Origin of the sequence: Anabaena sp. WA102 (assembly GCF_001277295.1) — a bacterium.
In the GTDB taxonomy this organism is placed as follows: domain Bacteria; phylum Cyanobacteriota; class Cyanobacteriia; order Cyanobacteriales; family Nostocaceae; genus Dolichospermum; species Dolichospermum heterosporum.
Genome location: NZ_CP011456.1, coordinates 1,095,759 through 1,211,101, shown reverse-complemented (window position 1 = coordinate 1,211,101; position 115,343 = coordinate 1,095,759). Strand labels below are relative to the sequence as shown.

The 115,343-nt window shown below is 37.9% G+C and carries 113 protein-coding genes, 2 tRNA genes and 1 pseudogene (2 of these 116 cut by a window edge); 58 read left to right on the top strand and 58 right to left on the bottom strand.

Annotated features, from left to right (window positions below):
* The 13 genes from AA650_RS27615 to AA650_RS04970 form a co-directional block, all read left to right on the top strand.
* Positions 1–262, top strand: partial view of a hypothetical protein gene (locus AA650_RS27615; RefSeq protein ID WP_199924384.1) — the end only. It extends 989 nt beyond the left edge of the window; the window shows 262 of its 1,251 coding nt (coding positions 990–1,251); its start codon lies beyond the left edge, outside the window; its stop codon occupies positions 260–262.
* A gap of 127 nt (positions 263–389) precedes the next feature.
* On the top strand, positions 390–884 hold the full coding sequence (gene sixA, locus AA650_RS05025) for a phosphohistidine phosphatase SixA (RefSeq protein WP_053538217.1): 495 nt from the start codon (positions 390–392) through the stop codon (positions 882–884).
* 87 nt (positions 885–971) lie between these two features.
* Positions 972–2,108 carry a citrate synthase gene (locus AA650_RS05020; protein ID WP_053538216.1) on the top strand — a complete coding sequence of 379 codons (1,137 nt, stop codon included), beginning with the start codon at positions 972–974 and terminating at the stop codon, positions 2,106–2,108.
* Positions 2,109–2,593: 485 nt separating this feature from the next.
* Positions 2,594–3,712, top strand: coding sequence for an NADH-quinone oxidoreductase subunit NuoH (gene nuoH, locus AA650_RS05015; RefSeq protein WP_015080283.1), 1,119 nt, complete (start codon positions 2,594–2,596; stop codon positions 3,710–3,712).
* A gap of 131 nt (positions 3,713–3,843) precedes the next feature.
* Positions 3,844–4,437 (top strand): NAD(P)H-quinone oxidoreductase subunit I, encoded by a 594-nt coding sequence (gene ndhI, locus AA650_RS05010; protein ID WP_027402454.1) that lies wholly within the window; start codon positions 3,844–3,846, stop codon positions 4,435–4,437.
* A gap of 281 nt (positions 4,438–4,718) precedes the next feature.
* Complete coding sequence (locus tag AA650_RS05005; protein WP_039200070.1) at positions 4,719–5,336, top strand: NADH-quinone oxidoreductase subunit J; 618 nt, start codon at positions 4,719–4,721, stop codon at positions 5,334–5,336.
* 102 nt (positions 5,337–5,438) lie between these two features.
* On the top strand, positions 5,439–5,744 hold the full coding sequence (gene nuoK, locus AA650_RS05000; RefSeq protein ID WP_015080280.1) for an NADH-quinone oxidoreductase subunit NuoK: 306 nt from the start codon (positions 5,439–5,441) through the stop codon (positions 5,742–5,744).
* A 6-nt stretch (positions 5,745–5,750) separates the two neighbouring features.
* A complete protein-coding gene (locus AA650_RS04995; RefSeq protein WP_027402456.1) occupies positions 5,751–6,671 on the top strand; it encodes an NAD(+) kinase in 921 nt (306 codons plus the stop codon).
* A 628-nt stretch (positions 6,672–7,299) separates the two neighbouring features.
* A complete protein-coding gene (gene gshA / locus AA650_RS04990) occupies positions 7,300–8,436 on the top strand; it encodes a glutamate--cysteine ligase (protein WP_053538215.1) in 1,137 nt (378 codons plus the stop codon).
* Positions 8,437–8,779: 343 nt separating this feature from the next.
* On the top strand, positions 8,780–9,241 hold the full coding sequence (locus AA650_RS04985) for a tRNA (cytidine(34)-2'-O)-methyltransferase (protein WP_053538214.1): 462 nt from the start codon (positions 8,780–8,782) through the stop codon (positions 9,239–9,241).
* 769 nt (positions 9,242–10,010) lie between these two features.
* Positions 10,011–12,368 (top strand): peptidoglycan DD-metalloendopeptidase family protein, encoded by a 2,358-nt coding sequence (locus AA650_RS04980; protein WP_053538213.1) that lies wholly within the window; start codon positions 10,011–10,013, stop codon positions 12,366–12,368.
* 146 nt (positions 12,369–12,514) lie between these two features.
* Positions 12,515–12,588, top strand: a tRNA-Met gene (locus tag AA650_RS04975).
* 134 nt (positions 12,589–12,722) lie between these two features.
* The gene (locus AA650_RS04970; protein ID WP_053538212.1) at positions 12,723–13,853 is read left to right on the top strand and encodes a tyrosine-type recombinase/integrase; all 1,131 of its coding nucleotides are present in this window, start codon (positions 12,723–12,725) and stop codon (positions 13,851–13,853) included.
* A gap of 12 nt (positions 13,854–13,865) precedes the next feature.
* Here the strand turns inward: AA650_RS04970 and AA650_RS04965 are convergent, their stop codons facing one another.
* Positions 13,866–14,114, bottom strand: coding sequence for a hypothetical protein (locus tag AA650_RS04965; protein ID WP_053538211.1), 249 nt, complete (start codon positions 14,112–14,114; stop codon positions 13,866–13,868).
* Between the two features lie 95 nt (positions 14,115–14,209).
* Between AA650_RS04965 and AA650_RS04960 the strand changes: the two genes are divergently transcribed.
* Positions 14,210–14,905, top strand: coding sequence for a hypothetical protein (locus tag AA650_RS04960; RefSeq protein ID WP_053538210.1), 696 nt, complete (start codon positions 14,210–14,212; stop codon positions 14,903–14,905).
* A gap of 422 nt (positions 14,906–15,327) precedes the next feature.
* Here the strand turns inward: AA650_RS04960 and AA650_RS04950 are convergent, their stop codons facing one another.
* Together AA650_RS04950 and AA650_RS04945 are read right to left on the bottom strand one after the other, a co-directional pair.
* Positions 15,328–15,606 (bottom strand): hypothetical protein, encoded by a 279-nt coding sequence (locus AA650_RS04950; RefSeq protein WP_053538208.1) that lies wholly within the window; start codon positions 15,604–15,606, stop codon positions 15,328–15,330.
* Positions 15,607–15,787: 181 nt separating this feature from the next.
* Positions 15,788–16,120 (bottom strand): hypothetical protein, encoded by a 333-nt coding sequence (locus tag AA650_RS04945; RefSeq protein ID WP_053538207.1) that lies wholly within the window; start codon positions 16,118–16,120, stop codon positions 15,788–15,790.
* A gap of 232 nt (positions 16,121–16,352) precedes the next feature.
* Here AA650_RS04945 and AA650_RS04940 point away from each other — a divergent pair, with 232 nt between their 5' ends.
* Positions 16,353–16,538, top strand: coding sequence for a hypothetical protein (locus tag AA650_RS04940; protein WP_053538206.1), 186 nt, complete (start codon positions 16,353–16,355; stop codon positions 16,536–16,538).
* Positions 16,539–16,633: 95 nt separating this feature from the next.
* Here the strand turns inward: AA650_RS04940 and AA650_RS04935 are convergent, their stop codons facing one another.
* Together AA650_RS04935 and AA650_RS04930 are read right to left on the bottom strand one after the other, a co-directional pair.
* On the bottom strand, positions 16,634–16,927 hold the full coding sequence (locus AA650_RS04935; protein ID WP_053538205.1) for a hypothetical protein: 294 nt from the start codon (positions 16,925–16,927) through the stop codon (positions 16,634–16,636).
* 978 nt (positions 16,928–17,905) lie between these two features.
* Positions 17,906–19,504, bottom strand: a complete 1,599-nt coding sequence (locus AA650_RS04930; RefSeq protein WP_053538204.1) for a hypothetical protein — start codon at positions 19,502–19,504, stop codon at positions 17,906–17,908.
* Positions 19,505–19,829: 325 nt separating this feature from the next.
* Here AA650_RS04930 and AA650_RS27610 point away from each other — a divergent pair, with 325 nt between their 5' ends.
* The 7 genes from AA650_RS27610 (at position 19,830) to AA650_RS04900 (ending at position 24,821) form a co-directional block, all read left to right on the top strand.
* Complete coding sequence (locus tag AA650_RS27610) at positions 19,830–19,988, top strand: hypothetical protein (protein ID WP_199924383.1); 159 nt, start codon at positions 19,830–19,832, stop codon at positions 19,986–19,988.
* A gap of 107 nt (positions 19,989–20,095) precedes the next feature.
* On the top strand, positions 20,096–21,262 hold the full coding sequence (locus AA650_RS04925; protein ID WP_199924382.1) for a hypothetical protein: 1,167 nt from the start codon (positions 20,096–20,098) through the stop codon (positions 21,260–21,262).
* A 142-nt stretch (positions 21,263–21,404) separates the two neighbouring features.
* Complete coding sequence (locus AA650_RS04920) at positions 21,405–21,788, top strand: helix-turn-helix domain-containing protein (protein WP_053538202.1); 384 nt, start codon at positions 21,405–21,407, stop codon at positions 21,786–21,788.
* A gap of 45 nt (positions 21,789–21,833) precedes the next feature.
* Positions 21,834–22,205 carry a hypothetical protein gene (locus tag AA650_RS04915; protein ID WP_053538201.1) on the top strand — a complete coding sequence of 124 codons (372 nt, stop codon included), beginning with the start codon at positions 21,834–21,836 and terminating at the stop codon, positions 22,203–22,205.
* A gap of 76 nt (positions 22,206–22,281) precedes the next feature.
* On the top strand, positions 22,282–22,785 hold the full coding sequence (locus AA650_RS04910) for a hypothetical protein (RefSeq protein WP_053538200.1): 504 nt from the start codon (positions 22,282–22,284) through the stop codon (positions 22,783–22,785).
* On the top strand, positions 22,772–24,058 hold the full coding sequence (locus tag AA650_RS04905) for a hypothetical protein (RefSeq protein WP_053538199.1): 1,287 nt from the start codon (positions 22,772–22,774) through the stop codon (positions 24,056–24,058). The genes AA650_RS04910 and AA650_RS04905 overlap by 14 nt, the downstream gene beginning before the upstream one ends.
* 1 nt (position 24,059) lies before the next feature.
* Complete coding sequence (locus AA650_RS04900) at positions 24,060–24,821, top strand: hypothetical protein (protein ID WP_053538198.1); 762 nt, start codon at positions 24,060–24,062, stop codon at positions 24,819–24,821.
* A gap of 23 nt (positions 24,822–24,844) precedes the next feature.
* Here the strand turns inward: AA650_RS04900 and AA650_RS04895 are convergent, their stop codons facing one another.
* Positions 24,845–25,864: a transposase gene (locus AA650_RS04895; protein WP_053537527.1), complete on the bottom strand. Its 1,020-nt coding sequence runs from the start codon at positions 25,862–25,864 to the stop codon at positions 24,845–24,847.
* Positions 25,865–25,909: 45 nt separating this feature from the next.
* Between AA650_RS04895 and AA650_RS04890 the strand changes: the two genes are divergently transcribed.
* On the top strand, positions 25,910–26,158 hold the full coding sequence (locus tag AA650_RS04890; protein WP_053538197.1) for a hypothetical protein: 249 nt from the start codon (positions 25,910–25,912) through the stop codon (positions 26,156–26,158).
* Positions 26,159–26,168: 10 nt separating this feature from the next.
* Here AA650_RS04890 and AA650_RS04885 read toward each other — a convergent pair whose 3' ends face one another.
* The 10 genes from AA650_RS04885 to AA650_RS04845 all read right to left on the bottom strand — a co-directional run bounded on the left by AA650_RS04885 (position 26,169) and on the right by AA650_RS04845 (position 30,695).
* Positions 26,169–26,606 carry a hypothetical protein gene (locus tag AA650_RS04885; protein WP_053538196.1) on the bottom strand — a complete coding sequence of 146 codons (438 nt, stop codon included), beginning with the start codon at positions 26,604–26,606 and terminating at the stop codon, positions 26,169–26,171.
* Positions 26,607–26,637: 31 nt separating this feature from the next.
* Complete coding sequence (locus AA650_RS29410) at positions 26,638–26,718, bottom strand: zinc ribbon domain-containing protein (protein WP_442853959.1); 81 nt, start codon at positions 26,716–26,718, stop codon at positions 26,638–26,640.
* Entirely contained in the window at positions 26,711–27,226 is a 516-nt protein-coding gene (locus tag AA650_RS04880) for a hypothetical protein (protein ID WP_053538195.1), read from the bottom strand. Before AA650_RS04880 ends, AA650_RS29410 begins: the two co-directional genes overlap by 8 nt.
* Before the next feature lie 98 nt (positions 27,227–27,324).
* Positions 27,325–27,684, bottom strand: a complete 360-nt coding sequence (locus AA650_RS04875; protein WP_053538194.1) for a hypothetical protein — start codon at positions 27,682–27,684, stop codon at positions 27,325–27,327.
* 57 nt (positions 27,685–27,741) lie between these two features.
* On the bottom strand, positions 27,742–28,566 hold the full coding sequence (locus AA650_RS04870) for a CFI-box-CTERM domain-containing protein (RefSeq protein WP_053538193.1): 825 nt from the start codon (positions 28,564–28,566) through the stop codon (positions 27,742–27,744).
* Positions 28,567–28,692: 126 nt separating this feature from the next.
* A complete protein-coding gene (locus tag AA650_RS04865; RefSeq protein ID WP_199924381.1) occupies positions 28,693–28,899 on the bottom strand; it encodes a hypothetical protein in 207 nt (68 codons plus the stop codon).
* Positions 28,900–29,177: 278 nt separating this feature from the next.
* Positions 29,178–29,543, bottom strand: a complete 366-nt coding sequence (locus AA650_RS04860; RefSeq protein ID WP_053538191.1) for a hypothetical protein — start codon at positions 29,541–29,543, stop codon at positions 29,178–29,180.
* 65 nt (positions 29,544–29,608) lie between these two features.
* Positions 29,609–29,896: a DUF3862 domain-containing protein gene (locus AA650_RS04855; RefSeq protein WP_053538190.1), complete on the bottom strand. Its 288-nt coding sequence runs from the start codon at positions 29,894–29,896 to the stop codon at positions 29,609–29,611.
* A gap of 137 nt (positions 29,897–30,033) precedes the next feature.
* Complete coding sequence (locus AA650_RS04850; protein ID WP_053538189.1) at positions 30,034–30,324, bottom strand: hypothetical protein; 291 nt, start codon at positions 30,322–30,324, stop codon at positions 30,034–30,036.
* A gap of 140 nt (positions 30,325–30,464) precedes the next feature.
* Positions 30,465–30,695: a hypothetical protein gene (locus tag AA650_RS04845; protein ID WP_053538188.1), complete on the bottom strand. Its 231-nt coding sequence runs from the start codon at positions 30,693–30,695 to the stop codon at positions 30,465–30,467.
* Between the two features lie 446 nt (positions 30,696–31,141).
* Between AA650_RS04845 and AA650_RS04840 the strand changes: the two genes are divergently transcribed.
* The 5 genes from AA650_RS04840 (at position 31,142) to fdhD (ending at position 39,285) form a co-directional block, all read left to right on the top strand.
* Positions 31,142–31,684 carry a hypothetical protein gene (locus AA650_RS04840; protein WP_053538187.1) on the top strand — a complete coding sequence of 181 codons (543 nt, stop codon included), beginning with the start codon at positions 31,142–31,144 and terminating at the stop codon, positions 31,682–31,684.
* Positions 31,685–32,759: 1,075 nt separating this feature from the next.
* Positions 32,760–33,668 (top strand): MFS transporter, encoded by a 909-nt coding sequence (locus tag AA650_RS04835; protein ID WP_053538186.1) that lies wholly within the window; start codon positions 32,760–32,762, stop codon positions 33,666–33,668.
* Between the two features lie 438 nt (positions 33,669–34,106).
* Entirely contained in the window at positions 34,107–35,759 is a 1,653-nt protein-coding gene (locus AA650_RS04830; protein ID WP_190382682.1) for an NADH-ubiquinone oxidoreductase-F iron-sulfur binding region domain-containing protein, read from the top strand.
* Positions 35,756–38,425, top strand: a complete 2,670-nt coding sequence (fdhF, locus tag AA650_RS04825) for a formate dehydrogenase subunit alpha (RefSeq protein ID WP_053538184.1) — start codon at positions 35,756–35,758, stop codon at positions 38,423–38,425. The genes AA650_RS04830 and fdhF overlap by 4 nt, the downstream gene beginning before the upstream one ends.
* A gap of 20 nt (positions 38,426–38,445) precedes the next feature.
* A complete protein-coding gene (fdhD, locus tag AA650_RS04820; protein WP_053538183.1) occupies positions 38,446–39,285 on the top strand; it encodes a formate dehydrogenase accessory sulfurtransferase FdhD in 840 nt (279 codons plus the stop codon).
* Positions 39,286–39,711: 426 nt separating this feature from the next.
* Here fdhD and AA650_RS04815 read toward each other — a convergent pair whose 3' ends face one another.
* The 13 genes from AA650_RS04815 to AA650_RS04755 form a co-directional block, all read right to left on the bottom strand.
* Positions 39,712–41,148: an FAD-binding domain-containing protein gene (locus AA650_RS04815; protein WP_053538182.1), complete on the bottom strand. Its 1,437-nt coding sequence runs from the start codon at positions 41,146–41,148 to the stop codon at positions 39,712–39,714.
* Between the two features lie 278 nt (positions 41,149–41,426).
* On the bottom strand, positions 41,427–42,713 hold the full coding sequence (locus tag AA650_RS04810; RefSeq protein WP_053538181.1) for a dihydroorotase: 1,287 nt from the start codon (positions 42,711–42,713) through the stop codon (positions 41,427–41,429).
* 209 nt (positions 42,714–42,922) lie between these two features.
* On the bottom strand, positions 42,923–43,609 hold the full coding sequence (locus AA650_RS04805) for a PHP domain-containing protein (protein ID WP_053538180.1): 687 nt from the start codon (positions 43,607–43,609) through the stop codon (positions 42,923–42,925).
* Between the two features lie 241 nt (positions 43,610–43,850).
* Entirely contained in the window at positions 43,851–44,876 is a 1,026-nt protein-coding gene (gene purM, locus AA650_RS04800; protein ID WP_053538179.1) for a phosphoribosylformylglycinamidine cyclo-ligase, read from the bottom strand.
* 850 nt (positions 44,877–45,726) lie between these two features.
* Positions 45,727–46,734 carry a (S)-8-amino-7-oxononanoate synthase BioU gene (gene bioU / locus AA650_RS04795; protein WP_053538178.1) on the bottom strand — a complete coding sequence of 336 codons (1,008 nt, stop codon included), beginning with the start codon at positions 46,732–46,734 and terminating at the stop codon, positions 45,727–45,729.
* 112 nt (positions 46,735–46,846) lie between these two features.
* A complete protein-coding gene (gene ebsA / locus AA650_RS04790; RefSeq protein ID WP_027402523.1) occupies positions 46,847–47,233 on the bottom strand; it encodes a type IV pilus biogenesis protein EbsA in 387 nt (128 codons plus the stop codon).
* 216 nt (positions 47,234–47,449) lie between these two features.
* Positions 47,450–48,658, bottom strand: a complete 1,209-nt coding sequence (locus AA650_RS04785) for a 4-hydroxy-3-methylbut-2-enyl diphosphate reductase (protein ID WP_053538177.1) — start codon at positions 48,656–48,658, stop codon at positions 47,450–47,452.
* A gap of 74 nt (positions 48,659–48,732) precedes the next feature.
* Positions 48,733–49,611: an SGNH/GDSL hydrolase family protein gene (locus tag AA650_RS04780; RefSeq protein WP_081424146.1), complete on the bottom strand. Its 879-nt coding sequence runs from the start codon at positions 49,609–49,611 to the stop codon at positions 48,733–48,735.
* 103 nt (positions 49,612–49,714) lie between these two features.
* On the bottom strand, positions 49,715–51,103 hold the full coding sequence (locus AA650_RS04775; protein WP_053538175.1) for an ammonium transporter: 1,389 nt from the start codon (positions 51,101–51,103) through the stop codon (positions 49,715–49,717).
* A gap of 334 nt (positions 51,104–51,437) precedes the next feature.
* The gene (locus tag AA650_RS04770; protein WP_053541188.1) at positions 51,438–51,740 is read right to left on the bottom strand and encodes a hypothetical protein; all 303 of its coding nucleotides are present in this window, start codon (positions 51,738–51,740) and stop codon (positions 51,438–51,440) included.
* A 241-nt stretch (positions 51,741–51,981) separates the two neighbouring features.
* Positions 51,982–52,755, bottom strand: coding sequence for an MBL fold metallo-hydrolase (locus AA650_RS04765; protein ID WP_027402518.1), 774 nt, complete (start codon positions 52,753–52,755; stop codon positions 51,982–51,984).
* 13 nt (positions 52,756–52,768) lie between these two features.
* A complete protein-coding gene (locus AA650_RS04760) occupies positions 52,769–53,356 on the bottom strand; it encodes an anthranilate synthase component II (RefSeq protein WP_039204718.1) in 588 nt (195 codons plus the stop codon).
* Between the two features lie 202 nt (positions 53,357–53,558).
* Positions 53,559–54,014, bottom strand: a complete 456-nt coding sequence (locus AA650_RS04755) for a diacylglycerol kinase family protein (protein ID WP_053538174.1) — start codon at positions 54,012–54,014, stop codon at positions 53,559–53,561.
* A gap of 42 nt (positions 54,015–54,056) precedes the next feature.
* On the opposite strand from AA650_RS04755, the gene AA650_RS26090 reads away from it, so the two are divergent.
* The gene (locus tag AA650_RS26090) at positions 54,057–54,197 is read left to right on the top strand and encodes a hypothetical protein (RefSeq protein ID WP_199924380.1); all 141 of its coding nucleotides are present in this window, start codon (positions 54,057–54,059) and stop codon (positions 54,195–54,197) included.
* On the opposite strand, the gene AA650_RS04750 is transcribed toward AA650_RS26090, so the two are convergent.
* From AA650_RS04750 to AA650_RS04735, 5 genes and pseudogenes are all read right to left on the bottom strand, one after another.
* Positions 54,194–54,628 (bottom strand): four helix bundle protein, encoded by a 435-nt coding sequence (locus tag AA650_RS04750; RefSeq protein WP_199924379.1) that lies wholly within the window; start codon positions 54,626–54,628, stop codon positions 54,194–54,196. The two genes, AA650_RS26090 and AA650_RS04750, sit on opposite strands and share 4 nt — an antisense overlap.
* A gap of 209 nt (positions 54,629–54,837) precedes the next feature.
* Positions 54,838–55,332 (bottom strand): annotated as a pseudogene (ybeY, locus tag AA650_RS04745) (rRNA maturation RNase YbeY); the annotation flags it as partial.
* A gap of 13 nt (positions 55,333–55,345) precedes the next feature.
* Positions 55,346–55,501, bottom strand: coding sequence for a DUF3285 domain-containing protein (locus AA650_RS26085; RefSeq protein ID WP_071992792.1), 156 nt, complete (start codon positions 55,499–55,501; stop codon positions 55,346–55,348).
* Positions 55,502–55,594: 93 nt separating this feature from the next.
* Positions 55,595–56,708 (bottom strand): peptide chain release factor 2 gene (gene prfB, locus AA650_RS04740; protein WP_190382692.1). Its coding sequence is split into 2 segments (ribosomal slippage): positions 55,595–56,635 and positions 56,637–56,708, totalling 1,113 coding nucleotides; the frame shifts between segments, so codons are not numbered across the junction.
* 144 nt (positions 56,709–56,852) lie between these two features.
* Positions 56,853–58,922, bottom strand: coding sequence for a serine/threonine-protein kinase (locus AA650_RS04735; protein WP_053538172.1), 2,070 nt, complete (start codon positions 58,920–58,922; stop codon positions 56,853–56,855).
* 119 nt (positions 58,923–59,041) lie between these two features.
* On the opposite strand from AA650_RS04735, the gene AA650_RS04730 reads away from it, so the two are divergent.
* The 6 genes from AA650_RS04730 (at position 59,042) to AA650_RS04705 (ending at position 64,657) form a co-directional block, all read left to right on the top strand.
* The gene (locus tag AA650_RS04730) at positions 59,042–59,743 is read left to right on the top strand and encodes a rhomboid family intramembrane serine protease (RefSeq protein ID WP_053538171.1); all 702 of its coding nucleotides are present in this window, start codon (positions 59,042–59,044) and stop codon (positions 59,741–59,743) included.
* 180 nt (positions 59,744–59,923) lie between these two features.
* On the top strand, positions 59,924–60,838 hold the full coding sequence (thrB, locus tag AA650_RS04725) for a homoserine kinase (RefSeq protein ID WP_053538170.1): 915 nt from the start codon (positions 59,924–59,926) through the stop codon (positions 60,836–60,838).
* A 225-nt stretch (positions 60,839–61,063) separates the two neighbouring features.
* Positions 61,064–61,513 (top strand): DUF29 domain-containing protein, encoded by a 450-nt coding sequence (locus AA650_RS04720; protein WP_053538169.1) that lies wholly within the window; start codon positions 61,064–61,066, stop codon positions 61,511–61,513.
* 334 nt (positions 61,514–61,847) lie between these two features.
* A complete protein-coding gene (locus AA650_RS04715) occupies positions 61,848–62,156 on the top strand; it encodes a DUF4357 domain-containing protein (protein ID WP_199924377.1) in 309 nt (102 codons plus the stop codon).
* A gap of 125 nt (positions 62,157–62,281) precedes the next feature.
* The gene (locus tag AA650_RS04710; protein WP_027402510.1) at positions 62,282–62,794 is read left to right on the top strand and encodes a hypothetical protein; all 513 of its coding nucleotides are present in this window, start codon (positions 62,282–62,284) and stop codon (positions 62,792–62,794) included.
* A 258-nt stretch (positions 62,795–63,052) separates the two neighbouring features.
* On the top strand, positions 63,053–64,657 hold the full coding sequence (locus AA650_RS04705; RefSeq protein WP_053538167.1) for an NAD(P)H-quinone oxidoreductase subunit 4: 1,605 nt from the start codon (positions 63,053–63,055) through the stop codon (positions 64,655–64,657).
* 86 nt (positions 64,658–64,743) lie between these two features.
* Here the strand turns inward: AA650_RS04705 and AA650_RS04700 are convergent, their stop codons facing one another.
* Complete coding sequence (locus AA650_RS04700) at positions 64,744–65,112, bottom strand: 2TM domain-containing protein (RefSeq protein WP_027402508.1); 369 nt, start codon at positions 65,110–65,112, stop codon at positions 64,744–64,746.
* A gap of 1,253 nt (positions 65,113–66,365) precedes the next feature.
* On the opposite strand from AA650_RS04700, the gene AA650_RS04690 reads away from it, so the two are divergent.
* Entirely contained in the window at positions 66,366–66,902 is a 537-nt protein-coding gene (locus tag AA650_RS04690) for a phycobiliprotein lyase (protein ID WP_053538165.1), read from the top strand.
* 269 nt (positions 66,903–67,171) lie between these two features.
* Positions 67,172–67,507, top strand: a complete 336-nt coding sequence (locus AA650_RS04685) for an RNA recognition motif domain-containing protein (protein ID WP_053538164.1) — start codon at positions 67,172–67,174, stop codon at positions 67,505–67,507.
* Between the two features lie 179 nt (positions 67,508–67,686).
* On the opposite strand, the gene AA650_RS04680 is transcribed toward AA650_RS04685, so the two are convergent.
* Together AA650_RS04680 and AA650_RS04675 are read right to left on the bottom strand one after the other, a co-directional pair.
* The gene (locus AA650_RS04680; RefSeq protein ID WP_081424143.1) at positions 67,687–69,087 is read right to left on the bottom strand and encodes a DUF2079 domain-containing protein; all 1,401 of its coding nucleotides are present in this window, start codon (positions 69,085–69,087) and stop codon (positions 67,687–67,689) included.
* Between the two features lie 11 nt (positions 69,088–69,098).
* Positions 69,099–70,280: a hypothetical protein gene (locus AA650_RS04675; RefSeq protein WP_053538162.1), complete on the bottom strand. Its 1,182-nt coding sequence runs from the start codon at positions 70,278–70,280 to the stop codon at positions 69,099–69,101.
* A gap of 241 nt (positions 70,281–70,521) precedes the next feature.
* Here AA650_RS04675 and AA650_RS04670 point away from each other — a divergent pair, with 241 nt between their 5' ends.
* From AA650_RS04670 to AA650_RS04630, 9 genes are all read left to right on the top strand, one after another.
* Entirely contained in the window at positions 70,522–71,172 is a 651-nt protein-coding gene (locus AA650_RS04670) for a Uma2 family endonuclease (protein WP_053538161.1), read from the top strand.
* 330 nt (positions 71,173–71,502) lie between these two features.
* Positions 71,503–72,996, top strand: a complete 1,494-nt coding sequence (locus AA650_RS04665; protein WP_053538160.1) for a mannosyltransferase — start codon at positions 71,503–71,505, stop codon at positions 72,994–72,996.
* A gap of 48 nt (positions 72,997–73,044) precedes the next feature.
* Entirely contained in the window at positions 73,045–74,241 is a 1,197-nt protein-coding gene (locus AA650_RS04660; protein ID WP_053538159.1) for a 1-deoxy-D-xylulose-5-phosphate reductoisomerase, read from the top strand.
* A gap of 258 nt (positions 74,242–74,499) precedes the next feature.
* Positions 74,500–75,333 carry a DUF4007 family protein gene (locus tag AA650_RS04655; RefSeq protein WP_053538158.1) on the top strand — a complete coding sequence of 278 codons (834 nt, stop codon included), beginning with the start codon at positions 74,500–74,502 and terminating at the stop codon, positions 75,331–75,333.
* Entirely contained in the window at positions 75,317–75,751 is a 435-nt protein-coding gene (locus tag AA650_RS04650) for a hypothetical protein (RefSeq protein WP_053538157.1), read from the top strand. The genes AA650_RS04655 and AA650_RS04650 overlap by 17 nt, the downstream gene beginning before the upstream one ends.
* A gap of 57 nt (positions 75,752–75,808) precedes the next feature.
* Positions 75,809–79,786, top strand: coding sequence for a hypothetical protein (locus tag AA650_RS04645; RefSeq protein ID WP_053538156.1), 3,978 nt, complete (start codon positions 75,809–75,811; stop codon positions 79,784–79,786).
* Positions 79,779–81,995, top strand: coding sequence for a PglZ domain-containing protein (locus AA650_RS04640; RefSeq protein WP_053538155.1), 2,217 nt, complete (start codon positions 79,779–79,781; stop codon positions 81,993–81,995). Before AA650_RS04645 ends, AA650_RS04640 begins: the two co-directional genes overlap by 8 nt.
* Complete coding sequence (locus AA650_RS27605; RefSeq protein WP_053538154.1) at positions 81,985–82,197, top strand: hypothetical protein; 213 nt, start codon at positions 81,985–81,987, stop codon at positions 82,195–82,197. The genes AA650_RS04640 and AA650_RS27605 overlap by 11 nt, the downstream gene beginning before the upstream one ends.
* Positions 82,197–82,619, top strand: a complete 423-nt coding sequence (locus AA650_RS04630; RefSeq protein WP_053538153.1) for a BREX system Lon protease-like protein BrxL — start codon at positions 82,197–82,199, stop codon at positions 82,617–82,619. The genes AA650_RS27605 and AA650_RS04630 overlap by 1 nt, the downstream gene beginning before the upstream one ends.
* Before the next feature lie 31 nt (positions 82,620–82,650).
* Here AA650_RS04630 and AA650_RS04625 read toward each other — a convergent pair whose 3' ends face one another.
* The 7 genes from AA650_RS04625 to pstS form a co-directional block, all read right to left on the bottom strand.
* Positions 82,651–83,268 (bottom strand): 2OG-Fe(II) oxygenase, encoded by a 618-nt coding sequence (locus tag AA650_RS04625; protein WP_053538152.1) that lies wholly within the window; start codon positions 83,266–83,268, stop codon positions 82,651–82,653.
* A gap of 348 nt (positions 83,269–83,616) precedes the next feature.
* A tRNA-Cys gene (locus AA650_RS04620) sits at positions 83,617–83,688 on the bottom strand.
* Positions 83,689–83,810: 122 nt separating this feature from the next.
* Positions 83,811–84,407, bottom strand: coding sequence for a chromophore lyase CpcT/CpeT (locus AA650_RS04615; protein ID WP_053538151.1), 597 nt, complete (start codon positions 84,405–84,407; stop codon positions 83,811–83,813).
* Between the two features lie 79 nt (positions 84,408–84,486).
* Complete coding sequence (gene pstB / locus AA650_RS04610) at positions 84,487–85,266, bottom strand: phosphate ABC transporter ATP-binding protein PstB (RefSeq protein ID WP_053538150.1); 780 nt, start codon at positions 85,264–85,266, stop codon at positions 84,487–84,489.
* A 38-nt stretch (positions 85,267–85,304) separates the two neighbouring features.
* The gene (pstA, locus tag AA650_RS04605) at positions 85,305–86,177 is read right to left on the bottom strand and encodes a phosphate ABC transporter permease PstA (RefSeq protein ID WP_039201098.1); all 873 of its coding nucleotides are present in this window, start codon (positions 86,175–86,177) and stop codon (positions 85,305–85,307) included.
* A gap of 178 nt (positions 86,178–86,355) precedes the next feature.
* On the bottom strand, positions 86,356–87,345 hold the full coding sequence (gene pstC, locus AA650_RS04600) for a phosphate ABC transporter permease subunit PstC (RefSeq protein WP_053538149.1): 990 nt from the start codon (positions 87,343–87,345) through the stop codon (positions 86,356–86,358).
* 162 nt (positions 87,346–87,507) lie between these two features.
* Entirely contained in the window at positions 87,508–88,548 is a 1,041-nt protein-coding gene (gene pstS, locus AA650_RS04595) for a phosphate ABC transporter substrate-binding protein PstS (RefSeq protein ID WP_053538148.1), read from the bottom strand.
* A 682-nt stretch (positions 88,549–89,230) separates the two neighbouring features.
* Here pstS and AA650_RS04585 point away from each other — a divergent pair.
* Positions 89,231–91,030 carry an aspartate kinase gene (locus AA650_RS04585; RefSeq protein WP_053541186.1) on the top strand — a complete coding sequence of 600 codons (1,800 nt, stop codon included), beginning with the start codon at positions 89,231–89,233 and terminating at the stop codon, positions 91,028–91,030.
* On the top strand, positions 91,027–91,356 hold the full coding sequence (locus AA650_RS04580; RefSeq protein ID WP_234413306.1) for a YnfA family protein: 330 nt from the start codon (positions 91,027–91,029) through the stop codon (positions 91,354–91,356). Before AA650_RS04585 ends, AA650_RS04580 begins: the two co-directional genes overlap by 4 nt.
* A 373-nt stretch (positions 91,357–91,729) precedes the next feature.
* Here the strand turns inward: AA650_RS04580 and AA650_RS04575 are convergent, their stop codons facing one another.
* From AA650_RS04575 to AA650_RS04565, 3 genes are all read right to left on the bottom strand, one after another.
* A complete protein-coding gene (locus tag AA650_RS04575) occupies positions 91,730–92,128 on the bottom strand; it encodes a nuclear transport factor 2 family protein (RefSeq protein ID WP_053538146.1) in 399 nt (132 codons plus the stop codon).
* A 72-nt stretch (positions 92,129–92,200) separates the two neighbouring features.
* A complete protein-coding gene (gene hisS / locus AA650_RS04570; RefSeq protein ID WP_053538145.1) occupies positions 92,201–93,589 on the bottom strand; it encodes a histidine--tRNA ligase in 1,389 nt (462 codons plus the stop codon).
* Between the two features lie 687 nt (positions 93,590–94,276).
* Positions 94,277–95,698 (bottom strand): aldehyde dehydrogenase family protein, encoded by a 1,422-nt coding sequence (locus tag AA650_RS04565; protein WP_053538144.1) that lies wholly within the window; start codon positions 95,696–95,698, stop codon positions 94,277–94,279.
* A gap of 128 nt (positions 95,699–95,826) precedes the next feature.
* On the opposite strand from AA650_RS04565, the gene AA650_RS04560 reads away from it, so the two are divergent.
* On the top strand, positions 95,827–96,690 hold the full coding sequence (locus AA650_RS04560) for an isocitrate lyase/PEP mutase family protein (RefSeq protein WP_053538143.1): 864 nt from the start codon (positions 95,827–95,829) through the stop codon (positions 96,688–96,690).
* A 36-nt stretch (positions 96,691–96,726) separates the two neighbouring features.
* A complete protein-coding gene (locus AA650_RS04555) occupies positions 96,727–97,428 on the top strand; it encodes a hypothetical protein (protein WP_053538142.1) in 702 nt (233 codons plus the stop codon).
* 21 nt (positions 97,429–97,449) lie between these two features.
* Here AA650_RS04555 and AA650_RS04550 read toward each other — a convergent pair whose 3' ends face one another.
* From AA650_RS04550 to AA650_RS04520, 7 genes are all read right to left on the bottom strand, one after another.
* Positions 97,450–97,818, bottom strand: a complete 369-nt coding sequence (locus tag AA650_RS04550; protein WP_053538141.1) for an AAA family ATPase — start codon at positions 97,816–97,818, stop codon at positions 97,450–97,452.
* Complete coding sequence (locus AA650_RS04545; protein WP_053538140.1) at positions 97,815–98,936, bottom strand: DUF262 domain-containing protein; 1,122 nt, start codon at positions 98,934–98,936, stop codon at positions 97,815–97,817. The genes AA650_RS04550 and AA650_RS04545 overlap by 4 nt, the downstream gene beginning before the upstream one ends.
* A 107-nt stretch (positions 98,937–99,043) precedes the next feature.
* The gene (locus AA650_RS04540; RefSeq protein ID WP_053538139.1) at positions 99,044–99,766 is read right to left on the bottom strand and encodes a Uma2 family endonuclease; all 723 of its coding nucleotides are present in this window, start codon (positions 99,764–99,766) and stop codon (positions 99,044–99,046) included.
* Between the two features lie 271 nt (positions 99,767–100,037).
* Positions 100,038–100,952, bottom strand: a complete 915-nt coding sequence (locus AA650_RS04535; protein ID WP_053538138.1) for a methylenetetrahydrofolate reductase — start codon at positions 100,950–100,952, stop codon at positions 100,038–100,040.
* A 719-nt stretch (positions 100,953–101,671) separates the two neighbouring features.
* Complete coding sequence (gene trpS, locus AA650_RS04530; RefSeq protein WP_053538137.1) at positions 101,672–102,679, bottom strand: tryptophan--tRNA ligase; 1,008 nt, start codon at positions 102,677–102,679, stop codon at positions 101,672–101,674.
* Between the two features lie 176 nt (positions 102,680–102,855).
* Positions 102,856–103,263 (bottom strand): helix-turn-helix domain-containing protein, encoded by a 408-nt coding sequence (locus tag AA650_RS04525; protein WP_053538136.1) that lies wholly within the window; start codon positions 103,261–103,263, stop codon positions 102,856–102,858.
* Positions 103,238–103,546: a type II toxin-antitoxin system HigB family toxin gene (locus AA650_RS04520; protein ID WP_053538135.1), complete on the bottom strand. Its 309-nt coding sequence runs from the start codon at positions 103,544–103,546 to the stop codon at positions 103,238–103,240. The genes AA650_RS04525 and AA650_RS04520 overlap by 26 nt, the downstream gene beginning before the upstream one ends.
* A gap of 243 nt (positions 103,547–103,789) precedes the next feature.
* On the opposite strand from AA650_RS04520, the gene AA650_RS04515 reads away from it, so the two are divergent.
* Positions 103,790–105,370 (top strand): B12-binding domain-containing radical SAM protein, encoded by a 1,581-nt coding sequence (locus tag AA650_RS04515; RefSeq protein ID WP_053538134.1) that lies wholly within the window; start codon positions 103,790–103,792, stop codon positions 105,368–105,370.
* Between the two features lie 148 nt (positions 105,371–105,518).
* The gene (locus AA650_RS04510; protein WP_039201592.1) at positions 105,519–105,701 is read left to right on the top strand and encodes a hypothetical protein; all 183 of its coding nucleotides are present in this window, start codon (positions 105,519–105,521) and stop codon (positions 105,699–105,701) included.
* Positions 105,702–106,146: 445 nt separating this feature from the next.
* On the opposite strand, the gene AA650_RS04505 is transcribed toward AA650_RS04510, so the two are convergent.
* Entirely contained in the window at positions 106,147–107,397 is a 1,251-nt protein-coding gene (locus AA650_RS04505; RefSeq protein WP_053538133.1) for a competence/damage-inducible protein A, read from the bottom strand.
* Positions 107,398–107,555: 158 nt separating this feature from the next.
* On the opposite strand from AA650_RS04505, the gene AA650_RS04500 reads away from it, so the two are divergent.
* The 5 genes from AA650_RS04500 (at position 107,556) to AA650_RS04480 (ending at position 111,815) form a co-directional block, all read left to right on the top strand.
* A complete protein-coding gene (locus AA650_RS04500) occupies positions 107,556–107,762 on the top strand; it encodes a hypothetical protein (protein ID WP_053538132.1) in 207 nt (68 codons plus the stop codon).
* Positions 107,763–108,017: 255 nt separating this feature from the next.
* Entirely contained in the window at positions 108,018–108,698 is a 681-nt protein-coding gene (locus AA650_RS04490) for a uracil-DNA glycosylase (protein ID WP_053538130.1), read from the top strand.
* 383 nt (positions 108,699–109,081) lie between these two features.
* Complete coding sequence (locus AA650_RS27600) at positions 109,082–109,300, top strand: hypothetical protein (RefSeq protein ID WP_168635125.1); 219 nt, start codon at positions 109,082–109,084, stop codon at positions 109,298–109,300.
* 174 nt (positions 109,301–109,474) lie between these two features.
* A complete protein-coding gene (locus tag AA650_RS04485) occupies positions 109,475–110,332 on the top strand; it encodes a Tab2/Atab2 family RNA-binding protein (RefSeq protein ID WP_411762906.1) in 858 nt (285 codons plus the stop codon).
* A 169-nt stretch (positions 110,333–110,501) separates the two neighbouring features.
* Positions 110,502–111,815: a TldD/PmbA family protein gene (locus AA650_RS04480; protein WP_053538128.1), complete on the top strand. Its 1,314-nt coding sequence runs from the start codon at positions 110,502–110,504 to the stop codon at positions 111,813–111,815.
* A 474-nt stretch (positions 111,816–112,289) separates the two neighbouring features.
* Here AA650_RS04480 and AA650_RS27595 read toward each other — a convergent pair whose 3' ends face one another.
* Genes AA650_RS27595 through AA650_RS04470 form a run of 3 tightly spaced genes read right to left on the bottom strand, consistent with a single transcriptional unit; the run spans position 112,290 to position 113,274 of the window.
* Positions 112,290–112,487: a hypothetical protein gene (locus tag AA650_RS27595; RefSeq protein ID WP_199924376.1), complete on the bottom strand. Its 198-nt coding sequence runs from the start codon at positions 112,485–112,487 to the stop codon at positions 112,290–112,292.
* A 35-nt stretch (positions 112,488–112,522) separates the two neighbouring features.
* Positions 112,523–112,804, bottom strand: a complete 282-nt coding sequence (locus AA650_RS04475) for a hypothetical protein (protein WP_053538127.1) — start codon at positions 112,802–112,804, stop codon at positions 112,523–112,525.
* A gap of 35 nt (positions 112,805–112,839) precedes the next feature.
* Complete coding sequence (locus AA650_RS04470; RefSeq protein WP_053538126.1) at positions 112,840–113,274, bottom strand: hypothetical protein; 435 nt, start codon at positions 113,272–113,274, stop codon at positions 112,840–112,842.
* Positions 113,275–114,252: 978 nt separating this feature from the next.
* Between AA650_RS04470 and AA650_RS04465 the strand changes: the two genes are divergently transcribed.
* Positions 114,253–115,343, top strand: the beginning of a protein-coding gene (locus AA650_RS04465; protein WP_053538125.1) for a chloride channel protein. 1,519 nt of this gene lie beyond the right edge of the window; only the first 1,091 of its 2,610 coding nucleotides appear in the window; it begins with the start codon at positions 114,253–114,255; the stop codon falls past the right edge of the window.

Sequence of the window (115,343 nt, the reverse complement as noted above, 5' to 3'; positions counted from 1 at the left end):
CGCACAAATAGCATTTGATACTTTACCAACTCAAGAGAAAGAAAAGATTAGTTATGCTATTAGTTGTCTAGAAAACTTTCCTGATTGTTCAGAAATTGAATTTTCTAATCTGAATTCAAGCTCAGATAATGATTTTATTGCCAAGGTAGGAATATATCGAATCATTTTTGAATTTCAATCTAAAAAAGTAACTATTATTGATATAGTTAATTACAAACGGATTGAAATGTTATATGGATTATTAGCAAAGGCTAAAATATGAGAGATATAGATTCTTTTGATATAGATATTAATATGAAATTACTAATTTTACCCTCTTCTTTGCGCCTTTGCTTCTTTGCGTCTTTGCGCGAAATAAAAAATCATATAAAAAACACCCAACTAAAAACATGGAACTATACTTAATCCGTCATGGCATTGCCGAAGAACATCAATCGAACCTAAAAGACGAAGAACGACAACTCACCCCAGAAGGAAGACAAAAAACCGAGAAAATAGCTCAAAAATTACTAAAGCTAGAATTACACTTTGATCTAATTCTTACCAGTCCCCTAGTCCGCGCTTACCAAACAGCAGAAATACTCATTGCGGCTGGATTGAGTTCCCAATTAGAAGCATCAGATCATCTTGGCTTTGATGGTAATATTCAAAATTGGTGGCAAGAATGGCTTCAACCCAGGAATTATCCCCAGAAAACCAACCTAGCATTAGTCGGTCATGAGCCTAGTTTAAGCCATTGGGCAGAAATTCTCCTGTGGGGAGAAGCAAAAGAGAGCCTCATCCTCAAAAAAGCAGGTATGATGGGAATAAAACTACCAGATGATGGTTCAGCTTGGGGTCGTAGTCAAATGTTTTGGTTGACATCACCCAAGTACCTGCTGTAATAGTTGTTACATCTGCAATTATTGTGGTGAAAATAGTCTCTGGTGAGTTAGCGTGAGCAGATATTTTACAAAGTAAATGGTGTTGCCATGACGGTATGCGAATACAAGCCTGGTTTAGAAGGCATTCCCGCAGCCCAGTCGAGTATTAGTTATGTAGACGGGCAGAAAGGAATTCTAGAATATCGTGGTATCAGGATTGAGGAATTAGCCGAAAAAAGTACATTCCTAGAAACTGCATATCTGTTAATTTGGGGTGAATTACCAAACAAGGAAGAACTAAAAGCATTTGAGCATGAAGTTCTCTTCCACAGACGCATCAAATACCGCATTCGGGACATGATGAAATGTTTCCCTGAAAGCGGTCATCCGATGGATGCGCTTCAAGCCTCGGCTGCTGCTTTAGGTTTATTCTATTCTCGTCGGGATTTACATAATCCGGTCTATATTCGGACTGCGGCTGTTCGTTTAATAGCGACGATTCCCACAATGGTAGCAGCGTTCCAGTTAATGCGAGAAGGTAATGACCCGGTTAAGCCTAGAGATGATTTAGGCTATGCGGCTAACTTCCTGTATATGCTCAACGAGAAAGAACCTGATCCTTTAGCAGCCAAAATATTTGATATCTGCTTAATTCTTCATGTTGAACATACAATGAATGCTTCAACATTTAGTGCTAGAGTCACAGCTTCTACTTTAACTGATCCCTATGCTGTCGTTGCTAGTGCGGTGGGTACTTTAGGCGGTCCATTGCATGGTGGAGCGAATGAAGAAGTAATTCAGATGTTGGAAGCAATTGGTTCTGTAGAGAATGTTGTCCCCTATGTGGATGATCTTCTCAAACGCAAAGCTAAAATTATGGGCTTTGGGCATCGTGTCTACAAAGTCAAAGATCCCCGCGCAACAATCTTACAAGGCTTGGCAGAGCAGTTGTTTGATAAATTTGGCTATGACGAATACTATGAAATAGCCGTGGAAATGGAACGGGTAGTTTCGGAAAAACTGGGTGACAGAGGGATTTATCCTAATGTTGACTTTTATTCCGGTTTAGTGTATAGGAAAATGGGAATTCCTACAGACTTGTTTACACCAGTATTTGCGATCGCTCGTGTAGCAGGTTGGTTAGCACACTGGAAAGAACAACTGGTAGAAAACCGGATTTTCCGTCCTACCCAAATTTACAACGGTCGTCACGAAATCGCCTACACTCCCATTGACCAACGTTAACTAACAAATAAATTAACTCTAGATTTTGGATGTTCAATTCAAGTCCTCTAGTGGGCAGATTGATAACTGTCCTATCTACCATTGAGGCTTGTCGTCCAAAATCAAAACCCGCTAAAATTGGCAACTTGACAACAGCAGCCAGTGTGGGAAAATCAGACAATTTGTAGACCATAGACAACCGTTACCAACTGGGAAGCGGCTAATTTGTCTTGTTTAACGACTTAATGGGGAAACTTTTGCCCATTTCCTCACCCACCAATCATCAATTCCCAATCCCAACCATAAGTAGAAGTTGTCTTGTGGAGTCTCATGGTGAAAACCATCCAAGGATATACTAGACTCATGAATTGGCAAATGTATTGAACTTCAATCGGTCATCATCTCAGCAGAGATTATTACTAAAGCTGAAGACAAAAGATGAAAATTAGAATAACTGATTTCATCCTTCACAGTTCATCAGCACGTTGACTTAAAGAGCAGCAAACATGAATCCAGGAATTGACCTCCAAGGAACTTTTATTCAATCTGTCAAGGACTTAGGCGTACCCCCAGGAGCGGCCAAAGCCCTATGGATGCCATTACCAATGGTATTGATGCTGATTGGGGCTACAGTAGGTGTCCTAGTGGCCACATGGCTAGAACGGAAAATTTCTGCGGCAGCACAGCAACGGATTGGTCCTGAATACCAAGGACCATTTGGATTGTTAGTGCCTGTGGCAGATGGTCTGAAGCTGGTATTTAAAGAAGATATCATCCCCGCTAAAGCAGATCCTTGGCTATTTACCATTGGTCCAATTATTGTCGTTTTACCAGTATTTCTGTCCTATTTAATTGTGCCATTTGGACAGAATATTATCATTGCTAACGTCGGCATGGGCGTATTCTTGTGGATTGCATTATCCAGTATTCAGCCCATTGGCTTATTAATGGCGGGTTATGCCTCCAATAATAAATATGCCTTGTTGGGAGGTTTACGGGCAGCAGCGCAGTCCATCAGTTATGAAATTCCCTTAGCATTGAGTGTACTAGCGATCGCCATGATGTCCAATAGTCTTAGTACCGTTGACATCGTTAATCAGCAATCTAACTTTGGCATTCTCGGCTGGAATATTTGGCGACAACCATTAGGTTTCGTGATCTTTTGGATAGCCGCCCTAGCGGAATGCGAGCGCCTACCCTTTGACTTACCAGAAGCAGAAGAAGAACTAGTTGCCGGGTATCAAACTGAATACTCAGGCATGAAATTCGCCCTCTTTTACCTCAGTTCTTACATTAACCTGGTACTTTCTGCCTTACTAGTAGCAATTTTGTACCTTGGTGGTTGGCATTGTCCTATACCCCTGGAGATGATCACTGGTTGGTTAGGAGTCAGCGAAAGTGACCCAGCCATTCAGGTAGTCACAGCGGTGATAGGTATTACCATGACCGTAATCAAAGCCTACTTACTAGTATTTTTCGCCATCCTCATTCGTTGGACAGTACCACGGGTACGGATTGACCAATTGCTAGACTTAGGATGGAAATTCCTCCTACCAATAGGCTTGGTAAATCTCCTATTAACCGCAGCCTTCAAACTAGCCTTTCCCTTCGCCTTCGGTGGGTAATGGCTAATGGGTAATGGGTAATGGCTAATAGGTAATGGCTAATGGATCAGTATTCTACCAATTACCAATTACCAATTACCAATTACCAATTACCAATTACCAATCACCTGACAAAAGTAGAGTCATAAACAATGTTAAAGTTCCTCAAACAAGTTGGTGATTACGCCAAAGAAGCAGTCCAAGCAGGTCGTTATATTGGTCAAGGATTATCTGTTACTTTTGACCACATGAGACGGCGACCTGTTACCGTTCAATATCCCTACGAAAAATTGATTCCTGGGGAAAGATTTCGCGGTCGCATTCACTATGAATTTGACAAGTGTATTGCTTGTGAAGTCTGTGTGCGTGTTTGTCCCATTAATCTTCCTGTCGTTGACTGGGAAATGGACAAAGGCACTAAAAAGAAAAAGCTCAAACACTACAGTATTGATTTTGGAGTTTGTATCTTCTGTGGTAACTGTGTGGAATACTGTCCCACCAACTGTTTATCCATGACAGAAGAATATGAACTAGCCACTTATGATCGCCATGAACTTAATTACGATAGTGTAGCCCTGGGACGATTACCCTATAAAGTTACAAACGATCCAATGGTGACACCACTGCGCGAACTTGTTTACCTACCTAAAGGCGTAATGGACCCTCACGGAGTCCCCGCCGATGCCCCCCGTGCAGGTTCTCGTCCAGAAGACCTAGTAGTCTGTCAACCCGAAAATGACGGGTGAAGGCAAGCAGGGGGGGTAGGGGAGGTAGGGGAGGTAGGGGAGGTAGGGGAGGTAGGGGAGGTAGGGGAGGTAGGGGAGGTAGGGGGGGGAGGGGAGGGAAGAACAGAAGTTTTTTCCGATCATTACCCGTCAAAATAAATTTGACGAACTACTAGTAGAAACAGAAAAATAATTAGTTATTAGTCATTAGTCATTAGTCATTAGCAAAGATAATTTACAACTGACAACTGACAACTGACAACCAACAACTGACAACTAACAACTGACTAAGGACAAAAACAGTGAATCTAGCAGAAGGAGTACAGTCTGTATCACTTGGCATTCTTGGTGTAATGATGATTGGGACAGCGCTCGGTGTAGTGTTATTCTCTAACATTGTTTATTCCGCCTTTTTGCTGGGAGGTGTATTCATCAGCATGGCGGGAATGTACCTATTGCTAAATGGTGATTTTGTCGCATCAGCACAAATACTAATTTATGTTGGTGCTATTAACGTTTTAATTCTGTTCGCCATCATGTTGGTAAACAAAAGACAGGATTTTTCACCATTACCTAGTGCTGGATTAAGAAAAGTATTTACAGCTATAGTCAGTTTTGGACTATTTGCGCTTTTAAGTACAATGGTATTAGCTACACCTTGGGCTTATACAATTAATCCCGTAGTTAATCAAAATTCCATCGTTGTCATTGGTGAGCATTTCTTCAGCGACTTTTTGCTACCCTTTGAATTAGCTTCCGTCCTCTTGCTAATAGCGATGGTAGGCGCAATTATTTTGGCGCGTCGGGAATATCTCCCTGACCAAGTACCAACCACTGAACTACAACAAACAATTTTAACCCTACCAGAACGTCCCAAAGAACTCATCTCCACTGGTAGCACCACTACAAATGCCGAATAGCAACTGGAAAGAGATATCAAGGTTAAAAAACTTCTGTCTTTTGCCTTTTAACTCTTGCCTCTTGCCTTTTGCCTCTTGCCTATTCCTTGACAACTGACAATCATGCAACTCCAATACTTTTTATTACTAGCCGCAGCTTTGTTTTGCATTGGGATTTATGGCTTAATTACCAGTCGGAACGCAGTGCGGGTACTCATGTCAATTGAGTTATTGCTAAATGCCGTTAATCTAAATTTAATGGCATTTTCCAACTTCCTGGATTCAACCTTAATTAAGGGTCAGGTTTTTACCGTTTTCGTGATTACCGTAGCAGCAGCAGAAGCAGCAGTAGGTTTAGCGATCGTTCTGACTATTTATCGCAACCGCGATACCGTTGATATGGAGCAGTTTAATCTTCTGAAGTGGTAATAGTTAGTGCAACTCAAGCAGGTAATCATTGCTTATAAAGCCCGAGATCCCCAGAGTCAACGCTGGGCTGAACTCTGTGCTAAACAACTAGAAAATCGTCAGTGCCAAGTATTGATGGGACCTAGTGGACCAAAAGATAACCCCTATCCGGTTTTTTTGGCCTCTGCTAATCAACCAATTGATTTAGCTTTGGTACTCGGTGGTGATGGTACTGTCTTAACCGGCGCTAGGCATTTAGCTCCAGCCGGCATTCCCATTCTCGGAGTCAATGTAGGCGGACATTTGGGGTTTTTAACCGAGTCAGTAGATGAGTTTCAAGATCCAGAAATAGTTTGGGACAGGCTGTTAGAAGATCGTTATGCTATCCAACGGCGGATGATGTTACAAGCAGCGGTATATGAAGGAACTGGCTCAAATTTAGAACCCGTAACTGAAAGTTACTTGGCTTTAAATGAGTTTTGTGTCAAACCCGCTTCTGCTGACAGAATGATTACCTCAATTCTAGAAATGGAAATTGATGGTGAAATAGTAGATCAATATGTGGGAGATGGGTTAATTATCTCTACTCCCACAGGTTCTACTGGTTATACTGTTTCTGCCAGCGGACCAATTATCCATGATGGGATGGAAGCAATTACTATCACTCCCATTTGTCCCATGAGTCTTTCTAGTCGTCCTCTGGTTTTACCCCCTGGTTCTGTGGTTAGTATTTGGCCTTTGGGCGATTATGATTTAAGCACCAAACTCTGGATGGATGGTGTTTTATCTACTTCTATTTGGCCAGGACATCGTGTTGATGTGCGAATGGCTGATTGTCGCGCTAAGTTTATTGTCTTACGGGCAAATAATTCATATTATCAAACATTGCGGGAGAAGTTACTGTGGGCGGGAACAAGAGTTCGTTACAACAATAATCACCGCAATTGATGTTTATGTTTATTTTCTAAACTTTCACCCCGTCACGCTTGTAATCCTCAATCAATTTTCGCCCCCAATTGCAATTTATTTGGGGGTTTTTTATGTCTACTCTTAGAGGGTGTTTGAAAAGTATTAAGTAGGTTGGCGTTGAAAATTGTCGTTATGGCAAGGCAAAAGGCAAGAGGCAAGAGGCAAGAGTGAAGAGGGTTTGGGCGATTTTACGTTTCTTTACACAGTTTGGTTTTATTGTGTTCACCTACTTATACTCAAAAGGGCTTGATTGTTTGATTCTTAACGTAAAACATCTATCCCGCAAAGAACTTAAGTCGTCTCGTTCCCAGTCTCTGACTGGGAATGAATTCTAGAAGGCTCTGCCTTCAATGATATTAGAGGCAGAGCCTCATCAACTGCATTCCTAGTCAGAGACTAGGAAAGAGATGTGGTAGGGATTTGAGCTTAAGTTGACACATATCAACACTGCTAAACCCCTTGTAAAGGGGGGAAACAATAAAAATCCAGTTCCCTCCCCTTTATAAGGGAAGGGTTAGGGAGGGGTAAAACAATGTACACAAAAAATGCAAAAAATCGTCTAATTAGATACAATTTATGAACATTAGAAGAAGTTTTGGAGAATAACATGGTCTTATTAAAAGGCTTTGAGATTGAGATATACACTGGCACACCTCAAGGTGACATTGTGGGACTATCGGACAAGATTGTTACAAATTTAGATGGATTTATGCGTGAACCGGATAGCCGGAATGTGGAATACATAACTCAACCATCTATCAATTATGACAGTTTGCTGTGTGCTTTATTGCGTCCTAGAAAGACGTTGCGGAATTATCTCCAAGGTTTAGATAATTATACTTTGATACCAGGTAGTACATTATCTTTGCAAGGAAGCCAAAGCTTTTTGCGTTCTGACCCCACGAATCCCTATCATGATTACATTGAACAAACCTATGGCACAAAGGTGGTTACAGCCAGCGTCCATATCAATGTTGGTATCAGTGACCCAGAGGTATTAATGCGTGCCTGTCGGGTCATCAGAATGGAAGCACCTCTATTTTTAGCGATGAGTGCCTCTTCTCCTTTCCTGGATAGTAAAACTACTGGTTATCATTCCACTCGCTGGGGACTATTTCCCCAAACTCCTGATTATGTTCCCTTATTTGCTAGTCATGCTGATCATATTCAATGGGTAAATGAACAGTTGGCGGCTGGAACAATGCAAAATGTCCGGCATTTGTGGACATCAGTGCGTCCAAATGGCGATCGCCGACCTTATGATCTAAATCGGTTAGAATTGCGAATTTGTGATTTAGTGACAGATCCTATTGCCTTGTTAGCGATGACAGCAATGCTGGAAGCGCGGTTAATCCAAATTATTGACAACCCCAGTATTGATCCTTTAACTCAAAGCCCGTTTTCTCCCGAAGAACTGATTACCTTAACCAGAAGCAACGAAATGGCTGCCGCCACTGACAGTCTGGATGCAAGATTACAGCGATGGCAAGATGGTAGCAGTATCCTGGCTAGAGATTGGATAGCACAAATCTATCAAGAAGTTTGGAGTATCGCCAAACAACAGGGCTTTAGTTGTTTCTTATCCCCCTTGCAAAAAATCCTGCGAGAAGGCAATGAAGCTCAACAATGGTTGCAACTGCATAAAGTAGGCATTGATATTCAGCGTGTAATTGCTCAAGCTATTATTGCCACCCAAGAACGGGAAACCGAATTAGAAAGCAAACTATGTTCATCTGTGAGGTAATAGGCAAGAGGCAAGAGGCAAAAGGCAAGAGGCAAGAGGCAAAAGGCAAGAGGCAAGAGGCAAGAGGCAAAAGGCAAGAGGCAAAAGGCAAGAGGCAAGAGGCAAGAGGCAAGAGGCAAGAGGCAAAAGGCAAGAGGCAAGAGGCAATTTTTTAAAGTCGAGAACATTCTTCCTGATTCCTACTCCTTCTTTCCCTCCTGACTCCTAACTCCTGAATGATTTAAAAAAATAATCACAGGGAAATACTTCGTACATATTAAAAAAAACTATATATCGCCTCTACATTTTGGTAGATTTTTAGACAGTAAGAAATTTCCTAATATACAATTTAGAGCTGAGAAAGATGCCCCAGATAGTTTTAGTCAACCCACAAATTCCTCCTAATACTGGCAATATTGCCCGGACTTGTGCTGCTACAGGTACGGAATTACATCTAGTTGGTCCATTAGGATTTGAAATTAGCGATCGCTATCTCAAACGAGCCGGGTTAGATTATTGGCCTTACGTTAAATTCCATTATCATAATTCCATAGAAACATTTCAAAACGTACATAAACAACGTGGAGGTAGATGCTTAGGTTTTAGCGTTCGTGGTAATTTTAATTACATTAATTTTGAATTTCAACCAGATGACTGGCTACTCTTTGGCAGTGAAACAGCAGGATTACCAGATCCCATTCTCTCCACTTGTGACTCCACCTTATATATTCCCATGTATGAACCCGGTGTGAGGAGCTTGAACCTCTCAGTCAGCGTAGCCATAGGTTTATTTGAGTGTCGTCGTCAGTTAGGCTATTTACAATAATTCATATTCACCAACAGAAATTTAGGATTAACTGTGATAGAAACATATTGATCAGAATCAACCATGCCAGAACTCCTGAAAACAATGTTGCATAGAATACAGAAATAAAAGATTAATCATGGTAAATACTGATAAAGTCTGCTAACATGACATAAGAAATTTGTATAGATATTTTCAGGGTGATCTAACCAACAAGGATAGATTTTAGTTAATTCTCAGCTTATGACTCAAAAAAGCCAAAACTCCCCAACACCTTGACTCTCAATGAATCAGACAACATTGTATCCAGAAATACAACAAAATCATGCAAAAATCGCGGATGTTGTATACGGTTGTTTTTTAGGGAAGAATAAAAGTAAAATCTCGTATTGATAAAACGGATTTAGTCAAAAAATCTTGAAAACGTCTACAGCGGGATCATTGCTATTGTAGAAATTGTCCCAGATCATGAGCTAACGAAGACAATAAACCTAGCCAAGTTATGATATTTGTTTAGTTCTGTGTTTTTGCAGCAAAATAACTGAGGATGAATCTCAACAGTGAAAATTTCTAGGTTGTGAGGAGTGACTTAGACAAGACAGCACCAAAAACTTTAGGGTTTACAAAAGTGTGGAACTTGTTTAAATCAGAGAAGCACGTTAATCTTGCGTAAGTGTCTCTGGTGAATGTGATCTTGATGTATGGTTTAATGTGATATCAATCATGGATTAATATCCAAACTTAAAAATCAAGATTCAGTTAAACGCTAGTGATCATTAGGAGGTCGTCTTTGAAACGAGCATTGAAAAAAAGAGATAAGGCTGTGTTGAACAATACCCCCAGCGGCGATGATGCCCCGGTAGAGCAAACAAATTATGAGATCAATCCCAAAATGACTCGCCGGGCGCGGACTCATCGGGCAGCCATGATTGGCTTGGCAATATCCATGGGGGCAACCAGCCTTTTGGTGACTCGACAAAGCGATCAAGCCCAAGCAGCGGCTCCTGTTGGCAGTCAAAAAGCAGCTTCAACAAATCCATTTGTTGCTGAGACTGAGATGAAATTTGCCGCCACTAAACTGGAAGCCCCAACCGTCTCACCCACAGGTGAGTTAGGCAATCCAGTGATATTGGAACCAACAGTAGTCTCACAAGTACCTGGGCTTGAAGCTAAATGGCAAATTGCAACCAACAGCACAGCCGTCGAAGGCACTGCATCCAACGTAATTTCCCCAGCCAAATCAGTTGACAGAAATTCTGTCCACTCACAATTAGCGCCGGGAGTAAGCTATAGCCCAATTCAGGCGACATTACCAACAAATAACCAACAGCCTGAGACAGCATCAAAGTTGTCTACAGTGGAAGAGGTTACTGGCAGTACCCAAAATTTGTCAGCAGGCGAGTTAGCCGGCGGTAATGTTGATGCCCAATTAAAAGCACAGCAGGAATTTGCCCTGAATCGCTTACAGAAAAAATCAATCCGCTTAAGAAATAGTTTGGCAGACTTACGGTCTGAACAAACTCAAGATTTATTAAAAACTGGTATTCAAGAAGCACAGCCAACCACTGTAGCTAATAGATCCGTACCAGAACAATCGGAGAACTTGACTGATTTCCAACAATCCGATCTGATTTCTCGGTTGAAACAGAACAAAGAAACAAGTGCGACGATACAGCAAATACCTGTTCCTGCATCAGCCTCAACAAAAGTTGTTGCACAATTGTCTGCTTCAACATATCAAGTGAAGCCCGGAGACACCTTAGCGGAAATTGCTAACAGTTATGGTACTTCAGTTTCTGAGCTAGTTAGAACTAACAACCTGAGTGATCCTAATCAACTGCAAATTAATCAAAGGTTAATTATTCCTGCCGACAAGATATTAGAAGCCTCCAGCCAGGTAGATAATTCTTCTTTAAATAACCCTAGTTTTAACCCTAGATCATTTGTTGCCAACAATACCAGTGTAACAATTCCTGCCCCAAAAATAAATGAGCAGGTAGAAGGGATTGAAACTCCGGCTACCAATAGTGTGGCTATCCCAGTCCCAGTGGTGACACAAGAGCAAGAACAGACTAATTATCCTACTATTGCTAACCGAATAAATGTTCCTGCACCAATAGTCCCAGATAGCCAAGGGCAGCCGACTATTCCTATTGTTATTCCCAAAGCCTTACCTACTCCCAGTAACTCTTACGGCTTAGGCGGTGATGCTCCATTACCAAGAGCTTTTTCCCAAAAGCAGGGTTCACAAAAACCCGTGCAAAAGGTATCTAAAGCCAAAGGTAATGAACGTATCCGTAGCTTGCAAGCAGAAATTGAGAGATTGCGTTATAAATACCGCGCTCAACAATCTGGTGTAGCTGTTACAGCCCCTGAAAACAATATTCAGTCTGTACCTGTTGCTATTGAATCATCTAATAACTTCACAGTATCTCAAGCGAATGCCATCCAGATTGCCGTACCTCAAGCAATATTGCCCAGCTACAGCAATCAACCGCTTAAGACTCTGGTAACAGCATCCGCTCCCACCAACGAGCCAATTAACCCAGAATTTCTGCCTAGCAAAACTGGCGCTAGATGGAATTCTCCCCCCAAATCATCTGGCATTAAGTTAACAGTACCTCCTGCTCGTACTAGTGCCTCTGACTCTTTAGGAAAATTGCGAGGAACTTCTGTTTCTCCCGCTTTACCACCTATAGCCGCAGTGGATATCCACTTGCCTCAGACCACTGAAGACAATCCCAGTTTCCCAGCTAATTCTTCCACCACAGGCTACATTTGGCCTGCTAAGGGAGTTCTGACATCTGGTTATGGCTGGCGCTGGGGAAGAATGCACAGGGGGATTGATATTGCTAACTCAACCGGCACACCTATTTATGCTTCATCTGCTGGTGTAGTGGAGAAAGCTGGCTGGAACAGCGGTGGTTACGGTAACGTTGTGGATATCCGTCATGATGATGGTAGCCTGACTCGCTATGGACATAACAGCCGAATTTTGGTGCAATCTGGTCAAAGAGTGCAACAAGGTCAGCCAATCGCGGCTATGGGTAGCACCGGTTTCAGCACTGGACCTCATAGTCACTTTGAAGTTCATCCATCTGGCAAGGGTGCTGTTAACCCTATCGCTTTCTTACCCAATCGCATTTAATTCTCGCTGGTTGGGGATTTAGTGATTTTTTGGTTAATCGAGGGAGGTGAACTCCCTCTCTTTATTTTGAAAGTAAAAATCTGGAAATTGATAGTTGTCAAATGCAAATTGGTGTGCTATCTTAAGATAAGTTGATAAAACAACGTGGCTCAGTAGCTCAGTTGGTTAGAGTACGGGACTCATAAGCCTGGGGTCGTCAGTTCAAATCTGACCTGAGCCATTTTTAAAACATTACTATATCAGGGTTTCAGCTCCTAGTCATAAAAAGTTCTAGAGGGCTGAATATTTGTGTTTACACCCTTTTGACTATTTTTTGACTATGCTCTGCAAACCTAAAATAGTCAAGGATAGTCAGTGAAAATTGGAATTGAAACCCTTGAAGGTCGTCTTAGATTAAGATTTCCTAGAGCTTTGTTTGCTGGTAATCAGAAATACTTGTCTTTGAATCTAGCTGACAGTGTTGAGAATAGACTTGTTGCAGAGATGAAAGCAAGGCAGATAGAGCTAGATATCATAGCTGGCTATTTTGACCCTACTCTGGCTAAATACAAACCTGACTATCAGGCTGCTAAAAAGGAAAAAACATCCACTTTACTAGACTTATGGTGTGAGTATGTTCAGTTTAAGAGTAATCAAGTGGAACAGTCTACTGTTATCAGGGATTACTCACTAATAGAGAAAAGAATTAAAGCACTACCTACTGGCGACATTAAAGATGCAATCCTCATTAGGAATCATTTACTAAGTAATTATTCTGCTGAAACAGCCAAGCGTACCCTTAAACAGCTTAATGCTTGCTGTAATTGGGCTATTACATCTAAGCTAATAGAAATCAATCCCTTCAAAGATTTAGCTAAAACTATTAAAACCAAAAGGAAAAATAATACTATTCTTACTTTTAGTCAAGAAGAGATAGCTATTATTATTGATGCTTTTGCTAGTAATAAGTATTGCCCTAAATACTCTCCCTTGGCACATTCTTACTACACTAATTATGTCAGGCTTTTATTTTGTACTGGGTGCAGACCTGAAGAAGCTGTAGCCTTGAAATGGAAACATATTAGTTCAACACATATCACATTTGCTGAGGCTGTACCTTCTGATGTCAGGATAAGGAAAGACACAAAAACTCACCAAATTAGATTGTTTCCTATCAATAGTCAACTGAGAGAACTTTTGAATGATATTGGGTATGAAGAAGCTGAGAAATTACTTTTCTATAATCGCAATGGTAGAGAGCTAAATACTCATAACTTTCTCAATAGAGTATGGAAACCAGTATTAACTAATTTAGTCAATGATAAGTTGATTAGATATTATTTACCTCAATATAACTGTCGTCACACTTTTATCACTCTATGTTTGGAGGCAGGTATTAGTGTTAAACAAGTTGCTGATATGGTGGGTAATTCTCCTGAAGTAATCTACAAGCATTATTCAGGAGTAATCAAACAACTTGAAGTTCCAGAAATATTTTACAAATAAATTATTACTGGCTTATACACTACTTGTTTTCTTTTTCTCCTTTGCTATTTCTTTCTCAATTTTCTTACTTAGTTTCTGAATTTCTGAATCAAACTTTTTTTGCATTTCAGGTAATTCTTTAAGGATGGCTTCTAAAACTTCTACCTTTTGACCTTCTTGCTCCTCTGCAAATACTTTTTGTATTGCAGTATTCCAACCAGTTATCAAGTCTGGTAGGGTTGAAAATACTATGTTAATTTCATTTTTGATTGGTATTGGCATTGTTGAATACCTAAATAATAAAGGTTAATTATTTCCATTATAGAACTAAAAACTTAATTGGAATAACCTGATTTAAGTAATTTAAAAAAATCACCATGACTGACTCAATAGATATAACTCAGTTGATTTTAGAGAAACATCCTAATGCAGATAAATCAATTTTAAATAGGTTGAGATTATTAATTGAAAAGCATAACCTTAAATGGATTATCTTTGAAGAAGAAGTAACTTTTGTTATGAAACATATTTGTGAAGCTAAGGGGGTAGAATTAAATGACTTTGCCAAAAACTATGTTATTGGTAGGGAGTATTATCTTCATGGAAAGGTTACTAAATTAGAGGGGAAAAGTCTAAAAATCTTTAAAGATAGCTTTAATAAAAAGTATGGAAGATATTTTCATAAAGTTAGAAGTTTATGGGTGGCTAATTATTTAGGAGCTTATATTTATCTGGACGATTGTTGCTTAGATAATCCTAAAATGTATTTTGTAGAAGTTGACATTGAGCGAGAGTACAGAGCTAGGTTTGGTGGAAGTAGGCAGCAGAAATTAAGAAAAGGTAGAGTTGATATAGTTAATGGAGATGAGATAATAGAATTTAAAAAAGATATTATAGACTGTAATGCGGTAGGACAATTACTAAGATACCTGAAGAGTTGTAATAAAATTAAAGGTAAATTAGTGGCTCTACAGATTCATTCAGATGCGTTAGGTTTAATAGCAACATTAAATAATTCAGGTTTTGATATTAGTTATGAAAAAGTTATTTTATATCTTGATAAAAGCAACTGAATAAAATATAAATGTCTCTCAAATACTGAGTATATGTCTGTATATATATTTCAGTAATTATTCTGTAAGGAATGGGCTACTAAAAAGTTATTCTGAAATAGGAGTCTTGAAATTAAATACTAAGTGAATGGCAGATAATAATGCAGGTGGAATAATTGGGACTATTCTTGCTCTTGTGATAATGGGAAGTTTTAAGTCTTGCATGAGAGGGATGTATAGCCCTAATAATAATACATTCCATCCTCCATCTAGTTTTGATGAACAGCGTGAAGCAGACCGACAGTATGACAGAAGGAGGGGAGTTACACCATCTTATTAGTAGCAGATATCTCTATCGGCAAATATGGTAAATGGTGACTTGATGAGCAGCTAATTTAGTAGTTGACTCATCAAGTTTTTTGATGTGAATGGGGGCTGAGGGTTTAAGATTCTGCTATTTCTTTAATTTTCTGCATTAAGTCTTGCTTGGTGCTAATTTCCTCCCTTGAAATTACCTCTATTCTGTATGCAACATACAAATCTTCAAAAGCTTCTTCAAGCGTGTTTTTTACAGAATCAAGTTTACTTACAAATTGTTGATCATCATCATTATGTACAGTAAAATTCTCACCATAAGGCATTGAATTTAAAGCCCCATCTACTGATAAGTAGGAGCTATATAATTTTTTGATTGCTTCTTTTCTTGCTTCTTGAGCCTTCATAATTACACACTTGGTTGATTGATTACAGTGGGATTGTATACCATTAGCTATTCAGTTTAGGTGATAGTGTTCACTATAGTGCGATCGCTCCCTATTGAGAACTCTAATGGTAAATGGTGAATTGATAAGTCAGCTAATCTAATAGTTGATTTATCAGGGTTTCTTGATATGAGAGGGGTAATTAAAGTAAACTAGGTATGTCTAAGTTTAATTCTCCACTTATATACATATTAATTACATCTAAATTAGGTGCATATAAGTTATCAGCATCTTCAAAAATCGTGATGGTTGCCCCATCAACCATAGCTATATTTTCTAGCTGACAAGCAATAGACCTTTGAGTATCCAGTAAGAATTGACGTAGCTCTGTTTGTTCTCCAGATAATATATTTCCAGTCATTAAAATGTCGGTTTCTCTTAACTGATTAAAGGCATTTAATAATTTACCAGCAGCCTTTCTTCTCAGATCCATAGCAGTTAGATTTTTATCTTCCACAATCTCATTATCAGTCATAATCCACACCTGGTTAAGTACCTAAACACAATAAAGCATCCTATACATCAGGTATGTGATTCAGGTCACTGTGATGCGATCGCTCTACTAATGATTACTATAGGTTCATGGGTAGGAGGGTTTCATTCTTGCAAGGTAAGGGATGAAACCTAGAGGTACGGAAAACCCTACTGGGTGGTATTAGTGTATTAAAAATAAAATGATGGCTGTAGTGTAGCCATATCTAAAAATTATGTCAGTACCCCCATCTAAGATCATTAAAACTTACACAACTGGTGAAACAGTTGAGGAAGAACTTGCTCCTGATGAGAAATTTGAGAAAACTGTAGAGGCTATTGAGGAAGTAACCACAACTAGCAAAACAGGGGTAGTAGAGGTGACTTTAAAATTGGAATCTGCCCCAGTTAAGAAACATTAATATTAAATGATTAATTTAATGAGTTAGTTAATATTGTAGCTAACTCATTAAATTCTCTTAATATGAAAGGGGTAATGTTAGTTAACTTGTTGATATTACTCTAGGGATGTTTTTATAAATTCATAAAGTTTATTCCAATCAATTGCATCATCAGATTCAGTACCCTCATACTCCTTAATCTTAACTCCATTAGCTCTAGCTAAAAGGTCTATATTCTGGTAGTGAGTACCTAACTTCTCTTGCATACCAAGGAGGAGTTTATATAAAACCTCTTGAGTATGATCTTTTTTATCTCCTTCCAATACCTTCCCAATAACGGTACTAATCTCACTTAGTATCTTATAACCCTCAATTACTTGATTAATGGTTTCTGTTCTTTTTTCCTGCATAATCCACACCTGCTTAAGTACCTAACCACCATATAGCACCTTATACCCTAGCTTTGTGATTAAGGTCACTTTGATGCGATCGCTCTATTGATAGTTGGTATAGGGTATTAGAGGGGGCTTTTACTATCTAAGTAAAGTGAATTATCTATAGTTGCATATAACACTTGCAGTATCCCAAGTAGGAGCATGCGAGGTGTGTTGGAATGGCTGGAAGCTATACAGTGCAATGGATACAGAGTATTATTTTTACTATTATGACATACCTATGGTATAGTAGACTTTACTTTCTCTTATCCTGTATTCCCTTTCTACTACTTTCCCTTTATTCCTTCCTTGTCTACCTTATTCCTAACCTTTATCCTTACTATCTATATCCATACCTGACTATAAAATTTTGTCTAACTATGCTTTAGTTAACTTAAGTAGGTTTTATTGGGTTAATACCCATAACTACTTTGTAGAGGTTCTATTATCTTCCACTAAATAAGGTTATACTATCTCAGTGAGTTAGAGTAGTTTTATTAACTAAATGTTAGCGTGCGAGGTGTGTTTTTAGCCTGAAAGCCTTACTGTATATAAGTTATAGTATATCCATTAACATACCTATGGTAGTTTACTATGTATCCTAATCCTTTATCACTATCCCATCCTTACCTTCCTTTCTTACATACCTCTTTCTACTTATCTACTCCCTATTCTAGCTAACCTTCCCCTAACTATAAAATTTTGGTGTCTCAACACCTTCAGTTAACATATATGCTAACTTCTACAAGGGAATGTAAGATAGCTATTGTATATAGTTAATTATATATATTCTCTCAAAAGAAGAGGGGGGTGAGCGAAGCGAACCCCTTACAGTTTACTATTGTTATTACTTTCCTGAATTATTACCAACCTAGCAATCAGTTAACTCATCCCCATATATAGCAAAGGAGGCACTAATTAACTTAGCCTCTCCTTTGGATTACCCTCTAGGTATTAGATGAATGATTTCTCTTCTAGAACTGCATATCTCAAACCTGATCTTTCTACAGCTAGATCAACTGCCTGCTGGGGGATAGCACCAATGGTTACTAAACCATCATGTTGGTTGTTCATTGTCTGGAACCCATACACAGGACCCAAAGCAGTGAGGTGATGTATAAAGCCAGCTTCAGCCCCCTGTAGGAAGAATGCACTCAGCTTTCTCTTAAGAGTGTTTACATTAGTCCACTCACCCTTGGCATCCTTATAATGGGTAAGCTCAAAGCCAATACCTGTTCGATTAACTACTTTATGTATTCCTCGTGGGTAAATAGAGTGCTTCACAATGTATCGTTTAATCAACCACTCCTGCCAGTTATCAATAGATACCTTTAGAGGTTTAACTACTGCGTAGAACTTTTGGTAGTAACTCAAAGCTAACTCAGGGTTCCCATTTGCCTCCTGATAGAAACAATTAAACAAGGCTCTAGAAGGGGCAGCATCAGTTTCAATCAACTCACCATTTACTTTCTTAACAGCCTTTACAGGAGCAAAGTCTTTTACAGTAACCTTTTCAATCATGAAAGCTCCCATGACTAGAGCTAGAAAGCACTCTTTCCATCTATCCTTACTGACACCCACCCTATCAGCAAATACCTGTTTATCTTGCTCTAAGTAGTTAGTTAACCAAGTGGTGTCAATCTTATCCTTCCACTGAGCATCATCATTACAATCCTCAAACTGCTGAATCAGACCCCATACCTGACTAGACTTTAAATCATAGTTCTTTAGATTAGGTACTCCACTAAAGCCAGCTTGCTTCATAGCTCGACTACAGTTTTGCATACCTACACCTGCTTCTGTTACTCTGCCACTCATCTGTGGACCATTAGGACTGAATATAACTCTGTAATCTACAAAATCACCATGCTCATTAACTGTATTGGCTAGTATCTGTTGATAAGCACAGTTATCAATTGCTAAGGCTTTGCGATCTTTGTCAGTTCCACTACCAAAGATACTGTCTGCTGCACTAACTAACTTATCCATGTGATCCCTGATAGCCTTTAAATTAACTGTACAGGTTTCAATAAGCTCTAGAGCGTTAAGTATCACGTCAGGGTAATTGTGACCAGATATATTCTTAGGGTATCTAGGTTCCTTGTGTCTGTTAATTACTTTACCAGTCATCAGGTCATAATATTTAGAAGACTTGGCTTCTACCAGTGTCTTAATGCCTGAATCCAGTAACATCACCAACGCAGATTCATGGATGCGGAACTCTCTAGATAAGCCATCTTTCTTTGAGTAGGTTTGGCTAACAATAGTACCATCTACAAGTTGAAAAGTACCCAGATGCTTAACCTCAATTAGCTCCTGTTCAATCATCTTATCAATGGCTAACTTAACTCTCTGAGTCCATTGCTCCTGCATCAACTTGAAGCTAACAGGAACCCAACCATCTTCCCCTTTTGAGAGACTCATTAAGGTAGAGGAATACACATGAACAAAGAATTGATAGTCAGCTTGGGAGTAATCTTTAAGTAAGTTGTCTAGGAGGACTTTAGTGGACTCTGGACTTCTGTAACGTTTGATGATATATCCGTTTGTCATATTCAGTTTTTTCTATTCAGTTGTTTATTGAGTTTGGTGAGAAAGGGAGCAGCTAAAGGAAACTAACCTTTACTTTTCATCTTCTAGATATCTTAGCTCCACTTCAATAATATTATCATGATCTATAGTATTTGTAAATAGCTAAATGTGTACTTTATGGGCAGCATGAGAATTATTGTAATAATTTATTTATATCAATTAAATTAACGCATTCTTCCAAAAGAGAACCTCATATTTACGCCCACCTTTTATAACTATCCTTTTGGTAATCTTTAAACATCAGGAAACAGACACCTGATACCAACAATTAACAAAGGATTATATTATGTCAAATGATTTGAGTATAGCTAAAGTTGTAATACTAACAGGATTGGGGATTGTGGGGATAGCCACAGCTAACCCAGCTATAGTAGGGGCAGCCACAATAGGACTTAACCTAGAGATAGTAAACAATATAAATAAGGCTAAAGATAAGGATAAGTAAGTTTAGTTAAATAATATTAGAAACCTCCAACTGGGGGTTTTTTAATGTCAACTATTACTAAAATTATGCCCACATAATGCAACTACTATTGTTGTATATTATTAAGTATGAGGAAACAAACAAAACTTATTAAATACCCTCCTTATAAATTAAAGATTATGAATAACATTACAAGCACTGAATCCTTAAAGACCTCTATTTTTAACGCTACTCCAAATGCTGACCTAACTGCAATTGAAGAATTATGTTTATTGACAAGAAAGCATAACTTAAAGTGGGTTGCTAGAAAAGATGGTACAGATGCTTATTACATTATGAGTCAACTGTCTGAATCTAAAGGTTTAGACTCCAAAGATTATGTTAATCACTGGGCTAATAAAGCTAATTTGACGAGTAACTTTAAAGGTGAACCGTCAGAACCTTTATCAGGAAAGAGTTTGTTACTAAAAGGTGACGAGTTAGCTAGATTTAAGACCTCTTATGAAGAAATTTATGGGGAATCCCTTGGGCGTATTAACTCACTTTGGGTTGGCAATTGGCAACATTCTTATTCTTATTTGGTTCAGGGGCGTACACAGGTAGCTAAAGACTTTCAAAACTTAGGTTCTAAATCAATTGAAAAATTAGTTTTACAAGATATTCAACCTATCAGAATTGATGAGAATACTTTACAGAAACAAATCATTGAATTAGCTTCTTACAGTAACATTAATTTTAAGTTTGAGGTTGGGGTCAAGAATACATTTTATACTCCAGATGAAGCTAGTCACAGACGTTGGGATTGGATCGAAAGATTACCTAAAGTTACCAAGATTTATGAGTTAAAATCCCACACTCTAACTGAGCAAGATGTAAGAGTTACTATATTTGATAAACACTATGTTGAGCTTGCTTTTGAAAGATATCCTGGTAAACCAATTGAAATTATATTCTGTAGTCCTAAAGGTATTTCCTGGGAAGCTAAGACTCTAATTAAAGAGTTGATGAATAATCAAGAGGGATATGTTAATTTACTTGGAGTTAAAGTAAAGATTACTTTTATGGACTTACAAAACATTGCTCAAAGATTAGTAACAAACTTTATTGAAAGTTCCCCTATGGAATCCTGGTTCTGGTTACTCAATAAGTTGAGAACTGAAGACCTCCAATATGTAGTTTCTCCCCGCACAGTAGCTAAATTAAATGACCAAATAACTGAGGGGTACAGAACAGGTAAATTAATTAAAAAGTCTAATGTAGTTCAGTTAAGACCTTATGGAGAAGTAGCAGCTTAATTCAAGAAATTCTTCTAAAAATAATCCGTTAATCCTCCTACTTAGAGGAGGATTTTTATTAGCTTAATATCATATTTACCTACTAAATACTATTAACATTTGTGTATATTTATTATATAATAGGAATAGGGAAAGATTAAGCATGGACACACTTAATAAAGCCTTCCAACTCTATTTACAAGGATACTCTCTGAGAAATTTATCTAAAAGATTTAATATACCTAAATCTACTTTATCTTATCAGTTTAAAAAGGCTTTTGGTTTAGACTACACCAATTTGAGAAATAGTTATGGGGCGATACAAGTAATCAAAGAATATATCCATAACCCTGATATTTCTACTAAGGATAAGCATGATATTAAAAGGTGGTTGAGTAATAATCTTTCTACTATTTTGGAATCTGAGACTGCTAATATTAAAACCCCACTCTATTCTGATAGATACTTAGATAGATTAACCTTTAAAGAATGTTCTCACCGTAGTAAAGATTGGAAGCAATTGTTTGAAGTTATCCTCAAGGCTTAATTTCTAAATATATTTACTAATTATTATTTTTTGGATTATAAATAAATGACTACTTTAGCTACTTCCTATATTGATTTTTATGATTTGGATGAAGTTATGAGACTCTTCTTTCAAGGTTTACTGGATGATATTGATTTATATATGTCCAACCTTTACAAAGATTTAACAGAACTACATCCTGATAACTCATTATTTGGTCAGATTTGTGCTGATGAACTTACTAAATGTATTTGGGGTTTGACTAACAGGGAGAGGGCTGCTATAGATTACCACTACAACAAGTCTGAAAAGTCCAGAATTATTCTGACAAATATCTATCTAAATGAAGGTTGTAGTTCCTCTTTTGAGAGTTTTGTTGAGATTGCTTTCATTGAGGCTATGGAATATTTATCTTTTGAGATATTGCAGATTCTATAACTTTGGACAAATGTTTACTTGTATAGAAACTTTTATAAACTTCAGGTGCTAATTCAGCACCTTTTTTGTTGAAAATATGAAGAATCCTAGATTAAATGAAATACAAAAGGACTTCATCTTGTTGTTGGCTACAATTCAGCCACATTTAAGTTATGAACAGATGCAGTCTTTATTTGAGAGTAAGTTTAATACACCACTCTCTCACAAACAATTAAAAACTTTATTGAGGAGAATTAGACCTTTAATAGCAGAAACCAAATCTTCTGAGGATTTAACTTATGCACTTGCTAAGAGAGTAGGGTTAATTAATTTAACAGATAAAATCAATAGATTAGTGATTCTTGAGGAGTTAGTTCATAAATCAATTGAAGGCTCTCCCCATGAAGTACAAACTGCTAAAGGTACTGCAATTACCATTAATAAAAAAGATTTTACACTAGCTTTAAATGCTCTTAAAGAAATCAGAAATGAGGTAGGAAAGGAAACTAATGAAACTATTAATTGTCCTGTCATTATAGGTGACTCAGTACCTCCTAATCACCCTGATTATCAGGAGTTAGAGACTGATGAAGACCTCTAAAAATAGTACATTTAATATTAATCTCCATGTAAATCAAAAGAAGATATTTTTATGTGATAAACCTTATAAGTTATTAGTTTGTGGTAGGCGGTTTGGTAAGTCTCATGAATTAAGAACTGAAGCATTAGTGGCTGCATTAAGTTTTAATCAACCTTATGACCCTAACTTTCCTCCTACTGTAGTAATTGCCATGCCTACTCTAAAGCAAGCTAGACAGGTACATTGGAAGGCTTTAAAAGGTATGTTAAAGAATGCACCTTTTGTACAGAGTATTAATAATTCAGAACTAAGAATATCTTTTAAAGGTAATAAGCCTGATGTTATTTTAAGAGGAACAAATGAAGATGATGGAGATGGATTAAGAGGATTAAAGATTTACTTTGCTGCTGTTGATGAGTTCCAGGATATAAAAGTTGGTATTTGGGATAATACTATATTTCCTGCGTTATCAGATACTCCAGGTTCTAAAGCTCTATTATGTGCTACTCCAAAAGGTAGAAGTCATCCTTTATATAAGTTTTATCAAAAGATTAAAGATTTAAAAGAATGGGCTTATTTTAATTTTTATACTAAAGATAATCCTCACTTTCCTAAGTCTCAATTAAGAATTGCTAAGTCTCAGATGCCTCCAAAATCATACAGACAAGAATTTCAAGCAAGCTGGGAAGATTTTGATGGGCAATTATTTGACCAATTAAATGATAGTCACTTTATTAGTAATATTCCTTCTGACCTTAGTTTTTATATTGGTTGTGATTGGGGTGATACTAATCCGGCTTTTATAGTGGTAGGATTATCTAAAGATTACTCAAAGTTTTACATTGTAGATAGTTGGTTTAATCAGTCGCAACAACCTATAACTCAAGATGAATTTTTAGATAAGTTAGCTGCTGCTTGTACAAAGTATAAAATTTATAAAACCTATCTACCAGATGATAGACCTGCTGCTATTAAGTCAGCAAGAATATTAGGAAATAAACAAGATATTTCTGGGCTGAAGAGGGCAGTTCAAGTGAGTAGAAGTCAATTAGGTGTGATGAGTTCTATTGAGATAATTAATAACCTCTTTTATCAAAATAATTTATTTATTAATAGTTCTTTAACTGAAGTTAAATCTCAGTTTCAAGATTATCACAGGGCATCTGATAAAGATGGAAATCTATTGAATAAACCTGCTGATTGTCAATCAGACCACTTAATTGATGCGGCTAGATATGTAATTGCTTTATTGTATGTATCTATACAGAATAAAACATTAAAATTAAAATCATAATATGTATCCAAATAAAATAAAGTTAACTATTTTAGAATCTCAACATTCTGATTATACAAGAATGCTTCCTGCTTTGCAGGAAATTGATTTACTTGTTAGTGGGGGTTACAAATTAAAGGCTGCTATTAAACAGTTTTTACTTCCAAGACCAGGGGAAGAATTAGCGGTATATGAGGCTAGAATTAATAAATTTACTTACTTAAATATTTTAAGCATTGCTATCAATGAGCAGGCTTCTAAATTAAGTAATGCTACTTTGACTATTAATGGCATAGAAGAGGAGACTAATTCTGCTTTTTGGAGTGCTTTTAGGGAGGATACTAATTTAGCTGGTAGGTCAGAAAAGAATTTAATAGCTCTGATTTTTAGGGAGCTTTTAAAATTTAAAAAGTTGTATCTTCATGTAGATAAGCCTTACTTGAATATTGATATTCAAAATAAATCTCAAGAGGAGTTTTTGGGTATTAGACCTTATGTAATTCATTATTCACCTTTTCAAGTTGTTAATTGGTCGGAGACTAAGGGTAAACTTGACTGGGTTAAAGTTAGACAGATTGTGGAAGATACTTCTAATCCTTTAGCTATTTCTCAGAAAAAAGTTATATGGACTTTTATTGATGATACTTATATTGCACGTTATGAAGCTTTTGTAGAATTAGATAAATATGGCAATATCTCTACTGTAGCAGGGGAATTTGTTAATGATGATACTACTATTCCAGAAATGTTGAATAGCGTAATAAAACTTTACATATTGAAATAAACTTAGCCTATAAGTGCTATTTTTCATCTTATCCAAATAAGTTTTCTAAACCAATGAACATAACTTATTTCCTGACACATATAGGACTGAAGATAACGGAGTTTATCTAATAAAGTTTTGCCAAATTCTTGCGGTATTTCTATTAGTTGCAATATCAAATAAGCGATTAAACAGCACATTATCTGAATTCTAATTCCATTCTCATTCTTTGTCATAAGTCTGTCTAACTTGAGGTGCATTTTTAAGAATTTCCATAACAATTCAATTTGCCATCTTTGTATGTAAATTTCCATAATCTCTTGATTACTAACTTGCTCTTCTCCTTCATTTAATAAGTTTGTTGCTAAACGAAATTCACTCTTAGTTTCTATATCACAAAATGCTACTACTCTAATTTCCACTTCTCTTTCATCTTTGCCAACTTTACAATTACCATTTTCTAGCATTTCTAAAGTGACATTATTTTTAATTCTTAAGACAAAAGCTTTATTTTTTTGTTGTTTTAATTCAGATATTCTTTCGGAGGATGCAAATCCTCTATCCATTATCCCTACTCCTTTTGACGGAATTGCTTCTACTGTTTCTTGTCCATATTTATGGTCATGTCCTTGCCCAAAATGAATCACCATTCCACCAACTTCTGATGTCAAACTATCTAACCCACAAAATAGTTTTACTTGATGATATCCTTGACTCCATAATAATTTACTTGTTAATGTAATAATTGTTGAATCTATAGGAAATAATGCTTGGGTTTCTTCCTTTCCTTTTTTCTTTCTCAGTTGATTGTTTAATTCAGTTATTATCTCCAAAAATACTTGAGTATCTCTCTTTTTACTTGCCTTGGAAAAATTTGATATTTTTAAATCTATCCCTTGATTATTTAGTCTTTGAAATAAATCTCTCATACTCACTATACTTTTATCCATGACATACTGTAACCACACTGATACAAATGAAAATGTGTCCAGAACTGGATAATCTTTTTTGGGCAATGGTTTCAATATTGTTTTGACCACTTCTGGGAAATTCTTTAAGCGCATAATTTGATAATTCTTTATCTAGATTTTTTTAGATTGTATCAAATTATGGTACTTTTTTTTAATCTTTTCCTAACATTCAACACTTCTGGTAAGAAGGGTATATACTTTGTTGCTAGAAGCTATAAGTTAGGAATAGATGACACTCTTTACTTTGATATGGCTATTAGAGTACAAACCTCAGTTGGGCTTGTAGATGTGGCTATAGTAGAGGATGGAAACATTACTAAAGAAAATGTAGAGGAAATGGCTAAGGAGTATCTAGAGTTAGCTAAGATGATTAGTCTGATTGAGTAAAAATTTGAAATCAAGGTCTAGGAAGAGGTCCATTATAATAGAAAGCATAACCACTACCTCCAACACCATAAACAAATTCTTTTTTACCATTGGTTTCATACTCTCCTGCAAATCCTACACCCCAATCAGGTTCTTCTTCAAGTTTCATTTCTACAAGACAGGTAACAATGTTTTCTTCAGAAGGAAACGGTATCCATCGAGTGCATTTTGGGTTATTAGTTAATCTTAACCTATCAGGTCTTTTATCCCAAGATTTGTAAACTACAACCATAATATAATCACCTTCCATATAAGTCTTGATGGTGCATCTACCTTTACCTATAATACCAGCAGTTGTGTGAAGACGGCAGGAGCTTTTTACATTTCTCTGTTGAGCAAGAGCGTTATTGGTGGTAAATAAAAATGATAATACTGATAGAGAAACAACAAAAAGTTTAATGGGTTTCATATTTTTATCCTGATATAAATGAGAAAATTCATTAATTCAATTGATTACCACAATGCTTACAAACTTTAGCTTCTTTCTTTACAACTTCTGCACAGTAAGGATAATTATTTATCTTTAAAAGTTGACTGAATCAAATTTTTAAATTTAATAATTTTAGGTTTAGTATCTAACTTCAGTGTAGATACATAAGGATTATAATTACTTCCATAGTGCAGTCTTCTTTTTGCAACTAAACCATAAGTAGCAGCTAATTCTCTGGCTTTACCACATGAGAGGGAGTGACTTCTTTCAAGTACACTTTGTTTATTGTATTCAGAATAAAATCTAAAGACAAATTTATAATTATCAGCCCTTGTATAACCACCTAATGCAGCATTACAATGGTCAAAAGCAATTCCATAGGATTGTGCAAATGCTACATCTAACCATGAGAGAATGCCCTCATAAGGCTTATCTGAGAGATATTTAGAAGGGATATATATATTAAAAGATATATTTTCTTCACTTTTGTAATCAGCAACCATACTAAGAGGAGCTAATTGAGCTTCTACTTTGGAAGTAAGATTAAATAAGGTGGATATGCTAATAGCTAATGTTAATGATAAAGTGTTTAATTTCATAATTTTTAGTTGTTAATATATGGTGATGATTTGTGGGGTGAAGAGGAACAGGAAGTAACTGAGTTTTCAATGTTAAGGGCTACTTAGTTTTACAATATTTAAAGTCTGTTTCTCTCTTGCCTACTTATTACTTCTGTTATTATGTCATATAGCATACTTGGCTTAAATTGCTGTCCTATAATTAAATTGGATATTAATCCAACTATAAGAAAAACTGGAAGACCTAACCAGAAAAGAACAGAAAATCTAAACCCAATTTCTCCTGTTAGAATTACTGACACAAAATTACAAACTAGACAAATAAGCAAACCTAAAACAGTTCTTTTGATAAAAGTTTTAAGCTTTAACCTACCTCTGATTACGTTTCCTAAATCGTAAGACAAAAAGAAGAAAACTTCTATATTTACTCCAGCCAAAACTAGGCTTAAAAATACCAGAACAATATATATTATTACCATAATAACTTCCTTATTTCTCAATATTAAAGGCTACTCAAAAGTATGATGTAAGAATTTTTACTTCAACTTATAATCTTTAACTTCAGGTAACATCTGAGAGGCAGCACCTAATACTTTTGCCATAGCAAGCTTCAGTCTTGGATTTTTCTTGACTATTGCTGCTAATTTAGGTCCCCAAAAACTATATAAATCTATAAAAATACGCCCTAATAAATATTGGGATAAATATTTATCTCTGAAGTGGCGGTACTTAATAACTTCTTTAGCATAAGGTGTACCAAAAGTAGCTGTTACCACAAAGCAATCACTGGAGGAGTTTGGTTGTGAATAACTATTTTGTGTATTTACTTGAGTGGGAGGTGAATCAACTTCACCCTTAACTTTTTTAATTATTAAGATAACTTCAACAAGAAGTTTTGTTTCTAAACTAGCGATCCAATAATAATATCTTAATTCTCGTTCTTCTCTCTTTTCATATATTCCAAAAGTTGTTGAACTAAGGTACTTCTCAGCCTTAAATTTACCTGTTTGAGATTGGGATAATAAAGAAGTTGTATATTGAGTCATCTCAGTAAATCTCTGCTCAATAGAGTAACCTTTTAATGCAGACTCATGATAATTTTGACTGAGATTGTTAGCAAAACGTAAAAAAAATTCTACAGCAGTACAGTTATTTATAGCATCCTGACTAAAAATATCAGTTCTGTCAAAATATTGTTGATTTAAAAAATTAAAAGATTGAAATTTAATTATATCTTCATGACTTATTTTATTCAGATATTTGCGATATTCTTTTTGGAAAGCCTCCACTAGTGCAATTGAGTATTTGTCAACTGTTTTAAGATCACAGGTAAAATTTAATAAAGGAGCTTTTTCTTCCATAACACCCTAGTTAATTTTATTAATGTAAAAAAGTATGCGAATTTAATCACTAATTTGTAGAATTCTAGCTGGCAAGATGTCAACAGCACAAACTTAAACCAAATTATGAGTATAAAATTTACTTGCTTAATAAGGAGTAATGGTTAGTTGTTTCATTCTGTCCTCATCAAAATCTATTTCTGCTGCTCCCCAATCTTGTAGATCATCTTCATACTCTTCAAAGATGTATATAAGTTTATTGTTACTTCTCAGTGTAATTGTACCTTTGTACAGTAAATAGCTATCAAGCATAAAGTTATCTTGCACTCGGTAGAGTTGACCTTTTTGTAACATAATTTGTAATGATTGCAACTTTTTAAACCATAGCAGGGGTGTAATTAAGTTGTCAAGAAGGGGATAATATGCTGTGCAATTTAGAGCAACAGAAAGTACCTGAGTTTTCAATGTGGAGGGCTATTTAAGTGAGATTTTTAGTAAGTTCCCAAATGCGATCGCTCACTAACTTGGTAGCTACCTGCATCTGGGAAATAATTTCTTACCTTATTGAGTTGTATTACTTGTGATAGCTTGCTTGATCACCTAGTGCATCTAAGCCACACACTTTATTGTTATTATGGGTTTGTGTTTTTGTTTAAATGGAAATCCAAAAAATTAATACTCTGTGAGTTCTTATTTTCTTGGTGCATTGTGTAATCATAAACATCCCAAGTTATCCCTTCATGAATAAAACTGGCACGCCTTTGAGTTTGAGGTTCTAGCATTACATAACCATTTTTTTCTAACGCCAGTATATCTCTCTGATCAATTCTAGCCATAGCTTCACATTGGATAATACCTGGGTAAGGAGAAAAAGGCTTAGAGTAAATACAAAACAGAGAACACTTGATTGTTTGTGCTGGTAGAAAGGAATCCCCTGATCTTAGTATTAGCTGAAGATCAATATCTTGGTATTCTTTATGTGGTGTATTTGACTGCATAATTTTCCTTAAATTGGTATTTTATCTGAATGAAGAAATATGGTACAAATAATGCGTAAAACTATCTATAAACCTTTTTGGCTTTTACTGATAACTTTACCTTCAGAAAATGAAACTCTAACCTCAGACCCATTCATATTTTTCCATATCCAAACAGTAGGAACGTAAGTTGCCCAATGCTCAGAGTTATCATCACTTGGTTTCTCACCCATAATATCAATAACTTCCTCGTAGCTCATCTCATTCTTAATTTTATCAAATTCTTCCTTTGTGGCAACATTATTTAATATTGAACATGAAGAAACAATAACAGATAACAGTATAAATTTTATTGTTTTGCTTATCTTATTCACAAATATCCTTAATGTAATTCTTACAACTTTTTAAAGAGTAGCAATGGCATACTGAAGATGTCAACAAGGTGATGATATGCTGTGCAATTTAGAGGAACAGGAAGTACCTGAGTTTTCAAGATTGAGGACTTCTTTTATCAGCGTTGTTTAACCTCAAATTCTTCCATGCGGTAACACACCCCTAGAATTAATCCTTCTATCATGAACCCTAATAATGCAGCAGCAAACTCTCTTTCAAATAATAATTGTAAAGACACATACATCATTGGTAATCCCATAAAAGAGTAACCAAAATACCTCACTAGCTTGGGTAGTCTTATAAATATTTCTCCAAAAAAAATTGCAGCAAATCCAAAACCAGCTATGCAAATTGGGATTAAAATAAATAGAAGTAATCGCCCAACAACCTTTGCAACTAGAAATTCCATAATTTAATTAAGACTTATTTTGGTGATTTCCTCAAATAAATTTGTTACTAAACCCCGTCTAGTTTGAAACCTATAGTTTTTGGTATAGGAAAATATCCACTTTTCAACATGGACGGAGTGTATACCAGATAGGCACAGATTTATTCTAAATTTTCTTCTTTTTCTATGTATTTTTTTTCAGTAACTTTATTATGTGAAAAAGTTACTTGTACTTTAGAGCCATCTGGATTTTCCCATATCAAAATTGTAGGAATAAAGTTTGCCCAATCTTCATGATTATCATCATCTGGATCACCAAATATTTCCTTAACCTCTGCCTCCCACATACCTAGATCAATCTTATCAAAAGCCTCTCTGGTAACATTAGCCATAGAAATTTTTACTCCATAGTGAAGGACAATAAGACAAGACTCTTAGAGAGATAAGAGCCTGAGAATGCTTGATTTTAGCAATCTACCCAGGTAAATCTGTGGCTGTAGTTTCCTGAGATACCACAACACATCAGTCTTATTGGTAACAATGTAATGGGCGTGAACTTAATCACAGTCAACCTTTACACTGCTGGTACAAGGGGAGTAAACTTAATCACAGTCAACCCTTGGGTTTTGTAATGATTGCAACCTTTTAGACAATAGCAGGGGTGTAGTTAGGTTGTCAACAAGAGGATGATATGCTGTGAAAATTATAGAAACACTTATTTACTTAGTTTTCAGGTATCAAGGCTGCTTAGGATAATGTTAAGATTTATGTACTTTTTATAGTGAGATTTTACTTACTAACGTGGGTATCATAAGATTACATCTACCAGGTAAGTTAAATGAAATCACTTGTCACTTCACTTTTAATCTCAGCAGCTATACTTCTAGCCGCTACACAGTCAGCTAGTGCTAGACCAAATGACTGTCTACAATTTAAAGAAGAGGAACCTGTTAAGGAAACTATAATTAGGAAGTTTTCTGAGTTTGATATCCAAATAGAAGTAGCTGCTAACTCTAATGCAGTTTTACTAGATACAGGAGAAGTATTAATAGTAGACAGAGGAACTTACAAATACCTTAGATGCTTACAAAACAACCCCAATGCTTTAGGTAAGGGGATTTTTGGTATTCTTCTTTCTAAGGGTAGTCAAGTTAAGTATGAATTGTATAATGCCAAGTCTCTACATAGAGTAGGGTATGATGGCAGGTTTATTGTCTATACAAAAGATCATAGTTACATAGCTATTAGGGTTATGAATAATCAAGGAGATACTTATATAAGCTTATATGGTGATAACTTTCCTAAAGAAGAAGAGGCTATAAAAAGGGAAGTAGAAAGTCTATTAGTAATCAATAAAGGAGTTCAGGTTTTAGAGAACTAAGTGGAGTTAAGTCAAAGTTTACTAACATTCCGCTTTCAATTTGACTTGGGGACTATAGCCTGTGTAAATTCTAAGCTTTGGTTTCTACAGTGTCAAGATTCCCTCAAGGGGGTTGTATAAGTCCTTTGGAATAAAGGTATTGACTATTAGTTGACTATGAAATAGAATGTAACAACCTGAAGCTCTTGATATAGTTGGCTTTATTCTGGGACTCATAAGCCTGGGGTCGTCAGTTCAAATCTGACCTGAGCCATTAAAAACAATATGATATATAAGGGTTTTCGTGATTTTACAAAAGTCCATGTCCCAACTGTTTTGAGTATAATTTCCTGACTATCCTTGGTTTAGCTATCCCGACAGAAGCCCCACGTCTCACTCTTAGGGTGTCAGCTTAACTTAAAACCTCTATCCCGCAAAGAACTCAAGTCATCTCATTCCCAGTCTCTGACTGGGAATTAATTCCAGAAGGCTCTGCCTTCAATGATATTAGGGAACACCAAAAAATAAATTACCCGATTTTGTGGGATGGGCATCCTTCCTGCCCGTCCTTGATGGTTAGCGGGCTTTTCGTCCCGCACCACAAGAAATTTTTGGGTATTTTTTTAATTGGAAGTCCCTTAGAGGCAGAGCCTCATCAACTGCATTCCTAGTCAGAGACTAGGAACGAGGTTACGAGGTGTGGTAGGGATTTGAGCTTAAGTTGACACCTGTGAGCTTTGACTTTACCCCTACCCGGAGAATCAAATAATTAAGCCGTGTTGGGTAGACAATGAGAGTGTCAAGGCTTTAACTTGTCACCAATGGATATCCTCTATATCATATAATATAAAAATTGTCAATCCGTTAAAGATATTAAAGTCTTGTCTATCCTCTTTGGGATGCGGAGCAAAAAACTATTTGGCACGATAAAAAAAGTTTCTCTGGTTGCCTAATGCTCTTTCATCACACTGGGTTGAAACCTTATGGGAAATACACCTCATCATATCACAATACCTTAGCCAAATTACGAGGGGTAGAAACAGCGAGCAATAATCAATTACAGTGAAAGTCCTGCCAGAGAGGAAGCGTAATAGCGATGACCATTAATCCATCTGAGCAAAGGTTATTAGAACATTTTGAAAGAAAACGTTGGATGATCACCATTGCCGCTGTCATCATCCAGTTATGCTTGGGAACTGTCTATGCCTGGAGTGTCTTTAAAAACGACCTCGTTGCCAATCACGGATGGGATGAAGTACAAACTTCTGCTACTTTCATGATCTGTATTGGCATGATTGGACTAGCAGCAGCCTTTGGAGGAATTCTAGTAGATAAAAAAGGTCCAAGGTTAATTGCTACACTAGGCGGACTGCTGTTCGGGATAGGAACGATTGTTGGGGGAATCGGAGTTCAGACGGAAAACATCCTGATTCTCTATCTGGGTTATGGACTTTTGGGAGGTTTGGGGAACGGTTTCGGTTACGTTACCCCGATTGTCACTCTTATTCGCTGGTTTCCCGACAAAAGAGGTTTAGTTACTGGTTTAGCCGTTATGGGATTCGGTGCTGGTGCTTTTTTTATGGGGAGGGTAGCACCAACTAATATTGCTGCTTGGGGAGTACCTACTACCCTCTATATCTGGGGTGTCATCTTTTTGGTTTTGGTAGTTGGTGCAGCTATGTTTTTTGACAACCCTCCCCATTGTAAATTGCCAGTTCAATCGAATTCTCAAGCAGATGCCACTCCTGATGATGACCCCTTTACTTTTGAAGAAGCCATTCATACGACCCAATGGTGGCTGGAATGGACAATGCTGTTCTTAAATGTGACAGCAGGGATTGGTTTAATCTCTCAGCTTTCTCCCATTGGTAAAGAACTTTTTCGTCCCCTAGCTAACAGTAGTTTATCACCTGAGCAACTCATTATAGCCATTGATGATGCTGGGGGATTAGTGGTGGCTATTGCTTCTATTTTTAATGGTCTGGGAAGACTTTTCTGGGCTTGACACTCCCCGGTCTAAAGACGCGGGGATTCTTAATCGAATAATTGTCAAGACAACTGCTCGAATAATATCCGCTTTTCAGGTATTACCTTAGATGTACGGTTCTTGCCCTGATCCTGTTTGCCATTACTGGCAGAATCATCTCTGCTTGCGGTGAGCGAAGCCGAACTGACAAGCGTAACTTTCCGAGAGTCCCCCGGTAGGTTTTTAATGTCTTTGCTGACAAATTAATCATATCACGAATATGGATTAAAATTTGAAATTATTTCAAATTTTTAAATTAATGTCAATGCAGGATTTATCCTGCCTCTAGCCTTCATCCCTTGTCTAAAGCACAGATGTAGCTTCCTAAGTCAGCTACATCTTCAAGGGTTTTCGGCATTTCCCTTATAAAAGCCAGAACAATGGCTCAACAAAGTTCATTTACTTGAGATTATGAAAATGCCGAGACGCTACTGGGAAACTTACAACGGCGAGACATCACCTCTGTTACAGATCCACGACTATCTTCGTTCTCAGAAAACTGCTCTTGAGACATCGGACATCAAAGCATTGGCAGAGCAGGTAAAATTACCAGAAGCAACAGTACGAGGTGTAATCTCCTATTACGCTGATTTGCAGGATCATCAGGTTTCGACGCGAGTCTGTCAAGGAACATCCTGTATGCTGGCTGGTTCAGGTAATTTATATGACAACCTCCAGAAGTATTCAAAGTGTCAAGTAGCTTACTGTCTTGGATATTGCGATCGCTCACCAGCCGTGTTAGATGCTCAAGATCGGCTATTATTTCACCAGGAAGCCCGAAATTTACCAGATAAATGTTCAGGATCAAAGGTTGAACAACCTCAGCTTTCTGTGCGCTGTCTTGCCCAAGAACCCCTAGTTACGGTCCGTTTAGGAGATGACTATTCCCAGTTAGAAAAAGCTAGAAATGCAGGAGTTTACTCGACATTTTTGCAAGCCCTTCAAAGTAGTCCAGAAGATATCTTATCCACCTTAGAACGCGCTGGTGAACGGGGACGTGGGGGCGCAGGTTTCCCCACAGGCAAGAAATGGCGGAGTTGCGCCCAAGCCAAGGGAGAACCACGTTATGTTATTGCTAACGGTGATGAAGGCGATCCAGGCTCTTTCATTGATCGGGTACTCATGGAAAACGATCCTCATGGGGTTGTTGAGGGAATACTGCTGTGTGGATATGCAGTAGGCGCAAATCAAGGCATTGTGTTTATTCGTTCCGAATACCCCAAAGCGATCGCACGGATGCGAGAGGCGATCGCCCAAGCCCGTGCTGCTGGTATTTTTGGTTCTCAGGGATTTTTTCCCTTTGAAATCTCCATTTTCCCTGGCATGGGTAGCTATGTCTGCGGCGAAGAAACTGCCATGCTGAATGCGATTGAGGGGTTACGAGGCGAAGTGCAAATTCGTCCTCCTTATCCCACAGAAGCAGGACTCTATGGCAAACCAACCGTAGTTAATAATGTAGAAACCCTAGTTAATATTGCCCCTATTCTCGAAAAAGGTGCTGAGGCTTATGCCGCTTTAGGCACAAAATTTAGTTCTGGAACCAAAGTCATCTGTTTAAATCATGGTTTTGCCCGTCCGGGGATTGTGGAAGTAGAGTTTGGAACTACCGTGAGAGAAGTAATTACCGAAGCGGGGGGCGGTGCTGATGGTAAACCCCTAGAAGCGGTATTGTTGGGAGGTCCAATGGGCAGTCTGTTACTTCCTGATCTGTGGGATGTGCCAATTTGCTATGAAACAATGGCTGAACAGGGGATTCAGTTAGGACATGGGGGCATAGTGGCACTGCCAGCGGGTACAGATTATCACGCCTTGTTAGAACATTGGCTCAAGTTTATGAAGGATGAATCCTGCGGTAAATGTGTTCCCTGTCGTTTAGGTTCTCAAAAGGCTTGGCATTTGGTACGCAATCAAATCCATCAACCACAATGCCAATCGCAACTGGAACGACTATTTGAGGTAATAGAACAAGGAAGCCTCTGTGCCTTTGGACAATATATGCCAGATCCAATGCGCCAGATGATTGAACATTTCGGAGACCGGATTTTTCAGTCAGGAGTAGGAGGATCATGAATTCACCACAGGCAAAGATTAACGGACAGATTGTTGACATCAAAGACGGTGAAACTATTCTCCAAGCAGCAAAACGACTGGGTATGGAAATTCCTACTCTCTGTTACGCTGATGGAATGCACCCGGAAGGGGGATGTCGGATGTGCTTGGTAGAAAGTAACCAGAAAAACCGTCCTTTGGGTGCTTGTCACACCCCTATCCAAGCGGGCATGAAAATTCAAACTCATACACCCAAACTGGAGGCATTGCGGCGGGATATTCTCTCCCTTTACCTAGATAATGAGCAACCTGTTTTTCAAGGTAATGGACAAGAAACTAAGTTTACTCGGTTGCTTCAAGATTATCAGTTAACAGCCATTGCCAACGCTCACCCTGCCAAGGTAGATGAAAGTCATCCCTACCTCAGATTCAATCCTAATACCTGTATCACCTGTCGTCTTTGTTTAAATGCTTGTGAACAAATCCAGGGGCAGTTCGTTTATAGTGTTGCCGGTCGGGGTTCAGAAAGCCATCTGATTTTTGGTGCAGGAAAAAGTTTTGCCGAAAGCCCTTGTGTAGCTTGTGGTGCTTGTGTAGATCAATGTCCTACAGGGGCAATTAGCGATCGCAATCGCTTTACAGCCTCTCACATCGAAACAGTGACTCAGACAGTATGTGGTTACTGTGGGGTGGGTTGTCGTCTGGAAGTAAGTACAGCCCAAGGAAAAGTAGTACAGATTACTGGCGTTCCCACAGCCGTGGTCAACCATGGACATTTATGCCTGAAGGGACGCTATGCTCATACTTACCATCACTCTTCTGAACGCCTGACTCAACCCATTAAGCGGGTTGGTCAGGAATTTCAACCCATTTCTTGGCAAGAAGCCATTGAATTGATCGCCGGTGAATTATTGAGAATTAAGGCAGAATATGGCAAGGATGCACTAGGGGTCTTTACCTCTTCACGCTCGACTAATGAGGCTGCCTATCTCCTCCAAAAACTGTTCCGCACTATCATCGGCACAAATAATATTGATTGCTGTGCGCGAGTCTGTCACTCCTCTACCGCTACCGCCCTACAAATGGTAACTGGTGCCGGAGCCGCCACTGCGTCCTATCTCGATATTGAAAAAGCTAAATGTATCGTCATTGCTGGAGCTAACCCTACGGAAGCGCACCCGGTCATTGGGTCGAGAATCAAGCAAGCGGTGCTAAAGGGTGCGCGGCTGGTGGTCATTGATCCGCGTCGCATTGAATTGGCAGAATATGCAGATATACACCTACAACTTCTCCCTGGGACAAATGTTCCTTTATTGAATGCCTTAGCCAAAGTCTTAATTGCAGAAGACTTGATCAACCACGACTATCTTAACGAGCGTGTCGAAGGCTATGAGGAATTTCGCGCCTTTGTCAATCATCTTTCTCTCGATGAAATCGCCAGTATTACCACTGTTGAAACCAACCTGATCCGGGAAGCTGCCCAGTTAATCGGTAGTTATGGTCAAACCCTATTTGTGCATGGTCTTGGCTTATCGGAATTAACCCAAGGGACTGCTTCTGTGATCACCCTATGTAACCTGGGAATGCTCACCAGTAGTATTGGCGGCGAAGGTGCGGGAATGTTGCCCTTGCGAGGACAAAATAACGTTCAAGGTAATGCAGATATGGGCAGTATGCCTAACTTGATTACCGGATATCAACCGTTAAATGATCCTGCACTGCGGCGGCGTTTAGAACGACTTTGGGGAGGATTACCACCAGAACAACCGGGACTGACCAGCCAGGAAATGATTGATGCTGCTGCACGGGGCGAAATCCGCGCTCTCTGGTGTCAGGGGGAAGATATGGTTCAAAGCGATCCGAATGAAACTCACGTCAGGAAAGCACTCTCTAACCTAGATTTTATGGTAGTCCAGGATTTATTCTTCTGTGAAACAGCCCGCTATGCTCACCTTATCTTACCCGCCGCCGCCGCTTTAGAACAGGAGGGAACTTTTACCAATGCTGAACGGCGCATTCAATATGTTAGACCCACAGTACCATCTCCCGGAAAAGCACGACCTGACTGGGAAGCTATCCGTGATGTTGCCGTGAAAATGGGAGCTAATTGGCATTACCAACATCCTGGAGAGATCATGGATGAAATTGCCCAGGTTGCACCCCACTATTTTGGTGGTGTCAGCTATGCTCGTCTGGCAGGGGATGGCTTACAATGGCCTTGTCCCTCTCCTGACCATCCAGGAACGGTTACGGTACACGCTGATCGCTTTATGGGAGGTAAAGGGCAATTGGTGGCGATTGACTACGTACCCAGTCCTGAACATGGGGTCAAAGGATATCCGTTCCTTTTAATTACTGGGCGGCTGCTGGAACATTATAATGTTGGTACCATGACCCGTCGCACGGCGAACCAAGAGTTAGTTCCTGAAGATGTCCTGGAAATTCATCCTGGAGATGCTGATCAGGAAAACATTGCTGATGGGGAGCAAGTCAATCTCGAAAGTCGTTGGGGAAGTATCCAAGTTAAAGTCAAGAAGTCTCGACGCATTGCTCCTGGAACTTTGTTTCTCTCTTTCCACTACCCAGAAACCCACACCAATCGCATCACTGGTCCTCATTTAGATCCCCAATCTAAGTGTCCCCAGTATAAAGCTGTTGCTGTTCGCCTTCAGCCAAATAAATCTTAATTTGGTTACCGCGAGGTCCTATGAAAACCTTCAATAAAAGCAAAATCAAAATGCCAGTCTGGGTAGTCGAGAATGGTAAAAAGCGACTACGACAAGACTATCTCACCACTGAAGAACCGTTAGAAATTCGCTTAGTCTCCTCACGTTGCACCGTAGCTATTACCATGCGTACCCCAGGGGCAGATTTTGCTTTAGCGGCTGGCTTCCTCTATAATGAAGGTGTGATTAGTTGTAAACAAGATATTCAAACCATCAGCTATTGTGTAGATGAAAATATTGATGGTGAACAACGCTACAACATCGTTAATGTAGAATTACGTCCAGGGTTAATTGTAGACTTACAACCTTTAGAACGACATTTTTACACCAATAGTGCCTGTGGAGTCTGCGGTAAAGCCAGTATTGAGGCTTTGAGGCTGCGGGGTTATCCGATGATTGCTGCTGAAATGATGGTGACACCTAAGTTACTCTACAGTCTACCTGATCAGTTGCGGGCTGCTCAAGGTGTCTTCAATGCTACAGGGGGGTTGCACGCTGCGGCGGTTTTCGATATGCAAGGACAACTTTTAAATTTACAAGAAGATATAGGCAGACACAATGCTCTAGATAAATTAATTGGCACTGCTTTATTAAGTTGTGATTTACCTTTTCATAATCATATTATTATGGTTAGCGGACGTTCTAGTCTTGAAATTTTACAGAAGTCTATAGCGGCTAGAGTACCTATTGTTTGTTCTGTGTCTGCTCCTAGTAGTTTAGCTGTGTCTATGGCGCGGGAATTTGGTATTACTTTAATTGGTTTTCTGCGTGGGGAACGATTTAACGTTTATTCTGGCATAGAGAGAATTTTTACTACCTAAGGGACTTCCAATTAAAAAAATACCCAAAAATTTCTTGTGGTGCGGGACGAATTGCCCGCTAATCATCAAGGACGGGCAGGATGCCCATCCCACAAAATTGGGCAATTTATTTTTTGGTGTTCCCTAACAGTGTAAGTAGTCGGACAAAATTAAATTCACTCGTTGAGAGAGGGAACAGGGAACAGGAAAAACTCATGTTTAAAAACATGAGATTGAAATAATGACACGGTCACTGAGCGGTGTCGAAGTGCTGTTTTTTTCGTGCTGCGCATCTTTTAAAAACATCCTTTTTTTGACTGAGCTTTAAACTGGTGCAACTTTTGTTTCTTATTTGCTCCCTGTTCCCTGTTCCCTGTTCCCTGTTCCCTGTTCCCTGTTCCCTTCTTTTGTAAACTCTGACTTAACCCGCACCTGTGGTATAATATTTCATCCAATAGTCTTTTGTTGTTGATATAATTGCTTAAACAGAGCTTGCTGTTGTTTATGATCAACAATGGGCTGGGGATAATTTGTTCCATAATAATCTAACGGGGGAATTTTCCCAGTTACCAAGTATTCTGGAGATACATAACGCAATTCAGGTATCCACTGACGAATATATTCTGCTTCGGCATCAAATTTTTGGGTTTGACTCGCAGGGTTAAAAATCCGTAATGGTTGAGGGTCCATACCACTAGAAGCACTCCATTGCCAGCCTCCATTATTAGCAGATAAATCACCATCAATGAGTTTCTGCATAAAATATTTTTCTCCCCATTGGGGGTTAATAATTAGATCTTTAGTCAAAAAACTGGCAACAATCATTCTACATCTGTTGTGCATCCAGCCAGTTTCATTTAATTGACGCATGGCGGCATCTACTATAGGATAGCCGGTTTTTCCTTCACACCAAGCTTGAAAATACTTTTCGTTATTTTGCCAAGGGAAGGTTTTAAAAGTGTCTCTATATGCACCCTTAGCTAATTCTGGAAAATGGTACATAGCGTGTTGATAAAATTCCCGCCATGCTAATTCCTTTTGCCATGTTTGGATACTGGCATTTACTTCTTCACTGTTACTATTTTCCAGTGCTTCTATCGTAGTTTGCCAAATAGTTCTAATACCAATGACACCAAACTTCAAAGCGGCACTTAATTGAGATGTACCATCAATTGCGGGGAAATTCCGCTGTTCTTGGTATTCATTAATAGCAGATTTGGCAAAATTATCTAATTTTTCTTGTGCTGCTAATTCTCCGGGAGAAATTATTAATTCTGCATCCCAAATAAAACCTAAATCTGCGGCAGAAGGTAAATTAATAGTTCCTGTGAGTTGAGAAATTTCTTGTTCTTCCGCTGTTAAATTTTCCAGATTTGCTAAAGTTTTAACTGGTTTAGCTTTAGATTTAGTAATCCAATTTTTCCAGAAAGGAGTATAAACAGTATAGGGAGTTTTTGCACCGCTAAAAATTTCTGTTGGTGAATGCAATAACTGATCCCAATTGTCGTTAAGAAATTCAATTCCTTGAGTTTCCAAAGCCTCAATTACTGCTAAATCTCGTGTTTGGGAATAGGGTTCAACATCCCAATTCCAAAATACGGCTTTTGCTTTTAATGCTGTTGCTAATTTGGGAATTGCAATCACAGGATCATTTTGCAAAATTAATAATTGACTACCTGCTTGCTGATATCTTTCCTGAAGAGATTGCAAACAGCCAATCATATATTCTACCCTAACGGGGGCAATATCATCACTTTGGAGAATTTGGGGATCTAGACAAAATACACCTACAATCTTCGCACTTTTTTCTCTAGCCGCAGCTAGTCCTGTATGATCAGAAATGCGTAAATCTCGACGATGCCAAAACAGAATTAAATCAGACATTGAGTATTAATATAGTTCTGATGTACTAAAATAGATTATACCAATTTTATATGAAACTGCTCAGAATAATTATCATCCGTATTCATCGGCGTTTATCCGCGTTTATCTGCGGTCAATTATTCTTAAAATCTTACTTTCCGCAGCCTCAATTTAAATTATACTACATTCCTAGTCAGAGACTAGGAACGAGGTGTGGTAGGGATTTGAGCTTAAGTTGACACCAATGAAGCTCTTGCTTTACCCCTACAGATCTGGGTTCTTTGTCATTTGGCAAAAGTTTAAATCTCACCCGTATTTAGTATAGTATGACACCAAACTTGCACAACCCGACCTGTAACTTCTTGACCAAACCAAGGAGTATTATAAGCAAGTGTCTGGAGATTTGCCTTGTTTATATGCCAAGTTTGCAACGGATTAAATAAAGTTAATTCGGCTATTTCCCCGGCTTGAATGGCTTTAACTTCTTGTTGCAAACAAGCTGCTGGTTGATGACTCAAAACGCGCCATAATTCTGAAGCTGTAAATTCTCCAGTGGTGACGAGATTTTGCCAAAGCAGGGGTAATGCTAATTCTAAACCAATTGCCCCCGGTGGTGATTCCCCAAAGGCTTGAACTTTTTCTTCATAAGTATAAGGTGCGTGATCAATAGCGATCGCATCTATGATCCCAGTTCGCACAGCATCCCGTAAGCATAACATATCTTGGTGGTTTCCCAAGGGCGGATCTAAATGTAAGGATGTGTGATAGCTTCTAATAGCTGTTGTATCTAATAAAATGTGCATCCAGGTTGTACTAGCGGTAATGGGAAGACCTTGAGCTTTAGCTTTAGCAATTAATTCTACACTACGAGCAGTAGAAACACGCATAATATGAACTGGTGTACCAATATCCGCGACTAATTCTAATAAAGCGGCAATTGCTGTTGTTTCCGCACTAACTGGAATGGGAGATAAACCTATTCGCAAGGCTTCTGCACCGTCTCTGATTTTACCATTAGCGGCCAAATGGCGATCGCAAGGCCAAAAAGCCACAGGTTTACCAAAGGGTTGAAGATACTCCAAAATCCGTCTGACTATCCCCAAATTCTCCCAAGGTTTAGCATCAGTAAAACCCACAACCCCCGCTGCGGCTAAATCTGCTACCTCTGTTAATTGTTTACCTGCTAGATCTAAGGTAATTGCTCCCCAGATATGCAAATGGGGAGAAGCTTTTCCTCTATCTCTCTGTTGCTGTAACTGTGCTACTAAAGCAGGTTTATCAATGGGTGGTGATGTATCTGGTAAAACACCCACTCTAGTAAAACCACCCGCTTTAGCAGCTTGTAAGAAAGAACTTAAAGTTTCTCGTTCTTCAAATCCAGGTTCGCCTGAATGACTATATAAATCAACTAATCCAGCACCAAGAATTAAACCTTGACAATCACGAATAGAAGTATCGGCACTAAAATCTGTAATTTGCGGAGCGACAGCTTGGATATAACCATCAATAATTAATACATCTGCTACGGTATCAGTTTTCTGAACAGGATCAATTACTCTTACTTGTTTTAATAGTTCTTTAGTCATTGGTCATTAGTCATTGGTCATTAGTCATTGGTCATTGGTCATTGGTCATTGGTCATTGGAAAAATTCTTTCTCACTCCCCCTACTCCCCCTACTCCCCCTACTCCCCCTACTCCCCCTACTCCCCCTACTCCCCCTACTCCCCCTACTCCCCCCACTCCCCTACTCCCCCACTCCCTAAACCAGGAGTTTAAAAGAGGTAAATACAGATTTACAACCTATGCAGCAAATTCAAGCCATGCGAATCAGTACCACAGGTGCTAAATAAATTAAATTTTTCCGCTAATTGTTGAACTTCCTCAGTTTCCACCACACTAGGTTTCCAAGGTTTGGGGTTATTGTAAGCGTAGAAAGTTTCAACACCATCAATACCATCACCCGCAGCCGCAGGAATGAGGTCAAAATGCGATCGCCTATATCGGGCTGGGTGAGCAAGTACCGCTAGTCCTCCCGCTTCATGAACAGCTTTAATAACGTTAACTGCTTGATAAGCCTTACCTGTGCTAGGAATTTTTTGTAAATATGGCTGCATACTGGGATGTTCTGACTCAAAAGCATAAGCCAGAATGTGAACTTCATTATCCAGCAGATTGGCATTAATTTCTGCACCACTCCACAGATATGGAGCATGAGCATCAGGATTACGCCATTTCCAATCTTCTAACCAAACCAGGGCTGCTTGGTAGCCACTAATACTATGATGATCAGTGATAGCTAACCCTTTTAAACCAATTGCGATCGCTTGACCCATCAAATCACCCGGTTTTAGTTTGCCATCGGAGTGAACCGTGTGCATATGAAAATTAAATAACTGGGGACAACTTTGTGCATCAATGCGTTGGAATACTTGCTTTAGTAGTTCCTTAGAAACAGTAGTCCGGGCAAAATTTATAACCATAACCCCTCTACACAAAAATTACATTCTTCTCAAAACACCAACACGCCACACTTGTAAACGAGATATAACTAATACCACTAACCAGTAAATACAGATACTTCCTCAACGGCACCAATTCATTTTTGCAATATGTTAAGACTACGTTAGCAAATATTAACGCTGATGGCGATGAGTATTTTTGATTACTTCCATCAAGAGAATATAAATTTTGCGTATAGTTTCTATCTGTTTACCGCCATTGTCACCACAAACTGATCAATTCACCTGCTCCATTGATCACTTCACCAATTACATTAGCAGAGATATCCTGAGATTGAAAATGAGTAATTACCTGTTCTGCTTGCTGAGGTGGAACTAATAACACAAAGCCAATACCCATATTGAATGTATTATACATAGCCTCAGCACCTACAGAACCAGCCGCAGCTAACCAATGGAATACAGGGGGAACAGTCCAACTATCAGGAATCATCTTAATTGATTGACCCTTGCTTAAACATCTTGGTAAATTTTCTGGTAAACCACCGCCAGTAATGTGAGCCATGCCATGAACTTCTAAACCTGATTGCAACGCAGCTAAAACAGATTTTACATAAATGCGTGTAGGTGTAAGCAAAGTTTCCCCAATAGATGCACCATTGAATAAATCTGGGGTATCAGTCCAAGCAAAACCACCATCACTGACAATTTTTCTGACCAAACTCAAACCATTACTATGGACACCTGAACTAGCTAAACCGATAGCTACGTCCCCCACCTGCACCTGAGAACCATCCAACATTCGGCTTTTTTCCACAATTCCCACGCAAAAACCAGCCAAGTCGTATTCACCAACCTGGTAAAAACCGGGCATTTCCGCCGTTTCTCCCCCCAATAAAGCCGAACCCGCCAATTTACAACCAGTAGCTATCCCCGCTACCACCTGAGTTAATTGTTCCTTATCTAACTTACCTGTAGCCACATAATCTAGAAAAAACAGCGGTTCTGCACCCGATGTCAACACATCATTAACGCACATCCCCACCAAATCTATGCCCACAGTATCATGACGGTTGAGAATTTGAGCTATTTTCAGCTTTGTCCCCACACCATCTGTCCCCGAAACTAAAACTGGTTCTTTGTAACCTGTAGGCAGTTGAAAGCAACCACCAAAGCCACCCAGTCCCCCCAAAACCTCTTTTCTAAAAGTGCTGTGAACCAAATTGCGAATTTGATCTACAAAAGCTCTACCTGCTTCCACATCAACGCCTGCATCCCGATAATCCATGCCTAACTACACCGTTATCAATTCATAACTTTAGGTTATTATTATCACACAATTTAGCTGATAAAACCTCTTCTGATCAGGAAAATGCCATTCGTACGACCCAATTCATTCGCAATCAAGCGATAAGACATTGCATTGAACATAATTTAAAACCTGATACAGCACCTCTTGATGTTATGAGGTACAGTTTTTTATCGCCAAACTCGTAGGGGCGCAGGGCCTGCGCCCTCCATTATTGTTGTTGTCAAAAAATCTCCATGAAACTAGCACCGCAAGGCGGAAGTCAAAAGTCAAAAGTCAAAGGTCAAAAATAATATGGCGTAAGCTTTTTAGTGATTGAGAATGGTTGTTTTATTTACGCCGTGCTGTACTAGTAGTTCGTCAAATTTATTTATTTTGACGGGTAATGACCGGAAAAAACTTCTGTTCTTCCCTCCCCTACCCCCCTACCTCCCCTACCCCCCCTACCTCCCCTACCCCCCCTACCTCCCCTACCCCCCCTACCTCCCCTACCCCCCTACCTCCCCTACCCCCCCTACCTCCCCTACCCCCCTACCTCCCCTACCCCCTTCTCCCCCTACTTCCCTCCACCCGTCATTTTCGGGTTGACAGACTACTAGAATCCCCGTCTTTTTAGCAATACAACAGAGGGCGGGGTTTCCCCGCCCCTACAGGCTTTACGATTTGCTAAGAGACTTCCAAGAAATAAATTATCCTAAGAAACGAACCACAGAGGCACAGAGTACACAGAGAGAGAATTTCTGCATCAGTTTTGGGACATTTTTTTATTTGGAAGTCTCTAAATGGATCTCACAAAGAGTGCATACCGCTATAACCAATTACCAACTACCTATTTGACAAACTTAGGCATAATTTCCGCAGCCGTAAATAAGCCAGAAATGCCCCGTTGACGCAATTCTTGAGCAGCTTTAAGATAACCGAAGGCAGGACCACACACATTGGCAGCCATACTAGTTTCATCCCCTAACGTGAAGGTATGAGTAGATATTTTTCCCTCAAAAGTGCGTCCAGTGATTTTCACATTTGTACTCAGGGGCTTTTTGGCGTTACGGGTATCAACTACACCGCCAACCGTGACTCTATCCCGTGAACAAATTCCCGCCACCTCTAACATCACATCATCGGCGTGTTCCATATTTTCCAAGGTTAACACCCCATCGGTCTGATCAAGTAACGCTTCTACCTCTGCGTCAGTCATGGCTCTAGCGGCTTCTACACTATAACCGGGCATATGACCAATATCTTCTCTCACAGTGGCGCGGTAGGCTTCCCAGTTAGCAATTCCCACACCAAAGGTAATGACCACATTGTGAATTTCCGCATAACTTTGGGCAGCTAAAGCGGCAGCAGCGGTTAATAGCCCAGGAGTAGCACCACAGCCAGTCATGTAGGTAATGCCGGCGGCTTGCAGTTCATCTTTCATGGATAGGAGTTGTTCGACTGCACTGGTGCGTTTAATGGCATCTACCAGAACACCCTGCCAACCGGCTTGAATAAATTCTTTGGCAACAGAGGGGATAAAGTCATTGGGGAGGTTGGGTAAAGCCAGGAAATAACCATCTACAGTGTCACCAGTGACTTGAATTAAATCCTGAATACTGTTGTTGCTTAATGTACCAAATGCTTCTAAATGACCGATTGTACCTTGATTTTGGTAAGTAGTAATACAAGATTGGGTGTTTAAGCCCTCAGTGGAGTAAGCATAGCCATTTTGGTCGGCGACGGCGACAAGAATCATTTCTCGTTTGCTGGAAAGGAGTTTTGCGGCTGCCTGTCCAAGTCCGCCAAAACCCAGGACTCCAACGCGGATAGGTTGGTTTGTTAGTGGTGTGTTCATAGTGATTTTTGTAAGGCGTATAAACCTAAATTTCCGTATAATAGCTAGTTATGTTGGAAAAATCTAGAGGTTTCCAAGTAAACGAGGTTTAAGAAGGCTGTTCTATTTTGCTTCAATCATCTAAACGTAATAATTTGCGGTAAAAGGATTTAGAAAAATCCGTGATTTTATTCCGCTTATAGTTTTCCATTAGTTCAATTAAAAAACTAATAAATTCAAAACTTGGCATCATGACTTCATAGGTTAATTCAGACGTAGAATCAAACTGTAACCGGCAAACGGTTAAGTCGGAGGGTAAGGTAGGATCATTCCAAGTGGCAACGAAGGGAACATTTTCACTACCTTCTATTTTGCGGTGTCCTTCTAACTCACGTTTTTTATAAAGAGTGATGGCATAGGGTAACAAATTCCGCTTATTACCCTGAATATAGGGTAGATACACGATAGATTGTTGCTGACTTGCAGGTTGGAGTTTATCAAAAAACGTATTACCAGTCATTGTTATATATTCCTTAAGTTAGCATGATATGGGGCTATTTTAGCCTTGATATTAGAGGCAGAGCCTCATCAACTGCATTCCTAGTCAGAGACTAGGAACGAGATGTGGTAGGGATTTGAGCTTAAGTTGACACCATTGAGCTTTTGCTTTACCCATACAAATCTAGGTTTTTCGTAATTTCTTAAAAGTCCATATCCCAACCGTGTTGAGTATATTTTAAACTACAGATGCTATTGCTTTGAGGGCAAAAATTTTCTCAATTATATCTTCAACTACCTTATCCGGTGTTGAAGCACCAGAAGTCACACCAACTTTAATTTCTCCTGCTGGTAGCCAATTTTCTGCAATTACTAATTCTCCTGTTAACTGCCGATGTTCAATGTTATTAATTGATTGAATCCGTTCTCCACAATCAATGTGATAGGAGGGAATACCTCGATCAAAGGCAATTTGTTGTAGTTGAGTAGTATTGGATGAGTTAAACCCACCAATAACTATGATTAAATCTACATTTTCTTCGACTAATTCTAACATAGCATCTTGACGTTCTTGAGTGGCATCACAGATGGTATTGAAATTTTGAAAATGCTGATTCAATTCTGTTGGTCCATATTTCTGCATCATTGTATGCTCCAGCATTTTACCGATTTGTTCGGTTTCACCTTTGAGCATGGTTGTTTGGTTAGCAATTCCTACTCGTTGTAAGTCTTGATCAGGGTCAAATCCTGCTGAACAGGCTTTGGAAAATTTGGCTAAAAATTCTTCACGATCGCCACCATTGAGAATATAATTAATGACATATTCTGCTTCTTTTATGTTTAAAACAATCAAATATTTCCCGGCAAAGGAACTGGTGGCAACTGTTTCTTCATGCTTATATTTTCCGTGAATAATTGAAGTATAATCACCTTTTTTGTGCTTTTCTACGGTGTTCCATACTTTGGATACCCAGGGGCAGGTAGTATCAACAATTTGGCAACCTTTATCATGCAATATTTGCATTTCTTGAACACTTGCACCAAAGGCTGGTAAAATTACTACGTCACCACTATTAACAACAGAAAAGTCTTTCAGTTTGTCAATAACGGGAATAAATTCTACTTGCATTTCTTGCATTCGTTTATTCACAGATGGATTGTGAATAATTTCGTTGGTAATCCAAATCTGTTCTGTGGGAAAATGTTGCCGGGTTTCATAAGCCATAGCTACAGCCCTTTCTACACCCCAACAAAAACCAAATGCTTGTGCTAGTTGGATGGTGACATTACCACGTTTGATGGTGTAGTTGCGATCGCGGATTTCCTGAATTAAGTTACTCTGAAACTCAGATTGTAACTTGGTAGCGACTTCCGCTTGATGACCAAAACCTTTGCGATTGTAATTGTCTGAATGTTGGAGGCTACGTTTAAAAGCTTTTGTATCCATTTTAGATTGACCACTAATAATTACTATCTTTGATTTTCTCGTGTTTCGAGGTGATTTAGATGGAAAATTTGGATTTATATCCTAGTTTTTGAGTTGATATTTTTAGGTTTAGTTGCTTGGGATGTTATTTGTTGGTTAGTATACATCTGTAAGGCAGTCCGCCAAACGAGATAACCTGGGGGACTCAGATGCAAACCATCGGTGGTAAAATCTGACCGAAGATTACCTTGTTTATCGGTGAATAAGGGATGTAAATTCAGATATTTCACCCCTTTTTCAGTAGCGAGATTATTCAATTCCTGATTCAAATTACGAATCCGAGGATTGGGAATTGCTAGGAGTTTTTCTTTTCCTTCCCAAGTTATCCCCTCCTCACCATGGGGCAAAATTGACTGAACGACAATTTCTGTTTGGGGGTGTTTTCTTTGCAAATAACTGATAATTTGCTGATAATTAGCTAAAATTTCCTGATCATCTAACCCGCGAATTAGATCATTAATGCCCACCATAATGAAAATCTTTTCCGGTTTGGTGCGATCAAAAAAATCTAATCTTTGCAGTAATCCATTGCTAACTTCCCCGGATATGCCCTGATTTAGCCAGCTTCTATCCTCAGGTAATAACTCCGGTGGAAACCATAAACTCAGAGAATCTCCCGCTAGTATGGTTAATCGCTGGGGATTTTTCCTAGCAGTTATTTTAGCTTCTTGCTTGAGAATATCCAACCATTGGGGATAACTGAGTTTATGACGGGGTCCTAATTCTGGTGCTACATATTGATTTTTCCAGTTCAGGTTAACTGGTTCTGAGGGATCTGGAATAGCTGTGGTTGCTAACACAGGGGTTAGCTTTTGCTGTCGCCAAATCAATAAGACGACCGCTAACATTAGGATAATATTAGTTAACAGTGCGAATAGTCCCCAGACAGGAAAAGTTTTTACACGATTAGACACGACGAAGAAACATTACGGATATTGAGTTTAATTGTAAATCTGTCAGTTGTCAGTTGTTAGTTGTTATTGGGAAGAAAAATATTCTCCCCTACTCCCCTGCCTTTTACTTATTAGAAATCCGATCTGCAAATTCGGAGTTATAACCTTCTTCCCCGTGTTCGTTGATATCCAAGCCTTGATCTTCGGTTTGATCTGGGACTCGTAAACCAACTGTAGCAGCAATAATTTTCAGAATGATCCAAGTTCCTACACCAGCAATAATATAGGCTATGGCGATCGCTGCTAGTTCCACAAATAATTCACCGAAGTTACCGCGCAATACCCCATCTTTACCACCGCTATTCACTTCAGTTGTGGCAAAGATAGCTGTTAGAATCGCCCCGATAGTACCTCCAACACCATGTACAGGATAGGTATCTAGAGCATCATCAACCCGCAATTTGTGCTTGAAACTGACAGCATAGAAGCAGACGACGGAGGTAATGAAACCAGTTAAAATTGCGGCTACAGGGGTGACAAATCCTGCCCCTGGGGTGATTCCCACTAAACCGGCGACTGCACCTGTGGCTGCGCCAACTGCGGTGGGTTTTCCCCGTAATGTAGCTTCTAGAATCAACCACATCAACGCCCCGGCGGCAGCGGATGTATTAGTAGCAACAAAGGCGACTGTGGCTACCGTGCCAGCGGATAAGGCACTACCAGCATTAAAGCCAAACCAACCAAACCAAAGTAAGCCGGCACCCAACAAAATAAAGGGGACGTTATGGGGAGGGCTAAGACGATCTGGATAGTTTTTTCTCGGACCGAGGACAATTGCGGCTACCAGTGCCGAAATACCGGAACTAATATGCACTACTGTACCACCAGCAAAGTCTAGAGCGCCGATGCCGCCGTATAAACCTAAGAATCCTCCCTTTGCCCAAACCATGTGTGCTAGAGGTGTGTAGATAAAGGTTGACCACAGGACTACAAATAGGCAATAGGCACGGAAACTCATGCGTTCGGCGATCGCTCCCGAAATTAAAGCTGGGGTGATAATTGCAAACATGGCTTGATAGATCATGAATGCTTGATGGGGAATTGTCCCCGCATAGGAAACTACCTCCGCAGGGGCTGAACCTTGCAGATAACCTGTGGTTTCTACACCAACACCATTTAACCCCAGCCATTGTAAACCACCAATGAAGGGTAAACCAGGGGCAAAGGAAAGACTATAACCCCAAAGAACCCAGGTGACTCCCACAATCGCCATCAACACAAAACTCATCATCAATGTGTTGAGAATATTGTGCGATCGCACAAACCCACCATAAAAGAATGCTAATCCCGGTGTCATTAGCATTACTAAAGCTGAGGAAATCAGCATAAATGCTGTGTCACCTGTATTCGGACTAGGCACGGTTGCTGAGGTTTCTGCCCAAGCATTTCCTGTTAACAACCCTACCAGTAAAAATAGAGTTAAACACCCAATGATAGTCAATTTTCTGAACACTTATTTTCATTCCTCTGTGTCTACGATATTTGTCTTCATTCAATACAATTCGTAGTATTTGCTACTTTTTTTTTCTGTCTTAAAAGCTACTCAACTTCTAATTTTCCAGTAAGTTTAACAAAAATCTTATGTTTTATGCGGGTTATATTTACAAAGTTATTTATTTTCTGATGCAATAGCCACATATTGCACTGACGCAGACTACAGTCCGGTAACAATTTTATTCTTCTTTCTTCTTCTTTCTGACTCCTGATAGCGCAGCGTGGCGTTAGCCACACTCCTGACTGGGCGCAGGCCCTGCGCCCCTACCTCCTGACTGCCCCTATATAGCAACTCAATTGTTGGCAGATTCTTGAATATCGGATTTAGGTACAGCACTAGGTATTAATTCAGAAATTGGAGTTGAGTTTACTGGTGATGCTAATTTAGGTACTTCTTGGGATATTTCCACAGGTGTAATTACACTAGCATTACTGACATAATAGCCAAATATTTTATCATAATTAGAGGCAACTGCTAAAAATACCCCACCTAAAATATATATTGGTAACGGAACAGGAACAGAAAAACCTCGTAACCACTTAAAAAATTCCGCCAAAGCAAACAGAATAAAAAAACATATAAGCCAAACACTCATCATTGCATCTGCTCCATACCAAGTCATCTTTTCACTTAATTTTAGTTGGAAATTTGTTGGGTTTCCTTGTGCCAACCCAACTTACAATAAATTAAGGGCGTTGCATGATTAAGGGTATGAATTTTAGTCTCACGCAAAGGCGCAATCACGCTTCGTGATCTCGAAGAGTAGACGCAAAGGTAAGATTTTTAAAGGTTCAATTTGGAAATTTCATACCTCGATTCAGCAACGCCTTAAGGAATCAAAACTTGTAACTCAAAAGTTGAACTTCCGTTTTTTCTGGCAAACTCTGAGAATTAACTAATACAGAATCATTGTTACTGCGGCGGACATTAATATTCACACTCTGCATCAAAGTTAGAAAATCATCTACTGGAGTAATGTCGCACTTGCCACTTTCAGCAGCTTGAGTCCGATAATGGGTAGGAATAACTAACTTAGGATTTAAGACATCAATTGCCTGTTTTGCTTCTTGATGATTATACGCTTTATCACTGCCGCCAACGGGAATAAATAATACATCAGGACGACCCATGAGAATTTTTTGTTCTAGGGTAATCGGTGCAGCAGAACCCCCCAAATGTAGCAGATTAATGCCACCTTGGTTTAATTTCCAGGCTATATTTTGCCCAAATTGTTTTCCACCCTTACGATCATGGTCTGTGGTAATTCCCTGAAATTTAACGCCCCGAAACTCATAGACACCCGGTTTATAAACTAATTTGGGATTTCCTGGTATTTTATCTATTGCCCCTTCATCCAATAATTGACTACTAATTAATACCAAATCTGATGCAACATTTGGGAGACGATATTTAGCTGTACAACCCAAATTGCTAAAGGGATTAATCAAAATTTTGACCTTACCATTGGTCAATAAAAAGCAGGTATGACCTAACCACTGAATTGATACACCACTAGATTGGGCATTTACTGGAACTTGATCACCTAAATTAGTAACTATAGCCGTTATTAAACCCGCCCCAGCGTAGCCTATCAATTGTCGTCGTTTCATAAGAATACTCGCTTTACAAAGTTCGCAAAAAATTTCTCAGCAATTCCTTACCCAAGGCAGTTAGGACACTCTCTGGATGAAATTGGACTCCTTGAATGTGAGGATATTGCCGATGTCTCACGCCCATAATTGTGCCATCTTCTACCCAAGCTGTAATTTCCAATACGTCCGGGCAAGTTTCCCGCTCAATCACTAAACTATGATATCTGGTAGCGGTTAAAGGATTTTCTAAACCTTGAAAAATTCCTATGCCTGTGTGGGAAACCTGAGAGGTTTTTCCGTGCATCAATTCTGGGGCGGAGACAATTTTACCACCGAAAACCTGACCAATACTTTGATGTCCTAAGCACACGCCTAAAATCGGTAGTTTATCTCCTAATTGGGCGATCGCACTGAGGGAAACTCCCGCATCATCTGGACGACCAGGACCCGGTGAAATTACCACTGCATCCGGGTTTAATGCCCTAATTTCATCTATAGTAATCTTATCGTTTCGTACCACTTGCAGGTCATCAGCAACTGGGAAATCTACTGCTAATTCTCCCAGATATTGTACTAAATTATACGTAAAGCTATCGTAATTATCAATGACTAATATCACAATTTTTACCTAATTTTATTTAAAAATATCCAATACGTTCCCTGAAAACGTCTCTAAGTAGGTGAACACAATAAAACCAAAGTGTGTAAAGAAAAGTAAAATCGCCCAAAGCTTCTTCACTCTTGCCTCTTGCCTCTTGCCTCTTGCCTTCCCATAACGACAATTTTCAATGCTAACCTACTTACTATTCACAATCTACCATCTAGAAAGTAGATAGAATTAATGTTGCTAAAGGAGGCAATATTAATGTAGAGGCAACCAATAATGCTACTAAAGCAGAAACAAGTACAGCACCAGCAGCACAGTCTTTAGCAACTTTTGCCAACTCATGATAAGACTGTTTGACCGTTAAATCTACAATTGACTCAATAGCAGTATTCACTAACTCTAAGGTCAAAACTAAACCGCTGGTAACAGAAATTATGGATACTTCTACTGTTTCTAACTGTAGAAATACACTTAATCCAATAGCCAAGGCGCAGACGGCTACATGAATCCGAAAATTCCTTTGAGTCTGAAAAGCGTAGGTAATTCCAGCCCAAGCATACTTAAAACTAACAAATAGATTAGAGGCAATCTGCCAGGAAAGTTCCCTATCTTTGGACACGAGTGTTGGTAAGCTATTATTGGTTGATGACGATGAGACTTTTGGGGGCATAGAGATGAGAATAGGGGGTGGGGGGAGTGGGGGAGTGGGGGAGTGGGGGATGTGGGGGATGTGGGGGATGTGGGGGATGTGGGGGAGGTAGGGGATGTGGGGGATGTGGGGGAGGTAGGGGATGTGGGGGATGTGGGGGAGGTAGGGGATGTGGGGGATGTGGGGGAGGTGGGGGAAGATTAATATTTATGGTTTTTATGGTTTTTATGATTCATTAACCAGCGTGATGGGTTATTGATCATAGTCACTAAACCAGATAAAACTTGATTATAATTACCATAAAGTTTACGTCCCGTTTCAATATCGAAGTAATTACATTTAACTGTAAATTCTATCCATGTTTGAGTTTCAGCAGATTCAGCTTCACAATCATTTAATTTAGCAACAAAAGCAGCCTCATAACGACGTTTACGCCAAGCTTCTGCCATATTCGCACAAACAGAACGAGAAGAACGACGAATTTGATCTGTTAGAGAATATCTTTCTTCAACAGGAAAATTTTTTGATAACCCAAAAATTTTCATTGCTGCTTCAAAAGCAATTTGATAAATTCCCAAGTCTCTATGAGATTTAACCATTGATATTGAGTTTGATTCTTCTAAGTTACCAATCATCTTCTTTCTCACCTCCTTTACTCTTTACTCCTTTACTCCTTTACTCTTCACTCCCCTACCTCCCCTACCTCCCCTACCTCCCCTACCTCCCCTACCTCCCCTACCTCCCCTACCTCCCCTACCTCCCCTACCTCCCCTACCTCCCCTACCTCCCCTACCTCCCCTACCTCCCCTACCTCCCCCACCTCCCCTACCTCCCCTACCTCCAACTCTAAGTTAATAATAATACCTATTTTCTTCAGTAATACAACTTGCTCGTTTAACATTGCTATCAAACTCTCTTCGTCAGGATGATCCCAACCTAACAAGTGTAGTAAACCATGAGCCGTTAACCAAGCCAACTCTGTAGACAAACTATGTTCCTGCTGTTGTGCCTGACGTTGTGCTGTATCTATAGAGACAATTATATCACCTAGATACAAGGGCATGGCATCCAGCATTTCTTCGCTTTGTGGTAAATCTGCTTCTAGAGATGCAAAGGCTAAGACATCTGTAGGTTTATCTTGTTGGCGATATTGGGAATTAAGGGTTTGAATTTCTGTGTCGGTTGTCAAACGCAAACTGATTTCATAACTAGGTGCAGTTGGTAAGTAATCCTCAAGAATTTCCAACCATTGCCAAAACCAGTTTTCCCAAGTTTCGAGAGGAATTGGGGAAGAGTCATCAAAGCAATTTTCTAAATATAATTCAACCTGTAGCGGCACAAGTTTTCCTCTCTTAGCGAGTAAGATATGCCAAACCCACGAGGACAGATAACAGTCCTACGGCAGTTAACGCAAAGTGTTTGAGGGAAGTGCCGCCTTTTCTAACCATGTTTCGCATGGCGAGTTTGACATAGCTAGGCTGGGGTTCTTTGGCAGGGGATTTTTCCATAATTAATTCATTATCATCTCTTTTCTTACTGTAACCTGTGTCAGGGAAATATAGCAAAGATCCCCGACTTCTCAAAGAAGTCGGGGATCTAAGTTACGCTTCAACTATCTGGTTTTCTTGCCGGAGATAGGCTTGAATGAACATATCAAGTTCACCGTTCATGACATCTGTAATGGCTGTGGTTTCGATGTTGGTGCGGAGGTCTTTCACCATTTGATAAGGATGAAATACATAGTTGCGGATTTGATTACCCCAGGAAGCTTCGACCATATCGCCGCGAATTTCGGCAATTTCTTGGGCGCGTTGTTCTTTGGCAATAACTAACAACTTGGCTTTGAGACGGGCGAGCGCTTTTTCTTTGTTTTGTAGTTGGGAACGTTCTTCTGTACACCGGACTGCTAGACCGGTGGGGAGGTGAACTATGCGGACTGCGGTTTCTACTTTGTTGACGTTTTGCCCACCTTTACCGCCAGAACGGGTGGTGCTAATGTCTAAATCTTTCTCTGGGATGTCTAGTTTGACGGTGTTATCTATTTGCGGCATGACTTCGATGCCGGCAAAGCTGGTTTGCCGTTTGCCGTTAGCGTTGAAGGGAGAAATTCTGACGAGACGGTGAGTTCCCATTTCGGAACGTAAGTAACCATAGGCATAGCGTCCGGTGATTTCTAGGGTGGCGGATTTAATGCCGGCTTCGTCACCTTCTGATTCTTCGGCTAGGGTGACTTTATAACCATGATCTTCTGCCCACCGGGTATACATCCGCATGAGCATAAATGCCCAGTCTTGTGCGTCTGTGCCACCAGCACCGGCGTTAATTGTCAGGACTGCACCTTTGTCGTCGTAAGTGCCGGAAAGGAGTTGTTGTAGTTCCCATTGGTCTAGTTCATGATTGAGTTTGGTAATGGTAGATTCCGCTTCTTGCAATAATGCTGTATCGGTTTCTAGTTCCAATAACTCAACAACTGCCCTGGTATCGTCTAAGTTGGTGTGCCACTTGTAATATTGATCTAAATGGGATTTTAGATCATTGAGTTCTTGCAGGGTGTTTTGTGCTTGGGTTTGGTCTTCCCAAAATTCTGTTTGGGCGGAAATTTGCTCTAAGTCGTGAATTTTGGCTTTGAGTGCGGGTACGTCAAAGATAGTCCTGGGTTTTACCCAGGCGGCTAGACAATGTTTCGATTTCGCGTTTTAGTTCTAATACGTCCATAATTTTAACTCAAGTTGCAAGGGCTTGAGATTTCTCGGTGATAATTTGTGATTTGTATTTTAGATTTTACCTATATTTTGGTAAAGTCTCAGGGTTTTTTAAAGGAGGAGTCAGAATGTAGGGGCGCAGGGTCTGCGCCCAGAATTAGAATTTAGGGGGAAATACTGGGGTATTTTTGGCTTTGGTGCGAGCTTCTATGGCTTGTTGGTAATCTGGTTTATATTCTATGGCTTTGTCGTAGGAGGCGATCGCCTGTGGGTATTGTTGTAAATTTAACAAGGCATTGCCTTTGCTGTACCAACTTTCATAATGATTGGGTTGATAACGGATGGCTTTATTATAGGAGGCGATCGCTTCTTGATATTTTTGTAAATTATATTGTGTATTTCCTAGATTATACCATACTAAATAATCATTTCCCTTTAAACTAATAGCTTTTTTATAAGATTCTATTGCTTCTGGATAGCGTTTAACTTGATGTAATGCCCAACCTCGATTATACCATGCTTGATATTGTTGAGGATTGATTTTAATCACTTGGCTAAAGGAATCAATTGCTTCTGGATACCTACGTAATGTCATTAATATATTACTTCTGGATAACCAAGCTGCGGAGTTGTTTGGATTATACTGGACTGCTTGATCATAAGCCTGGAAAGCAAATTCATAACGATTTAAATTAACTAAGCAATTACCCAAATTGTACCAAGCTAATTCATGATCAGATTTTAATTCCACAGTTTTTTTATAGGAGGTAATTGCCTCTTCATATTGTTTAAGGTTTTGGAATGCTAATCCTTTTTTGTACCATAATTCAGGATTATCAACTTGGAAATTAATCGCTTGTTCATAAGCTTTAATTGCATCATTATATTGGCTAATTTTTATAAAGATATCACCTTTAAGTTGCCACACTTTAGGGTCATCATTCTTTAGTTGTAAAACTTTATCAACAGTGGCAATTGCTTCTGGATAACGTTTGAGTTTGACTAAAACAAAACCTCGATTAGTCCAAGCTTCTAAATAATTTGGTTGAATTTGAATAGCTTGATCATAAGCTATTAAAGATTCTTGGTATTTCTTTAATTGAAATAATGCTTTACCTTTACCATATAAAGCTTGAGGATAATCAGATTTGATATCTATGGCTTTTTCATAAGTTGCTAAGGCTTCTTCATAGCGTTGTAATTGAATGAGAGTATTACCCTGATTATATAATTCTATAGCGTTTTTACTATTCAGGCGATTGAGCATAAATATTGCCCCGAAACTACCAATACCTAAAATAAATATTCCTAATAGCAATTTCCAGAATATCCCTGGGGTATTTTGGGGATTTTTTACTCGGTTTGGTAAGGTAGCAGGGGAAATAATTATTGTTGCCGATGAGTTTTTATTTAATTCTTGTAAAGCTTGTAATGCTATTGTTGCTGAAGCATAACGTTGGCGAAAATCATAACAGATCATTTGATTTAAAAATTGGGCAAATTCTGGAGAGACAGTGGCGAAATTTTGCCAAATTATTTCATTAGTTTCGACATCTTTTTCTAATTGATCAGGTGATAATCCAGTTAAAGCTTGAATAGCAATAATCCCCAAAGCGTAGATATCACTACTAAATTTTGGCGTTCCTTGTGCTTGTTCTCCAGGAGTATAACCGGGTGTGCCAATAGCAACTGTAGATTTAGTAATGTCTGGAGAGTTTACTAATTTGGTCGTAATTTGTTTGACTGCACCAAAATCAATTAAAATTAACTTATTATCTTGTTCTCGTCTGAGAATATTGCGAGGATTGACATCACGATGAATTACCTTTTGTTGATGAACAAAGTCCAAAATTTCTAAAATTTCTTGTAATAGAGAAATTACCTGATTTTGAGTGAAGATGACACCGGATTTTAATTCTTGACTGAGATCATTACCAATAATCAGTTCTTGAACCAGATAAAATTCGGCATTTTCTTCAAAGTAAGCTAAAAGTTGGGGAATGCGATCGTGATTTCCTAATTTATATAAAACTTGGGCTTCTGTGTCAAATAACCTCCGAGCTATTTCTAAAGTGGTAATATCAGTAGATTGAGGTTTGAGTTTCTTGACTACACACTGGGGTGAGCCTGGTAATTGAGTATCATTAGCAACATAAGTTTCACCAAATCCGCCACCTCCCAGGTAATTGGTGATTTGGTATCTGCCTACAAGGGTGTTTCCTAGCATTTCCTGAGCCTATTTGAATATTGTGTTACATTATGATAATCTTGCCACACAAAAATGAGGAGATGGGAAAAAATATTAATTAGTAGTTAAAAATTAGTAATTCAAATGTTAAAATCAAGATGATTCCTATAGATGATAATATTCGCAGTTGGCAAAAGCCTATTATTAATTATTGGTTGATTGGCATTAATGTAGTCATATTTCTCTGGGAAATAAAATTAGAGTGGAGTGATGAATTAGGAAATTTAATTAATAATTGGGGAATTATTCCATCTCAAATAAATATCTCAATTGCTAACGCTTTTTTTTACAATTCTGCGGCTTGGGTAATTGTATTTTGGCGGCTACTTTCTTTACCTGTATCCCTGTTTCTCCATGGCAGTTTTAGCCAAATCTTAGGAAATATGCTGTTTCTGTGGGTATTTGGAAAAACGGTAGAAAGTATTTTAGGACATAAACAATATTTACTACTTTATTTAACTGCTGGCTTTTTTTCTGGTATAGTCCAAATTATTTTATCCTCCGATTTAACAATACAAATTATTGGTGCTAATGGAGCTATTGCATCTATTTTAGGTGCATATCTGATCAAGTTTCCCCAGGCAAAAATATATTCGGTTTTGACTTTATTGGTTGTGTATATCCCTGTGGAAGTTCCAGCTATTTTATATTTATTTTGGTGGTTTATCCAGCAGTCATTTTATGGCATAGGGAGTTTAAATATGACGGGTGGTAGTTCCTTCTCTAGTGTGAGTTATTGGGGACAATTTGCGGCTTTAGTGACGGGTGCGGCTTTTATGAAAATTAGACAAAGACTTTAGGTTATTGTGATTTTTATGTGAAGCTGCACAGAATCATCAAATCCATCAATTCATCCGAATTTATCTGCGTTTATTTGCGTTCATCTGCGTTTAATAATTCTTGATATCTTATTCCATATCTTAATTTGGTATAAGGAAGTAAAATGGGGTAGTTCATATTGGAATTTTAAATTAACTTCAATGTCTGTAGTTTCTAGCATTACTGTTAAAGTTCCCGCGACGACGGCGAATTTGGGTCCGGGGTTTGATTGTATAGGTGCAGCTTTAAAGCTGTATAACGAATTTAAGTTTACTATTCTTGATGCAGGTGAGTTAATTATTCAAGTCTCTGGTTCGGAAGCCGCAAAGGTACAAACTGATGAGAGTAATCTTTTATACCAGGCGTTTGTCAAGTTATACCAATATATAGAAAAAACACCACCAGCGGTGAAAATAGAAATTAAGTTGGGTGTACCTTTAGCACGAGGTTTGGGTAGTTCTGCGACTGCTATTGTCGGGGGGTTAGTTGCTGCCAATGAGTTGGCTGGTTCACCGTTGTCTGAGTTACAGGTAATGGAATTAGCGATCGCCATGGAAGGACATCCTGATAATGTAGTACCAGCGTTATTAGGTGGTTGTCGTCTGGCTGCTACCAGCAAAAAAGGTTGGGAAATTTGTGATATTCTCTGGCATCGAGATATAGTTCCAGTCGTAGCAATTCCTGATTTTGAGTTATCAACCTCAGAAGCGCGAAAGGTTGTCCCCACAGAAGTCAGTCGTGCTGATGCAATTTTCAATATTTCTCATTTGGGTTTATTGTTGCGCGGTTTAGCAACTAATCGAGAAGAATGGTTAATAGCCGCCTTGCAAGATAAATTACATCAACCTTATCGCCAAGCTTTAATTCCTGGTTATGATACTGTGAATGCGGCTGCTGTGGCTGCTGGTGCTTATGGCATGGTAATTAGTGGTGCAGGCCCCACACTTTTAGCTCTAGTAGATATAAGTTATGCCAGATCCGTAGAAGCAGCAATGGCAAATGCCTGGACTGCAATGGGTATGAACTCAATTGTGCGATCGCTTCCCCTGGATCGGCAAGGGGCGGTTATTTTGTAATAGATAATTACAAATGCAGCAACACCAAACATCTATAGCAATCCTATTTGAGTTGAGAACGTATCGGTGATAACGTAGTGTGACTGAAGTCATGGGAAGGGAACAGAAGTGTTCCCCTACTTTAAACATTTCATTTTGTTGATTAACATTAAATTATCGAGTCCGATGCACCTTACAATATATATTGATTGTATGTGTAATTTGTAAATAACAAAAGGTAAAGTTATGACAGTTATTACTAATTTGCAGCAGATCTATGAAACAGATGACCATTTATGGTTATTAGAAACTATTAAATTATTAAAACAAAGTCGTTTTGATGAGTTAGATTTAGAAAATTTAATTGAGGAGTTGGAATCATTGGCAAAAAGAGATAAGCATCAAGTTAAAAGCCTACTAGAACAAGTAATTAGACATCTTTTATTATTGCAGTTTTGGACACAAGAATATGACAGAAATAAAAATCATTGGCGTTCAGAAATTAGAAGTTTTCGAGTCCAGTTAAAAGATAGATTAACATCTAATTTGTATAATTATTTGAATTCTATTTTTACAACTATTTATGAGGACGCTTTGGGTTATGTTCAAGAAAAAACAGGTTTTACTGTAAATTTTCCCGCAGAATGTCCTTATTCTTTGGAGGAAGTTCTTGATATTCATTATTTACCTAATTGATTAAGTCATTGTTTGTGTGATGTCTATGAGGATGTTTGAAAAGTATCAGAATTAATCGAGATCCCCCCAACCCCCCTTACAAAGGGGGGCTAAATTCCTCAAAGTCCCCCTTTTTAAGGGGGATTTAGGGGGATCTGCGGGTGTCAGATCCCACACGAAAAAGTTTTCAAACAACCTCTATGGAGTGTGAAGCGATTGTCACACACAACTAATTGACAAGTAATTAATGTATAAAATATCATGAGAGCGGATAAAACCGTGATATTATTAGATGCAATAGTGCCAGCACTTCGTAAGAATCGCTTATCGCTTAATTTAACTAAGTAGGTTGGTGTTGAAAATTGTCGTTATGGCAAGGCAAAAGGCTAAAGTATACATTGGTGAGGCTGAAAATGCTTATTCTAGACTTGTTGACCATGTATCAAAAAAAGAATTTTGGAATGAAATTATTGTTCAAGTAGATGACAAACTTGTTTTTAAATCCGATTGGTTGTTTAGTAGCCCATCAGCAGCAGCAAATGTAATAATGGGGCGTAGTGCAAACGGATTGAAGGAATGGAAAGATTCTTCCGGCAAAAAGTTAGATGAAATTGAGAAGCAAGAAATATCAAAAGCTAACAAACAAATTCAGCCAACAACTTAATGCGATCGCGTAGCACTGCTGCAAGCAGAGTGCTGTTCTTGCCGTGACTATTTTGATTGTCAAGCGATCGCCCAGAAGAAGTAACAGCTTTTTCACTTACCCCCAATCATCATATATATATGGATATGGAAAAAATCCAGTCAGAAATAGCAGCACTGAAATCTCAAATTCAAGCACTCCAACAAGAACGCACTGCACTGACTAATCATCATGTAGAATCGGGTGAAAACGACTCACCCCTAGCCATAGTTGAAGCTTACCGTCGTCAAGCCAGAGAAAACGTCCAACTATCTGCGGAACTTAAAGGCATAGACGATGCCCTATATTACCTAGAAAAGCAAATACAACAAAGGAAAGCTCATCTCAATCGGTATTTGCCCATGTCTATCCGCATCTCCCAACAACAAGAACAGCTAGAAGAAGCCAAAAAAATTGCTCAAGTTCATGCCGAACGAGTTAATGAACTAGCTGGAGAACTGGCAAAAGAAATTAAACTCCTCAAAACCTGCGCCGATGAACTTAGTCCCATGTATTGGCAAGTTTACTACAAACCTTTCATCACAGGCTTTAAGACCATTTCTGTCCCTTTCGTAAGATCAGATGGAGAAGTGTGGATGATTGTCAACCGTATTGTCTAAGAAACAGAGATAACTTTGATAAAAATTCAATTTATCCTCAAGCTGTTCATTATAACTAAAGACAGCGATATTAGTCGCTGTTTTTTTGTTGACGTTGCAAAAATTTACATTTAGAATGGACTCGCGGCATAATTTAGTAAGTATTTATTACTATCTGTCCTCCAAATTGGAAATCTTCATAAGAAATCGTTTACAGACGTAACGATTCCTTAATATAATGTAAACAAAAGCAAAACCAAAAACATATTGTCAACAGTGATGAATGCCATAGAAATTCCTTGGTTATCAGCCATAATTTTCCTGCCTTTAGTGGCAGCCCTCGCAATTCCCCTTATTCCCGATAAAGAGGGTAAAACCGTCCGCTGGTACGGCTTGGGAGTGGCATTATTAGACTTTGTACTCATGATTTTTGCCCTTTGGCAGAATTACGACTTTCAAAGTTCCGCCCTGCAAATGACAGAAAGCTATCCTTGGATACCCCAAATTGGCTTTAACTGGTCTCTAGGCATTGATGGTTTATCAATGCCCCTGATACTTCTCACAGGCTTCATTAACACACTCGCAGTATTCGCGGCTTGGAAAGTAACCAACAAGCCGCGTTTATTTTATGCGTTGATGTTGATTATGTACAGCGCTCAATTAGGAGTATTTCTCGCCCAAGATTTATTAATGTTCTTCTTGATGTGGGAAATTGAGCTAGTACCTGTTTACCTACTAATTTCCATCTGGGGAGGCACAAACCGCCGTTACGCAGCTACCAAGTTTATTATCTATACCGCCGCAGCATCCATATTTATACTGGTAGCTGGTTTTGCAATGGCTTTCTATGGTGATAACTTCACCTTCAACATGACCGAATTGGGAATGAAAGAATATCCCAAAACCTTAGAATTAGCCCTCTATGCAGGTTTCTTAATCGCTTATGGTGTCAAATTACCCATTTTTCCCTTACATACATGGTTGCCTGATGCTCATGGTGAAGCATCCGCACCCGGTTCAATGATCTTGGCAGGTGTATTGTTAAAAATGGGTGGTTATGCCTTAATTCGCTTTAACGTAGAAATGTTAACTGATGCTCATGTTACCTTTGCTCCAGTTTTAGCGATTTTAGGTGTAGTTAATATTGTTTATGGTGCTTGTTGCGCCTTTGCTCAAACCAATCTCAAACGCCGTCTGGCTTACTCTTCAATTGCCCACATGGGGTTTGTGTTAATTGGCATTGCATCTTATACAGAAATCGGTATCAGCGGTGCTGTATTACAAATGGTTTCTCACGGTTTAATTGCTGCTAGTTTATTCTTCCTTTCCGGTGTAACTTACGAACGTACTCACACCTTAGTGATGGATAAAATGGGCGGTATGGGTAAAGTAATGCCCAAAACTTTCGCTCTCTTTACTATCGGTTCAATGGCTTCTCTAGCTTTACCCGGAATGAGTGGTTTCGTCGGTGAATTGATGGTATTCTTAGGTCTTGCTACCAGTGATGTTTACAGTTCCAGCTTCAAAATTGTAGTCATCTTTCTATCAGCAGTTAGCGTGATTTTGACACCCATTTATTTACTGTCCATGCTACGTCAAGTTTTCTACGGCAACCAACATCAAGACTTACATTTAGATGCTGTAGTTCTTGATATTAAGCCCCGTGAATTATTTATCACCGCTTGCTTATTAGTTCCCATCATCGGTATTGGTTTTTATCCTAAGATGATTACACAAACCTATGATGTAAAAACAGTGGCAGTTACGGCTCATGCTCGTCAAGTTTTACCAGTTGTTGCTAGTCAACAACCTACAAACTTATACTCGCAAATTTTCACCACACCAACATTAGCTAGTTCCCAAATAGTGAATATAGTTGAGTAATTATCAAACCCAAAAGAGCGCTCTAGTAAATCTTAAATTAAAAGGGGATAAGATCCCCGAATTCTTCAAGAATTCGGGGATCTATTTTAGTCATTACTAATATAAACCTTTATGCCATGCAGTAATAAACCTAACCCCCATCCTAGTATGGGATAAATAGCCCAGAAATATCCAGGGCTTACCACTAGATTTAACAGCACCAAAAAACCATTAATTGCCAGAAAAGCAAATAGATGAGATTTGAAATCTTTCCGTTGTTGACTATTAGACATTTGCTCTTTTTTTACTTCTACATTATTTTTTAACCATTCTTGTTCCGCAGCTTGTAGCGACTCTGAAGAAACACCTAATTCTGAGGCTATTTCTATAATTTGTTCTCTTGTATATTCTCCCTTTTGTTTTTGTCTAAAAGCTACTTCAAGAATCTGCTGCATTTCCTCTGCGTTGTAAGTCATTATCAATACCTAAAATGGCAAAAAATACTTTTGAGAGTTATTTTTGAGACGGTAGCTACACAATCATTTAAAATATATAGGAATCCGGTTTGATTCCTGAATTTTCCGTTGAGTTAGGGAACAGGGAACAGGGAACAGGGAACAGGGAAGAAGGATTTCAGTATGTACCGAGTTCTGTTCAAAAATCAAATAGGAGTCCTATATGTACCTACGAATTGCTTAGAAACACATTTTATAGTTGAAAAATAATTGATGTCGTAATTAACAGCACAAATTTATTAATAGATTTCAATTCCCCAATTATTAATCACAGCTACATTTCCCTAGCTTTGTCTTTACCAATTTATATGGATGAGCTTTTATATAAGTAGGTTAGCATTGAAAATCGTCGTTATGGCAAGGCAAGAGGCAAGAGTGAAGAGGGTTTGGGCGATTTTACTTTTCGTTACATAGATTGGTTTTATTGTGTTCACCTACTTAGTCAGCAAATCCTTAAGTCTGTAGGGGCGTAGGGTCTACGCCCTATATTGTATTGCATCCTAGCAATAAACCCTGTATTAGCCCTTGTACATTAATCCGTTCTATCTGTACTAGTAGTACAGGTATCTCATCTACTCGTTGGTTTGTAATTATGGATTTTGTTGCCGTAACGTCGAACATATCCTTATTTAGCTTATTTTATGCAAATAACTGCAAGTACAGGCTATCGTGTACACACAAGTTATCGAATCACCATTATTCCTCAAATTACCCCACCCTAACCCTCCCCTTGTGAAGGGGAGGGAACTGGATTTTCTTGTTACCCCCTTTCCTAAGGGGAGAGGGGGTAACAATGTGATGAAAATTACGGGATGCCACTTTTAAAACATCCTCTAAGCAAAAGCTCAATTTATTCCCTTGCGGAGTATAACTGCCCAAAAAATGGATGAACCGGGAGTTATTATCTGAATTTCCCGCTGGCATTTTCTATGATTCACCTCTATATTAAGAATAGTAAATAATAATTGCCTTTTATACCTATATCCGGTAAAGCCAGATGTATTACCATAGCCTAGTAGTTCGTCAAATTTATTTTGACGGGTAATGATCGGAAAAAAACTTCTGTTCTTCCCTCCCCTGCCCCCCCCTGCCTCTCTTCTCCCCCTGCTTGCCTTCACCCGTCATTTTCGGGTTGACAGACTACTAGTAGCAGATGGCACAGAAAGATATAGAAAATCAAGCAACAATCTATGGATAAATGAGGAAAGTAAACAGTGAAAGCATCCCTCAAACTGGTTAAAACCGCTGATGAAAGGCAGATTGCCGCATTCTTTCAGGAATCGGTAGGTGAATGGCACTCAGAACGACGTTACTACACCCTACCTCAGGGAGAAACCAAGGAAATGGAGAGTATAATCACCATCCGATTTTTAGAACAGGGGTGTGAAGAATTGGAAAAACTAGCCCAACTCCATGATTTAGTTGATTTGCAAAGTTTGACCTGTGGTGCTGAAGTATCTTGGCAAAGCACTGATATAATTAAGGTCAGACGAGAATCTCAAGGTTTAAACCTGTTTGGGGCTTTGGGCAATATATTATATAGAGATCGTGGTTTTGCCACATCTAAACCCGTTACAGCAGATTATTATTTATCAAACCCTAAAACTCTTTGTTTACGGACTGAATATAATAATTCAGTATTTGAGGAAGAGATTAAACTCATTGGTAGTAAATATCGTACCCGACAAAGCATCATTTCCCGTGCCAGTGAACAATTAATGATTGGTCAATACCTGGAGAAGCGAATATAATCGAGCGGTTCATGGCTGAAATGCAGGGGATAGGGTTAATTAACGGGCATAACTTACAGGTGGGACTGATCATAAGCAACAAATATGACTTTTTACAACATTTTTTAAACTTCTTCCCACAATTATGATTTTTTGTGTAATCATTAGAAGGTGGGAATTAATTCGGCGGTAATGTTTGTGGTTAGTATTGACAGGCTTTCCCTTTTGGTATTTACAGACTTTTCTCCGAAATCTAAATCTCTACACTCTTATGATTTTGGAAATATTCTATGTCAATTTACGTGGGTAACCTCTCTTATGAAGTTACACAAGATGCGCTGACTCAAGTTTTTGCGGAATATGGTGCTGTGAAACGTGTTCAGCTTCCCACTGACCGTGAGACAGGTCGCTTGCGCGGCTTCGGTTTTGTGGAAATGGGTACTGAGGCGGAAGAAACAGCCGCAATTGAAGCCCTTGATGGTGCTGAATGGATGGGTCGTGATTTGAAAGTAAACAAAGCAAAACCCAAAGAAGACAGAGGTTCTTCAGGTGGTGGCGGTGGTGGACGTGGTGGCTACGGCGGTGGCGGTGGCAACCGTGGCGGCGGCGGCGGCAATCGCTATTAAGTCTAAGCCAAATCTAACTAAAGTTTTTTAGTTATTAAATTCTTGAAAATTGCCTATTCCGTCGGCGGGGTAGGTAATTTTTTTGGCGTTGCTGAAACCAAGTATGAATTTAGCTGTAGAGACGTTCCATGGAGCGTCTCTACAAGGGTTGTAAAATCATCAAAAATCATCTTCATACCTCAAATCGGCAATGCCATTTTTTTATATACAAAGAGATATACATCATCACGTTGATATTTTAAATTAAAATCAGAACGCTTTTTTAATTCCTTAGTCAAATTATTATAATCTTCTACTGTTGCGCCCCAGCCAGGATGGCGGGTATTAAGTAATATATAATGAAAATTATTCAACTCATGGAGTTTATATTTAAAACTAATCTGTTGCCTATGGGTTAAATGTGGAGTAATTACATCTGTAGTCAACACACTGTCTTGAGTTTTCACTAAAGATATTGCTTCTTTAGTAGCTTGCCAATTATCTACAGAATTAAGATATTTGGAAATAAAGAAACCCCATTTACCTAAAATCAAAAACCAAATTAAAGACCATAAAAAAATTACTCTTTTTTGTTTTAGCCATGCTTTATCTGCCGCAATACTAGCAATTAATGCTAACATTATGAAGGGAATTGCTGGTAAAGAATAATGTAAAATTACGTTTTTTTGTGAAGGATGATCAGCAAGTATATTTAATGCTAAACAAGGAATCGCACCTATTAATGGTGTCATGTATTTAGGTATTAAACCCCAGATTACAGGTGCTAATAGAAAAGACAAATATTCTAAATTTATAGACGATAAAATGTTGCTAATAATAATTTTTGGTTGAAATAAGATAATTTGTAATGTTTCCGAAAATGAATTTCCTAAATAGCTATAACGATAAAAATGCCGACTGACTAATGCTGCTTCGCTACCGAAAAAAGGAATAATGATTTTGTTAGCAATTACAAACCATGCTAAACCACTAATAATAGCTATGAAACCGTACAAACGCCGTTTTTCAAATAGTAGTAACCAAACACCCATAGCTGCTACTGTCAAGGAAAGTACAGCTTTACATCCCAATACTACCAAAACATTTATACAAAACCAAAATACTTTTTTGCTTCTTGCATTTAAAACTGCTGTCAAAAGTGCAGGAACAGCAAGAGTATCTGGATGAAAATCACACAAATTACTGTTATATAGGACTGGATATAGTAGGTAAACAACTACCATTGCTATTGCTTGATTGTCTTTCAACCCTGCTTGTAATGCGAGTAAATATGTAGGAAAAGCACCTAAAGACAAAGCAACAGACTGAACTACAAACAACCAATAGACATGAGGATATATTTTATATAGTAAGGCGATAGGATACAAAATCCAAGCAGCATGATCAGCTAAAACATGAAAACCAAGTACAGAGGAAGTTGGCAATTTTCCCTGACTAATTAAGTAAACTGTTTGATCAAAAAATGCTAAATCTCCAGATGAATTAAATAACTCATGTCGAATAATACTAGCTGCTAATAAAATTAAGGCACTAATACTAATAATTACAGAAATATTATTTTTAGGTATTAATTTTTCCACATTAGAATTTATTATTTATTGATGTTTAAGGAAAAATCAGGCTTTGATTTCTGGTAGATCATATCACAATTTCGCACAATAAACCAAAGAGTAAAACCTAAAGGAATAGAAAACAATTGAATATATATAGGAGTTCCCAAGTAACTAATAAATGATGCCAGTTGCACCGATATTGCTACCCAACGATATTGAGGAAAGTAAAAAGCAAAGATAATAGACAAAATATCTGTAGGATAAAAATATCTTTCGTGCATTTTTGGCAAAAGATATGGCATAAAAAATACTGACATTGTAGCTAAATATATCAGTCTATCTTGAGTAATTTCTAATTTATTTCTATAAACAAGATATACTAATAAAAGTATGGCAGTTACAGTTAACATTAACCCTATAGGCACAACAATGTTATAAAACTCATTAGGAATCCATTGATAAAGATTAGGGACATTTTTAGCTAGTTCTTTATATTTATTAGACTGTTCAAAATATACCAATAGTAATTCTGTAATTGATCTACCAGCAATCCAAGCTGGCAACATTGCTACTAGATATGCTAAAGGAATTATTGGTAAATAGAACCAAGATATTCTTTTTTTAACCAATAAAGTTAATAACAAAGGTGCTAGAAACATTGCTTGTAATTTAAATGAAAGTGCCACACCAAAACTGATTAATGCAGGAACTTGTTTGTAAATAGATAAAAAGTAAACACAAGCAATTAATCCCGTGGTATAGATAACATCACATTGTCCCCAAAGGGAACTATTGTAAATTACAGTTGGACTTAAGATAACGGCTAAAAAAGCCCAATTTGCCATTTTACCCACAGGATATTTAAGCTTAACAATTTTATAAGTAAAAAATGCACAAATAAAGTCAACACTCATGGCGAAAAGTTTAATTGCCAGAATTTTTGGTAATCCAGAAAGCAGAGTAGAGGCAATCAAAAGCCAGTAAAGATAGGAAGGTGTATAATCAGCAAAGCCATATTTTAAGGCACTAAAACCACCGTGAGATGCGATAAAATCGTACCAAGGATCTAGAAAATATTTATAATCTACTGATTTATTGGGAACACAAACTAATCTGATTGTTACAGCAAATATAATACCAATTGCCAAATATCTGGGAATTAATATATGATCAAACTTATCTTTTATTGACTTCAATAATGTTTTGTGTGAATTATTCATGATTATTAATTATGATACTTTTATCTTTGTAAATTTTACTTTAAGAAAAATAGGAAATACCGTACTATTATTGATCTATTTAGTAAAAAGTTTACTATTACTAACGTATTACAATTTACCATACTTTGGTTGAATCTCTAATGCAACAGATGAAAAGTATTAGAAACTTAATAGATAAAAACTTAATCAATAATTATTACTGATATGTTAAACTAACAAACATCGCTTTCTGATCAAAAATATGCAATTAATAGCAAAGCAATATTACACCCCAGAAGAATATCTGGAATTAGAAGCCACTGCTGAGTATAAAAGCGAATACATTGACGGACAAATAATTCCTATGGCTGGTGCATCTATAAATCATAACCGTATCTCTTTAAATCTAAGTTCTGGGCTAAATTTTGCCTTTAGAAATCAGAATTACGAAGTTTTCATGGGTGATATGCGTCTATGGATACCTCAAAAACTAATATACACTTATCCAGATGTGATCATTATTACAGGTGAGCCTGAATTTTTCAATAATCGGACAGATACAATCACAAATCCCCAGGTAATTATTGAAGTTTTATCCAAATCTACCAAAAGTTATGATAGAGAAGATAAATTTGCAGCTTACAGAACAATTCCCACTTTTCAAGAATATCTATTAATTGATCAAAACCGCATTCATGTAGAACAATTTTTCAAAACTGGGAAAAAAAGATGGACTTTGTGTGAGTATGATGCAGAAGATGGAAACATATCTCTGGAAACCATACCTTTTGAAATTTCTTTACAAGATTTATACAATAAAGTAAAGTTTGAACTTGTGCCAGCAGAAACAGAAAAAAATGGTTCAGAGGAAACAGGGAACGGGCAACAGGGAACAGGAAAAACTCATGTTTAAAAACATGAGATTGAAATAATGACACTGTTTTTTTCGTGCTACGCATCTTTTAAAAACATCCTTTTTTTGACTGAGCTTTAAACTGGTGCAAATGAGTGTTTATTATTTGCTCCCAGTTAAGAGTTCCCAGTTAAAAGTTCCCTGTTCCCTTCTTTTGTAAATGTTGTCTGTTTATAATATTCTGGAAATATTACCAAATTAAGATGAAGCTGCATGGAATAGGATTTTAATAATTATTGACCGCAGATAAATTCGGATGAATTCATGGATTTCATGATTCTGTGCAGCCTCTGATAAAATTGGTATAACTTCTTTTAGTTAGAATAACAGATGAATCGCAAATTTAACTTAGATAATCTATTATTAAGCCTCCTAATTCTCCTAGCATTAATATTGCGCGTTGGTGTTGCTTTAAGATTTCCTAATATATTTTGGCCAGATGAAATTTTCCAAACCCTAGAACCTGCACACCGACTTGCTTTTGGTAATGGTATTGTTACCTGGGAATTTCGAGACGGGATTCGCTCTTGGGTATTACCAGTCATTCTGGCAGGTATTATGCGTCTAACCGCGTGCTTGGGAGAAGGTTCTACTGGATATTTAATGGGAATTAATATATTTTTGTCTCTACTTTCCTTGAGTAATATCTTGGTAGCATATCTATGGGGAAAAAAAGTAGGCGGAACAATTACAGCTTTGACTTGTGCTGGTATTTGTGCTATCTGGTTTGAATTTATTTACTTTTCTCCTAAAGCTTTTACCGAAGTGATAGCTACACATTTTCTGTTACCAGGAATATATTTAGGACTGCACAAAAATTCATTCCAACTCAGAAATCGGCTATTTTTATCAGGATGTTTGCTAGGAATATCTTTGGCATTAAGAATACATTTATTACCTTGCATTGCTTTTGTTTTAATTTACATTTGTAGAAAAGATTGGCAGCAAAAATGGTTGCCCATGATAGCAGGAATTTTTGCTCCTATACTTGTATTTGGAACTGTTGATGCTTTTACTTGGTCTTATCCTTTTCAATCTTTTTGGTTAAATATTTGGGTGAACCTTGTGGAAGGTAAAAGTAAGCTATATGGGGTTTCTCCTTGGTATGAATATTTAATTTTATTGCTAAAAAGTTGGTCTTGGCTATTTCTGCCGATTATGATTCTTGTGCTGATAGGTTCACGTCGTCTGCCTATTTTGGCATGGTCGGCGTTAATTATTATCTTGTCTCATAGTTTCTTAGCTCATAAAGAATATCGGTTTATTTATCCAGCATTATCAATGCTCATGATATTAGCAGGAATAGGCACAGCAGAATTAGTTTTAAATTTGTCCCGCAAATGGAATTCATTTCCAAAAATAGTTATAGCAATATTACTTTGTTTTGCTCTTTGGACTGCAACTTCTGTTGCTTTGGTAAGCAGATTTAATATTTATAATAATTTGACTTTTTCTACTTTTGGTACTGATTTAGAAAATACACATTTATATGCTACAACTAATAATTTATTGGCTTTACAAAGCTTAAGTAAAGAAAATACTGTTTGCGGACTTGGTCTTTGGGGTATTAATTGGGCTTTATCAGGAGGGTATACATATTTTCATCATCATGTTCCTATATTTCCAGTGGAGAAGATAGCAGATTTTGCAGCACTAAAAGCAGGTTTTAATTACGTTGTTGGTGATATATCTATACCATCTCAATATAAGAATTATACTTTACAAAAATGTTGGCAAGGAACTTGTGTTTATAAGCGTCCAGGTTCCTGTACTCAGATTATAGATCGTGAGATCAATTCTGTTCTCAAAAAATCGGGAAATTAGTAGCCTAAGCAATTTATATTTAAAATTAGCGTTAATTATTAAATAATTGTGAAAGCTATTACTCTGCTTGGTTCTACTGGTTCGATTGGTACGCAAACCTTAGATATCGTCTCTGAACACCCGGATAAATTCCGCATTGTGGGATTGGCTGCTGGACGGAATGTGGAGCTATTCGCGGCGCAAATTCGCCAGTTTCGTCCCCAAATCGCGGCTATTTCTGCTGCTGAGAAATTACCGGAACTTAAAGAAGCCATTAAAGACTTAAATCCTCAACCCATTTTACTGGCTGGGGAGGCGGGAGTGATAGAAGTTGCTCGTTATGGCGATTCTCAGACGGTTGTTACTGGTATTGTTGGTTGTGCGGGGTTACTTCCAACCATTGCAGCTATTGAAGCGGGCAAAGATATTGCTTTAGCAAATAAAGAAACTATCATTGCTGGCGCTCCTGTGGTGCTACCTTTGGTGGAAAAACACGGAGTGAAACTATTACCAGCCGATTCCGAACATTCCGCTATTTTTCAATGTTTGCAAGGTGTTCCTAAAGATGGTTTAAGAAAGATATTGCTGACTGCTTCTGGGGGCGCTTTTCGAGATTGGCCTGTGGAAAAATTACCAGAGGTAAAGGTTGCTGATGCTATTAAACATCCTAACTGGTCAATGGGGCGAAAAATTACGGTAGATTCGGCAACTTTGATGAATAAGGGTTTGGAGGTAATTGAGGCTCATTATTTATTTGGGGTAGATTATGACAACATCGAAATTGTTATTCATCCTCAAAGTATTATTCACTCGTTAATAGAATTACAAGATACTTCTGTTTTGGCTCAACTGGGTTGGCCGGATATGCGTTTACCTTTACTTTATGCTTTATCTTGGCCGGAGCGAGTTTACACTAATTGGGAAAGATTGAATTTAGTGAAATCCGGTGATTTAACTTTCCGTGAACCAGATCATCAAAAATATCCTTGTATGGGTTTGGCTTATGCTGCGGGGAGGGCTGGTGGTTCTATGCCGGCGGTGTTAAATGCGGCTAATGAACAAGCTGTGGCGTTATTTTTAGATGAAAAAATTCACTATTTGGATATTGCTCGGTGTATTGAATTTGTGTGCGATCGCCATCAAAATGATAACAAACAAAATCCCGCTTTAGATGACATTTTGGCAGCAGATAAATGGGCTAGACAAGAAGTTTTCACCGCTATGGAAAAGGTAGCAATTCAGCCACAGATAATTTCTGTAGGGTAAAAATTAAGATAGTCCTACACTCATCATATTCGGTGGAGTGTAGGATTATGTTTTTAAGCAAAAAATGTAAATTATCATCAAAATTAGAAGATTAGACTATCTACAGCGTTATAATAGGCACTATAATAAAACTAACACAGGCACTCAAACAGGTCTGAGAATATTACAATCTCAGTCAACAAAAACGTTTTTATGGTCAATTGACTTTTATTCAGTAAAATCACTGAAAATTTCATATTATTCAATACTTGATAGACTATGGCTAAGATGCAATTACATTTCAACGGTAATTTTCCTCTCAAAAAAGAAGAAATTAAGAGAATACTTGACACTGCTGCGGAGAAAGGAGGTTTAAAAGATTCTTTAGCAAATCTCATGACCAAAACAGGGTTAGGTAATGCAAAAGTTGGTAAAATCAAAAGTTGGTCAATTAGAGCAGGTTTAGTTAAAGATAATTATTTGAGTCCAGAAGGAAAAATAGTTTTAAAACATGATCCTTATTTAAAATCAATTACTACTGATTGGTTAATGCACTTTTATTTAAGTTTTGGTACTCAAGGTTTAAAGCAAATCCCAGACAATCCTGCTGAATGGGGAGGGTGGACTTATTTTATTTATACTTTTCTTCCTGAAAATTCAACTTTCACTAAAAATGATTTATTTCAAAATAGTATTCCTATATTTGAAGAACTAGATAAAGAAATTCCTAAAAGAATTAAGTATATTTTAAAAGCATATACTCAAGAACAAGCATTAGCTAATTGTCAATTTATCAAAGAAATCAAACCAGATACATATCAAACAGGGAATTCTAAACTTCCTAATTCTTATTTGATAGGTTATTTTCTAGCTAAACTGTGGGAACGAGATTTTCATCAGGAAACTTCTGTATTAACTGAGGATATTTTTTCTCAAAAAATGGGAATTATCCCCGTTTTAGGTATTCAATCTGAAACTTTACAACAACATCTGAATAGGATGGAATCTTTAGGAATTATTGAACAAAGACGCACAGTTTCACCTTATCAAATTATCCGTCGTTGGGACAATCCTTTAACTTTATTGGAGAAAGCTTATGTTAACAATAAATAATCTTTCTCTTCAAGATGCTAAACCAACTGATTCTCCTCATTTACTATTGTGGGATAATCCTCATAATTTAGAAATTCAACAAATTTTATTTAACAATAATGCTCAACTTGTCAGTTATCGTGACAACTTACTAAGTCGTGTTAATAGCAAAAGTCCCTTTTTAATTCTTGATAAAAAATTAGGTGAAGAATTAGATGCTATTAAACAAATTTCCGCTGATGCTACCAAACCAATTGTACTGTTAAAAGACTTAGATATTTTAATAACTTATCTTTACAGTCAACCGCAAGCTCCTATTAGTTTATTTTGGAAAAAATTGGGAGATATGAGACATCTAGAAAGCAGTTTATGGATTATTCTTCCTACTCAATTAAAGCCACAAGATTGGGATAAAAAACGTATTCATTTAATCTCATAGTTGGTCTTTAACGCAGACAAACTTCAAAATATATAACTAAACCAGGGGTGTAAAACTATGCAACTTCATCAAATAGTTAAAATTAATGAATTAGGAATGGTAGCTAATGCTGTGAATTTTGGTATGATGGCTGATCATGATAGAAATTTACGTTTGTGTCAAGGATTTGTATTTAATTATAATCATAATAATTCTAAATCTTCTACATTAGGTGTACTTGATGCTATTCAAAAAAGCTATCATAGCCAAAATCAACCGAATATTCATTTATTTGTCCAAGATTATGGTAAGGGTAAATCTCATTTTGCTTTAGTTGCTGCTAACTATTTTAAACAATTATTAGATAGTCCTGAAATTACAGGAATATTAGATCAAATTAAAAATACAGCGGGAAATAATCAAGGAATAGTAGAAGATTTAACAGCCTATAAAAGACGTAATCCTAAACATTTAGTAATTTGTATTAGTGGAGATAACGGAATAGACTTGAGACAGACATTTTTAAAATCTCTGCGTCAAACTTTAGAGATCGAAGGTATTACTGATTCATTAGCACAGCAACTTTGTCAAAAACCCCTTGAATATTTATGGGATTTAACAGAAGAAGAAATTAACAAAACTAATCATTTTCTAGAAACAACTGGAAATCAATTTGGAGATTTTTACAGTATTATTGAGTTATTAGAAAAAGATAATTATCGGGTAATTCCTACCGTTAAAGAAATTAGTAAACAATTAAATAAAGGTTTTGCTATTGATTTTGAAACAGATTTAAGAATTGAAGAGATTTTATCAGAATTAATAAATCAATTATGTTCTGGAGAAAATGCAAAATATGCAGGAATTTTAATTTTATTTGATGAACTAAATGCGTATTTACAAGCATGGGCTAAGGATTCATTTAATTCAGGAGGACTTACTTTACAAAGTATTACTAAGGCTTGTGAAAATCATAAAAGTAAAATTGCTTTAGTTTGTTTTACGCAAATTAGACCACTAAAATCAGTTCCAAATCAAGTTACAAGTCAATCAGCAGATGAATATAAAAAACTTGCTTCTCGCTTAGAAGTGACTGAAAGCACTTATGAACCTGTTTCTAGTTTAGAGTTAGTAATTAAACATTTATTAGTACGACAAGATAATAATAATTTATGGAATCAATTTTTGCAAACATGGAATAACTCTCTTTTAGCTGATAGTAGACAATCTCATGAACACAGAATTAAGACTTATCGTGAAAGAGGTTGGAGTTTAGAAGAATTTAATAATACTCTGACTATGGGTTGTTTTCCCCTTCATCCTCTCAATAGTTATTTGCTTTGTAATCTAGATTTTACTCAAGGAAGAACAGCAATTCAATATATTAAGGAAGACGTTAAACAGTTTATTAATTCTCAACCTGTTGAAAAAGATGGTAAATTAAATTATATTCCTGCTGTTTCTTTAGTTGATGCTTTTAAAAGTGAGTTTTCTCAACCAGAATTTTATCGTCATTATTCAGAATATCAAAAAGCTTCTGATACCATAGCTGCATCTGCTACAGAAAATGAAAATGAAATTTCTGTTTTAAAAGCTATTTTTCTATTTTATGTCAGTCAAAATAAACTGTATAAACCAGAATCAGAAAAACATGATGTTATTCTCAGTGAATTAACAGGTTTATCTGAAAAACAAACAAAAGAAACTTTAGTTAACTTAACTCAGACAAAACAGGTTATTTATTTTAACCAAGGAGATAATACTTATCGTTTTTATTCTGGTAGAAACCCACAAGAAATTGATCAAGAAATAGAAGCAGAAGCTAGTAAACAAGCTGATAAAATTTCGGTTAGTTTAGCTGTTAAACATTGTGAAAAAGAAGTTACAAATTATCTTCAATCTCAAAAAATTGAAGGGATAGATTTTATTGAAAAAAATCAACTCCTGAATGATGAATGGTTTTTTGAATATAAATTTTATAGTATAGCGGAATTTGAACAAGCTTTATCTGGTCACAAAACCATAGAACATATAGAAGCAAAAGGAATTTTTGCGTACATCTTAGCAGAAACCATTGAAGAATTACAAGATATTCGTTATAGAGTAGATCAGCTTCTTTCTCAATCTAAACATAAGGAACGTATTGCTGTTGCTATTCCTAATGAACCAGTTAGAGATATTTGTCGTGACTTATTAAAAATAAATATTATTAACAGAAAAATCTCGGATGAAAAACAGGAAGCGGGAACAGCTTCTGAAGAATTAAGTAAGCAACTCAAAAACAAAATAAAAATAGAACTGGAAAAAGTGATAGGTTCTTGTAAGTATTATTGTCTTAACTTAGATGAACTAACTACTATAGACAAACAAAATCCAGAAAGTATCGTTAGTCATCTTTTAAGAAATCTCTATCGTTTTGTACCACCTCTTGGTAGATGCGATAAAATGGCTTTAAAAAATTCAACTGGAAACAGAATAATTCGATCTTTAGCGAAATATTTATTAGACAATAATATGAGTAATTTTTTAGATACATCTGATCAGACTTTAATTAATCAAGTATTTGTTAATAGTTGGGGATTATTATTTGAACCTACTTCTCAAAAATATTCCGTCCAAATTCCCACCAATAGAAATGTTAGAGAAGCATGGGATAGAATATCTCAGTTAACAGCTTTAGGAAATAAACAACGAACATCTATTAATATAGATAGAATTTGGAAAGAATTATCCAATCCTCCCTTTGGTTATAATGAATATACCTTTACAGTGTTATTCACAGCATGGATATCTTATCATCGTACTGAAATAACACTACTGGGAAATTTTGGTATTCCTAAAACTAAGAAAGAACAGATACCAGTTCAAGAAAAACCTATCAAAGATTGGGTCATAACAAACGTATTTGATAAACCTAAAGATTTTGTCAGAATCTGGATTTTAGAATCTAGTAAAAAACCTCAATTAATTCGCAGTCAAACCATTTTATGTCCTGAAGTACCAACAAGAGTTGATTATGATCAAGCGCAAAAACTGATTAAAGAAATTGATAAATTTCTTAATTCTGCTGATCCAGATCAAACAAAATTACAAGAAATTCAACCGAAAAAACAACAGCTTTTAGATGAAATTGAAAAAATTGATAATTGGTTAAAACTAATAGAAACATCAGAAAATTTAACTGATGATGTCAACCTGGAAACATTAATCAATCTTTACCCTCATCTTCAACTACAATTATCAAAACCAAAAACTTTTGATTTAACCAATAATACAAAATCATCAGTAGTATCTGATAAATCAGACACTACAGTTGTGAATCATACTCCACAACAAAAGCAACGTCACTCTGATGCTTTACAACTTGTTCAAGATAAAATTAATGACTTTGTTGAAAAGTTAGGTGAAAAATCTGAATCTCTGAAAACAGCACAAGAACTTGGTGGTTATCAAGTTGAACTTCAAAAAGCCATTGAGAAAATTACTCAAGTTTCCTTACCCCAACATCTAATTAATACCTTAAATTACTCTCTTCAAGTTGCTAATAGAAAACTCAATGAAACTCAACATCAATCTGAAAGTAAAAACTGTTTAGATAAAATTGAAATTCGTTATAAGTCCCTGAGTAATAATTCAACTCAGCAGGATTATACTGATGCTATCAATGATATTGAAAAATTAACCAACAATGTTATCAAACAAGAATCCCGTTATCAGCAAATAATTACCGAAATTAAAGAGAAACAGAATACTTTAGAAAAAAGTATCAGAATTTGGGAAGAAAAACTTAGAGGAATTAATAAACCTGAAGCTTTTGAATTATCGCAAGAAATTAGTAGTCAACAAAATCGTTTTACTTACCCTGAATCTTCTCAACAAGTTAAGGAAATATTAGATAAGTTAAACCCGATTATTTTAGGAAGTGCTAATCAAGAGAAAACAGATATAGAGAATCAAATCATTACTTTATTTACACAACTTCCTCCTCAAAGACAACAAAATTTATATTCCCAGCTAGAACAATATTTGTCAAAAGAGGGAGATATTAATGAATAAAATTATCTTAGATCCTACCGGATTATATCAACCTCTTCCCGACTATATTGCTATCACTACCGAAGTAGAGTGGTTAAAGTATTTCACCCTTGAAGATGAGAATTATTGGATTAAAGGTAAAACCCTTTGTAATTGGACAGAAGAATGGTTAAGAGTATGGAACAAATCAGATTTAATAATTGAGAGAAAACAAGTTCCACGTCCAAAATTAACAGCTATTCTTACTCCTTTATCTATTCCTGATGATTGGGATAATCACTATATTTTAAAATTAGCAACTCTGATTGATAGTTACACTTCAAATCATCCGCTTGAATCTTTATTAGCTGATATAACTAAGACTGAAGAATCTTTTTGGTTAATTGATAATCTATCAATAGAACATTTAGCTAAATGGTTATGTCTTCAAATTCCCCAAAACTATCAAATATTTGAAGATGTTTGGAAACATAAAATTAGTCAAAACCATAATCATGATCATTTACTCAGTCATTATCAAACTGAGAATAAAAATCAACTTTTAAAGAATTGGTTAGGTTTAACTTTAGATTTGAATTTTATTAGTGTACTAGGTAAATATCCTCTAAATGTTCCTGATTTTTGTTTAGAAGAATTTAGGAACTTTTGGGAACAAAAAATTTATCAAACAGAAGCTAAAATTTTAGATGATTTAATTTTATATCAAGAAACTGGTAAAGAAATAATTGCTTCCATTGCTTATAATTTTTTATTAAAACAACCAATTTACATAAATCAAGAAAGAATTAGTAAAATTAATTTATATTTAACTAACCCAGAAAAATCTCAACTCAAGCAAAAATCACCTCCTATTCAACCTTTACCCTTATCAATTGATGATAGTCCCCAGGATGCTTTAAAATGGGTAACAGAATCTTATTTACCATTTAGAAATTGGGAAACAAATATTAACTATACTCCCAGAGAACAACAAATTAGCGAACAGTTAGCAGATAGTTTTGTTAACTGGATAGTAAAATATTATCCAGAATTAAAAATGGATAATGTCGAAAATTCATTCTTAAATTATAATGTAGCATTTCAAGTTCAAAAATTAGCTAAAGAAAATCCTATTCTCTGGATAGTTGTTGATGGTTTAGGATGGTTAGATCATCAAGAACTAATTACAATTTTAACTGACAATAATCAACTTTCACTAGAAAGAGATATTACACCTTTTTTTAGTATTCTTCCTACTAAGACCGAATATGCAAAATGGAGTCTTTATGCTCAACTTTTACCGGAACATTCATCTTGGAAGCCTAACGCAAAAGATGGCTTTTCAATGGTAAAATCAGGAAAACGTTATACTGATAATAATAGACATGAGTTAAGTCAAGATTTACAAGAGAAGAAATATCAAATTTATTGTTGGGATACTGATCAATTAGATGAACTTTATCATCAAGAAAAAGACTTGAAAACATTATATAAAGTAGAAAGAGTCAATCGTTTAGACGGAATTGCTAAAAATATTCAATACTTCTTAAAAGAATATCATAGTTCGGAAGAATTAAAAATTATTATTGCTAGTGATCATGGTCAAATGATGGGAGAAGTGCAAAAATTATCTAATTGTCCAGTTGAATTAAAATCAAAAGGGAGAATGGGAATTGGTAAAACTGATGATTCTCGTTTTATTTTCCTTGACGCTAGACGTTTTGGACTTCCTCATGATATTAGTATTGTGAGAAATTCCGATTGTATCCGTGCGTTTACTTATACAAAAGATCAAGAAATTATTGGTTCTCATGGGGGACTATTTCCCGAAGAAGTTGTCGTAGGATTTTCAGTTTTAAGTCAATCATTAAAACGTGATCCAGTCATAGTAACTTGTAGTGGAGAAGGAAAACCTCAACAACCAGGAGAGTTAATAATTACTATTCATAATCATAATGTAGTATCATTAACAAATCTTTGTTTATATATTAATGAATTACGGGAATTTAAAACAGGAAAAATCTTAGATATTACTATTAAACCTCATGATAAAATTATTCATAAAATATTTGTTGGTGAATATCCAGAATTACCACCAAACAAGAATGAAGCAACTATTCAATTATCTGGTAAATTAACTTTTCTTTTTGCTAATAATGATTCAGAAGAATCAAACATTGATTTAAAGTCATTCATTACCATTCAACAAATTTTCAGTAGCGGTTTTCAAGGAGATTTAGATGACTTCTAATTACAACAATGATCTAATTACTCAAGTATTTCAATCACTTAGTATTGACAAAAAACGTTTACCTTCCAGTGGACTAACTACTTTAGGTATTCCTAGTTTTGTCGCTGAATGGTTATTAGATAAAATTGTTCCGGGAATGGGAGTTTTAGATAATTTAGAATTAGATAAAATTAATAGTTTTGTCCAAAAAGCAATAATTTAATGGCTAAATTACCTAAATTCTTCTCAGAAACAGCGTTCTTAGATCGTTTTGCTGGTATTTTACCGGGTTGGGAAATTCCTAAATTTCAAAGAGATATGATTGCTAATCAAATCGGGTTGAAAATGGATTTTTTTGGAGAAGCATTATTATCTTTAAGAAAAGATGGGAGTTTTTACCAATATGTTCAACAACATACTCAATTTGATGATCATACTACCATTAGAGATCAACAAGCAATTCTCAAAACAGCATCAGGGTTTCTCAAATTGCTTTATCCTCATCTTCAATTAACTTTACAAGATTATCAACGCGATTGTTTAGAACCTGCTAGAGAACTTCGTCAACAAATTCGCAATTTACTATATAATCTTGATGACGAATTTAAGCAATCTGAAAAAGATATTTATGTTGATATTAAATGATTGTTTTATTTAAAGACGAAAGCTAATAAGATTACGTTTTCCTTTGTTTTTTCCCATTCCCTTGATTAGCCCTGGACTCTAATGTAAACTGGGGTATTTCCTCAAGTTCATCCTCACTCAAACAATACTGTTCACACACAAGACTTAAGCGATTTCCCACAGTTGTCACTGCATTTACAGAATGAGTTAAATCACCCTGAAAGTAAATTAAAGAATTGGTTTGGGGTTTAATTTGTCCAACTTGGCGTTTTTGCAATTTGAGAACTAATTCTCCTCCCTCCATATCCTCTGGTACACGCACATAAAGAACGCTCACAAATGCAGGAGGTTCAACGGTTTTACAATAGGAGCGCAAAGACCGATCAATATGCGGGTCAACGCGAGAACCTGCTTTGAGTAGTAAAGGATTCAGATAAAAAGCATTACAATTAGGTAAAAGCGCCAAATCTAAATAAGGCTTAAAATAGGGGAATTTTTGGACAACTTCTGCTAAACCTTGATGCTGAAATACTACAGAAAAGCCTTTAGTATTAATAAAATCCCGGTTAAGGTTGTTAACAGCAAAATAAGGACAAGCTTGGATTTCTCCCCACAAGTCTTGGAGATATTGAACAGGAAAGGCGTTAGGATGTTGTTGATAGTATTTCACGGTCAGTTCAATTACAGCAAATTGTCATCAAACCCAGAACAAGAACCCCACCCCAACCCCCTCCCCGCAAGCGATGAGGGGGCTAAGATGTACCTTATATGATTGGAAATCGCTGTAATTCTCGTCTGATAGCGTAGCGTGGCGCAAGCCATATCAGGATTTACGGTTACTGAGCGAAGTCGAAGTACAAGATTAAAGGATTAACAGGATATTTGATTTTGTATTTCTAGCGAATAGCTAAACAAAACAATTAATAAAAATCAGAGTATCAGAAACCCTATCAACGAAACGAAAAAACCATCCTGTCAATCCCTAAATCCTGGATATCCTGATTCAGACAATATATAAAGGCGACACCCGGATTTGAACCGGGGGATGGAGGTTTTGCAGACCTCTGCCTTACCACTTGGCTATGTCGCCGCACTCACAATTACTAATAGTAGCACCATTTTTGTGAATTTGCACTATCTGGGAGAATTTTTTTTTGAAGATTGATGTTTTTCACAGACTGGACAGACGCAAAGCCTGTCCTCCGGTGGCGATTAGGGATTTAATTTCACTTCTTCGGCAAAATTCGCCCAGCGCACAAAGTAAAAAGGACCAGCGACAGAACCCCAAATATGCTCATCTGTTTCAGGATTTCGCCCTCTGTCGCGGCTGATGAACTTTTCACCATCAATTTCAAAATCACTATCCAAATAGGTTCTTTGCCCGTCACGGATGACAATGCAGCCCTTTCCAGGTTCGACTGTGCCTTTAAACTTGGTGCCAGTCCACTCTACAATCATGTTACAACCAGAAAGCCTTTCCAAGCGATCGCTTGTCAAAGTCTGCAACCTTGGTAAATCGCGGGAAGCGCCGTAAAAATCCTTTTCTTCTTTGACAGTATAGTTTTCAATATGGATTTTATCCCCCACAGTCGTCAGATGTAATACCCGCACCCGATAAGGCTTATTCAACATATAGTCATAAGCTTGTTCCACAAACAAACTTACACCTGATAACACCCCCCAATGGAGGGGACGCATACATACACGAATATGGGCAAAAAAAGCCGGATTCTCAAAAACTTGGGCTTGATTACTGAAATCAGCCGCCATCCACCTTGCTAAAGTGGCAATATCTGGAGAATGAGTCATACCAATTTGGGATTTAGGAATAGGAATGCTATTGATTTTAAATCCTGATGACGCTCAAACTACGCATTCGGTGTTGTAGTTAACCAAATCGTCCAGACACATAGTCATGAGTCCGAGTATCTAGAGGACTACGAAAGATTTGACTAGTCTCCCCGAATTCCACCATTTGACCAATGCGACTTTCATCGGTACTAAAAAAGGCAGTAAAATCAGAAACACGAGTTGCTTGCTGCATATTATGGGTAACAATCACAATTGTGAATTCTGTTCGCAATTGGTGAATTAATTCTTCCACTTTCATTGTAGCAATTGGATCAAGGGCTGAACAGGGTTCATCCATTAGCAATACCTTGGGTTTAACAGCCAAAGCCCTAGCAATACAGAGACGTTGTTGTTGTCCACCGGAAAGACCTGTGGCAGACTGATGAAGTTTATCTTTGACTTCATCCCACAAAGCTGCACCTTTAAGGGCAGATTCGACAATTTCATCTAATACTACTTTTGGAGATTTACCAGCAATTCTCACACCATAAGCCACATTTTCATAAATGCTCATGGGAAAAGGATTGGGTTTTTGGAATACCATGCCAATTTCTCGACGCAGACGATTGATATTAATGCGAGGATCATGGATATTTTGACCAAAAAACTCTATCCGACCTTCAACTTTGACTTTTCCTTCTAATTCACTAATCCGATTAATGGTTTTAATAAATGTAGATTTACCACAACCACTAGGACCAATTAATGCAGTAACTTGGTTTTTATAAATATCTAATGATATTCCTTCAATAGCTTTATAGTTTCCATAATAAAAGCTAAGATTCTTGACTTGGATGGCAGTAGTTAAGTTACTCATGATTGACTAAAGTAGGAAAGAAAATTTTTTAGTTGACCTTATCTTTTCTTAGCAATTACGCGAGACAGCAAGCTGAAAAACAAAACTAAAGTCAGGAGAATGATGGAGGTTGTCCATACTAGTTGATTTACGGCTGGATCAGGATTGTTATAAAGGTTAAAAATCAATACTGGTAAGGAAGCAGTAGGACTTAATAAACCATCTGACCAATTTTGACTAAATAAAGCGGTAAAAAGTAGTGGTGCTGTTTCACCAGATGCACGAGCTATAGCTAGGGAAATCCCCGTAGTAATCCCTGGGATAGCCGAACTAACAATAACACGAAAAGTAGTTTGAAAGCGAGTTCCTCCTAATGCTGCGGATGCAAGACGTTGGGGGACGGGAATTAGCTTTAAAGCCTCTTCTGTTGTTAATACTATCACTGGTAGCATAATTACAGCTAGAGCAAAACCACCAGCAATGGCACTAAATCCCTTAGTTAATAAAACAATCACACCATAAGCAAATATCCCAACAACAATGGAAGGAACACCTGTAAGAATGCTAGTAATAAACCGCACATACCGCGTAAGTGGGTTGGTTTGACTAAATTCTGCTAAGAAAATTCCTGTAATTACCCCGACAGGAATACTGAGTAATGCACCGATACCTACCATAAGTATAGTACCAAGAATAGCATTAGCAAACCCATTTTCAATTAATGGATGAAATAACATCTCTAGTCTGAAGCCAGAAAGCCCCCGTGACATGATTTCCCACAATATGGATAACAATGGCAACAGTGCTAAACCACTCAGACCAAAAGCAATCCCGGTCATTGAGTATGTAAATAATTGTCTATCTGTGGATAGGGGCTGACATAATGAAGCCGCAGCGGCTTGATCTGTTTCTGAATTTGTATAAGCACTCATGTTAATTTTGGATTTTGGATTTTGAATGAGTAATATGTAACCAAAAGTAAAATTTCCCTCTTGCCTCTTCCCTCTTGCCTCTTGCCTCTTGCCTCTTGCCTCTTGCCTGTTCCCTGTTCCCTGTTCCCTGTTCCCTGTTCCCTGTTCCCTGTTCCCTGTTCCCTGTTCCCTCTCCTACTTATCTATTTTTTTTGCCAACCCATTCCACTATTAATACAGCCGCAATATTTATAGCTAGTGTTAAAGCAAATAAAATTAGACCTAAATAGCCTAATGCCCCAATATGTAAGCCCGGTTCAGCTTCGGCAAATTCATTGGCTAAGACTGCGGGAATATTATATGCTGGATCTAGAAGGGATATGCTGATTTGAGCGGAGTTACCAATTAGCATGGTGACAGCCATTGTTTCGCCTAAAGCCCTGCCCAGGGATAGCATTGTTGCGCTGACCATCCCAGAAAATCCTGCTGGTAATAAAACTCGAAAAATTGTTTCCCAACGAGTTCCGCCTAAAGCCATAGATGAGCTACGTAACTCTTTAGGAATAACCATTAAAACATCACGAGAAATAGCTGCCATTGCGGGTAAGGTCATAATGGCGAGAACAATGCCCGCTGTTAACATATTGTTGCCGGCGGGGTCTTGTGTGTTAAATAGGGGGATAAACCCGAAGGTGCTACCTAACCATTTCTCTATGGGTGTGATGACGGGAATAAATACGAAAATGCCCCATAAACCAATAATTACGCTGGGGATAGCGGCAATTAATTCAATGACGAAAGCTATAGTGGTTTTGACTGGATTTGGTAAAAAATCTTCACTGGTGACTAGGGCTATGGATATGCCTACGGGTATAGTTAATAAAACAGCGATCGCACTACTGACCAAAGTTCCATAGATGTAAGGTAATGCCCCGAAAATCTGATTCCCTGTATCCCAATCTTGACCCCATAAAAAGCCCAGTCCAAATTTACCAATAGCTGGTTCTGCTTGCTTGAAAATCACCCAGGTCATGACAAAGAGGATGGCTATAGTAATCCCAGCGAAAAGATACACTAGCCATGTAAATCCTTTATCAAACCAGAAATTAACGCCACCTGTGGATGTTAAATCAATATTGCCATCACTTAAACTTAGTGAATTATTCTGAGATTCAGATGAATTAGCCATGTTCAATAAAAAGTTTATGAAATCAGGTAAATTAGATGTAAGCGCACAGCCGTCATAAACCAGCTAAAACAATGAAATGGTCAAGTAAATAAAAGTAGGTTTCAATTACCTACATTTCAACATTGAAAGCTGATACATAACGGCTGAATGCTTATGTAAAAATTACTTAACGTTGCTATTTACTGTTTGTAAAACACGGTTCACAACATCACCAGGAATTTTGGTGTAGTTGAGGTCATCATTATACTGTTGACCGTCTTTAAGTACCCAGTTAATCCATTTTTTCATGGCTTCAGCTTTAGCAGGAGTGGGATACTTTTTGTAAACCATCATCCAAGTTAAACCAACAATGGGATAACCTTGTCCTGGATCGCCAATAAATACGCGGTAGTTATCAGGGAATTTCACTGTTGATAAAGCTGAGTTCGCAGCTGCTAAAGAAGGAGCGACAAATTCTCCTTTCTTATTTTGTATTTCTGCTGAATTTAGTTTGTTTTTAGTAGCGTAGTCATATTCAACATAACCAATAGATCCAGGGGTGCTTCTCACTAAAGCAGCTACACCAGGATTACCTTTACCTTTGAGAACGTTTGGTAAAGTCCATTTGGGAGCAGTATTAGCGCCAATTCTACCTTTGAAATAACCATTAATAGCACTTAAATGGTTGGTGAAAATAAATGTTGTGCCACTACCATCAGCGCGAACTACAAATTTAATTGGACTGTTTGGTAGGTTTACACCGGGGTTATCCGCTTTAATTTTCGCGTCATCCCATTTAGTAATTTTTCCAGAAAAAATATCTGGTAATGTGGTACGAGATAATCTCAGTTTGTTGACACCAGGTAAATTATAAACAACGGAAACAGCACCACCAGCAGTGGGTACTAAGATCACACCATTCTTAACTTTAGCGATTTCATCATCTTTCATCGCTGCGTCACTACCACCAAAGTCAACTGTTCCTGCAATAGTTTGACGAATACCACCACCACTACCAATTGCTTGGTAGTTAACTTTTAAGTCTGGGTACTTTTTCTTAACTTCACGAGCATATTTTTCATACAGAGGAGCAGGAAATGTTGCTCCAGCACCGTTTAAAGTTTCAGCTTGAGCGATCGCACTCAACATTGGACTCAATGCAACAGCCCCGGTTATGACTGAAGTGGCAACAACACGATTCAAAATGGTGGATAAAAAAGCCATACTGCCTCTTAAGTTTTCAGAAATACTTACTTAGGGAATTACATCCTGGTATTAATTTGATATTAAATGGTTAAGAAAAAATTAAGAACACGGCAAAAGCTGTTTAAGTTTAATTTAAACATTTAATTTTAAGTAGTGGGGGGAGTGGGGGAGTGGGGGGAGTTGGGGGAGTTGGGGGAGTTGGGGAGTTGGGGGAGTGGGGGGAGTTGGGGAGTTGGGGGAGTGGGGGGAGTTGGGGAGAAATTTCTTCTTTCTGAACTCCTGATAGCGAAGCGTGGCGTTAGCCATACTTTTGAATGGGCGCAGGCCCTGCGCCCCTACCTCCTGATAGCGTAGCGTGGCGTTAGCTATACTCCTGTTCAATACTCCTGTTCAATAAAATATCCTAGCAGTGTGTTATGTAAATAAACAGTCTGCTAGGAATAAGTAATATTGCTTGCCATGTTTGAGCGGATTAGTATTTATTTGCATAAAAATACTGTCCTACGGCTAACTACAATAAACAAAAAAGGTGTATAAATTGGTTAAGATAATTCATGGAAATGGTTAATTTGTGATTAAAATCAAAGTCCGAGATTGCTAACGGGTGTATTTTTTTTGGTAATCTAAACTGGCACTTTTAGGGTTTTTCATAGTCGTGACAACCCTGACTGTGGCAAAACAAGTGATTAAAGAGAATTTTATGGCGCTTATAGTTCAAAAATACGGTGGTACATCTGTTGGTTCAGTCGAACGGATTCAAGCTGTAGCAATGCGGGTTGAAAAAACTGTCAAAGCTGGAAATTCTGTTGTAGTAGTGGTTTCTGCAATGGGTAAAACCACTGACGGGTTAGTTAAACTAGCTAATGACATCTCTAAAACTCCTAGTCGTCGGGAAATGGATATGCTGCTTTCCACAGGGGAGCAAGTTACCATTGCTTTACTAAGTATGGCATTGCAGGAAATTGGCCAACCAGCAATTTCGATGACTGGCGCTCAGGTGGGCATTGTTACCGAAGCAGAACACTCTCGCGCTCGGATTTTACATATTGAAACTGAACGCTTAATGCGGCAAATTAATGGCGGCAAAGTGGTTGTGGTTGCCGGATTTCAAGGAATTAGCAGTACAGAAGAATTAGAAATTACTACTTTGGGACGTGGTGGTTCTGACACTTCCGCAGTGGCGATCGCCGCCGCTATCGGTGCAGATTTTTGTGAAATTTATACAGATGTTCCGGGAATTTTAACTACAGATCCGCGTCTTGTTCCTGAAGCCCAATTATTGACAGAAATCACGAGTGATGAAATGCTGGAATTGGCTAGTTTAGGGGCGAAGGTATTACATCCCAGGGCTGTGGAAATTGCCCGCAATTATGGCGTTCCCCTGGTGGTACGGTCAAGTTGGACGGATCAGCCCGGAACTTGGGTAACTACGCCGTCAAGGCAAGATCGGGCGTTGGTAAATTTAGAATTGGCACGACCAGTGGATGCTGTGGAGTTTGATATTCAACAGGCAAAGGTGGCTTTATTGCGTGTTCCTGATAGACCAGGGATAGCAGCCCAGTTATTTGGGCAAATTTCCCAGGAAAATGTTGATGTGGATTTAATTATTCAGTCTATTCATGAAGGTAATACTAATGACATTGCTTTTACAGTAAATACTTCAATATTAAAACGGGCGGAAGCAGTATCATTGGCTATAGCACCGATATTTAAAAATCAGCATAGTTCAGATGAAGCGGAAGTAATAGTAGAAAAAGATACTGCTAAAGTGAGTATTGTCGGGGCGGGAATGATTGGTCGTCCGGGGGTAGCAGCGCAGATGTTTACAACTTTGGCGGAAGCTGGTGTGAATATTCAGATGATTTCTACCAGTGAAGTTAAGGTGAGTTGTGTTGTGGATATTGGGGATTGCGATCGCGCTATAGCTGCTTTGTGTCATACTTTTGAAATCAACTCTTCTTCTGCTTCTCTCTCCTGTGCTGCGACTAAAGCCCCTGCTGTGCGTGGTGTCGCTTTAGACATGAACCAAGCCCGAATTGCGATTCGGCAAGTACCAAATCATCCGGGTATGGCTGCCAAATTGTTTGGATTTTTAGCGCAACATAACATCAGTGTGGATATGATTATTCAATCCCAACGTTGTCGAATAGTAAATGGTGTTCCCGGAAGGGATATTGCCTTTACTGTGGCGAGAATGGATGCAGAAAACGCTCAACAGAGATTAAAAGCAGTTGCCAAAGAGTTTGATTGGGGTGAGGTAGTATTAGATCAGGCGATCGCTAAAGTTAGTATCGTTGGTTCTGGGATGGTAGGACAACCGGGCATAGCCGCTAAAATGTTTACAGCCTTAGCTAAAAATCACATCAACATTCAAATGATAGCCACTTCAGAAATTAAAATTAGTTGTGTTGTCGGACAGGATGAAGGTGTCAAAGCATTACAAGTTATTCACTCAGCTTTTGATTTAGCTGGAAGTGAAAAATTTGTAGTTCCAGCGTGAAAATACCCAACCTGATTTTTCTCCTAATTGCAGCATTTGCAGAAATCTCCGGTTGCTACAGTTTTTGGGCATGGTTAAGATTAGGAAAAAGCGTCCTTTGGGTTATTCCTGGAATTTTTGCTTTGATCATCTTTGCTGTGTCCCTAACTAAAGTAGATGCCGATAATGCTGGCAGAGTTTATGCTGCCTATGGAGGAATTTATATCCTTTCATCCTTGCTGTGGTTATGGCTATTTGAAGGAGTAAAACCGAATAGATGGGATTTATCAGGTGTGATAATTTCCGTTTTGGGAACGGTAATTATTTTATTCGGTTCACATAGATAATTAAAATCTCACGCAAAGGAAGACAAAAACATTTTCTTAATTATACTAAACACGGGTGAGATTTAAACTTTTGCCAAATGACAAATAACCTAACTCGTCTCGTTCCCAGTCTCTGACTGGGAATGAATTCTAGAAGGCTCTGCCTTCAATGATATTAGAGCATCAACTGCATTCCTAGTCAGAGACTAGGAACGAGATGTGGTAGGGATTTGAGCTTAAGTTGACACATATCAGCTTTTGCTTTACCCCTAGGTTTAGAATCAAACAATCAAGCCGTTTTGAGTATATATCGAGTATATTATAGCCTCCTCCTCGCCTGCGAGGGTGCTGGGGTTCTTATAGCTGACTGAATAAAAAAACGCTGTATCTCTCATTAATAAGATTTACCATCACTACCAAAGTATTCTCGATAGGCACAAACTTGATTATCTCGAATATCAAAAGCAATTGCAACCCGATTTTTATAAGCATTACCAAATGAGTTACCTTCATCCCGAAATTCAAAAATCACTGTTTTTTCATTGCTAGTAATACTGTCTAAAGAGGTAATCTTAATTCCTAGTTGGAAGGACTCAGAAACATATTCAAAAAACTCCTTTGCTCGTTTTTTACCTACATTTAAACCGTGAAATTTTCCCATAGGAAACCAAAAGGTAAAATCATCTGTCAGCATATCTAAAAATGCTTGCCAATTACCAGTTTCTAAACCTTGTACAAAATACCCAAATGCCTGATTAGCGACATTTAAGGTGCGTTCTGATTGTGTAGTCATCTATCTATTCCTAATTTTTGATTTTTTGATAAATTACCAAGCTGTTGGCGTGGTAATTAAAATGATGCCAAATTATGCAAGTCTGCGTTTAACTTCCTCTACCAAATCTGCCAAATTCACTTCTATTTGTTCACCACTTTGTAAATCCTTCAATGATGATTTTTGCGCTGCTGCTTCTTCCCCACCAATAATTACACAAAACCTAATTCCTTGCTTATCTGCCGCTTGAAATTGTTTACCTAAAGGGCGTTTTTCAAAGTTAGTCACAACATTAATTCCCCCTTGACGTAACTGTTGCGATACTTGTAAATAAACAGGCATTAAATCCTCTTGCATATTTACTACTACAACTTGGGCAGGTGTGGCGGATAAAGTAGTCAGAATACCCGCTTTTAATAACCGGCTAATTAACCGAGTTAAACCAATAGAAATACCCACACCGGGCATTTTTTCACCAATGAATGTTCCCACTAATTCTTCGTACCTACCACCAGAACAAATACTCCCCAAAGCCCCATGACCTAATAAGGTAGTTTCATAAACAGTGCCAGTATAATAATTTAAACCACGAGCAATAGATAAATCAATACAGAAACGTTTATCAGCAACTCCTAAATTTCTCACTCCATTAATTACAGTTTCTAATTCCGTAACTCCTAAATTAAATCGTTCTGCATCTGGCAAACTTTCAGCCAGGTGTTTGAGTTTATCTAAAATATCATCAATACTGCCATCAATTTTCACAAACTCAATAATTTTTTCCGTTTGTTCTGAGGAAATACCTTCTGTCTCTAATTCTTGTTTAACTTTAGCTTCGCCAATTTTTTCCAAATTATCAATAATACTAATACAGGTTTTAATTTGGTTTTCAGCAACTCCTACTGATTGAAAAAAACCTGTGAGGATTTTGCGGTTATTAATACGAATGACAAAATCACCAATATTAATTTTTTCAAATATTTCCGTGATAATTGCCGGCATTTGGGCATCATAAAGTAAACTCAGTTTACCACGAGCAACCACATCAATATCACATTGTCGAAACTGCCGAAACCGTCCATCTTTTGCCCGTTCACCCCGAAATACCATATCCATTTGATAACGAGCAAAAGGAAAAGTTAATTCATTTAAGTGACGGGCAATATACGCAGCAAGAGGAACAGTTTGATCAAATTTTAAAGCCCTGGCTTCTGAACCAGTTTCTCCAGATTTATCCTTTTCTGCTTGGCGATTTGGTGGTAAAATTGGCTCAATACCATAAATAATATTGTCACCTTGATTACCTTTAGCTTGCAGGACTTCTAACCTTTCCACTGCTGGAGTTTCAATAGGTGTAAAACCATAACTTTCAAAAACCTGACGAATAATATCTAGTAAATATACTTCTAGACGCTTTTCGCTAGGTAAAAATTCGGGAAAACCGCTAGGAGTAGAAAAGTTAATTTTGTCACTTTTAGTCATTTTTTTACCTTAATAAATGGGAAATTAATTACAAAAAAAGGGAACAGGGAACAGATAAGAAACTAAAGTTTCACCAGTTTAGAGCTTCAGTCAAGAAAAAGATGTTTTTAAAAGATGCGTAGCACGAAAAAAAACAGTGTCATTATTTCAATCTCATGTTTTTAAACATGAGTTTTTTCTGTTCCCTGTTGCTTCTTCCTCTGAAAGACTATTATCCAATAAGTAAGTGGGCGTTAAAAAGTATAATATAAACCTAAACCCCCAACCCCCTTCCCTGGTAGGAAAGGGGGAGTCAAAGCCTCTCCCCTGGTAGGGGAGAGGTTTGGAGAGAGGTTTTATATTTAATTGTGCCAAGCTACTTAGGGTTTGCTGAAAAAGTTGTCTGTGAGGGCTAGAAGTATGGCTAACGCCACGCTACGCTATCAGGAGGTAGGGGCGCAGGCCCTGCGCCCATTCGGGAGTATGGCTAACGCCACGCTACGTTATCAAGAGGTAGGGGCGCATGGCCTGCGCCCATTCGGGAGTATGTCCCTGCGCCACGCTGCGTTATCAAGAGGATTTAGAAGAAGTTAGAAGTAATATCAAGTCTGGAAAATTGAGCGATCTTTTCTTTGATAATAAACAGAATTGACTTTTTGTCTGTATTCGATTTTATTGTGTTCACTTACTTACCCAGTTTCTATATCCCTACTCTTCATTATTAAACCACCAAGGGTCTTTATCAAAGTTAGTTTTAATCAAAAAGGCTTTTTTTCGCATAAAGCGTTTAAAGGCAGCTTTACCCATGCGTGAACCTCCCAAACCAGAAAATTTAAAGGAATTTTTCTCTCCTTCGTGCATCATAGCTGTTAAACCTGCATCATTAATACTAATAGCACCTACATCTATTTGCATACCAATTTCTAATGCTAACTCTTCTGATTCAGAAAATATAGCAGCACTTAATCCATAAATAGAATCATTAGCTAAATTTATCGCTGCTTCTATATTAGCAAAAGGCATAATCGGCATAATTGGACCAAATGTTTCTTCAGTCATGACTTTCATAGAATGATCAACTTCAGTCATAACCGTAGGACGACACCACCAACCTCCACCTAATTCTTCTACTTTACCACCAGAGTGAATTACTGCACCTTTGGCAACAGCATCTAACAGATGATCATTAATAATAGCCGCTTGTTTTTCACAAATAATTGGACCAATTTCACCACTTTCAATAGTTGGATATGCCAATTTCAATTCATGGGCTTTAGTGACTAATTGATGATAAAATTCTTCAAAGATAGATTCAGCAACATAAATTCTTTCAATTGATAAACAGGACTGTCCAGAGTTCACAACAGAACCCCACAAAATTGCTGAGGTTGCTAAATCTAAATCTGCTGATTCTAAAACAATAGCTGGGTCTTTTCCTCCTAGTTCTAAGAAAGCAGGAATAAATTTTTGGGCTGCCGCTTCTGCCACTAACCGCCCAGTTTCTACACTACCTGTAAAACAAATTAAATCTACATCTTCTATTAAATCTGCTCCTGTTTGTCCTGCTCCTTCAACAAAGTTTAAAACATCACGTAATTGAGGAATTGTATTGATTGTAGTCATCAAAGGAGCAACAAAACGGGGAGTAATTTCACTGGGTTTAACGATTACGGCACAACCCGCTAGTAAAGCCGGAATCGTATCAATTGTAGATAACAATAGGGGGAAATTCCAAGGACTAATTACGCCAACTAGAGGATAAGGAACAGCCATTTGTTGTAAAGCAATAAAAGGAATAGATGTATTTTTTGCTGTCCCTTGTATTAATTGTGGAGCTAAATTACACCATTTATCAATACTAGAAATAAAAGAATCTACTTCTGTCACTGATGTTGATAATCTTCCCGTATCACTAACTAAAGCTTCTATTAATTGTGTTCGGTCTGATAATATAGCTTGTTTCCATGCTTTTAAAGCGGCAATTCTGCCTTCAATTCCTAATTTTTGCCAGATAATTTGTCCTCTCCGCAAACGGTGACATTGTTGGGAAAGTAATTTTGGTGGTGGAGGAACGATGACATAATCAAATTTACCTGTGCGGGGGTTGCGGACTTCTATTGGTTTACTCATTTGTGATTAATTTAAATTTTATCTCTCGCAAAGGCGCAAAGGCGCAAAGGAAGAAATACCGTAAGCTTCCGAAAACGTTTTTACAGTATTTATTGTATTCTCAAAATAGTCCATTTAGAGTTATTTGTATGTCTGCTGCTCAAAAACTGCGCGAATTACTAGCACGTCCTGAAATTATCGTTATTCCTGGTGTTTATGACTGTTTGAGTGCAAAATTGGTAGAAAAGGCGGGTTTTGATGTCGCTGCTACCAGTGGTTTTGGGATTGCTGCTTCTACCTTGGGTTTACCTGACTATGGTTTTCTCACTGCTACGGAAAATTTATCCACTGTCGGGAGAATAGCTCAGTCAATTAATATACCCTTGATTGCTGATTGTGATACGGGTTATGGTAATGCTTTAAATGTGATGCGAACTGTAAAAGATGCGGTGCAGTTGGGTTTAGCTGGGATTATTTTAGAAGACCAAGAATGGCCGAAGAAATGCGGACATTTTGCAGGTAAACGGGTGATTTCGATGACGGAACACGCGGGGAAAATCCGGGCTGCGGTGGAAGCACGTGGTGATAGCGGTTTGGTCATTATAGCCCGAACTGATGCCCGTGCGCCTTTGGGGTTGGAGGAAGCCATTGCTCGTGGTCAATCATACATCAATGCTGGTGCAGATGTCTTGTTTGTGGAAGCTCCCCAATCTGTGACAGAGTTGGAAATTATAGGTGCTGCTTTTCCTAATGTGCCATTGGTAGCAAATATTGTTGAAGGTGGGAAAACTCCCGCTATTTCCCCCGCAGAATTGCAAAATTTGGGGTTTAAAATTGTCTTTTTCCCTCTGACTGCATTGATGGCTGTAACTGAGGTAATGAGTGGTTGTTTTCGTCATTTAAAGGAACAGGGAAGGACTGATAATTTATCTGGTTTGATGAATTTTCAGGATTTTCAAGAATTGATGAATGTGCCGCAATATTTATCTGTGGAGAAGGAGTATAAGGAATGAATAATATCCAAAGATAATTATGATGCGGATATTTTAATGAAGGTTTTATTTGAGATACTTAGCGAAATAGAACCTGTTAGAAATCAAAAACCTATTTTTACTCACAGTAGCTTTTCTGAGCGTCCTATATCACCAGCATTTACAATTCGTGACTGGTTATACCTAAAATCTAAATCCTCTCAAGGAGAAGATCAAGAAATTAGTCGAATTTTGTTAATTAAGTTAATGAATAACGGACTTCATATAGATGAAATATTAGATGCTGAGGTAGCTTACCATGAATGCCATTTTAATCATCAAGATGTTTCTGGTAGTTCTTTAGCAGGATCAGTTTATTTAAAAGGGATTTTAATTAGCTTAGAGAATGCACCAGATTTTATATGTGAATATATTCACTTAAAATGCAGTGAGGATGGCAAACTTTATAAAGAAGTAGATATTCTTAATTTAACTAATTCAATTCATGCTAAAAAATTACGTCCGCGTTATGTGGCTAGTGATAAACATACACCTGAAGGTAAAGGTATTTATCGTGGTAGAAGGGGATCTCATATGGATTTAAGTGATGAAGAAGCTCAATCAGTTCTAGATCAAGCTATTCCCAATGGTAGACAATACTATGGTTATTATCAGGGCAAATTTTATGAATTTCAGTCAGATAATGTTGGTGGGTTTCATGGTTATCTTGTAGAAGAAAAAGAAGTACCTTATAAAATAATTGAACATTTTAGACAATGATGAAAATCGCCACTGGTAATCCTATATAATTGATATTATTGATTCTATATTATTTAATTTTATAATTTTTGCTTCTTTTTTTTGTATATCATATTCAAAATTCCATAGACCTTTACTACCATTTTCCCAACCTATTTCAAACCCAATATAGTTAGCTTTTGCTCTTTCACAAAAAGCATCTTTAGCAGTACCAATATCAACCAAGATATCTTTAAGCGTTAAACCTCTATCTAATATCTTGTTTAAATAAGATTGGCGTAGAAGTAGTAATGATTGTAAAACTGAAGATTTACCTGTACTGTTTAAACCAGAAAGTAGAGTTAGAGGTCTGAATTCTAATAACTGATTTTCAAAAGCCTTGAAATTTATTAAGCGCAGAGAACTAATCATAACAATACTTCCTGAATAATTTTACCGATAGTTTCAAATCTATACTCTACTTTTTTAGCAGTTTGGGATATGGATGCAAGAAACTCTTTATCATTGTCTGTATATTCAATAAACTTGTCAATTAGTTTTTGCTTGTATTTTTTTAATTTTTCTATATCTTCATCACTCAGTTGGCTAAGATGAAATGACCAAGCTTCAAAGAGGGGCTTATTAGGTGGAAAAGTTTTATTATCTTTATGAGAAATCTTGCGAAAAGCATTCTTTCCAAGAATATCATAAGCCGCCAACATTGACTTTTTAAATTTTTCCTTAATATTTGTTAATTCTGAATTAGTGAGATTATTTATTTTAGATAAAGCTTCACTTAAAAATAAATCTCTGGAATTGTCTTTATAATCTTTATAAGATGTTAGAATAAAAGCCAGATAACCAAGTATAAATTCTCGATCATCCATACGCTTTTTTCTTTCTTCACGAAGATTAAGAACCTGCGTAAATTCATCTGAATTTGCAAGTTCTCGTAATAATTCATTGGCTTTTCCTGGGTTTAGTGCATGACGTAGTTCTTGGTTTGAAAGAGGTACACCCCCTGTTTTAATTCTTTTAAAGATATTATATTTTACTTCTGTAGGAGTACCTTTTTCAAGTAAATAAACTACGGGCTGAGTTTCCAGAATTCGTCGTTGATATCTTGGTTCTAATTCATCATAAGTTTTACCATTAAGATTTGTAAGGTATTCTAGTCCACTTAGGGTGAGTTTTTTTTCACTTTTATCACTAACAAAGTGACTCAAAGCATATAATCTTTGTAACCCATCTATAACTACCCATTTATCATCATTAGTAGCATCTATATAAAAAGCTGGTAGGGGAATGCGAATCAGAATAGACTCAATTAGTCGGCTTTGAGCATCTAGCTTCCATATATTTGCCTGACGCTGAAAATCAGGTGCTAAATCAAGTGCTTCTTTCCCAATTCGTCTTAATAATTGTTCAATTGTTGGTTGTCTCGTGGCAATATTAATTTTATCAGGATCATATTCAAAAGTAACTTTTTCATATTCTTCATCATCACTATCTTCTAAATCTAAATCTTCATTATCATTTAAATCTGTCACGGCATTGACTCCTTAATAATTCTATTCATATCCCCTCCCATCCCCATCAAATCCAAAATTTATCTTATCGCATTTTTAACCCAAAATCCCAATAATATTACATAATATTACGCTTCCGGTTCAATTCCCAAAGCCCGTAATTGTGCAGTCAAGCGATTCGCTCTTTCTTCACCAGTTAATAATAAATTACCTTGCAAATCCCACCACCGCAACCAGGGTAATTCTGCATTCTGATATTCTCCCTGCCATAAACCCAACTCCACACCCATAGGTGTAATTGAATAATGTCCTCGTTCATTTGCTGCTAATAACTGATATTTTCCACCAATTAATTCATAAACTTCTATACTGGCTTTATTTACTTCATAAATGCCGTAAAAAGGAGTACGAATTACCTGCTCATAAATCCAAAATTTACCTTTCCAAGGAGTTTTATCTCGTTCTTCTGCACCATTCCCCGAAACAAATTCTAAAACAATTGATGGAGCAATAAATTCTTGCCAAAGGACATAGGAGCGTCGGGTTTTACCATTTAAGGTAGGTGGTACACTGGGAACATAGAACCAGTCTGGTGCTTCTGCACCTTTCTCAGGTGGTTCAGTAATACGCCAATAAATGCCTAAATCTTGTCCAATAAAATATTGACTATCAGGATAAAGTTTTTGTAATACTGGTTTGATAGAATCAGTTAGTAGAATACTTTGGGGATGTTCTTGCCAATTTTTCACAAATGTACCGTCCGACTCTGGTAGTTGGGTATGATCTGGAAGAGAGGTCTCTGGATAAGGGCGTAAGTCTTGATCTTCCTGGATATCAGTTGTAAAAGTCATTATGTCCTCCTGCTGGTGTGAGGTTTATTCTAGTTTAGCAAAATTAAGGTGTAAAGCGATCGCACCTAACTGAATGTGATCGCATTTCTATTCAGGGCTATTTCATTCTAAACATAATCCGCCCAGAATTTAAGTGCTGGGCTAATAAATCAAGTCCGTTAAAACGGACTATAAACTTTTCTTTAGTCGTCTTGAGACGACTTTTGCTATTAGACTCAGAATTCATTCTGAGGCGGGTTAAATAAGAATGAAATAGCCCTTGCATTTCCATTTAACTAACTTTCCCCACCCCCGCTAAATCCAAAATCGGTGCAATCAAATCCTCCCGCTTCACCGCCATTAGATGCACACCCTGACACAATCCCCGCGCAGTTTGCACTTGTTCGGCGGCAATTTTCATGCCTTCTTCTAGAGGATGTTTCGCTTTTGCTAATCTCTCAATAATGTGTTCAGGAATATTCACACCGGGAACAGCCTTATTAATAAACTGGGCATTTTTTGCCGATTTCAACAGAAAAATTCCTGCCAAAATTGGTTTATTGTAACCACAGGCAATTTTATTCATGAACTTTTCTAGTATTTCAAAATCAGTAATTAATTGACTTTGAAAAAATTGCGCCCCGGCTGCTATTTTCTTTTCAAACCGACTTTGTAAACCTGACCAACTTTTCGATTGAGGATCTACTGCTGCACCTGCAAATAAATCTAATGCGCCATCAGTGAGGGGTTTTTCATTAAAATCAAAACCCTGATTCATGTTTCTAATTAACTGCAATAGTCGCACAGCTTCCAAATCAAAAACGGCTTTTGCTTGAGGATGATCACCGGCTTTTACAGGGTCGCCAGTTAAAGCTAAGATGTTGCGGATACCCAAAGCATGAGCGCCCATTAAATCTGCTTGTAATCCAATTCTATTGCGATCGCGGCAAGCAAACTGACAAATCGGTTCAATCCCATTTTGCAATAAAATCACCGAGGCTACCAAGGAAGACATCCGCATGACAGCACGGCTACCATCAGTAATATTGACAGCATGAACCCTTCCCTTAAGAGTCGCCGCCATTTCGATGGTATGGATAGGATCTCCGCCCTTGGGAGGTGCAACTTCGGCGGTAATTAAAAAGTCACCCCTTTGGGCGGCTGTGCGGAAGTTGTTAAAAGCACTAAAGCTATAAGTATCCGGCATAGTTCAAATTTATCTTGAGGTTTTCTTAAAGAGTAAAACGAATTACACATTAAAGACTAAACCTTAGTTATAGAAATATCCGGTAAACGTAAAACTCAGCGGTTTTAGCCCTGAGATAAGTAGTGAGACAGAATTAATTACACAATGTCATTGCGTAAGCGTTGCGTGGCGTTAGCCATATGGAACGAAGTGAAATGAAGCAATCGCCAGGGTTGTGATTGCTTCCCTTCGCTCGCAATGACTGTAAATATTTTTGTCCAATTACTTATAAGTGACACGGGCGGTTTTAACAGCAGTGGTATTTTATGCTAAAATGAGATTGTGAGTAAGAATAACTATCTACGTGTTGAAACATCCTAGTATCGGAGAAATCCCGGCTCCCGTGAAACAACGGTTAGGTTTAAGTCCTAACGGCAGTATTGACAAGAAAGAGCGATTAATGGCAGGTTGTGGAGCGTACCGGATCTTGGCCCAGTGATGGACTCTGAAAGCACCAAAATGATCAAAGTAGCTAGAAACCTAAGCTGGACTTAGAGTAACTAAGTAGGCGTTGTTTGACGAACGCAGCGAGAATTAGACTTTGGGTACTCCCTAATCTAAATCTGTCAGCAGAATCTCAGCGGCTTTAGCCAGTGAGAGTGTCAAATATTACTCACTCAGATATCTTTTTCAGATCCCCGACTTCTCAAAGAAGTCGGGGATCTAAACCCTGTAAAAAATTACAACGGAACAGTGAAACCCAAAGCCGCTTTCACATCTGCTAGAGTAGAGTTAGCGATCGCTCTGGCTTTCTCCCCACCATCCCGCAACACTGACTCTAAATAACCCTTATCCGCCATTACCTCCTGATATTTGTCCTGAATCGGCTTTAAAGCATGAATCGCCGTTTCTGTCAATAAAGGTTTGAACTGTCCCCAACCCATATCTGCACATTCAATCGCTACCTCTTCCTTAGTTTTTCCAGCCAGCAGCGTATACAGTGTCAATAAATTATGGCATTCTGGGCGTTCTGAATCATCAAAGGTTAAACCCTTCACCAAATCAGTTTTACAGCGTTTAATCTTCTTAGTAATCTCCTCTGGAGAGTCTAAAATATTAATTCGGCTCAATTCTGAAGGATCTGATTTTGACATTTTCCTTGTCCCATCTGTCAAACTCATCACCCTTGCACCTTCCTTTCTAATCAAAGGATCTGGCAATTTTAATACAGGTGCTTTTTTGGCAAATTGGTGATTAAACCTATTAACAATATCCCTTGTTAGTTCTAAATGTTGCTTTTGGTCTTCACCCACTGGCACTTTATCAGCTTGATAAAGGAGAATATCTGCCGCCATGAGTACAGGATAATCTAATAAACCAACACCGACATTTTCCCCTTGTTTAACAGCTTTTTCCTTAAACTGAATCATATCTTGCAACCAGTTCAGGGGGGTAATGCAATTTAGCAACCAAGTGAGTTCACTGTGTGCGGAAACGTGGGACTGAACAAAGATATGAGAGTGTTGTAAATCAATACCACAAGCTAAATATAAAGCAGCAATCTTGTAAGTATCAGCCGCTAAAGTGGCGGGATTATGCGGTACAGTGATAGCGTGTAAATCTACCACACAAAAGAAATTTTCATACTGGTCTTGAATTTCTACCCAGTTGCGAATCGCACCTAAATAGTTACCTAAGTGTAAGTTACCAGTTGGTTGAACTCCCGACAAAACGCGCTGTTTACCCATAATTATCCGTTATTTATCTCCTCTTCCCCGCTTTGTAAATGGGGCGGTTACAAGACTCATTTTAGTAGTCATTGGGAGTGATTGGGGATTAGTGATGAGGTTATTAAGAGCATCTTTCCTCTTTTTCTGACTTTTGCCAGAAGTTTCTGGAGTTACCAGGTAAGGGGAAAACTCAGTTATGCAACTAAATAAGTAGGATCAATCTGAAAAAACACAGCTAAATCTTGAATTTGTTTTTCTGTTAATTGGCGTTTACCATTAAGAATATCTAAAACTATTAACTCACTTTCTAAGATAGAAACTAAATCTTTTGGTTGCAGATTAGATTCTTCTAACAAAGCTTGAAGGAGTGCTATACCTGTTAAGGTAGGTATTATTTCATGTTGTTGTTCATAATCATAAACAAGAGTAGCAAGAACCTTCAGATAGTCTCGATCATCTTGTGTAATATTTCCTTGATCCAAAATAGAATTAATTTGATTTTGAGTAGCAATTAATTCATCTTCATTGGTAATTGGTCGAGGAGGAAATGTGGTAATTAGTTTTATATAGTAGTTACTAGGAATTTTTAAACCACTCGTCATTTTTCCAATTCTCCTTATCGTATTCAGCATGAGTGAGTACAGCACGTATAAATAAGAGTTGATACTCATAATCTATATAGGTTATCAAACGATAATGATTACCTTTGATATTAAAAACAGTAAAGTTACCAACTAAATCTGCTGATGGAAAAATTTGTCTGACATCATTAAACTTTTCCAATTGAGAATCAGATATACGTTGATACCATAGTAAAAGTCCTGATTCTGCTAGGGAGTGCTTTTCCCAAAAGTCCCTAAGTATTTTTTTGCTAATAACACGCATCAATTTAAGAAAATAATATTATAACCATTTTTAAGTAAATTTACCAAATATTTTATCTCAGATTTGAGACGTAAATAAATTTTGTTTGCTGAACTGTAATTTATCTTTACCTTATCTATTTCTTTTCTTAAATATAAAACTAAAAGAATCTGTACCTCCAGAGAGATAAAAACCAACTGACCTAACTTTTATAGTTCAAATTAAATAGGTTTTGATCAAAAACAACTCAGGGAAATATACTTAATGAAAGCTTTATTAATCTGGCCGATAATGCCTAATTCTTTTTGGTCTTATCAGGAAACCATTGATTTAGCTGGGTTACGATCTACGAATCCCCCATTAGGGTTAATCACGGTGGCAGCAATGTTACCGAGTGATTGGGAATTCAGATTGAGCGATCGCAATGTCCGTCTAGAAACAGATGCAGATTGGGAATGGTGCGATATAGTCATCATTTCTGCAATGATCATTCAGCAACAGGATTTTGGTGAATTAATTAGAAAAGGTAAGGCGTTAGGTAAAAAAGTGGCAGTGGGTGGACCATTTGCCACATCTGTACCAGAATTTGTTCTTGAAGCCGGCGCAGATTATTTAATTTTAGATGAAGGGGAAATTACTATTCCCATGTTTGTAGAGGCTTTAGAAAAGGGAGAAGAAAAAGGGATTTTTCGCGCTACAGAAAAACCCGATGTCACCACAACCCCCTTACCTCGATTTGATTTATTAGACTTAAATGCTTATATAGCCATGACGGTGCAATTTTCCCGGGGTTGTCCATTCCAATGTGAATTTTGCGATATTATTACCCTTTTCGGTCGCAAACCCCGGACAAAAACCCCAGAACAAATCCTCGCCGAATTAGATGCTTTGTATCAGATGGGTTGGTGGCGTTATGTATTTATAGTTGATGATAACTTTATTGGCAATAAACGCAATGCTAAGGTCTTTCTAAGAGCATTAATTCCCTGGATGGAAGAACGTAATTATCCTTTTGCATTATTAACAGAAGCTTCTTTAAATTTAGCAGAAGATGACGAATTACTAGAACTAATGGTAAAAGCTGGTTTTGTGCAGGTGTTTATGGGAATTGAAACCCCTGATGTAGATAGTTTAGTCGGAATTAATAAACCACAAAATACCCGCAATTCCTTAGTTGAATCCTGCCATAAAATTACTAAAGCCGGATTACAAATTATGTCTGGTTTTATCTTAGGATTTGATGGTGAAAAACCAGGTGCAGGTAAACGGATTCAAGAGTTTGTAGAAGCAACTTGTATTCCCCAAGCCCATCTTAACTTATTGCAAGCATTACCCAATACAGCCATGTGGACTCGCTTGCAAAAAGAAGGACGGTTAAGGGATGGTTTAGGTGAATTTGTGGGTTCTCAAAAAGCCTTAATGAATTTTGTTCCCACTCGGCCAATGTCGGAAATTGCCGAGGAGTTTGTTGATGCTTTTTGGAATTTATATGAACCCATGCCCTACCTAAAACGGACTTTTCGGCATTTTATGATGATGGAAGGTTGGCGGGCTAAATATGAAAGAAATTTAACAAAACCAGAGTTCCAATTTTTAATGTCTATTTGTTGGCGACAGGGATTTTTGCGTTCTACACGGTTTGTTTTTTGGCAGCAATTAATAACAATGGCACGGCAAAAACCTCATCTATTATATGATTATTTAATTGCTTTGGGTACAGGTGAACATTTTTTCAAGTTCCGTCATGAAGTCAAGGCAGAAATAGAATCAGAATTGACAGAATTTCAGCAACAAGAACAAGAACAAAAAGTAATAAGTCTACAATTAGAACCTGTAAGTAAGTAATCAATACCTTGTCCATTTTTGCTAGGTTGGGTTGCGCTGTCGCTTAACCCAACCTCGTTCAACTCGTTCCCAGTCTCTGACTGGGAATGAGTTCTAGAACCCACATTCCGCAGGTGTTTTTTGAATTTTCGGAATTATCCATAACCCAATGATAACAAGGCTTTCAGACAATGACACGCAATTCTATATTAGAGCGATCGCCGATATATTTAAAGCTCGAATCAAGTTTATTGAGAATAATGTCAATAAATTAGTTGGTTTGAGATTAAATTCATTGAATACCGACCTAGATAGCAAAAAGCATGAACTGGTTATTATGATTGGGTTTTAGCTGTTTTATGAAATTCTTTTTTTGACAAAATAACCTGCTGGGAAAAATATTTTGAGTATATTTACTCATGCTGAATGTGGGCTAGAAGGCTCTGACTTCAATGATATTAGAGGCAGAGCCTCATTAACTGCATTCCTAGTCAGAGACTAGGAACGAGATGTGGTAAAGAACTCAAGTCATCTCATTCCCAGTCAGAGACTGGGAATGAGTTTTAGAAGGCTCTGACTTCAATGATATTAGAGGCAGAGCCTCATTAACTGCATTCCTAGTCAGAGACTAGGAAATGATCGGAAAAAACCTCTGTTCTTCCCTCCCCTACTCCCCCTACATCCCCTACTCCCCCTACCTCCCCTACTCCCCCTACATCCCCTACCTCCCCTACCTCCCCCACCTCCCCTACCTCCCCCACCTCCCCACCCCCAATCATTTTCGGGTTAACAGACTACTAGCTTGTGAGCAGATGTCGCCGCAGATGATCTAAGGCTGTATTTGCACTTACATAACGAATTAAAGACCGTCCCCGAATTGTTCCGAAGCGATGTTCAAAACTGATTACTTCATTACCAGGACCAGCTAAACCAATATAGACTAAACCCACTGGTTTGGTTTGGGTTCCCCCGGTTGGTCCAGCAATGCCTGTAATACTTAATCCCCAAGTGGTTGAAAGCCGATTTTTAACGCCAATAGCCATTTGTTCAGCTACTGTCGCACTTACTGCCCCAAATTCCTCTAAATCCTCTGGGTTGACTCCTAATAGTCCAACTTTGACAGAATTATCGTAGGCAATTACCCCACCCCAAAAGTAATCAGAACTACCAGAAATTTCCGTTAACATTTGCCCCAGTCCCCCACCGGTGCAAGATTCGGCTACAGATAGGGTTGCTCCCGCAGACTTTAAGAAATTACCAACGACAGCAGCAAGGGTGTCATTGTCAATGCCATAATAATCTAAGCCAGCGATTTCTCTTAGTTGTTTTTCAATGGGTGCAATTAAAGCTTCTGCGGTTGTTGCGTCTGTGGCTTTAGCAGAGATTCGCAGTCTGACCTCTCCCTTGCCTGCATAGGGGGCTACTGTGGGATTAGTTAAATTAAAGTAGGGGGCTACTTTTTCGGCTAAAGCAGATTCTCCAATTCCCCAAAATCTTAAACTGCGACTATAAATAATTTCCTTTCCCCAACCTTGACTTTTCAGAAAAGGTACGGCGGTTTCGGTCCACATTCGATACATTTCGCTGGGAACACCAGGGAAAGTAAAAATAGTTAATCCTGGACGGGGTTGCCAAATAATACCCGGTGCTGTTCCTGTGGGGTTGGGTAAAATTTCTGCACCTTGGGGAATTAAGGCTTGTTTGCGATTATTAGCGGACATTATTCGTCCCCGTTGGGCAAATTTTTCGGCTATATCTTCGACAATATCGGCTCGTTCTATTAAGGGAACGCCAAAAAAATCAGCGATAGTTTCGCAGGTGAGATCATCGGGTGTGGGTCCTAAACCACCTGTGAAAATGAGAATTTGTACTCTGGAAGCAGCAATTTCTATAACTTCTTTGAGTCGGTCTGGATTATCGCCGACGACGGTTTGATAGTAGTGAGGAATGCCTAACTGTGCTAATTGTTGAGCAAGATATTGGGCATTGCTGTTAAGGATATCTCCTAGCAGCATTTCTGTACCAACGCAAATAATTTCTGCACTCATGGGGGTTAAAAAGGAATTAGGAATAGGAATCTGGGAAGAACTGGTGATATTAAATACTCGCTTGAATTTTGCTTATTTCTGTACATAAATTTAATAAGTATTATAAAATTAAAGATGACGGTTTTAATCCGACTATTTGCAAAATATAAACATAAACTATGAATATTTGGGTAAATGAACAAATTGATCCTTCTGGACTGATTCACGCCTGTATTGCCTCTTGTGATGAATCTCAGGCTAGAGATTGTCATGAGTCGTTTAAGACTAATCTCACGAACTCTCAAAAGGCAGAGGGCTGGATTGCAAAATTACGAACAGTCAAATCTTGGGATGATGTGCCAGTTAATGCTTTAAAACTTGATTAATTAGAGTGTGCTGTCTGGAAAAAAGGGCGATACTTGTGATGAGGTAGACAAAGCCCCAATCTCATTCTGTCTATTAATTGATAGGATGGGTGGTAATAAGTAGGTGAACGGAAAAAACCGAAATATGTAACGAAAAGTAAAATCGCCCAAATCCTCTTCACTCTTGCCTCTTGCCTTGCCATAACGACGATTTTCAATGCTAACCTACTTATTTGCGTTAATATTCTGAAGTTTCCAGTTACCATTCTAAATTCCATGCAGCATGAGACTCAACTTAGTTTATTTGATAACTCCAGCTTAAACCAAAGAGAGCTAATTACTACAAGTAATAAAATTCCCATTCCGCCGGGAACTTATGAGAATGTAGAGGAATTGACAAAACATTGCAATGGCTGTCAGCGTTGTGCGTTAGCCCAAAACCGTACTCATGCTGTGGTTGGGCGTGGTAATCTCCAAGCCGATATTATGATTATTGGAGAAGCACCGGGGAAAAATGAGGATGAAACAGGTTTACCATTTGTGGGTAGATCAGGACAATTACTAGAAAGTATCTTAGCTTCAGTAAATTTAAGTACAGAAAGAGATATATATATTGCCAATATTTGTAAGTGTAGACCACCGGAAAACCGTGTACCGACTAATGAAGAGGCTGCTGCTTGTAAACCATATTTATTTGAGCAGATTCGCCTGGTTGACCCAAAAATTATCTTATTAACAGGTGCAACTTCTGTGAAGGGTGTGATTGGTGATAACCGTCCGATTACTAAAATTCGTGGTCAATGGTTGGAGTGGGAAGGGCGCTTATGTATGCCTATTTTTCATCCCTCTTACTTGTTGCGTAATCCTTCACGGGAAAAAGGAAAGCCTAAATGGCTCATGTGGCAAGATATACAGGTGGTTCGTGCCAAGTTTGATGAGTTGACAAACTCTATTTAGGGTTTGCTGGAAAAGTTATCTGTGAGGGCAGGGAACTCTTAACTGGGAACTCTTAACTGGGAACAGTTTTAATTTGTGTGTACACGATAGCTCCTAAAAGGCTACTCTGTACACATAAGTTATCGAATCACCATTATTCCTCAAATTACCCCACCCTAACCCTCCCCGATGCTTTGGGGAGGGAACTAATTTTTCCGGTTTCCCCCCTCGCTCACTTACATATTAGAGACTTCCAATTAAAAAAATATCCTAAAATTTCTTGTGGTGCGGGCATCTTGCCCGCTAATAATACAAGGACGGGCAAGATGCCCATCCCACATCCCACAAGATTGGATCATCTTTTTTGTGGATTTCTCTTAGAGTAAACAAATCCAAATCACCAAATGGTGATAACAAATATACAGTTAGATCCAAAAATGCGATCGCTCTTTACAAATATACGCCTTATGCGAGTTAAAAATATTGTGGTTCTATCAGGGTTTCCAGAGTTCTCTAGAACGATAATTCCAGAATCATCAACGGTATTACAAGGGTTTCAGCATTTAATTCACATAAGCCGTAATATATATCAAGCTCAAGCCCAACGCTACTGTCAAGGATAGAGACTGGATCTTCCTTTTTGGTACATTATATTGCATCTATTTTTTGTAAAAGCGTATATTGTTATTCTCCAAAATTAGTAAATATCAATGCTCCTGTAAATTGGTAAAGTTAGGAAATCACAAATATTTAAGTCATCAGATTTTTACCGCTAAAACATGGGCAGCCAGAGAAAAATGTACTGGGAACTCGATTTTTACTCCCGTCCGATTTTGGACGAAAATCAGAAAAAAGTGTGGGAAATGTTGGTGTGCGAAAGTCCTGTAGATATTGGTACACCAACGGATTCTCTGTTTCGCTATGCTAAATATTGCCCAAGTACCCAGGTAAATTCGGGTTGGCTACGGACAGCAATCCAGGAAGCGATAGAAGAAGCTGGTACAGCACCTACCAAAATCCGCTTTTTCCGCCGCCAAATGAATAACATGATCACCAAATCCTGTGAAGACGTGGGAGTACCCGCCGTACCAAGTCGGCGGACGTTGGTTCTCAACCAGTGGATACAGCAGCGAATGAAGGAAGTTTATCCCCAAGAACCAGGATATCAGGGGGTAGTTAATCCTTCGGTGCGTTTAGATAGACCCTTGCCCCAGCGATTACCAGATGCGTTGGAAGGAAAACAATGGGCTTTTGTGACTTTAGAGGCTAGTGATTTGGCGGAAATGCCGGATTGGGAAATTGGCTTTGGTGAAGCTTTTCCCCTAGAGTTGGCGCAATTATCTCCAGAAACTCGGATTCCAGGAATTTTGATTTTCTCCCCCAGGGCTTTACCCATAGCGGGTTGGATGTCTGGTTTAGAAATGGCTTATTTGCACTTTGACACCAAGCAAGGCAACAGGTTGATTTTAGAAACGGGGGCTACGGAAAGTTGGGTGGTGGCTAATATCCGCACTCCTGAACTTTTGGCAGAAGCACAGGGCTTTGCGGTAGCTAAGGAACAAGCCAATGGCGTACATTTTATTGGTGTCCAGTCCGATTCTCAATCCCAAGATTTTGCGGGCTTTTGGCTGTTACAAGAAATCAATTTGCCATGAGGGTACAAGCAGGGATAAGCTCTAAACTGGTGCAAATGAGTGTTTCTTATCTGTTCCCTGTTCCCTGTTCCCTGTTCCCTTTTTTGTAACTGTTGATGACACGCTAATGGGATAATGATGTACGTCTATTAAGCGATTTATATCCAAAATCCATAATTCATAAAGGGACATGGGTTCTGCAAATTTGTTACAAGATACACTGGCGGAACAACTGCTAGAACTTGCCCTCAAATCTGGTGCTGAGGCTGCGGAAGTATATCAGTCACGATCGCTTTCTCGACCAGTTTTTTTTGAGGCTAACCGTCTCAAACAACTAGAAACCAGTCAATCTGAGGGTACAGCCCTACGGCTATGGCGGAATGGTTGTCCCGGTTTGACGGTGGCTTATGGCGATGTTGATCCCCAAGCTATGGTGGAGAAATCTTTGGCACTGAGTCAATTAAATCCACCGGAAACAGTAGAATTAGGGACTTATGGCGAGGATTCTTACTCAGATTTAGGCACATCTGTATCCGTAGAGATGTTGATTAACTGGGGCAAAGAAGCGATCGCCTTAATTCGTGATGTCTATCCAGATATTCTTTGCCATAGTGACTGGGAATGCGATATAGAAAACACTAGACTGATCAACAGCAAAGGTTTAGATTCTCACTACACCGACACCACACTTAGCTGCTATATGTCAGCGGAATGGGTGAGAGGTGATGATTTTCTCAGTGTTGCTGATGGTCAAACTCAACGCGATAAACTCAACCCAGAGAAAGTAGCCAGCCAAATTTTACAGCGATTAAATTGGGCTAAAGAAAACATTCCTAGTCCCAGTGGTCGTAGTCCTGTATTGTTCACTTCCAAAGCAGCAGATATGCTGTGGGGAACTGTGCAATCAGCTTTGAATGGTAAACACATCTTGGAAAAAGCTTCCCCCTGGGCAGATAGATTGGGTAAACCAGTTATTGCCCCCACCCTGACCCTTTACCAAAACCCAAAAGCTGGTCCCTATAGTTGTCCCTTTGATGATGAAGGTCAACCTACCCAGTCATTGATATTTATCGAAAATGGGATTTTACGGAATTTTTATAGCGATCGCACTACTGGACAACAATTAAACAGCGGTAGCACTGGTAATGGTTTTCGCCCTGGCTTAGGTAGTTATCCCACTCCTGGATTATTTAACTTCCTGATTCAACCTGGTGATCTTTCCCTATTAGACTTGATTAAAAAGATGGATGATGGCTTAATTATCGATCAAATGTTAGGTAGTTGTAGCGGACTATCAGGTGATTTTTCCATCAATGTTGATTTGGGATATCGGGTCAAAAACGGGCAAATAATTGGCAGAGTCAAAGATACAATGGTAGCAGGTAACGTCTACACAGCCCTAAAACAAGTGGTGCAACTAGGTGGAGATGCGGATTGGAATGGTTCTTGTTATACACCATCGCTGATAGTAGAAGGACTATCCATTACTGGGAAAAATAGTTAATATTATACATCTCAGATCCCCGACTTCTTCAAGAAGTCGGGGATCTAACACAACGCAATGATATAGACGTTTGGGAAGGGTGGGGTATGAGGGGTATTGGGGGGATGGGACGAACAGGGGAAGTTGTCTCTTCTCTCGCGTCGAGACTTGTAAGTTTTAACATTTAAGAGTTACAGAAAAATATTCTGAATCAGGATAACCAGGATTAAAGGATTGACAGGATGGTAATTTATAGATGGTTTGTTTGGTGATGAAAGTTGTATTTGTCAGAATCAGGATAACCAGGATTAAAGGATTGACAGGATGGTAATTTATAGATGGTTTGTTAGTGATGAAAATTGCATTTGTCAGAATCAGGATAACCAGGATTAAAGGATTGACAGGATGGTAATTTATAGATGGTTTGTTTGGTGATGAAAGTTGTATTTGTCAGAATCAGGATAACCAGGATTAAAGGATTGACAGGATGGTAATTTATAGATGGTTTGTTTGGTGATGAAAGTTGTATTTGTCAGAATCAGGATAACCAGGATTAAAGGATTGACAGGATGGTAATTTATAGATGGTTTGTTTGGTGATGAAAGTTGTATTTGTCAGAATCAGGATAACCAGGATTAAAGGATTTTCAGGATGGTAATTTATAGATGGTTTGTTTGGTGATGAAAATTGCATTTGTCAGAATCAGGATACCCAGGATTAAAGGATTTTCAGGATGGTAATTTATAGATGGTTTGTTTGGTGATGAAAATTGCATTTGTCAGAATCAGGATAACCAGGATTAAAGGATTTTCAGGATGGTAATTTATAGATGGTTTGTTAGTGATGAAAGTTGTATTTGTCAGAATCAGGATTAAAGGATTGACAGGATGGTAATTTATAGATGGTTTGTTAGTGATGAAAGTTGTATTTGTCAGAATCAGGATAACCAGGATTAAAGGATTTTCAGGATGGTAATTTATAGATGGTTTGTTTGGTGATGAAAATTGCATTTGTCAGAATCAGGATACCCAGGATTAAAGGATTTTCAGGATGGTAATTTATAGATGGTTTGTTTGGTGATGAAAATTGCATTTGTCAGAATCAGGATACCCAGGATTAAAGGATTTTCAGGATGGTAATTTATAGATGGTTTGTTAGTGATGAAAGTTGTATTTGTCAGAATCAGGATTAAAGGATTGACAGGATGGTAATTTATAGATGGTTTGTTAGTGATGAAAGTTGTATTTGTCAGAATCAGGATAACCAGGATTAAAGGATTTTCAGGATGGTAATTTATAGATGGTTTGTTAGTGATGAAAGTTGTATTTGTCAGAATCAGGATTAAAGGATTGACAGGATGGTAATTTATAGATGGTTTGTTAGTGATGAAAGTTGTATTTGTCAGAATCAGGATAACCAGGATTAAAGGATTTTCAGGATGGTAATTTATAGATGGTTTGTTTGGTGATGAAAATTGCATTTGTCAGAATCAGGATAACCAGGATTAAAGGATTGACAGGATGGTAATTTATAGATGGTTTAAATTATTCAAAAACAATCATTCAGAAACATCCTGAAAAAAACCAACTCCCCACCAAAAATCATTCAATAATATCCTCTACATCCTCAAATCCTGGAAATCCTGATTCAGACAAAAAAAATCATCAACTCCCCACCAAAAATCATTCAATAATATCCTCTACATCCTCAAATCCTGGAAATCCTGATTCAGACAAAAAAAATCACCAACTCCCTACTAAAAATCATCTAATAACATCCTGTAAATCTTACAATCTTGGTTATCCTGATTCTGAATATTACAGAATAAGATATGATCACATTGGGTAAATAATCAAAATAATCTATTGTTATTAGTATTGATGCAGGGGAGTTTTTTGAATCTGCTTCTGCCATCTTACAACGGAAGTTAGATAGATATTTTGATCGTTTAAAAATCAATCCTTGTAATCATCCTAATATAAAAATTTATAGATGGTTTAAATTATTCAAAAACAATCATTCAAAAACATCCTAAAAAAACCAACTCCTTACCAAAAATCATCCAACAACATCCTGAAAATCCTCAAATCCTGGACATCCTGATTTAAGTAGGTGAACACAATAAAACCAAACTGTGTAAAGAAATGTAAAATCGCCTAAACCCTCTTCACTCTTGCCTCTTGCCTCTTGCCTTTTGCCTTGCCATAACGACAATTTTCAACGCCAACCTACTTAGACAGTCTAATATATATGGGCGCACAGATTTCCACTATATTTAAACGATAACTGAAACTCAAAAACTTGTCAAGAGTATTTTCAATAATTTTACCGTCTTTTCTCATCCAATCTCCTCAGTAAAAATATTTAATATTACTAAATAAGATACCCATCTAAAAAACTCAAGAAAGAGTTAGTTTTAAATTAAAATTTAAAGATTAAAAATTTAAACTTAAAATTTATGATTTCCCTGACAATGCTAACCCAGCAGTTTCGGAACTTTTGGCAACCTAGAAAGGGACTAGCCATAGCAGAAGCTTCTATAATTGGGATAGTAGCCGCTTTATCTGCGGTATTACTCAAACAAGGTTCAGGGTGGTTGGGAACATGGCGAGTGCATACAACTCACATTTTCCCAGCCTGGATATCTCTACCATTTATTGGCCTAAGTTTGGGGTTTCTTTCCGGTTGGTTAGTGCAGCGATTAGCACCAGAAGCGGCTGGTAGTGGCATTCCCCAAGTCAAAGCTGCTTTGGCGAATGTGCCAATTAAACTATCATGGAGAGTAGCTTTTGTCAAGTTAATCTCAGCAATTATCGCCTTGGGTTCAGGATTAACCTTGGGTAGACAGGGACCGACAGTTCAAGTTGGTGCGGGGTTAGCGGCGGGTATGAGTCGCTTAGTTCCCACTTCTCCAGATCATCGCCGCCAAATGATTGCCGCGGGGGCGGGGGCTGGTTTAGCAGCGGCTTTTAATGCGCCTCTAGCCGGGGTCTTATTTATTATTGAAGAATTATTACAAGATTTATCAGGTTTAACTTTAGGAACGGCAATTATCGCTTCTTTTATTGGTGGCGTGATCTCCCGCTGGTTAGGTGGTGGGAGTTTTCAACTAGACTTAAAACTGATTAATCACTCTAGCAGTTTTTCCCTATTAGAAATTCCGACTTTATTAATTTTAGGAATTTTAGCGGGTTTATTAGCAGCTTTATTTAATCAGGGATTAATTTTTAGTATTCAAGCTTACCGCCGTTTACATATTAGTTTACCTTTGCGGGTAGCAATAGCTGGTTTGGCTTCGGGTTTAATTATGTCTTTGCTACCAGAAACTTTTCGGGATAATACAGGTTTGCGGGAGTTTATGATTGCCAGTGAACCAAATATTCCTTTAGCGGGAATTGCCTTTATTGCCCAATTTATCTTAACATTAATTGCTTTTGGTTCGGGCGCACCTGGGGGATTATTTGCACCCAGTTTAATTTTAGGTTCTTGTTTAGGACATATTATTGGCGTATGTGAATTGCAAGTATTTGGATTTGGTTCACCGACTAC

What these genes read in the sequence shown, in the direction of transcription:
- AA650_RS04885 (WP_053538196.1), bottom strand. Translation starts at nt 26,606, where the DNA reads ATGAAACCCATTAAACTTTTTGTTGTTTCTCTATCAGTATTATCATTT.
- pstB (WP_053538150.1), bottom strand. Translation starts at nt 85,266, where the DNA reads ATGAGTAACTTAACTACTGCCATCCAAGTCAAGAATCTTAGCTTTTAT.
- thrB (WP_053538170.1), top strand. Translation starts at nt 59,924, where the DNA reads ATGTCTGTAGTTTCTAGCATTACTGTTAAAGTTCCCGCGACGACGGCG.
- pstA (WP_039201098.1), bottom strand. Translation starts at nt 86,177, where the DNA reads ATGAGTGCTTATACAAATTCAGAAACAGATCAAGCCGCTGCGGCTTCA.
- AA650_RS04730 (WP_053538171.1), top strand. Translation starts at nt 59,042, where the DNA reads ATGATTCCTATAGATGATAATATTCGCAGTTGGCAAAAGCCTATTATT.
- AA650_RS04755 (WP_053538174.1), bottom strand. Translation starts at nt 54,014, where the DNA reads ATGCCCCCAAAAGTCTCATCGTCATCAACCAATAATAGCTTACCAACA.
- nuoK (WP_015080280.1), top strand. Translation starts at nt 5,439, where the DNA reads ATGCAACTCCAATACTTTTTATTACTAGCCGCAGCTTTGTTTTGCATT.
- AA650_RS04860 (WP_053538191.1), bottom strand. Translation starts at nt 29,543, where the DNA reads ATGCAGTCAAATACACCACATAAAGAATACCAAGATATTGATCTTCAG.
- AA650_RS04805 (WP_053538180.1), bottom strand. Translation starts at nt 43,609, where the DNA reads ATGGTTATAAATTTTGCCCGGACTACTGTTTCTAAGGAACTACTAAAG.
- bioU (WP_053538178.1), bottom strand. Translation starts at nt 46,734, where the DNA reads ATGAACACACCACTAACAAACCAACCTATCCGCGTTGGAGTCCTGGGT.
- fdhF (WP_053538184.1), top strand. Translation starts at nt 35,756, where the DNA reads ATGAATTCACCACAGGCAAAGATTAACGGACAGATTGTTGACATCAAA.
- AA650_RS04720 (WP_053538169.1), top strand. Translation starts at nt 61,064, where the DNA reads ATGACAGTTATTACTAATTTGCAGCAGATCTATGAAACAGATGACCAT.
- purM (WP_053538179.1), bottom strand. Translation starts at nt 44,876, where the DNA reads ATGGATTATCGGGATGCAGGCGTTGATGTGGAAGCAGGTAGAGCTTTT.
- AA650_RS04895 (WP_053537527.1), bottom strand. Translation starts at nt 25,864, where the DNA reads ATGCGCTTAAAGAATTTCCCAGAAGTGGTCAAAACAATATTGAAACCA.
- AA650_RS04555 (WP_053538142.1), top strand. Translation starts at nt 96,727, where the DNA reads ATGAAGGTTTTATTTGAGATACTTAGCGAAATAGAACCTGTTAGAAAT.
- AA650_RS04675 (WP_053538162.1), bottom strand. Translation starts at nt 70,280, where the DNA reads ATGAATAATTCACACAAAACATTATTGAAGTCAATAAAAGATAAGTTT.
- AA650_RS27605 (WP_053538154.1), top strand. Translation starts at nt 81,985, where the DNA reads ATGACTTCTAATTACAACAATGATCTAATTACTCAAGTATTTCAATCA.
- AA650_RS04960 (WP_053538210.1), top strand. Translation starts at nt 14,210, where the DNA reads ATGACTGACTCAATAGATATAACTCAGTTGATTTTAGAGAAACATCCT.
- ebsA (WP_027402523.1), bottom strand. Translation starts at nt 47,233, where the DNA reads ATGACTGGTAATACGTTTTTTGATAAACTCCAACCTGCAAGTCAGCAA.
- AA650_RS27610 (WP_199924383.1), top strand. Translation starts at nt 19,830, where the DNA reads ATGTCAAATGATTTGAGTATAGCTAAAGTTGTAATACTAACAGGATTG.
- AA650_RS04815 (WP_053538182.1), bottom strand. Translation starts at nt 41,148, where the DNA reads ATGTCTGATTTAATTCTGTTTTGGCATCGTCGAGATTTACGCATTTCT.
- gshA (WP_053538215.1), top strand. Translation starts at nt 7,300, where the DNA reads ATGGTCTTATTAAAAGGCTTTGAGATTGAGATATACACTGGCACACCT.
- AA650_RS26085 (WP_071992792.1), bottom strand. Translation starts at nt 55,501, where the DNA reads ATGGAAAAATCCCCTGCCAAAGAACCCCAGCCTAGCTATGTCAAACTC.
- AA650_RS04485 (WP_411762906.1), top strand. Translation starts at nt 109,475, where the DNA reads ATGTACTGGGAACTCGATTTTTACTCCCGTCCGATTTTGGACGAAAAT.
- nuoH (WP_015080283.1), top strand. Translation starts at nt 2,594, where the DNA reads ATGAATCCAGGAATTGACCTCCAAGGAACTTTTATTCAATCTGTCAAG.
- AA650_RS04655 (WP_053538158.1), top strand. Translation starts at nt 74,500, where the DNA reads ATGGCTAAGATGCAATTACATTTCAACGGTAATTTTCCTCTCAAAAAA.
- AA650_RS04945 (WP_053538207.1), bottom strand. Translation starts at nt 16,120, where the DNA reads ATGACTGATAATGAGATTGTGGAAGATAAAAATCTAACTGCTATGGAT.
- AA650_RS04480 (WP_053538128.1), top strand. Translation starts at nt 110,502, where the DNA reads ATGGGTTCTGCAAATTTGTTACAAGATACACTGGCGGAACAACTGCTA.
- AA650_RS04750 (WP_199924379.1), bottom strand. Translation starts at nt 54,628, where the DNA reads ATGATTGGTAACTTAGAAGAATCAAACTCAATATCAATGGTTAAATCT.
- trpS (WP_053538137.1), bottom strand. Translation starts at nt 102,679, where the DNA reads ATGGGTAAACAGCGCGTTTTGTCGGGAGTTCAACCAACTGGTAACTTA.
- AA650_RS04640 (WP_053538155.1), top strand. Translation starts at nt 79,779, where the DNA reads ATGAATAAAATTATCTTAGATCCTACCGGATTATATCAACCTCTTCCC.
- AA650_RS04505 (WP_053538133.1), bottom strand. Translation starts at nt 107,397, where the DNA reads ATGAGTGCAGAAATTATTTGCGTTGGTACAGAAATGCTGCTAGGAGAT.
- AA650_RS04870 (WP_053538193.1), bottom strand. Translation starts at nt 28,566, where the DNA reads ATGGAAGAAAAAGCTCCTTTATTAAATTTTACCTGTGATCTTAAAACA.
- sixA (WP_053538217.1), top strand. Translation starts at nt 390, where the DNA reads ATGGAACTATACTTAATCCGTCATGGCATTGCCGAAGAACATCAATCG.
- AA650_RS04510 (WP_039201592.1), top strand. Translation starts at nt 105,519, where the DNA reads ATGATAACAAGGCTTTCAGACAATGACACGCAATTCTATATTAGAGCG.
- AA650_RS04650 (WP_053538157.1), top strand. Translation starts at nt 75,317, where the DNA reads ATGTTAACAATAAATAATCTTTCTCTTCAAGATGCTAAACCAACTGAT.
- AA650_RS04880 (WP_053538195.1), bottom strand. Translation starts at nt 27,226, where the DNA reads ATGAAATTAAACACTTTATCATTAACATTAGCTATTAGCATATCCACC.
- AA650_RS04910 (WP_053538200.1), top strand. Translation starts at nt 22,282, where the DNA reads ATGAAGAATCCTAGATTAAATGAAATACAAAAGGACTTCATCTTGTTG.
- AA650_RS04785 (WP_053538177.1), bottom strand. Translation starts at nt 48,658, where the DNA reads ATGGATACAAAAGCTTTTAAACGTAGCCTCCAACATTCAGACAATTAC.
- AA650_RS05020 (WP_053538216.1), top strand. Translation starts at nt 972, where the DNA reads ATGACGGTATGCGAATACAAGCCTGGTTTAGAAGGCATTCCCGCAGCC.
- fdhD (WP_053538183.1), top strand. Translation starts at nt 38,446, where the DNA reads ATGAAAACCTTCAATAAAAGCAAAATCAAAATGCCAGTCTGGGTAGTC.
- AA650_RS04525 (WP_053538136.1), bottom strand. Translation starts at nt 103,263, where the DNA reads ATGACGAGTGGTTTAAAAATTCCTAGTAACTACTATATAAAACTAATT.
- AA650_RS04735 (WP_053538172.1), bottom strand. Translation starts at nt 58,922, where the DNA reads ATGCTAGGAAACACCCTTGTAGGCAGATACCAAATCACCAATTACCTG.
- AA650_RS04700 (WP_027402508.1), bottom strand. Translation starts at nt 65,112, where the DNA reads ATGACTTACAACGCAGAGGAAATGCAGCAGATTCTTGAAGTAGCTTTT.
- AA650_RS04900 (WP_053538198.1), top strand. Translation starts at nt 24,060, where the DNA reads ATGTATCCAAATAAAATAAAGTTAACTATTTTAGAATCTCAACATTCT.
- ndhI (WP_027402454.1), top strand. Translation starts at nt 3,844, where the DNA reads ATGTTAAAGTTCCTCAAACAAGTTGGTGATTACGCCAAAGAAGCAGTC.
- AA650_RS04540 (WP_053538139.1), bottom strand. Translation starts at nt 99,766, where the DNA reads ATGACTTTTACAACTGATATCCAGGAAGATCAAGACTTACGCCCTTAT.
- AA650_RS27600 (WP_168635125.1), top strand. Translation starts at nt 109,082, where the DNA reads ATGGTGATAACAAATATACAGTTAGATCCAAAAATGCGATCGCTCTTT.
- AA650_RS04615 (WP_053538151.1), bottom strand. Translation starts at nt 84,407, where the DNA reads ATGACTCATTCTCCAGATATTGCCACTTTAGCAAGGTGGATGGCGGCT.
- AA650_RS04535 (WP_053538138.1), bottom strand. Translation starts at nt 100,952, where the DNA reads ATGCCGGATACTTATAGCTTTAGTGCTTTTAACAACTTCCGCACAGCC.
- AA650_RS04840 (WP_053538187.1), top strand. Translation starts at nt 31,142, where the DNA reads ATGAAATCACTTGTCACTTCACTTTTAATCTCAGCAGCTATACTTCTA.
- AA650_RS04950 (WP_053538208.1), bottom strand. Translation starts at nt 15,606, where the DNA reads ATGAAGGCTCAAGAAGCAAGAAAAGAAGCAATCAAAAAATTATATAGC.
- AA650_RS04845 (WP_053538188.1), bottom strand. Translation starts at nt 30,695, where the DNA reads ATGGCTAATGTTACCAGAGAGGCTTTTGATAAGATTGATCTAGGTATG.
- AA650_RS27595 (WP_199924376.1), bottom strand. Translation starts at nt 112,487, where the DNA reads ATGCAATTTTCATCACCAAACAAACCATCTATAAATTACCATCCTGAA.
- AA650_RS04670 (WP_053538161.1), top strand. Translation starts at nt 70,522, where the DNA reads ATGCAATTAATAGCAAAGCAATATTACACCCCAGAAGAATATCTGGAA.
- AA650_RS04920 (WP_053538202.1), top strand. Translation starts at nt 21,405, where the DNA reads ATGGACACACTTAATAAAGCCTTCCAACTCTATTTACAAGGATACTCT.
- AA650_RS04770 (WP_053541188.1), bottom strand. Translation starts at nt 51,740, where the DNA reads ATGAGTGTTTGGCTTATATGTTTTTTTATTCTGTTTGCTTTGGCGGAA.
- AA650_RS04710 (WP_027402510.1), top strand. Translation starts at nt 62,282, where the DNA reads ATGGAAAAAATCCAGTCAGAAATAGCAGCACTGAAATCTCAAATTCAA.
- pstS (WP_053538148.1), bottom strand. Translation starts at nt 88,548, where the DNA reads ATGGCTTTTTTATCCACCATTTTGAATCGTGTTGTTGCCACTTCAGTC.
- AA650_RS04890 (WP_053538197.1), top strand. Translation starts at nt 25,910, where the DNA reads ATGGTACTTTTTTTTAATCTTTTCCTAACATTCAACACTTCTGGTAAG.
- AA650_RS04865 (WP_199924381.1), bottom strand. Translation starts at nt 28,899, where the DNA reads ATGTTACAAAAAGGTCAACTCTACCGAGTGCAAGATAACTTTATGCTT.
- AA650_RS04575 (WP_053538146.1), bottom strand. Translation starts at nt 92,128, where the DNA reads ATGACTACACAATCAGAACGCACCTTAAATGTCGCTAATCAGGCATTT.
- AA650_RS04705 (WP_053538167.1), top strand. Translation starts at nt 63,053, where the DNA reads ATGAATGCCATAGAAATTCCTTGGTTATCAGCCATAATTTTCCTGCCT.
- AA650_RS04965 (WP_053538211.1), bottom strand. Translation starts at nt 14,114, where the DNA reads ATGCCAATACCAATCAAAAATGAAATTAACATAGTATTTTCAACCCTA.
- AA650_RS04585 (WP_053541186.1), top strand. Translation starts at nt 89,231, where the DNA reads ATGGCGCTTATAGTTCAAAAATACGGTGGTACATCTGTTGGTTCAGTC.
- AA650_RS04565 (WP_053538144.1), bottom strand. Translation starts at nt 95,698, where the DNA reads ATGAGTAAACCAATAGAAGTCCGCAACCCCCGCACAGGTAAATTTGAT.
- AA650_RS04630 (WP_053538153.1), top strand. Translation starts at nt 82,197, where the DNA reads ATGGCTAAATTACCTAAATTCTTCTCAGAAACAGCGTTCTTAGATCGT.
- hisS (WP_053538145.1), bottom strand. Translation starts at nt 93,589, where the DNA reads ATGACTAAAAGTGACAAAATTAACTTTTCTACTCCTAGCGGTTTTCCC.
- AA650_RS04810 (WP_053538181.1), bottom strand. Translation starts at nt 42,713, where the DNA reads ATGACTAAAGAACTATTAAAACAAGTAAGAGTAATTGATCCTGTTCAG.
- AA650_RS04765 (WP_027402518.1), bottom strand. Translation starts at nt 52,755, where the DNA reads ATGAAACGACGACAATTGATAGGCTACGCTGGGGCGGGTTTAATAACG.
- AA650_RS04470 (WP_053538126.1), bottom strand. Translation starts at nt 113,274, where the DNA reads ATGCAATTTTCATCACCAAACAAACCATCTATAAATTACCATCCTGAA.
- AA650_RS04930 (WP_053538204.1), bottom strand. Translation starts at nt 19,504, where the DNA reads ATGACAAACGGATATATCATCAAACGTTACAGAAGTCCAGAGTCCACT.
- AA650_RS04645 (WP_053538156.1), top strand. Translation starts at nt 75,809, where the DNA reads ATGCAACTTCATCAAATAGTTAAAATTAATGAATTAGGAATGGTAGCT.
- AA650_RS04550 (WP_053538141.1), bottom strand. Translation starts at nt 97,818, where the DNA reads ATGATTAGTTCTCTGCGCTTAATAAATTTCAAGGCTTTTGAAAATCAG.
- AA650_RS04560 (WP_053538143.1), top strand. Translation starts at nt 95,827, where the DNA reads ATGTCTGCTGCTCAAAAACTGCGCGAATTACTAGCACGTCCTGAAATT.
- AA650_RS04830 (WP_190382682.1), top strand. Translation starts at nt 34,107, where the DNA reads ATGCCGAGACGCTACTGGGAAACTTACAACGGCGAGACATCACCTCTG.
- AA650_RS04515 (WP_053538134.1), top strand. Translation starts at nt 103,790, where the DNA reads ATGAAAGCTTTATTAATCTGGCCGATAATGCCTAATTCTTTTTGGTCT.
- AA650_RS04835 (WP_053538186.1), top strand. Translation starts at nt 32,760, where the DNA reads ATGACCATTAATCCATCTGAGCAAAGGTTATTAGAACATTTTGAAAGA.
- AA650_RS04490 (WP_053538130.1), top strand. Translation starts at nt 108,018, where the DNA reads ATGCAGCATGAGACTCAACTTAGTTTATTTGATAACTCCAGCTTAAAC.
- AA650_RS04665 (WP_053538160.1), top strand. Translation starts at nt 71,503, where the DNA reads ATGAATCGCAAATTTAACTTAGATAATCTATTATTAAGCCTCCTAATT.
- AA650_RS04500 (WP_053538132.1), top strand. Translation starts at nt 107,556, where the DNA reads ATGAATATTTGGGTAAATGAACAAATTGATCCTTCTGGACTGATTCAC.
- AA650_RS04940 (WP_053538206.1), top strand. Translation starts at nt 16,353, where the DNA reads ATGTCAGTACCCCCATCTAAGATCATTAAAACTTACACAACTGGTGAA.
- AA650_RS04915 (WP_053538201.1), top strand. Translation starts at nt 21,834, where the DNA reads ATGACTACTTTAGCTACTTCCTATATTGATTTTTATGATTTGGATGAA.
- AA650_RS04925 (WP_199924382.1), top strand. Translation starts at nt 20,096, where the DNA reads ATGAGGAAACAAACAAAACTTATTAAATACCCTCCTTATAAATTAAAG.
- AA650_RS04475 (WP_053538127.1), bottom strand. Translation starts at nt 112,804, where the DNA reads ATGCAATTTTCATCACCAAACAAACCATCTATAAATTACCATCCTGAA.
- AA650_RS04520 (WP_053538135.1), bottom strand. Translation starts at nt 103,546, where the DNA reads ATGCGTGTTATTAGCAAAAAAATACTTAGGGACTTTTGGGAAAAGCAC.
- AA650_RS04875 (WP_053538194.1), bottom strand. Translation starts at nt 27,684, where the DNA reads ATGGTAATAATATATATTGTTCTGGTATTTTTAAGCCTAGTTTTGGCT.
- AA650_RS04685 (WP_053538164.1), top strand. Translation starts at nt 67,172, where the DNA reads ATGTCAATTTACGTGGGTAACCTCTCTTATGAAGTTACACAAGATGCG.
- pstC (WP_053538149.1), bottom strand. Translation starts at nt 87,345, where the DNA reads ATGGCTAATTCATCTGAATCTCAGAATAATTCACTAAGTTTAAGTGAT.
- AA650_RS04850 (WP_053538189.1), bottom strand. Translation starts at nt 30,324, where the DNA reads ATGGAATTTCTAGTTGCAAAGGTTGTTGGGCGATTACTTCTATTTATT.
- AA650_RS04905 (WP_053538199.1), top strand. Translation starts at nt 22,772, where the DNA reads ATGAAGACCTCTAAAAATAGTACATTTAATATTAATCTCCATGTAAAT.
- AA650_RS04935 (WP_053538205.1), bottom strand. Translation starts at nt 16,927, where the DNA reads ATGCAGGAAAAAAGAACAGAAACCATTAATCAAGTAATTGAGGGTTAT.
- AA650_RS04985 (WP_053538214.1), top strand. Translation starts at nt 8,780, where the DNA reads ATGCCCCAGATAGTTTTAGTCAACCCACAAATTCCTCCTAATACTGGC.